The following is an 89,037-nucleotide window of genomic DNA, read 5'->3' on the forward strand; positions in this document are numbered from 1 at the left end:
ATCTGGTGTCAGGCAGCGAAACGCTGGAGATCGATACCGGCGGGGGCACGTTCGTGGCCGTCACCGATGGGCTGGTCGTCGCGGGGCAGTACGGGACGCTCGTCATCAATGCGGACGGCAGCTATACCTACACCCCGAATGACGACGTGGCTGGCGTGGGCCAGGCGGAAGTTTTCACATATCGCCTCGTCAACGCCGACGGCAGCAGTGACACGGCAACTCTGACCTTCGAACTGGTCGTGGCCGACACGACCCCGCCCGAAGCCCCCACCGCCGATGTCGACGACGCCACCGGAACCACCGTTACCGGCAGCGGAGAAATCGGCGCGACGATCACTGTCTATGCCCCTGATGGCACGACCGTGCTCGGCACCACCACCGTCGGCGCAGGCGGAACCTACTCGGTCACCATCCCGGCGCAGACCAATGGCGAGGATCTGCTGGTCACCGCCACCGATGCCGCCGGTAACGAATCCCCGACCACGCCGGTCGAAGCACCCGACCTGACGCCTCCGGCAGCGCCCACCGCCGATGTCGACGATGCTACCGGGACCACCGTTACCGGCAGCGGAGAAATCGGCGCGACGATCACCGTCTATGCTCCTGATGGCACGACCGTGCTCGGCACCACGACAGTCGGCGCAGGCGGAGCCTACTCGGCCACCATCCCGGCGCAGACCAATGGCGAAGATCTGCTGGTCACCGCCACCGATGCCGCCGGCAACGAATCCCCGACAACACCGACTGAAGCACCCGATCTGACACCTCCGGCAGCCCCCACCGCCGATGTCGACGACGCCACCGGAACCACCGTCACCGGCAGCGGAGAAATCGGCGCGACGATCACCGTCTATGCTCCTGACGGCACGACCGTGCTCGGCACCGCCACCGTCGGCGCAGGGGGAGCCTACTCGGTCACCATCCCGGCGCAGACCAACGGCGAGGATCTGCTGGTCACCGCCACCGATGCCGCCGGTAACGAATCCCCGACAACACCGACTGAAGCACCCGATCTGACACCTCCGGCAGCCCCCACCGCCGATGTCGACGACGCCACCGGAACCACCGTCACCGGCAGCGGAGAAATCGGCGCGACGATCACTGTCTATGCTCCTGACGGCACGACCGTACTCGGCACCACGACAGTCGGCGCAGGCGGAACCTACTCGGTCACCATCCCGGCGCAGACCAATGGCGAGGATCTGCTGGTCACCGCCACCGATGCCGCCGGTAACGAGTCCCCGACCACGCCGACCGAAGCACCCGATCTGACACCTCCGGCAGCCCCCACCGCCGATGTCGACGATGCCACCGGAACCACCGTCACCGGCAGCGGAGAAATCGGCGCGACGATCACCGTCTATGCTCCTGACGGCACGACCGTACTCGGCACGGCAACCGTCGGCGCAGGCGGAACCTACTCGGCCACCATCCCGGCGCAGACCAATGGCGAGGATCTGCTGGTCACCGCCACCGATGCCGCCGGTAACGAGTCCCCGACCACGCCGGTCGAAGCACCCGACCTGACACCTCCGGCAGCCCCCACCGCCGATGTCGACGATGCTACCGGGACCACCGTTACCGGCAGCGGGGAAATCGGCGCGACGATCACCGTCTATGCTCCTGACGGCACGACCGTGCTCGGCACGGCAACCGTCGGCGCAGGCGGAACCTACTCGGCCACCATCCCGGCGCAGACCAATGGCGAGGATCTGCTGGTCACCGCCACCGATGCCGCCGGCAACGAGTCCCCGACCACGCCGGTCGAAGCACCCGATCTGACACCTCCGGCAGCCCCCACCGCCGATGTCGACGACGCCACCGGAACCACCGTCACCGGCAGCGGAGAAATCGGCGCGACGATCACCGTCTATGCTCCTGACGGAACGACCGTGCTCGGCACGGCAACCGTCGGCGCAGGCGGAACCTACTCGGTCACCATCCCGGCGCAGACCAATGGCGAGGATCTGCTGGTCACCGCCACCGATGCCGCCGGCAACGAGTCCCCGACAACACCGACTGAAGCACCCGATCTGACACCTCCGGCAGCCCCCACCGCCGATGTCGACGATGCTACCGGGACCACCGTCACCGGCAGCGGAGAAATCGGCGCGACGATCACCGTCTATGCCCCTGACGGCACGACCGTGCTCGGCACCACGACGGTCGGCGCAGGCGGAACCTACTCGGTCACCATCCCGGCGCAGACCAATGGCGAAACCTGCCTGGTGACGGCGACGGATGCCGCGGGCAACGTATCGGCGACAACTTCGGTGACCGCGCCCGACCTGCTCGTCGCTATCGACAACGAAGTGACCATTTCGCTCGACGTTACGCCCGAAACATCGAACCAGCCGACGCAGACGGCCAATGTCGGCGGTCTGCTCAATCTCGGCGTGCTCGGCGATACGATCGACGTAACGCTTCTGGGCGCATCCAATTGCCTGATCTTCGACGTGTCGGAAAATGCGACGCGGCAGGTGACCGTTGACGGAGAAGGAGATGCCTTCCTGAACCTGAGCCTGTTCGGAGACGTCGATTTCGATCTGGTCGTCTATCGGGTCGAGCATGGCAGCAGCACGGCGACCCGCGTTCACACGGTCGTCGACTGGCTTGAGGGGAGCGGCGGAGCGCTCGGCGCCAACTGGGCAGCCGACCCCGCAATTCTCCCGGAATTCGGGGGCGGCGCGACGTATTACGTCACCCTGGGCAACAGTGGTGGATTACTCGACGCGACCCTGCTGGGCGGCCTTTCGATCGAATCCACGTCGGACACGATCACCGAATACGAACCGCCGGCCACTGTCAGCGGTAGCGCTTCGGGCAATGTCGTCACCGATGCAGGTGACGGCGGTGTCGACATTGCGCCCACCGGAACGGTCGTTTCACAAGTGAACGATACGTTGGTGGTTGGCGCGGCGACGGTGATTGCGGGGACTTACGGCAATCTGACGATCAATCCCGACGGCAGCTATTCCTATGCCGCCAACGCCAGCTTCACCGGTGAGTACGGGGATGTCGATACGTTCACTAACACATTGCTGGCGCCCAACGGCGATACGGAAACGGCAACCCTGTCGATCACGCTGGACTTTGCCGGTCCCCCGGATGGCGCGGCTCCGTTTGCGGCGTTCAGCATGATGGAACAGGATACCGTGCCGCTCGACGCCTTTACCCTGGTGAACGACGAAGACGCATCCCGTCCGCTCGCTTCGCCCATGCCAAGTAGTGATTTCACGCCATCCCTCGCGAAGGGAGACGACGAAAGCCTCGAGCCCATGCTGGAACGGTATCTGCGCGACAGCGGTGAGAAAGAGGCATTCCCCACTGCAAGTACCGAAGACAATACCACATCGACTGTCCCCGCCGGTTCGCAGACCACACCCGACCCTCTCGGCTATCTGAACATTGATCGTAATGACGAATTGGACAATAGTAACAATTCAGTGATTTGATCGAGTGTATTGGAGGGTAGCAATTTATTGCGCGGGTCATGCCAGATGACACGCACGGATACGGGTCGGGACAAGTGAGGGTGCGTGAAATCTGAACCGGCGATGCAGAAGTATCGATGGCTTGGGGCGATCGCTCTGGCCTGTGCGCCGTTCTTTCCTTCAGGTCTCGCTGCCCTGCCGCCGGAAGTTGACGCCCCCCTCACGATCCGCACCGCAGCGCGCGAAGCGGTCGCCTGGCATCCATCCGTCGAAGAGGCGGAAGCCGACCTCGCCTCTCGGACAGAGGAAATCGACGTTGCCGAAGCCGGCTATCTTCCCCGGGTCGAGGCCGGCGTAGGCTCCGGTTACGACAACATCGGCCAGAGCCGCTGGCGTCCGCGCGCCAATGTGTCCGTGTCGCAAATGCTCTACGACTTTGGAAAGGTTCGCAGCACCGTAGCTTCGGCAGAAGCCGGCACGCGCGTGGGGGAGGCGCGGCTACTGATCGCGGTGGACACGCTGATCCGCGACACGAGTTTTGCGGTGATCGAACTGCAACGGGTCCGGGCGTTGCAGCAGATCGCCAACGACCAGCTCGAAAGCGTGAGCAGCATCGCGGATCTTGTGCGGCACCGATACCAGCGCGGGGCGGCGACCAAGGCCGACCTTCTCCAGGCCGATGCCCGGGTCTATTCGGCGCGCGCCACGATCGAGCAGATCGAGGCCGAACATCAGCGCTGGCAGGCCTCGCTCGCCCATTATCTCGGCCGCGACCGAGCGCCGCCGGTCTCCACGGATTTTCCCGAAGATCTCCTGCGCTCGTGCCAGACGCAGCCGGATTGGGCCGGGGTTCCGGCCATTCAGGAAGTGCGCGCACGGCGCGACCTGGCCCTGGCGGAATTCGAACGTTCGCAGGCGGAAAGTATGCCCACGGTGTCGCTGTCGGTCGGCGGCGCGACCGATATCCACGATCCCTTCGGCGACCGCGAGGAATACAATTTCGGGATCAACGTATCGACATCGCTCTATAACGGTGGGGCCAATCGCGCGCGCATCCGCGGGGCCTCGCACGCACTGGGCGCGGCCGATGCGGCAGAAGCGCGCATTCACAATGAAGTCAGCCGCATCCTGGCCGAAGCGCAGCGACAGGTCGCGAGTTTCGACCGCGTCATCGATACGCTCGCCTTCCGGGAAGCCAGTATGCGCGAAACGGGCAAGCTCTATCGCCTGCAGTATTTGCAGATGGGCACCAAGACGCTGGTCGACCTGCTCAATGCCGAACAGGAATTGCATCAGGTGCGGTTCGACCGGGCCAATACCCAGCACGATCTGCGCCGGTTGCAGATCGATTGCCTCGTCACATCGGGGGCCGCACGCGCGGCCTTTGGCCTGGCAGGCACAGTGGTCGGGGGCGCAACGCTGTGACGGCAAGCCTCACCCACGAAGGGGATTTTCGGCCCGAGCTATGGATCGAGGCGTTTCGTCATGTCGCCCGGCAGTATGGCCTGCCGGTTTCGGCGGAGGGTGCCCGCCTGTCAGACCAGTGGCAGGGGGATCAGGATGGGGAAGCCCGGCTGCGCGCGCTCGCCCGGCATAGCGGGTTGCAAGTCCGCCTGGTCGAACCCGCAGCGCTGTCGCTCAGCAGTTGGCGGCTGCCGCTGATCGCCCGGTTCGGCAATGGCGATCTGGCCGTGGTCACGGGGATCGGCGACGATGGAACCGCCAATCTCGCCGTGATCGGTGAAGACGGGTTGCAGCAGCGGATGGCGCTGACCGATCTGGTCGAAACAAGCACGGTCTTCATCATCCCCCGCCCTTCCGGCGTCGTTCCCGACGCCAGGGTCGATACCTATATTCAGCCGTACCGGGACCACTGGCTGCGCCAGATCCTGCTGCAGGATCGCCGGATGTACCCCGGTATCGTGATTGCATCGCTGGTCACGAATTCGCTCGCCCTGGCAGGCGTGCTGTTTTCCATGCAGGTTTACGACCGGGTCGTTCCTGCCGAATCCTTTGCCACGCTGTATGTCCTGTTCATCGGCGTCCTGGTGGCCATCGGGTTCAGCTTTGCCCTGACCAAGCTGCGCACGACGATGATCGACGTGCTGGGTCGCCGCGCGGACCTGCGCATTTCGGATCGGGTCTTCGGCCACGCCCTGCGCGTGCGCAACAGCGACCGCCCTGCGTCCACCGGCACGTTCATCGCCCAGTTGCGCGACCTGGAACAAGTGCGCGAACTGCTCACTTCGACCACCGTGGCAGCGATTGCCGACATCCCGTTCTTCCTCCTTTTTCTGGGCGTCTTCTGGTTCATCGCCGGGCCTCTGGCGCTGGTGCCATTGTGTGCCCTGCTGCTGCTGGTCATTCCCGGATGGCTTGCCCAGCGGAAGTTGCGGACTCACGCGACGGAGGCAATGCGCGAATCCTCGCTGCGCAATGCGCTGCTGGTGGAATCGGTGCAGCGGATCGAGGATATCAAGACGCTCCAGGCCGAAGAACCCCTGCAGCGCCGCTGGAACCACTTCAACGCCGTCGCCAGCGAGGCGCAGCTCAGGCTGCGCAGCCTGACCAATGGCCTCACCGCATGGGCGCAGAATATTCAGAACACCGTCTACGCAACGATCGTGTTCTTTGGCGCGCCGATGGTCATCGCCGGCGACATGACCACCGGCGCCCTGGTCGGGGCGTCCATCCTCGGCTCCCGCATGATGGCGCCGATCGGGCAGGTGACCCAGGTCCTCAACCGGCTGCAGCAGGCGAAAGTCGGGGTTCAGGGCGTCGACCAGATCATGGCCTTGCCCGTCGACACACCCGAGAGGGAACAGCGTCTGCAGGTTCCCGCGATCGAGGGCGACTTCGACATTCGTTCGGCAGTCTTCGCCTATGGCGATGCCAGCGCGCCACCCGTGCTGACCGTGGAAAGGCTGGAGATCGCGGCCGGCGAAAAGATCGCGCTGCTGGGCCGCAACGGGGCCGGCAAGTCGACCCTGTTGCAGGGGTTGTCAGGGCTGCTCCCGCCGATCCTGGGCGAGGTGACGGTCGACGACCTGGCCTTGCATCAGATCGACCCCGCCGACGTGCGCCGCGACATCGGTCTGCTGGGCCAGAACAGCCGGTTGTTCCACGGCACCTTGCGCGACAATCTGACGATGGGCGCGCCCCACGCATCCGACCGCGAGATCGCGGACATGCTGGAAATGGTCGGGGCGGCGGATTTCGTGCGAGGCACGCAATCGGGGCTGGACTATTCCATTCAGGAAGGCGGAACGGGCCTGTCGGGCGGGCAAACGCAGGCGTTGCTGCTCGCAAGGCTGCTGTTGCGCCAACCTTCGGTCGTTCTGCTCGATGAACCCACCGCGTCGATGGACGAAGCCACCGAGCGGCACTTTATCCGGCATTTCGGCGAGTGGAGCAAAAACCGCACGGTCATTATCGCGACACATCGTATGCGCGCGCTCGATCTGGTCGACCGCATCGTGGTTCTGCACAATGGCAAGGTTACCCTGGATCAACCGAAAGAGGCCGCGATGGCCACGATGCAGGGTGCTGCAAACGGCAAGGGGCAGGCTGCATGACCGCGCGGGATGCAACCGGCGACGATGACTTTTTCGGCGAGAAGACCGATCCGCGCCTGAAGCTGTCGAACCGTCTCGTCTGGATACTTTGCGGGCTGTTCGCGGTCGCCCTCGCCTGGGCCTGGTTCGCCACGCTGGACGAAGTGGCCACCGGCAGCGGCCGCGTGGTGCCGACGATGCGCGAACAGGTCATCGAATCGCTGGAAGGGGGCATTCTCGCCCGGCTGCACGTCCAGCAGGACGATATCGTCGAAACGGGGGAAGTGCTCGCGCAACTCGACCCGACTCAGGCCAGTTCGACATTCGAAGAAAGCGCCGCCAAGTATCGCGCCGCGCTGGCCGCTTCCGCGCGGCTGAAGGCCGAAGTCAACCGCACGGCGTTGAACTTCCCGGCCGAACTCGATGATTTTCCTGCCCTCAAGCAGGAAGAGCGGCGCCTCTACGACACCCGTCGGGCGAGCCTGAGCGAGTCCGAGCGTCTGATCGACCAGTCGATTGCCCTGATCCGGCGCGAGGTCGCGATCGGCGAGTCGCTGATCGAAGTCGGCGCGGCCAGCAATGTGGAGGTCATTCGCCTTCAGCGCCAACTGGCGCAACTGGAACTGAAGAAGGCGGACCTGCGGTCGCAATATCAGGTCGAGGCGCGGCAGCAGCTCGCCAAGGCCAACGAGGAAGTGGAGGCGCTGGCGCCAGTGGTGCGCGGGCGGTCCGACACGCTGGATCGGCTGACGCTGCGATCGCCGGTCAAGGGAATCGTCAAGAGCATCCAGGTGTCCACCGTGGGCGGCGTGATCCCGCCCAACGGGCGATTGATGGAGATCATCCCGCTTGAAGACCAGCTGATGATCGAAGCGCGGATGTCGCCGCGCGACATCGCCTTCATCCATCCCGGCCAGCGTGCGACCGTGAAAGTGACCGCCTACGATTACTCGATCTACGGCGGGCTCGAAGGCGAAGTGGCGACGATATCGCCCGACACGATCCGCGATGAGGTGAACCCGGAGATTTACTACTATCGCGTCTTCATCCGCACGAAATCCAATGCGCTGGTCAACGATGCGGGGGAGCGGTTCCCGATCGGGCCGGGCATGATCACCACCGTCGATGTTCACACGGGACAAAAGACTGTCCTGCAATATCTGATGAAACCGATAAATCGGGCGCGGGAGGCGCTGCGAGAACGATGAGCAATGGCCTGGCTGCTCGTCTCGACCGTCTTCGATCATGCGTCGATGATGTTGCACCGACGCTGGTTGACGGGGAACGGAAGACGGTTCTGTTCTTCTCCTTCACCGACGGCAGCAGGCGCGCCCGCACGCTGACCGTCACAGCACCGACGGCGCAGGAAGCATGGGACATCGGCAGCCGCCAGGCGATCGACAGCGGCGCCGATGCACGATGGGTGCGGATCGACTGGGTCGATGCGGTCGAACGGCGAACATGGGCGGAATTGAAGGCCGCGCTGCGCACTATCAAGCGCAACTATTTCCGCCTGGGCATTTCGCTCGATCCGCAGTTCGAACATGCCTTCCTCGAAACCGAACTCAACGCGAATGCCATGCTCTATGGCGGCAACAAGACTCCCGCGGCGGTACTGAACGAGAAGAATTTCGCCATCTATGCGGCCCGGCGTCACGGCCTGGCCGACCTGACGTTTGCGGACGACGACCCGATCTGGCTGTTCACGACCAAGGGCGCTTTCGTCGGGGACGATCTGGCGCTGTATCCGATCTCTGACGCGGGTCTCGATACCGGCCGACGCGCAATCGAGCCGCTCGGCCCGCCGCAGGTCGCCCACCTCATCGAAGCCGGAAGCACGTACCTGGCATCGCAAGTGGGGGAGGATGGGCGGTTCGATTATGGCTGGCATCCCTGTTTCGACCGGCCGATCCGTGCCTACAACGCGCTGCGCCATGCGAGCACGGTCTATGCCATGCTCGAAGCGTGGGAGGTGACGGGCGAAAGCGACCTCGAACAGGCGATTGAACGCGCTCTGGCGTTCCTGACCGGCGAGCTGATCGAAACGGTTGCCATCCCCGACATGGCGGAAGAGGCGGCCTTTCTGGTCGACGTGGGGGACGAGATCAAACTCGGCGGCAATGCGGTCGCGATCCTCGCCCTGCTCAAGCATCATGCGTTAACGGGCTGCGGCAGGAGCCTGGCCCTGGCAGAGCGGTTGGGCTCCGGCATCCTGCACATGCAGGATAGCCGCACGGGCGCATTCCGCCATGTCCTGACCCACCCATCGCTGGAAGTGAAAGAGCGCTTTCGGATCATCTACTACGATGGCGAGGCGGCTTTCGGCCTCATGCGCCTCTACGAAGCGACGGGGGACGAGCGCTGGCTGAACGCGGTCGAAAAGGCCTTCGATCACTTTATCGCGCAGCAGCACTGGAAAGCGCACGATCACTGGCTCAGCTACGCCGTCAACGAATTGACCCGGTATCGGCCCGACGATCGCTATTTCCGTTTCGGCCTCGACAATTTTCGGACTTACATCGATTTCGTCCTCGAACGCATCACCACGTTCCCCACGCTGCTGGAACTGATGACCGCGGCCGAGGCGATGGTTTCGCGGTTGCGGAGCGATCCGGAGCGGCGCCATCTCCTCGACGGGGTCGACCTTTCCCGTTTTTACCGCGCGCTCGACCATCGCGCGCAGTATCTGCTCAACGGCCATTTCTGGCCCGAGCTTGCGATGTTTTTCGCCAACCCGGCAAAGATCGCGGGCAGCTTCTTCATCCGTCACCACGCCTTCCGCATCCGCATCGACGACGTGGAGCACTACCTCTCGGGCCTGGTCGCGTACCGCAAGTATCTGCTCGGGCGGGCGGGGGAAGACACTTCGGAACCCTCCACCGTGCGCGGCGATGGGAAACGGCGTTGGGATGCTGCCGACATGACGCGCGCGACCGGGGGGCGATGGCATACCGCTCCGCCGGAAGGCTGGACGGCCAGCGGACTGTGCATCTTCGCACCAACCTTTCGCGAAGGGGACGTAATCGCGCTGCGGCCTGCCGAGGGATGGCCGGGCGGCATTCCGCCCGTCCCGGCCGGTCGTCTCTCCGGCACGGCGGCGGCCGTGATCGGTGACGATGCGGAACGCCTTCCTGGTGCGCCCACTCCTGCGATGCTGGTGGACGACGTTGGCGCCGCAGTGCTCGACATGGGCCGGTACGCGCGAGAGCAGATGCGCGGCAAAGTGATCGGGGTAACGGGGAGCGCGGGCAAGACCAGCACCGTTGCCATGCTGGCGCATGCACTATCGACTTATGGCACCGTCGGCCAAACCCGGCACAATGCCAATCTGCCGCATGGCATCGCGTGGAATCTCGCGTCGATCCCCTGGGATGCACCGCATGTCGTGCTGGAGCTGGCGATCGGGCGCATGGCGCAAAACTCCCGCCTGACCCGGCCGGACATTGCGATCTTCACCAATGTCCTGCCCGCCCATCTGGAATTTCATCGCGATCTCGCGACCATCGCTCGGCGGAAGAGTGCCATTTTCCAGGGAATGCGCGCCGGCAACGTGGCGATACTGAACCGAGACATGGCCGAGTGGGAACGGGTCCACCTGGCCGCACGAAGCCGCGGCCTTCAGGTCATCAATTTCGGAACGTCCGACGATTGCCAGGTCCGGCTGATCGATTACGACAGCGGTTCCGGCCGCATCGTCGCGGAAGCCTGGGGAGAGCAAAAGACCTTCACCCTCGGCGCGGCGGGAGAGCACATGGCGCATAATGCGCTGGCGGTCGTCGCGACCCTCTCTGCCCTCGACCGCGATCCCAGGCCTGCCCTGTCCCGACTGGCCGGCTTTTCCGCACTGGAAGGGAGAGGCCGGGAATTCTCGGCCCGGATCAACGGCGCCCGGGTGACGGTTCTGGACGAAGCCTACAACGCCAATCCGGGATCGATGGAAGCAGCGATTGCCCTTCTCGGATCAAAATCGGACGCCGGGCGGCGGATAGCGGTGCTGGGGGAGATGGCCGAATTAGGTCCGAACTCGATCGATTATCACACAGCTCTCGCGCAGCAGATCGCACGCGAGCCGATTGATCGCGTCTATGCGCTAGGCGCGCTCTATGACGGGTTCTGGGACCTGCTGCCAGGTGCGCGCAAGGCCGCTCGCCCGTGCTCGCTGGAGGAACTGCAAGCCGCCCTGTTCGCCGACCTCGCGGACGGCGATGTCGTGCTGTTCAAGGGGTCGCACAGCACCGGCCTGCATCAGATCATTTCGCAGATAATAGATCGTTAATAGTGTAGTTAACTCTTGTTAGTTGTGTTTTGTCTGGAACCATAAAGGAGGAAGGATATTATATAAAAACTATGAGCCAATCCGATATACGATCTCGCCACGAGCGGTTGGATATTTCTCCCACATCCCGCAGAGCCGTAGAGAATCTCGCCCTGGCCGGCGTCGGTCGATCGTTGGAAGAACGACGATTGGTGGAAGTGGCGAGGCGCTTTATTAAACTACGCAAAAGGATGGGCGAGTTCATACCAAAGAATTTGGTAAAAGACTGGGCCTGGGACATTTTTCTTGAATTGTTCGTCAATGGAGAGGAAGGCGGGATAGTTTACGTCAAGCATCTGATGCTTACCTGTAACACTACACCGACCTCCGCCATGCGACTGATCGACCGGATCGAAGATGCAGGATTGATCGAGCGCTCTACCGACTATCTCGATCAACGGCGGGTCATTATAAAACTGTCGGACAGGGGTCGCGAAGCGATGATCGCAATCTTGCGCGACGCATCCGCCTGGGCGGATCGGGATATAGCCGCGGACGCCCCGCGCCCCTTCACTCCAAGGCCCGGCTGACGCTCTCTGCTCGGGCGAGCGCGAACCGTGGTTAGGCGCCGGTCACGACTGTATGGCCAGCCGCTTTCCATTCGGGAAACCCGGCATTCAACTGGCGCGCCCTGATCCCTTCCTTTCGCATGATGTCCACCGCACTGGTCGAAAGGACGCAGTGCGGACCGCGGCAATAGGCAATGATCTCGCGGTCGCGCGCCAACAGGGGCAGATGGTCTTCCAACCCTTCGACCGGGACGTTGATGGCGCCGGGCAAGTGCCCCATGGCGAACTCCTCAGGCGGGCGAACGTCGAGCAGTATCACCGATGAATCCCGCAAACGCTCCAGCAGTTCGTCCAGCGAAATGCCCTCGAGATCATCGGGCTGCGTAAGGCTGGCCGATATCACCGAGCGAATTTCGGATCGCTGATGTTGGGCTAGCCGCGTCAACGCGCCGAGGACGTCGGTAATCGGTCCGCCCGCAAGGCTGTAAAGCACTTGCTTCCCCTTCCGCTCGGCCACGACGAGGCTGCTGCGCTTCAGATGCTGCAGATGCTGCGAGGCGTTGGCGACCGAAAGGCCTGAAAGTTCGGCCAGCCGCTCCACCGGGCGCGCGCCCTGGGCGGCGTGCTGAAGAAGCAGGAGGCGCTGCGGGCTGCCTAACGTCCGCGCGAGATTGGCGAGGTCGGTGAGAAGAGCGTGCTGCGCGCGGTCCATATCCATCCTTGACATGTATCGTCATTCGCAAGATCAATCAATCTATTGATTGAATCATTGATTCGATAGCAGACGGAGCGTGCGAATGGATATGGGGGCCGACTGGGCGATAAATGCGCTTGCGATTGGCGTCATCGCAACCGCGGTGATGGACGTCTGGGCGATATTTCTGAAGCGCGCATTCTCCATCCCATCGCTGAACTATGCCTTTGTCGGTCGCTGGCTCGGGCACATCCCTGCGGGACGGCTTAGCCATCCGAACATTGCCGCGGCCGCACCTGTTGCCGGTGAAACCCTAATGGGCTGGGCCGCGCATTACGCCATCGGTGTCGCCTTTGCCGGGGGCCTGCTGGCAATCATGGGAACCGAATGGGTGGACGCACCGACCTTGTGGCCCGCGCTGGTGGCCGGATGGATCACCCTGTTCGCTCCATTCTTCATCCTGCAACCCGGTCTCGGGCTCGGGATCGCGGCTTCGAAAACTCCCCGACCGAACGTGGCCCGGTGGCGCAGCTTCGTCACGCACACGGTCTTCGGGTTCGGCCTTTTCGTGGGCGCTTTGGTGCTGTCCCGGTTCTAGCCGGCAAAGGCGCTCAATCGAACCGTCCCTCGCGCCCCGCACCGTTCACGAAGCGGTTCGCGCCGGCTTCTGCCTCTGCGGCCAGCGGCGCGGCGCCTTCGCGGCCTTCGAAGCGTAGAGCTTCGGCAAGGTCGAGATCCCACTGGCGATAGGCGGACATGCGATCCGTGCGCAGGCACCGCGGGGGGAAGCGCGCGATCTCCGCCGCCAGCGCCTGTGCCGCAGCGAGCGCGCCGCCATCGTCGACCACACGGCTGGCCAGCCCGATCGCCAGCGCCTCCGCCGCATCGACCGGCCGGCCGGTCAGGATCATGTCGAGCGCGCGGGCCTGCCCGACGATGCGCGGCAGACGGACGGTGCCCCCGTCGATCAGCGGCACACCCCAGCGGCGGCAGAAAACGCCGAAGGTCGCGCTGCGGGCCGCAACGCGCATGTCGCACCACAGGGCAAGCTCCAGCCCCCCCGCCACCGCGTAGCCTTCGACCGCCGCGATGACCGGCTTCGTCAACAGCATCCGCGAAGGGCCCATCGGCCCTTCGCCCTCGGGATCATAACGGTCCCTGCCCTCCCCGACGCTCTTCAGATCGAATCCAGCACAGAAGTGGCCGCCTGCACCGGTCAGAACCGCGACCGATGCACTGTCGTCGCGCTCGAAATCGACGAACGCCTGTCGCAGGAGATCGGCAGTCGCAGGATCGACCGCGTTGCGGCAATCGGGGCGATCAATGGTGACGGTCCGCACCGCCCCCTCGTTGGTGATATGAACGCTCACGATGCAGGCATCGCGCGGTCGATGATGGCGCGCGTGTCCACCACCGCATCGAAGGCACCATAGGCCGCGCCCCGCGGTGCCAGCCGAAGGCGGCAGAAAGCCTCTGCCATGGGATTATCCTGCCCGATCAGGATCGCGGCCTGCGCGGCAAGTGCCAGCCGCTCGACCAGCAGCCGCGCCGTCCCTTCCTGCGCGTCGGTCAGGTCGATCGCATCGATCCAGGCGTCGTAGGCGGGATGATGCCCCCGCTGGGCAGACAGGAAATCATGCAGCGCCTCCACCCCTTCGGGTTCCCGGCCGATGGCGCGCAGCACGTCGAGCGCGATGACGTTGCCCGATCCTTCCCAGATTGCGTTTAGCGGAGACTGGCGGAACAGGCGCGGCATCGGCCCGGATTCGACGTAGCCTGCGCCGCCATGCGCCTCCATCGCTTCGTAGATCAGGCCCGGCGCGCGCTTGCACACCCAGTATTTGGCAATCGGCGTCAGCAGCCGGGCGAGCGCATCGCCCTCGTCAAAAGTCTGTGCCAGCCGGAAACCGAGCGCAGTCGCAGCCTCGCTTTCAATGGCCAGATCGGCGAGCACTGCCGCCATCGCCGGCTGGTCGATCAGCCGCTTCTGAAACGCGGAACGATGCGCCGTGTGCCACAGCGCCTGGGCCAGCGCCCCGCGCATTTGCTGCGCCGATCCGATCACGCAATCGAGCCGGGTATGCTGCACCATCTGGATGATCGTCGCGACCCCGCGCCCCTCCGGCCCCAGCCGCTGCGCCAGCGCGCCATGATATTCAATTTCGGACGAGGCGTTCGAACGATCGCCCAGCTTGTCTTTCAAACGCATCACGCGAAAGCCCGCGTTGCGCGTGCCGTCGGGCAGCCAGCGCGGGACGAGGAAGCAGGTCAGCCCCCCTTTGGCATAGGCAAGCGTCAGGAACGCATCGCACATTGGCGCCGAGCAGAACCACTTGTGCCCTGTCAGGCTGTACCACCCCTCTTCCCCCGCAGGTTCGGCACGGGTTGTGTTGGCGCGCACGTCGCTGCCGCCCTGTTTTTCGGTCATCGCCATGCCGATCGTGACACCGGCCTTCTCGGCCGCCGGGCGCGATGCTGGGTCGTAGCGGCCGGCTGCGATCCGCGGCACCCAGGTGTCGGCAACCGCAGTCTCTGCGCGCAGTGCGGGCACAGCGGCATAAGTCATGGTCATCGGGCAGCTCGTTCCCGAATCGGCCTGTCCGGTCAGAAACAGGATCGCGGCGTGGAGCGTGTGCCCGCGCGCGCTGCCATCCCACGCCGATGCCGCGAACCTGCTTTCGATCCCGAGGCGCATAAGTTCGTGATAAGCGGGGTGAAAACGCACCTCGTCCACACGGTGGCCGTAGCGGTCGAAACTCTCGAGCACCGGCGCCTGCCTGTTCGCCTCCACGCCCCACTCGACCACCTCCGCGGAGCCGCAACGCGCGCCCAGCGCCGTCAGGCGATCGGCATGTTCGCCCGCCCCCGCCCGAGCCACCGCCTCGGCCAAGGCGCGGTCGCCGGTGAACAGGTTCACGTTCTCGAACGGCGGCGGCTGGTTGAACACCTCATGCGTATCGAGGCGGTCGATCGGCTGAATGGCGGTCATCGTCCTTCTCCTCAATCTTCGGCGGGCAGGCGCTTCGACACCTGGCTGGCGATGGGATCGCCGCTGTCGCGTTCGGCAACCGCTTGCTTGAAGCCGACTTCCTGTGCGCGTTCGCGGAACCACATACCCTCGGGCGAGTGGCGCGAGACGCCGTCGAACAGGGTCGCGAACATCTGCGTATTGTTGAGGCCCATGTTGTCATACGCCTGGTTGACCACGGTCTTGGTCATCATCAACTGGTTGCGCGGCACACCGCGAAGACGGCCGACGAGCCGCCCGACCGCATCGTCCAGCTCCGCTTCCGGCACCGCTTCGAGCGCGAGCCCGATGCGTTCCGCCTCGCGCCCGTCGATCAGGTCGCCGGTCATCATCATCCGCTTCGCCATCTGCGGGCCCAGGCGATAGACCCACATGGCCGGCGTCGGCACGCCCCAGACGCGCGCGGGCGGATAGCCGATGCGCGCATCGTCGGCCATGATCAGGAAATCGCAGCACAGCGCGATGTCCGATCCGCCGGCGACCGCTGCACCGTGGACGCGGGCGATCGTCGGCTTGCTCGCACGCCACAGCGCCATGAAATCCTGCGTGTTGCGCCACATCATCTGGAAATCGAGCGTCGGGTCCCACGGCATATCCTGCGATCCACTGATCTCGCCCTTGCGTTCGGCATAGTGCTTCAGGTCGTAGCCACCGCAAAAGCCCGGCCCCGCCCCGCGCACGACGATCACGTGGACATCGGGATCGGCCTCCGCCCGCTCCACCGCCTGGCGGATTTCGCGCGGCATGCCATGCGCGATCGCGTTGAAGTGCTCAGGCCGATCGAGCGTGATGGTCGCGACCCGATTTTCGGCAGTGTAGGACAGGGTTTGGAAGGACATCAGTGAATCTCCTGCGGCGCGCGAGCGGCACCGGTTGCAAGGGCTGCTTCAATCTCTTCGGGCTCGAACCCCGCGGCTGCGAGCACCGAGCGGCTATGTTCACCGACACGGGGGGCATGGTCGTCCAGCCCGGACCGCTTCCCATCGAAGCGCGCGACGGGGCGGGTGCGGCGGACCGCGCCGGCTTGCGGGTGATCGGTCAGGACGACGAAATCGTCGTGGACGACCTGGGGATGATCGGGCAGCGCCGCCGAGCGATTGACGACCCCGCAGGGCACCCCTGCATCGACCAGCCGGGCCACGGCCTCCGACGTCGAAAGCGCCGCGATGCGCGGTGCGGAAAACGCCCGCAGATCGTTCCAGTTGAGGAAGCGTTTCGTCATGTCGGCATAGCGCGGATCGGCCAGCAGGTCGGGTGCATCTATCGCGCCCGCCCAGCCTTCGAATTCGGCCTGCGACAGCATGACCACGACGATCCAGCCGTCGGCAGTCTGCCACGGACGATAGACCGATGCGATGTCCGGCATGCGCGACTCGCTTTCCGGGAAGGCAAGATCGCCGTGAAGGTCGATCCAACCGTAAGCGATCGCGGCTTCGAGCATCGACACGTCGACCTGCGCGCCCTTGCCGGTCCGCCCCCGCGCGACCAGCGCTGCTGTGGCGGCCTGCGCGGCATAGAGCCCGGCGTTCTTGTCGCAGATCCACTGCGGCATCAGCGTCGGCCCATCTTCGCCCCACGAAACCATGCCCGATTCGGCCTGGACGATGGGGTCATAGGCACGCGCATCCGCCATCGGGCCGTTCTGGCCGAAGCCGCTGATGCGCACGGTCACCAGTTCCGGTCGCAAGTCTTGCAGCGCGGCGGAGCCCAGTTCCAGGCGCTCCATCACGCCGGGCCGAAAGTTATGAATCAGAATATCGGCCTGGGGGATGAGCCGCCGGAGCACTTCGCGCCCTTCGTCGCGCGTCAGATCGAGCGCGATTGACTGCTTGTCCGCATTGAGCGCGACATGAGCGGAACTGAAACCCGGCGTCGCGACTGCACCCAGCAGGCGTGCGCGGTCCCCTTCGAACGGTTCGACTTTCCAGATCCGGGCCCCCTGCTGCGCCATGATCTGCGTGGCAAGCGGACCGGCGACAACGCTGGTGAGATCGATTACCGTGATGCCTTCAAGGGGCAGCATACTTTCCTCTCCCGCTCCATTTATTTATTACGCAAAATGTCGGATATGGACGAAAAACGCAATACAATAATGGCCGACGGCAATGCGATGAGCGCGCGGATGTTGATCCTCGACCTGCTCGACACCGGCGATCCGCCCAGTTTTTCAGCAAGCGATCTTGTTCGCGCGGGCGCCGCGTTCGGCATCGAAGCGCCCGGGATTCGCACTGCCCTCACGCGCCTGAAATCCGAAGGGCGGGTGCAGTCGCTGACCCGCGGACGATATATAATCGGCGCAAGCGCCGAGCCGTTGAAGCAGCGCATACTCGGCTGGCGAACCCGGCTGGATCGTCGCCAGGCCTGGGCCGGCGACTGGCTGCTGGCCATCGCAGGGCCGCAGGAACGCGCCGACCGCACCGCCTGGCGTCGCACGCTGCGCGCCCTCGAACTGGAAGGCTTTGCGGAGGCGGAGGTCAACATCTGGGCGCGCCCCGCCAATCTGGCCGACGGGGCCGACGGCATACGCCGCCGGCTGATCGACCTCGAAGCGGCAACGTCGCTGTTCGTCGTCGAAGCGCGCGCGCTGGATGAAACCCGCCGGGAACGTTTCCCGGCCCTGTGGGACGCCGCAAGCCTGCTCGCCTCGCACCAGCAGCTGACCGCTCAGCTGGAAGATAGCGCGGCCAATATCGAAACGACCGACCTGCCGGCCGCTGCTGCGGAAACCCTGTTGCTGGGCCGCCAGGCCATCCGCGCAATCATGCGCGACCCCCTGCTGCCCGAAGAGCTGTGCCCCAGCCATGCGCTGACCGATCTGATCGGGGCAATGATCCGGTACGATCGCCTGGGGAAGCGGATATGGAAACGGTATCTGGCGGACTAGGGCGGTCCCGGCCTGATGCTGACGGTCCCGACTGCCCCCGATAGACGTGCGCCGGACGCGCGGCCAGTTGGCCCCGCGCCCGGCGCTCCGCAGGCTTTTTGAGGCAGCCTGCGGGCTCAGGAGCCGTTAACTCACCTTGGGACGGAGCATGATCGTGCGGCTATCGACCCGCACCGGTTCCAGCCCTTTCCGTCGAACCAGTTCCTGCAAGGCCTGTTCGACCGTCATGCGGCCGCGGACCGGCCGGGCCATCGCTTGGTCGATGCTCGGATCGTTGTACACGATGTTGAGGCCGGAAGCGCGGGCGATGGCACGCAGCGTGGTTTCCATACGGCCTTGCGGAATGTCGAATTCCAGGTTCGCAGGATTGCCGGCGCTTGTGGCAAGCATCGCAATCTCGGGGGCACTGGTGCGCGAGCGGCCCGTCGGGCTGCCTTGCGCGACCGGTTCGCACCGCTTTTCCTCTCCATCGCAGGCATCTTCGCCGTACCCGGTCACGCGCACCTCGATGATCGAAGGCGTGACCACGGCGCTGCCTCGCCGCACCGATTCCAGCGTTTCCTTCAGTGCGTCGCCGCCCTGAAGGGCCTTGGAACCCGCATCGTCGACGTCGAGCGAGGTAGGCGGTGCCGCCGGCGTTTCGGGAAGGCCCGTGGTGCGCCCGATGACATCGATATTGTCGGCCCCGAGAATCTCGATCGCAAAGACGTTGAGATTGCCCGACACCCTGATGCCGGCGTCGCCCGCATCGATGATGCCGTGATTGGCGACCAGATCGATATCGGCAGGCGCGACCCCCGCGGTTGTCGCCAGGGTGCCGATGCCGGCACCGGTGGGCAGCCCGGCGGGCGAGCGCGTGAGGTTCGCGATCTCGTCCACCGCGCGGTTGTAGTACGGGGGGCTGAGCGACGTTTTCGCCCCGTTCCCCGCGGCGATATTGCCATAAGACGACCACATCAGGATGTTGCCGCCCTGGGTCGTCAGGACGCGCGACTGGTTTACATCGGTATCGCCGTGGGTGAGGATGTTCACTTCGCCGCCACCCTGGGTGACGACACCGGCGCGCAGAGCGTCACCCTGAATGTTCGTGTCCGACGGTTGGCCGGTCTGTTCCGCGCTGGCGGCTGCGCTGGCGAGGCGGAAGAAGCCGCCGGGAACGACGACCGAGACATTCCCCCCATTGTTCGACAGCACGCGGCTGGCGAAGGTTTCGAAATTGCCCTGCCAGCGCCCCTCGTCCTCCTCAGCTTCCTTTTCGGCGCCGGGGTAGAGCGTACCGATGGCGGTGTAGCCACGGCCGACCGAACCCTGCCGGTCGCTGTCGGGATCGTTCGCCTCGCGGCTGGCCGTGCGCAGCTCGAGGAACAGGACCGAGCGGTAGAACGGCGTCTTGTAGACCGTATCCAGCCCTTCCCAGTATTGGAGCGCATCGTTCATGTAGTCACGCTGCTCGGCCACAGTCTCGAGCGGCTCGAGCCCCTGAAGTCCGCGCACATAGTTGACGAGCCCTTCCCGCCGTTCCGGGACGAAGAATGCACCGTTTGCGCCCTGTTCGGCCGCTTCGCGCGCCGAATAGCGCGGCACGAGCGCATCGAAGGGGGTTTCCTGTCCTGCCGGCAGGTGCACCCAATAGTCCCACGCCTGATCGAGATAGGCCTGCTGGGCCGACTGCTCGGCGAGCGGGTCGAGCCCCTGGAGCGAGCGGATGTAGTTGACGAACCCGCCGGCCAGGCGCTCGTCAACCAGTTCGGCCCCCGACCCGTTGCCGCGGGCATAGAAGCGATCGAACAGATAGATCGGGAGCCGTTCCCCGTCACCAGCCTCGGCGAGCAGGTAGTCTTCCATCGTACCGATGTTGGCCGGATCGAAATAGGCGGATTCGAAATCCGCATAGGCCGGCTGTTCGTTGTATCCGACGCTGATCGCAATGTCGGCAGCCTTCATGTTCGGGTCCAGGGGAACGTTGACATAGCCGCCGAATCCGCTCCGCGCGACGTCGTAGAGGATATCGGTCGTGATCCCTTCCGAATTGCTCGGGATCCACAAGTCGCCGCCCGCCTCGATCTCGAACGCACCAGGCCCGCGAACGTGGAGCTGGCTGCCGTAACCGAGATAGATGTCGCCGGTCTCGTGGAAAGTGCCGAAGTAGATCCCGCCGCCCGCGGTCACCTGGCTGACATCGCCCGGATTGTTGTGCTGGATGAGGGCATTGGGGAAATAGACATCCCCGCCCGCCTTCATCCACAACTGCTCGGTCGAGGTGATCCCGCCGATGGTGACCAGATCGCCTTCTGCCGCGTAGATCCGGCTGGGTACCAGATCGCCTTCGTGCAGCATCAGGTGCCGTTCGCCCAAAGTGCCGTAGATGTCCTGGTAATAGGAATCGACCCAGTAGACCCCGTCGTCCTTGATCGGGCTCATCATGTAGATGCCCAGCAGGGTGGAACGATAGTTGTTCTGGTGGGTGGCAAGCCGCCAGGCGTGATCCCGCGCCGACTGGCCATCGATCGGCACCGCATCCTCGAACCGGTCGTAGTGGCCGATCCGCACATTGCCGCGCGCCAGGATGTCGAGGTTGCCGTGCTGGGCCGGGGTCATCCGGAAGCCGCCCTCGACGTTCACGTCGCCGCCGGCGGCGATCATTGAGACAGTGCCCGCCCAGATCTGCCCCTCGTCGGACAGCGGTGCATTGATGCCTTCATTCGCGTCCAGGTAATAAGGCATGCCTGCCCCATTGTGCATCGCCGCCGAAACGATGTTGTAATCGTTGTTCCAGGCGCTGATGTCTCCGCCGGCCGAGTAGAAGGCAACCGACGCATCGGCGCCGCCATAGGCCGCCTCCACGTGAAGATCGCCCGCTGCCTCAACCCGCAGTGTGCCCGCCTCCCCTGCGTCGAAGAAGGCGTGGAGCGGGTATCCGCGCAGCACGTCGGTCGGGTCGAGATCCCAGTGGCAGCGGTCACTGGTGATGTTGCAATCGGCGTAAGGCGCCTGCGGATCGCCGGTGAAAAAATCGTCGTTGTAGGTTTTCACTTCGCTGCCAGCGACGATGCTACCGCCGGTCGTGACGATGCCCTGGCCGGTGGCCTGATAGATGCCGCCGGCGATATCACCACCTGCCCGGACCGCCAGATCGTGCGCAGCAACCGTCAGGTTGTGAATGGCGCCGCCGGCGTCGATGCTGGCCCGGCCATCGGTCATGATATCGGTGACGACCGTCTTCGCCACCGCATCGTGCGCGGCAATGTCGCGCCCCACGACGATCTGGATATCGCCGCCCGCGCCGCTCGTGCGGATGGACGAGGGGCGCTGCTCCAGCAGCAGGTCCCGCGCGGCGGCAACGTTCACGGTGCCCGCAACGATCGAGTATCCGACCGGATCGTACGTCTGCACTTTGCCGCGATAGTAATCGCCCTCGCCCTGGTAGCGCTCCCGCATGATCCAGGGATGCTTGGCGCGCGCGTAGACGTCGGTATCGGCGTAGTCGCTCGCCCCTTCGTCATAACGGACCAGGTGCTTCTCTCCGCCATCGTCGAAATAGTAATAGAAGCCGGTGGCGAAATCGCGATCCAGCTCGGCACCGAGCGAGCCGTCGGGATTGACGTATCGCAGTTCGGATTCCTGCCCGTTGACGCGCAGGTAGTAAGGCGCCGCCGCAACCGGGCTCGTCGGTACGTCCAGGACGACATTGCGGAAGATGTCGGGGTAACCCGCGCCAAGGAAGCGCACCAGTCGCTGAAAAGCCTCCCTGCCGGTGGCATTCCCGTCGTGATAGCCGTTGGGGCCATAACCGATGGCGCGATATTCGGCCTTGTCCGCATCGGCGATGCGATCGATGAACTGGGCATCGATCAACGCTTCGAGATTCTGGTACTCGTCGCCATAGGCGGGGCTTCGCGCAAATGCGTTGGGATGCTCGTCCAGAAGATACTCGGACATCAGCGCCAGCATTTCCTCGTAACCGCTCGCGTTGCCGGCAATGTTGTTGAGTTGCGAGCCGACGGAAGATGGAAGCTCGCCCGCATTCACCAATGCGATGGCAGTGAAGTAGAGATTGAACGCGCCAGCGGAGAAATCGGGCGCTTCCGGGTCGCCGACGATGACCGACAGGTCATAGTCGCTCGGGTCCAGCGTGACGAAATCGATCTTGTCGGCCACGCCGCCGATGACGACCGATCCCTTGCCATCGGCAAGCAGACCGGGGGCCAGCACGCCCAGTACCGATGGGCTTTCCGGGTTGGCGCCAGCGACCAGGTTCACGCCCCAGTTCCAGCCCCCGGCCATGTCGTCGGCAAGATCGGCGTTGACCAGAACGTCGCCGGTTGCGCGCAGCGACAGGATTCCCGCGACCTGGTCCGGGCCGAAGCGCAGACCGCTCAGGTCCCAGTTTTCGACCAGTTCGATATCGCCATCGTTGCGGATCTCGATCCCGGGAACGAGCGTGGCGTCGCCGAGGCGATCGGCCACCCCATTGGCAAGGGCTGCGTCCATGAACGCAGTGGCGTCACCACCGACCAGCGCGGCGAGATCGCCGTCGATCGTTCCCACGTTGTCGTAGATGCGGAATGCCTCCGCCACGGCCTTGTCCGCACCGCGGATTTCCCCGGCGAGGGCATCGATGGCGATGTCGTCGGCACCGATCTGCGGCGCGCGGAAGTGAACCGTACCGCCCTGATCTTCCGCCCCGCTGACGTCGATCAGCGCGCCACCGGCCATCGCAATGACGCCGCCATTGCGGCCGGCCGTTTCGATCCTGACGGTCCCGCCGGAGCCGCCGTCTTCGCCGGCCGCCGCGATCAGGCGCGAACCCGCGGCCAGGGCCAGCCCTTCCGATGCCGCCAGGGCGATCCGGCCGCCATCAGCACCGGTCGTGCGCACGGTGCCGGTCACGGTCATCGCGCCATCGTTGGCGACGACCGAAAGCGATTCAACCTCGGTCGTGCCGTCGAGGATCACGTCGCCGCGCAGAATCTCGAACGCCCGCCGCCCGTTGAGCCCGCCTTCGGCCAGGGCGCTGTTGAGACCCGCGAAATCGGCAAGCTCGCCGATCTGGAGCGAGAAATCGCCCGCCGAACGGCCTGCGCCGGCGGAGCCTTTCAGCGTGCCGTCCAGAACGGCCCGGCCCTGCGCCACGGAAATCGCGAGGGCACCGGCATCGGCTGCCTCGCCGCCCGAAATATCGATCAGGGCCCCGTTCTGCTGCAGCACATCGCCGGCATCAGCCGTCAGCGAGACGGCGCCCGCGTTTACGCCCACCTGCTGATCGAAAATGCTGAAGACCGTGCCCGAGACGTCGATTGCGCTCCCGGAGGCGAGGGCAATGTCGCCCTGCGTGGCCCGCAGCGCCACCGTGCCCCCGTGCAGCGCGATCCGCCCCCGGTTGGCGATGCTGGCACCGGTCAGCGAGAGTGTCGCGCCCAGCGAATTGGCCGCTTCCGCAGGATCGCCGATACTGTCGAGAACAATGGCACCACCTGCCTCGATCGCCAGCGTATCACCGCTGTCGACGGTGAGCTGCCCCGCCTCGATCGTCAGCGAACCCGGCACGGCAAGGCCGCCGGTATCGCGGCCCACGACCCGCTCGCTTGCCCGCAGCGTGACGGAGTCCGCGCCGGATATCGCCTTCATGCCGCCAGTCAGGGCAATCTCATCGGCCGTGAGAAGCAGCGAGGCAGACCCGCCGGCAGCCTCTGCCTCGCCGCCGCTGCTGTTGGCAAGGGTCAGGCGCTGCGCGCTGATTGCCGCATTGCCCCCTTCGTTTTCGAGCAGGCGGATCTCGCGCGCATCGAGCGTGAGGTCGCCTTCGACCGCGAAATCGACCGACCCGTAGAAATCGAGGCTGGAATAGCTCTTGAGCGCTACATCCTGCGCACTGGCGAACAGTCCGCCTGTGCCATCGCCGAAGACAAGGCCGCCCGTCCCTTCGGGCGCTGCACCGATGCTGACTTGCGATGCCGCAGCCGAAACCTGTTCCGCATCGAGCGCCGCCCCGACTGCAAGCGTCGTCTCGCGCGTACCATCGAGCAGGAGCGCGTTACCGGAAAGCTGCGCGTCGCCCTCTATCGACAGGACACCGCCGGTCGCATCGATCGCCGCAAGTCCGCGGGCCGCACGCGCGGCGTTGATCGTTGCCAGCCGCTCGGGGTTCGCGCGCAGGGCGGCCATTGCATCGACAGCCTCGCTATCGCGCAGGAATTCCGCCCGCGATCCGGCCGATACGTGCAGAACCGCGCCCATATCCAGCTCGCCGTGAACGAATTCGTCGTCGCCGGTGTAGCTCGATCCCTTGTCGTCCACGAACAGGCCGAACGCCGGCGACAGGGTATAGCTTTCGGTCGGAGAGGTCAGTTCGCCCGTCGCCTCGATCACGGAACCGGACTTGACCGACACTTCCTGCAGCGCGGCAAGGATCAGGTCCTGGCCCGAAAGCGTGGTTCCGGCCGTATCGACCACCACTTCGTGTGCGGAAACGTCGATTGCCGTCCCGCTTTCGGTCTGTTTGCGCAGCCCGCCGAGCAGCAGGCTCTCGACCCCGAAACTCACCAGCCGTTCGGCATCGATCTGCAGATAGCCTTCATAATCCGTCAGGTCGGTGCCAGCTCCGGTGACGACCATCCGGGCGGACGAGATATCGGCATAGCCGCCCTTGCCGCCTTCGGCCGCGGCTGCTTCGACCGTGCCGTCCAGCGTCAGCGACGAGCCGGCGACGAGAGTCAGACCGCCTGCATCGAGCGGAGTGCGCGGGAGCGATTCCACGTCCAGATTGCGGCGCCGGGCGGCCTGGAGGAACGCCTCGGAATCGAAATAGGTCGTCGCGCTGGCAATATTGTACTGCGTGCGCTGCGCCAGGACGTCGCCGTCCATCACCAGGAACCCGGTATTGAACCGGTCGCGATATTGCCGCGACCCGTCGGGCGCGGCGGTGAAACGATAGCCCGCCTGAATGATCGAACCATCCGCCTTCGGTGCCGAAGTGCCCAGCGCCATGTGCGAATGGTCGCCGTACTGGTGCTTCGCCGTGACGCGATATGCACCCGGGAGGCTGGCGTATTCCGCCGGCAGGAGCGTGTATTCACCCGCGGGCAGGCCGCCTTCGGCCTCGGACAGGTAGATCTTGCCCAGGCTCTGCACATCGTATCCGCTGCCCGTGCCGAGCGGCGTCACATCGGCATCGTAGCCCGGAATGATGGCATAGACTTGCGATGAATCGGCCACCCAGCGGTGATCGTCGTCGCGGTAGCCGGTCAGCCAGTCCCGCGATCCGCCCACACCGGGCACGAATTCGCTCGCGACCAGGTCGCCGCCGGCGGAGATGTCCACCACTGCGCCTTCGGCAAAATCGATCGTGTCGGCTTCCAGGTTGATCTCGCGATCGGGCAGATAGGCCAGTTCCCGCCGGGTGAACGGATCGACCCAGGTATCGCCGTTCTGCAGGCGTCCATAGGGGATCGTGTTGCCGTCGGCAGAAACCGACGTGATGCTGCCGGGCAGCAGCGTGATCGTGCCGGCCCCTTCGCTGCTGTCGTCGACCGCATCGAAAGTGATCGATCCCAGCGGGGATCGCACGATACCGCCCTGTTCGATCCGCGGGGCACGCAGGGTCAGGCTGGCCGCCCCTTCGAGCGGGGTCCTGTTGATCTGCGTCCCGGCGTCGGGCCCCGCGATGGCAAGGGTGCCGCCCGCTTCCACCGTGAAGATGCGTCCCGAAGCGGTATAGACCTGGTCGGCCTTCAACTGGAGATTGCCGCCCGCGATCAGCGCGCCTTCGGGCGCCGCGTACTCCTGGATGATATGGGTCGGGGAGAAACGCAGGTCGCCCTCGCTCGCCAGCGACACATCGGCAAAGCCCTTGAATTCGGCGGAGGTGACGTCGATCAACTGGCCCGCTTCGGCGCCGAAGCGGGTGCCCTCCGCATCGTCGGACACGCCCATTTCGACCAGCGCGGCAGCAAAGCGATCTTCGTCGATCTTCATCGAAACGCCGCCGGCCGTGCCGCGATCGGTGATACGGACGCGGTTGGCCGACATGGTGAAGTCCGCGTCATCGAGACCGTAGAGCCGGGGTGCGGACAGCACGATCTCGTCGATCAGATAGCTGCCATCGCCGGCCTTGCCGCCCAGGTGCGATTCACCGGCGAAGACGATCGCGCTGCCGGCATAGACTTCCACCCCGGCGAACCCGCCGCTGGCAAGGTTGCTGGGCGACAGGTTCATCGTCCCCGCAGTCTCGGGCAGATCGGGCAGGGTGTAGCCGAGCCCCTCGTAAAGCGGGAAGAACGCCGGATCGACTTCGGGCAAGTCGCCGTAATCGATCGCCCCGCTGCTTTCCCCTTCGCCGATATAGAGGACAGGTGCCGGGACCATCGCCTGAGCCTCGTGATAGGCTTCGAAGGCCGCGACGACCTCGTCGACGTCGGGCAGGAACGTCCCTTCGGCGAAATCGGGAACGTTGTGCAGGTTGCTGCGCGACCAGTCGATCGTCGACAGGTCGATGCCGGCGAGGCCCTGAACGGCGCTGCCGTCCTTCTTGTAGTACCAGGCCCCGCTCAGCTTGTTGCGCATGGCGCTGCCGAAGAAATTCGTCAGGGCGTCGTAGTCCGGCCCTTTCCATTGCAGGCGGAACGTCCCCCCGCGGGCGCCCTCGCCCCCGGCAGCGGCACGGAAAACGGCGCCGCTGACATCGATATCGCTGCCATAGAGGCTGATCAGCCCGCCATCCGAAGCGATCGAGCGCTCGCGGAACGTCGTACCGCCATCGGCACGCACCGGAACGTGCAGGCGGCCGCTGGTGCCGGAGATATCGAAAATCGCACCTTCGGCCACCGTCAGCGGGCCCAGATTGCGGATCTCGCCGCCGTTCAGGACCTCTCCCAGCAGGATCTCTTCGCCATTGGCCCGCACGCGGCGGTCGGTGATGCGCACCGCCCCCGGTGCCAGCACCCGCGCCGTGGCATCGACGTGCCCGCCAAGCGTGATCGTCCCTGCCGGCGCGATCAGGCTGCCTGCAAGGATACCGTCGAAGAAGATCTCGCCGCCCGGATTGACCTCCAGGCTCGATTGCGCGTCGAGCGTGATGCGCCCGCCTTCGGATGTGCCGTGCGGGGCCAGGCTGACGACCCCGATCTGGTTGTAGGCATCGGAATAAGGAATCCCGCTGAACGCCAGAAGCGCACCGTTGCGAACGTCCTTCGCCCGCTGGCCCGGCTCGACGTAGCCGATTTCGGTCACATCGCGGATGTCGGTCCCGGATTCGGCCAGCCACGCTTCCGGCACGCCGTTCTCCAGCGTGGCAGCCTTCAGCTGCATCGTGGCCTTGGTCGCCTTCAGATGGGTGCCCGGGGTCAGGCCGATCTTCGGTGCGTTGAGGTAGATGCCCGAAAACGGCATCGCCTCGAACAGGGCCGGATCGATCCGCGCGACGATGTTCCGCTCGGCCGCATCGTCAGGCAGCGTGTCGCCGATATAGAGCTCGCCACTGCTTTCGAGGGCAAAGACGCCGTTGCCGCCGAGGCCAAGCGAGCGCGCATTGAACGCGCCCGACAGATCGACCTTGTTGTCCAGCGCCATGTAGTTGCGGATATTGATGTCGCCGCCGGTCCCCGCGGTCAGTTCGCCTTCGCGGTTCAGGAAGCCGCCGCCGTCAGCATTGAAATAGACCGTTTCGGGCAGGATGAATTCGTAAGTGCCGTCATCCGGCGTGTTGATCTGGCCGGCGCGGAAGGCGGTGATCAGAATATCGCCGCCGTGTACGATCGGCCGCCCGGCCAGCGGGCGGTAATCCTGCAGTTCGTAGTCGGAATGCCACTTCGCGCTGGTGTCGATGAAACTGTCGTCGGAAAAGACGATTCCCTGCCCCCGCAGGGCAACGTCGCCGCCGTTGGACGTGATCGATCCGCCGAAATACATGGAACTGGTGCCGATCAGGTTGAACGTCGCGCCATTGGCGAAGTTCAGGTCCACCCCGTCTTCCAGCACGATATACTGGTTGTCGTATCCATCGTCGGCAGTCTCGGAAAAGCTGCCGCCCGCACGCAGGTGGAGCTGCGTGATGTCGTAGCGGCCCATCGTCGACCGCTCGAACATGTCCTGCGAAATCAGCGTAAGGTTGCCCTTGCCGTCCGATGTGCCTTCGCGTTCCTCCTCTTCGCCGAAGATATCGCCATAAACGCCGGTCAGGCTGTCATCGAAGCCGAAATCCATGCCCAGTTCGGCCAGGGTCTGCGCGATCAGGACGCGGGTGCTGATATATTCGGAATCGAACTCGTTCTCTTCATTGATGATCAGCGCCCCGGCATCGGGCATATTGGTGCGCTGATACTTGCCGACCGTCACCTCGCCCCGGAAGGTGCCCTGATAGACCCCGTCGGGCGCCCAGATCTTGACCTGGCCCGCATTGCCGCCTTCGACGTAGCTTTCTTCGTAGCGCCCACGCGAGGATGACATGAGCGGAACGTAGTACGTCCGCTGCTTGCCCCATTTCGTGTCGTAATCGACCCACTGATCGGCGAGGCCCATGTAAACCTCGTCCGGGTCGGCCTCGCGAATGTCGATCACCGTCCCGTCGAGCCGGCGGAGCATCGTGGTGTAGACGTAGCCGGCATCGTAAGTGATCGAACCGCCCGAAACGTCGATTACCGAACCGGACTTCAGGATCAGGTCGTCGCCCGCGGCGATCGTGAGCGATCCGCCATCCACGATCATCTGGTCGAGCGTCAGCTGGTTGAGATTGTCGAAGCTCTCCCAGTCCACGACGTTTGTGCCGTAACGGCGATCGACGCTGATTTCCTTGCGATAGAGCGGTCCGCCATCCTGAACGGGCGAGTCCTTGAGCTGGGCGACGAAGACTTTGCCCGTCACCTGATGGTAGCCCATCTTACGGCTGACTTCCCACCCCGACAGGTCGATCGTCGCCCCGGCGTCCATCATCAGGCGCGAACCGTCCTGGCTATTGCCGTTGCCGCTAGCCCCCAGCGGGCTGAGCACCGTCGCATCGGCATCGGCGTAGAATTCCGCCTTGCCCGAAGGCAGATAAACCAGCGAATCCTCGCGGAAGTGGAGCTTGCCGCCGGCGACGTGGATGCTGCCCACCGACTGGTTGCCTTCGGTCAGCGGCAGCTTGTCGTCGCTCTCCAGATCGGGGGTGACCTGGGTAAGACTACCCTTGCCGAACACGATCGTGCCGTTGCCGGCCATCGGCCGCGTGATTTCCAGCGTGGAGGGCACGGCAGCGTCCTGCATCAGGGCGTGCATCGTTATCCCGGCGCGGAAGTTCGCCGTAGAGGTCAGCGTGATCGCACCGTTCTGTTCGATGGTCCAGCCACGCAGGTCCACGTCGCTGCCGCCTGTGCCGTTGATCACGCCGTTGTTGCGAACTGCAAATCCATACTTGTTCGCGCGATCGATCCGGGTCGCGTCGATATACTGGAGGATGATGTTGTCATCGCCTTCCGCCGCCATCTGGCGCGCGACATCCGAAGGCAGAATATCGCCTGCCGCGTATTCTCCCCCGCCGGCCTTGCCCCCTGTGATCGCATTGACGAAATCGACCCACTCGGCCGGAATTTCGCTGTCGGTCGGCAGCGTCTTGCGCGTTTCGGGGTCGCGCGCCCAGACGAGAAACGGCAGAGCATAGCTGCGCGAGCTCATGTAGCTGGGCCGGATATCCAGCGCGTTGTGGACGCTGGTGTAGATATCCAGCTTGGCATCGTTGCCCGGCGCGCGCTGGATGAAGACGTTCTCCCCCGCTGCCAGCACGACCTGCCCTTCGTCGCGAACGTCGAGCGTGCCGTTGTTCGTGACATGGGGGCCGAACAGCATGATCTTGCCCTGATCGGCAGTCGCGATCCGTCCCTTGCTGCCGACGGTCACGCCATAAAGCAGCGGATTGTCCCGATCGGAAACGACCGGCCCTTCCTCCAGCAGGTTGAGATAGCGGTTCGTCAGGCCATCGGGCGTCCGGTCCGGCGCACGGTCGGTGGCGTAGATCCAGTTGTTGCTGAAGGTCGGATCGAGCCTTCGGCTCGCAGCGAAGGCGTGGGAGATCAGGCCGTTTTCGATGAAGGCCTGGTCGCGAATATCGAGCGCGGAGGCGATGACCTGCCCCGCCTCGATCGAACCGTTGATCGCGAGGCCGTCCCGCGCGATCAGCATGATCCCCTGGTCGGCCCGCACCGTCCCGTCGATCCGGGCCACGCCGCCGCCGAGATGGCGATTGATCGCGGTCCAGCCTTCACCTTCCTGGCGCAGCGTCAGGCTCTTGCCCGCAGCGAGGTTGAGGTCGCTCCAGTTCACGATCGCCCGCTCGCGCCCCTGGGTGAGGGTCACGTTGTCCGCGGTGACATCAATGTCGGCGATGCCCTGGGTCAGGAAATAGCGGTCGGCATCGATCTCGACGTTCTCGCCGATATCGAAGCCGGTATCGTCTTCGATCGCGACGATCCCTTGCGCGCTGATCGTGCCGTCGATCGCGGCATCGGCCGCGCCGAGATCGCGGTTGATGACGAGCCAGTCCGACGATTGCTGTTCGAAGCGGAGAAGTTCGCCGGTATCGACCCTGAACTTCTGCCAGTCGAGCACCGCCTTGGCGCTGCTCTGAACGAAAGTCGTCGTGTCGCCGTCGACGTCAACGTCGCTGATGCCGGAACCGACGACCAACTGGCGGGTGTTGACCTGGGCGTCCTCGCCGATCAGCACGCCGTTGTCGTTGAAGATATAGACCGAACCGATCGCCCGGATCTCGCCATCGATCCGGCTTTCGTGTTCACCGTGGACGCGGTTGATCACCAGCCAGTCGGGCGATTGCTGCTGGAACTCCAGAATCTCCTGAGTCTTGAGGCGGAAATCTTCCCAGTCGAGCACCGCCTTGGCCTTGGTCTGCTCGATCGTCATCAGATGGCGATCGCCCTCCATCCCGATGACCGGACGGTTCGCGCCGTCCCACACCGACATCTGGCCGTTCGGCCCGATCGTCCGCCCTGCCTGCATGCCCACCATCGTGCCGAACGGCGGATCGACCGCAGGCGGTGCAGTCTGCGCCGATGCCACCGACGCGAAAGCCCCCGTCACTGCGAGCGCGAAGAGGCTCGATCCCAGCTTCAGCTTGTTGACGGAAGGATGTTTGGATGCAGTGGCGTTCACGGACATGTCTTGAGCCTCTGTGGTATGGCTGGAACCGGCGATGCCGACTTATTCGGCCTGGTCTGACGTTTGCTGTTGCGCCTCGAGCGCGGTTTCCAGCGAGCCTGGGAATATGCGGGCCTGGTGCGCGCGATCGTGGAAATCCTGCCGCAGGTTCTCCATCTCCACGCGCTTGAGCTGGAGGAAGGGTTCTGCCGATCGCGGAGCGAGCCCCCGATCGATCACCTCCACCGCAATGGCGTAGAGTTCGCCGTTGCGTTCGCTCGCCAGGGCGAGCAGCGCCTGCTGGCGCGCGATCTCCTGCCTAAGCGACGCGACCTGCTGGCGGGCGTTCTGTTCGGCCTGCAGCGCGCGCTGGTAATCGGCCTGATCGCAGGCCGTCGGCTCCGGCCCTGCCCCGCCCTGATCCGCGGTCCGATCCGCAACCTGACCCTGCGCCACCCCGGGCGCAGCGATCAGGGCGAGTGCGACGATGAGCGCTCTTTTCATGGCTCCCTCCTCAGAAACGGGTGTTCAGATCGATCTGCAGCACGTCGACCGAATAGGGCGCGCGCGAGATCGAGTTGGACGAGAGCCAGCGAAGGCCGAGCGAGGCATTGGTGTGGATGCCGATCGCTCCGCCCAGCTCGTAACCTTCCACATCGGTGCCACCGAGGCCGAAATCGGAGTCGGTAAAGATGTCGAGCACGGCATCGGTTTCGAGGTGGCGATAGCCGGCGAACAGGCGCCATTGCCCCCTTTCCGCAATCACCGGATGGCCGGCCTGGAAGCGCACCATCCAGCCCAGGTCGCCCGGTTCCACGCCCTCTCCGCCGTTGACGCCTTCTTCCTTGCGAAGTGCGGCAATCTCCGCCGGGTCGAGCGCGAGGTTCTTCACCACTTCGCCGGTCAGGGAAAATGTCAGGGGGCCGCTGCGGTAACCCGCCTTCAGCGTCCCGGCGACCAATTCGTATTCGGCAGCCAGCCCGGCCAAGGTCGTCAGGCCGTCGGTCCGGATGTTGAACAGCGAATTGCCCTTGGCAAGCGCGGCGGGGGCGCTCCAGTCGTTGATCCGCGAACCGTCGGGCGGATTCTTCAGGCTCTGGATATTGTCATAGTAGTAGTAGGCCGCGCCCGCCTCGACGAAATAGGGGCTGTCGGCATTGCCATAACGCGCCCCGATCTGCCCGGAATAGAGATAGGCATCGTCGAAGATCTCGCGTTCCTGAAGCGGGAACACGCCAGCAACCGCGCGCACACTGGCGTTCTCGCCCAAGGCATGCTCGCCAACCAGCGCGACGCCTTCGGGATTGATGTCTTCATCCCACACCAGATCGGTGGAGAAGAACGGGTTGGGCATGCGGCCCGCGATCAGGTGCGCGCCCGCGACCGGTTCAAAGTCAACGAAGGCGCGATCGACCCACAGCTCGTCCCGGTCGAAGAAGTCGCCGAAGGTCGAATTGGTCGACACGGCGCCGGGCTCGTCGCCCGACGCGAAGCGCAGGCCAACCGACAGGCCTTTCGCAACATCGGCATCGATGGCGAGCCGCGCACGATAGCTGATCCGCTCGCGATCGACGGTCGAGTTCAGAAGAGGGAAACCATCGGTGGTCGTGACCCCGCCCTGCCGGTTGATCGCGTTTGCATCGGGAAAGTACGGAAAGTTGCCCGCGGCGAAATTGTCGTACTGGCCGCGAATGCGCAGATCGCCCGAGATGGTCACGCCTTCGACCCATTTGGGCAGAGTGTTCGGCGCAACCCAGCCTTCCTGCCTGGCCGTGGCCACGACCCGCTCACCCACCTTGTCGGTAATGTCTTCCTGCAGAGCCTCGGGCACATAGGGGACATTGATGACATCCGATGCGGCGCGGCTCGCCTCGGCCGCAGCCTTGGCCTGCGCTTCCTGACGCGCCTGATCGAGGATGGTCTGCGCCTTTTCGAGCGGGATAACCCCCTCGTCGACCAAAAGCTGGAGCACTTTGACGCTTACGTCGTCGGAAGGCTGCGCCATGGCCGGGGCGGCCAGCAGGACTGTCGATGCAGCCGCAAGACCGCCAATCGCCGAATTCTTCCAGATCATCATGGACCTCATTAAAAAATTGCTTGAACTCAATATGTTGACGGGTGTGGCCGGCTGCCTTGCAGCACGCATCAGAAGGCCTTCCACACGCGGAACTGGATGCGCAGCGCGCTGTCGAAATCGGTCAGCGTTCCGCCTTCCTCCAGGAAAGGCCGGGCCACCGTGACCGCACCGTTGAGACCGTGAACCGCGCTGACGTTCACTCCGCCGCCCACGCTGGCGAGGGCGCCGTTGATTTCCTGAACGCTCAGCGGATCGTAGATTCTGATGAACCCGCCATCGGCGAACCCGAACAGGCGCAGTTCGCGCAGGAACGAGCCGGTGCCGGCAAAGTTGGGGGAGTGAACTTCGAACTGGCCGGAAAGGCCGTCATCGCCGATCTTGTAGCTTTCGTAGTATCCACGAACGCTGTCGAAGCCGCCGATGGAAAACTGCTCGTTCGAAATCAGCGGCTCGCCGGCATATTGCCAGGCGAAACCACCGCCCACGCGCCAGTCGCCAGGCAGCTTGCGGATGTAGGAAAGGTCCCCGCGCAGGGCCAGCCAGTTGGCGTTGGCATTGTATCGCTTCAGCCCGAATTCGATATCGTCGGCAGCAAGGCCGCGAAGCCCGAACGCGACGCCCAGCCCCAGGTCGAAGTCGTAAGCCGCCCTGCGCTCCGAAACGTCGTAGCGCAGCATCAACGGCACATAATCGATCGGGGTGTAGGACGGGTTGTCGTCCGACAGCAGGCTCTCGGTGAACTTCTTGTAGTCCAGCCCGGCGGTAAATTGATGCACGGTCGGCGCCGCCGGATCGCCCGCGACGGCGGAATAGATCGCCCGCAGTCCGACAATGTCGCCGCTGCCCAGCACGTTGATGCCGCCCAGGGCCGCGACATCGCTGTCCGTGTGCACGCCATAAGCCACCAGGGTCAGCGGGGTGCCTTTGATCGGGGCAGCGTAAGACGCGGAAACGGCCCACGATTCCTCGGGCGCCTCCGGACTGAACTGCCCCTGGATCGACAGGCTGTGATCGGCCTGGAACAGATTGCCGTAAGTCGCCGATGCCGACACCTTCAGGCGTTCGGTGCTGGAACTCGCGCGGTCGTTCAGTTCGATCGAACCATGCAGCGGCAGGCTGTCTTCGACCGTCAGATCGATATCCACCGTCCCCGGTTCCAGCCCGGCCCGCACCGTTGGCGACACCATCCGGTCGCGCGAGCGGTTGACGCCTGCCAGCTCCTGCGACAGCTCGTTGTAGTTGGGGACCTCGCCTTCCTTCACCGAAGGCATGCGCGCGCGGATATCGTCGGGCGAATAGTATGTCGCGCCTTCGACACGCAGGCGGCCCACGCGCATCTCGACCACTTCCAGCCTGATATTGCCATTGGCCACCTGCTGTTCGGGGATAATGACGTTGACCGTCTCGTATCCCTTCGCGTGGAACGCGTTCATCAAGGCTTCGCGCGCCGCATCGACGTCCGCCAGTGGGCGTGCAGGGCCGAGGTAGGGCTGCAGCGCTCGCTGAACTTCGACTGTGGAAAGCAGAGTGTTTCCACTGACTGCATAATTAAGGATGTCCACGCGGCGCGCGGCCGGATCGGGGGATGCCGTCTGTTCGCGTGCGGCGGGTTCTGCCGTTTCGACCGGCTCCGGCGTGTCCTGCGCATGAAGGACAGGCACAAACGAAACTGACAGCGCCGCTGCGCTTGCGCAGCAGGCCAGGCGCAACTGCATTGCGTACTCCGTATATCTGGTTCGGTGGCGCGATCGGCCGGGAAGCCGATCAAGGATGGTCGCTGCGTGTTCGCGGCGAATGGAAGCCGGGTGCGATCCACGCATCACAGACGCCTCATGTCGATAGTTGCGAAGGTTTGGGCCGAGGTGTTTGCAGGCCTTGCGGTTCCCAGCCTTGGCATATTCTGGAGGACGTCCTGGACGGCCTTGTCGAGGTCTGGGTTTCCGGTTGAGGATCGCAGGGTTGCTCTGGAGAAGCGGCCGTCGGCTGTGATTGTGACCTCGACCCGGAGCGAGCCTCTGGCAGCGCGGGTTCGCGGGTCGCGTTGCAGCGCGCGGCGGATATGGCTTTCGACATAGCCGCCCCAGTCGCCGCCTCCTCCGCCGCCGCCGGAGCCGCGTCCGAACAGTCCGCCGCCACCGCCCGCCGCGAGGCGGAAGTTGTCGGATCCGGCATCCGCGGGCCGGTCGAGCCCGGCCAGCTGATTGGCATCGCTTGGCTCGCTCGGGCTATCCTGCGGCTGGTCGACCGGTTCCTCGTTCGGCGTCTCGCTGGGCGGCTCCTCGCTCGGCTCCAGGATATCCTCTTCTTCCTCCATGATCGGATCTTCCATCTCCGGCTCCGGCGGTGGCGGAGGCTGGAGCATCTCGATCTCGGTCACGAACCGCTCGGTCTGCGGCGGCCCGCCATCGCGCGGCCACAACAGCCAGGCGAACAGTCCCGCGAGTGCGAGCAGTATGCCGCCGATCAGCAGATACGACCTTGCGGACATGCGCTGATCGTCGCCGCCTGTCGGCTCGTGACGCTGCGAACCGGCACCGGGCTTCATGACGGCCGCACCCGTTCGCTGACGAGGCCGAGCTGGTCGATGCCCACGCGGTTGCACACGTCGAGCACTTCCATGATCCGGCCATACTGGGTGACCCGGTCGCCCTTCACGACCACCGGGAACTCCTCGGTCGTCGCCTTGAAGGTGCGCAGCTGCGTCTCAAGCTCGTCGATCGTCACCGCGAAAGTATCGAGGTAGATCTGCCCGCTCTCGTCGATCGTGATCGCCTTGGTCGTCGGCTTGGCCAGGCTCACCGACGAACTGGCCTTGGGCACGTTGACCTTGATCCCCTGCACCGCTGCCGTGGTCAGCAGGATGAAGATGATCAGCAGCACCAGGGTGAGATCGACCATCGGTGTGACGTTGATCTCGTCGTAAGGCTTGCGCTTTTTCTGAACCTGCATTGCTCGTCTCCCCGTTCGACCCTGCGCTCAGCCCGCCGCCTGTGCGGCAGCGGATGGGCGGTAAGTCTCGGCGAGACGCTTCTCGAGCTCGTCGACGAAAACCTGATTGTCGATCTCGACCTTCTCGACGCGGCTCAGCAGCCAGTTGTATCCGAACAGCGCCGGGATCGCGACGGCAAGGCCCGCCACCGTCGCCAGCAGAGCCGCGGCAATGCCCGGCGCGATCGCGTTGATGTTGACCTCGCCCGCCGCGGCAACCCCGGCAAAGGTGATCATCACCCCGATCACCGTGCCTAGCAGCCCCAGGAACGGACCGCCCGAGATCGCGATCGTCAGCAGCACCATGCGCGCATTGAGCTTCTGCCCTTCGCGCGCCATCTGCGCATCCATCGCCGCCCGGATCGCCGCCACCGACTGCGGGGCCAGTGCGAACTGGTCGCGTGCCGACCGGCGCCCTTCATCCAGGCGCTGGCGCGTCTCCTCGCGCCCGACGGAGAACAGCTGCCCCAGGGTCGAGGCCGGTGCCCATTGCAGGCGATCCGATCCGACCAGGCCATCGTGCAGCCCGGCTTCCCCCGAAGCATTGCGGAACGCTTCGCGGAACGCGGCATTGGCCCGCTCCACTCGCGACAGAAGGCCCGCCTTGCTCACCATCACCGCAATCGCAATGGCCAGCATCACGAGCAGGATCACGATCACGATCCAGGCATCGACCGTCAGCGCACCGAACAGCACCGACAGGTAGTTGTGACCACCCGCCGCATCGCCCGCTTCCTGCGCTTCCCCGCTGGTCTGAACCACTGTGGCATCGCGCCCCTGCGAAGCCGCCGCAAAGGCAACAAAGTCCGCCGAACGTGCCGTGTTGGCCTGCCACAGCTCGTCAAGATCGCCGGCAAACGAGGGAAGCTGCCCGTTCGCGCCGACCAGCGCCATGCCGCCGAGCGCCGGAAGATCGGCCGCAACCTGTGCTGCCTGCTGTCCGCCGACATATAGCGTGACCACGCCGTCCCCGGCACTGACCGCCAGATGCGCCCATTCGCCCGGCGCCAGCGCCGCATCGGCCGCCGCCTCGCGCACAGTGCCCGAACCATCGATCACCTGAACGTAAGGGGCATTGCCGCGCAGGCCGATCGACAGCCGCTCCGCACCCGCAGGCCCCTGCGCGCCATACTTGGTGAAGATCGCCGCTTCGCCCACCTGTTGTTCTGCAGGACGGACCCATGCCGACACGCTTGCTTCGCCCCCGGCGGCAATGGTCAGCGACTGGCTCGGCGCAATCTGCATCCGGCTGCTGCCGGTCAGACGGGCGCCGCCCGCCACGAGACCTTCGGGCACCAGTTCGCCCACGAAGTCGGCAATCGCATTGTTGTTCGCGGTCGCATCGCGCGGGGCCGAACCCTCGGCAAAATGAACCACCAGCGACTGCTCGCCATCGTAAGTGTCCGCCGGCGTCCCTACAGCCGGAGCATCCGCATTGCCGTAATAGACATAGATCTGCTGCTGCGCGGCGCCCACCGAAGGCAGCTCGACCCAGGCCAAAGCCACTTCCGCCTGCCGGTTGAAACTCTCCAGATGCGCGTCGAGCGGCGTCCCGTCCGCCGTGACGAAGCGAAGATCCGACCCGTCAGCCGCAACCTGCGAAAAATCGAAATTGCCCGCGTGAAGCCGAACCAGAACAGGCGCATTGCCAACAGCACCGCCAACAACATCACCAGCAGAAACCGAAATCGACCGACGCTCACCCCAGTCAGAATCCCACCATTCCTGCGCCAGGGCCGGCCCCGGCAAAAGCAGCGCCAAAAAGCCCAAACCTGTCAAGAATCTCTTCATAGTCCCCGCTCCGAAAAATCCGCCAAGCTCAAAAACGATACGCCGACCCAGGCGTATTGGCGTCGTGAAATGACCCGCAAACAAAATGAATAATGCCGTATTTAAACGCCGAATTACTCTGCGCTTGAATACAACTTCAAATATGTGAATTTGTTACAGTTACGTTACTGTGCTCACAGTCCGTCACCCACCCTCACTACTAACTTTAACTTTGCCGTCAGTATGTGAGACGAAGCAATTTGCGTAACCCATAACGTCGATCGCAAAAAAGTTGGTCGCTGCGCCCAGCCCGCCACCGCACGCGAACGGCCAGCGACCGGGCCTGCGCCTGAAGCGGGCGCCAACCTGCGGGAATTTCTCAGATTTTTTGATCGGAGCTGCGAACGAGGCGCTATCTCTCGACAACCACCGTTTCGTCGCTCTTGCTGATTTTCAGCCCGTACATGAGGCTGATCGTCCGGGCGAAGCTGGCGCTATCGCCAGTGCGGAACACCCCGCTGATGGGTAGCTTGCCGATGCCGGGATCGGCGAGGACGATCTGTGTCTCGCTATACCGGTTCATCTCGCGCACTGCTGTCCCCAGAGGTGTCTGGTCGAGCATCAGTTCGCCGTTGCGCCAGGCGGTTTCAACCTCGAGATCGGGACGGTCGAGGATCGGGCCGGGTTCGCTCGCACGCTCCCGGAACCGGTCCCCGGGCCGCAACCTGGCCAGCGCCTTCGCGCTGTCAGCGTCCCCCACTTCGACGCTTCCATGAAGGACCACGACATCCAGCCGTCTTTCGTCCCGACGCACGGAAAATGTCGTGCCGAGGACCTGCACATATCGGTCTGCCGTCCTGACGATGAACGGGCGCGCGGGATCGGGGGCCACGTCGAACAGGGCCTCACCCTGTTCCAGAGAAATCTCGCGTCGACCATCGGACATGCGAACGGCGATCTGTGAAGAGGTGTTGAGCGTCACGCGCGAGCCATCGGCCAGCGAAACGACCCGCTGTTCGCCCACATCGGTGCCGTACTGCACCGGCCTGGCGAGCATCAGGAAGCCTATCATACAAGCGAGGACGAGGCTTGCCGCCATGGCGAATATCGGTGCGGGCCGCACCCAGCCCGGCTTCTCCGCGACGGCGAGTTCGCGATCGTCGATCGTTTCCTGGCCAGCCAGAACGTCGCCGAGATCGTCCCAGATCGCCTGGGTGCGTGTGTAGCCCTGGGCGTGGTCTTCCCCATCTGCCAGCCAACGGGCCAGACCGCGCAGATCGTCGGCAGACGAATCCGGCGCGAGGACGGTCCACAGCGCGGCCTGCGCACGAACCTTGCGGTGTGCACATCGTTCGTGACCAGGCGCAGACGAACCGTTCACCATCCCTCCATCCAGTCGGTGAGAAACAGCACGGCCTTCGCCAACCGCTTCTCTACCGTACTCACGCTACAACCATGTCGCGCGGCGATCTGAGCAATCGCCATTCCATCGACCCGGCGCGCACGCAGCATTGCGCGTGTCACCGGATCGAGCGCGGAAAAACCTTCCTCCAACCTGGATAGACGTTCGCGGGCGGCAAACACCTCATCTTGCAGCGGCGATTCGTCGGCGATCGACGCCAGATCCGGGCCATCCGTTTCAAGATGCTGATCCAGCCGTCGCCGCTTCCGCATCGCATCGATGGACAGGTTGATGACTGTGCGAACAAGAAAACCCTGTTCATTATCAACCTGTTTCGTCCGCCGATATCGCGCCAGCCGGTCGAACGCGTCCTGGATCAGATCTTCCGAATCGGTGCCGCGCACCCCCCGGCGGCGCAGGACATGCTTGAGATGCCGGATCGTGTCGGGGAGTGAATGGCCCACTGCGCGCCCCACTCGGGGCCGAATATTGCACTTTGATGTCAAACAGCGTCACAAGGCCGAGATTGCGGGCGCTATGTGGGCAATCAACGGCCCGCCTCAGCCCATGCCGCCATTGCCTCCAGCACGGGACGGAGGCTGCGCCCCTTTTCCGTTAGCGAATAATCCACCCGCGGCGGAATTTCGCCGTAATCGCGGCGTGAGAGCAGGCCGTCGCTCTCCATTTCCTTCAGGGTTTTCGACAGCGTGCGGTGCGTTACCCCGCCCAGCCGGCGTTGCAATGCATTGAAGCGCAGCGGCCCGTCCATCAGCCAGTAAATGACCATCGGCCGCCACTTGCCCGAAAGGAATTCCAGCGTCCGCTCTGCCGGGCAATGCCAGCCGTCGTGCGGCGATTCATCGTGTGCCATTACAGTATCCGATAGGACCGTACTTGTTGAAATGCTCCCTCAGATCTATGTCACCTTCGATACCAAGGCAATGCCCCGGGGCGGGGCAGACGAATACGCCCCCTAGAAAGGTCCGCGAGATGAAGACACTCGACACCATCCTGCGCAACGACAGCGCCCACTGGGTCGGCGACGGTTTTCCCGTGCGCTCGTTGTTCAGCTATCACGGCGACACTGACGCTATCAGTCCGTTTCTGCTGTTCGATTATGCCGGGCCGTGGAATTTCGATCCGGTCAAGGGCAACCCGCGCGGCGTGGGGCAGCATCCGCACAAGGGGTTCGAGACGGTCACCATCGTCTATGACGGCGAAGTCAGCCACCGCGATTCCACCGGCGGCGGCGGCACCATCGGCGCGGGTGAGGTGCAGTGGATGACGGCCGGTTCCGGCGTTTTGCACGAGGAGTTCCACTCCCCCGGCTATTCAAAGACGGGCGGGCCGTTCCGCATGGTGCAGCTGTGGGTCAACCTGCCTGCGCAGGACAAGCTGACACCGGCGCGGTATCAGGCGATCACGCGCGACATAATCCCCGAAGTCGCCTTCGACGGTGGCCGCGCGCGGATTATCGCCGGCGCGTTCGACGGGGCCAAAGGCCCTGCCGACACGTTCACGCCGATCAACCTGTGGGACGTACGGCTCGATGCCGGCGCTACGGCCACCCTGCCCCTGCCCGATGGCCATACGTCGATGGTCGCGGTTCTTTCCGGCCACGTCACGATCGACGGGCAGAATGTCGGCGAAGCCGAGATCGCCCGCCTGTCGCGCGCCGGAGAAGGCGTGACCCTGACGGCCGACGGTGACAGCATGGTCCTGATCATGACGGGCGAGCCGATCGGCGAGCCGGTCGTCGGCCACGGCCCCTTCGTGATGAACACCGAAGGCGAAATCCGTGAAGCCATCGCGGATTTCAACGCTGGCAAGTTCGGCGCACTGGCGCCGGCCTGAACGACGCGCTGCCCGGAATGGAGTGATCCTTCCGGGCAGCGTATCGACGATCTTACTCGAACGGCAATGTCACCTGCGCTCTGTGCCGGCCATCGACGTGGGTGTTCAGTACGCGCGCCTTGAAGCCCAGGGCTTCATCGGGTTGTCGGAACATGACGACCGTCTTCGCGCTGTTTGCATCGACGGTGATGATATCCGGCTGATTGAAAGGCGTCAGTCGCGGGTCGATTTCCAGCGTGAACGGCATCGAACTGCCATTTTCGATCTTCACCGGATATTGCATGACATGCCATCCGCGCGACGGCGGCATCAGGGAAACGGTCAGCGCGCCTTCGATAATCCTGGTCACCGGCCCCGACCGGCCGATCAAGGTATTGCTATACAAGGCAACCGTCTGCCTCGCTTCCACCGCTTCTTTCATCGCAGTGTCGCCCAAGTCCTGAGCGAGGACCAGCGTAACGGTGCGGTGGCTGCCCTCCCTCCACCTGGCAGGGCCGTGGATATCGGACCCGCCGATAATGGCCAGATCGTACTTCATCGCCGTGTCTATCGCGTCGTAGAATATCCCGCCCCCATTGGCGACTTCGATCCCGCCGATGAGTTTCTTGTCGAGCATTTCGCGATGGATTTTCCGGGGGGCCATGCTCCCTGCATTCTGGCCTGGTGCGTAAGGATGATTCCAGAAGCAGAAGGCGCCCTGCCTGTTCGCTTCCGCCAACGAGTTCACCGTTTCGACATAGCTCGCAGCATCCGTATCTGTCAGGACGGCAGGATCGTCTTCGCGCTGGGGAACATGCAGCCGGTTGTTGTCGGTCGTGTAGATGCAGTTGAAATGGCCGAAACCCCGCGTGATTTCGGCTCCGCGAATGACATTCACCCGTTCCTGCCCGTCCCGAAGAACGCGTGATTCCGAATAGTCCCTGGCAATCGCATGCGCCTGGTTCTTGTCGACCAGGCCATCGATCTTCGCCAGATACTTCTTCTGCACGGTCAGTTCGATATGTTCGGTCAGGGAGATAGCCGAGAGGCCTTCCGACATGGCCTCCGTCACTCGAATGTTCGGCCAAACCGTGCCGTCCGAAAATACCGTGTGGATGTGAAAATCCACCGCCAGAACCTTGCGCCCATCGGGCGTGTCGGGGAAGCTGAACGTCTCGGCCACGGCTGGGTGAGCTGCACCGGCGAGAACGACGGCGCAAAGCACCGAACGCAAGAGCTTCATGGGGTCTTCCTTGAATTTGGGCATTCTGAAGTCGCAATAGCCTGCAACGTCTCCCGCACAGGGCGATCGACGTTGCAGGCATTCCGAATTGTCAGAACTTCGTATTTATACGCGCGAACAGATAGCGCCCGATCGTATCGTAGATACCGTTATTGACATTCTGATTGGCATGAAAATCGGGCATCTTCTCGTCGAAGATATTGTTTATGCCGAACGTCAGCTTGTAGGTTTCATCGATTTTGTAGCTGACGGACACATCGTGATACCAGGCAGCGCGAATGCTGTTGTCCTCGTAGAATTCATCGCTCAGCGTCGGGTCCGGGTTGAACACGGAAGATCCATGCACCCTGACGAACCAGCCGAAGGTGAAGTGATCGGTGTCGTAACCGACATTGAAACTGCCGCGGACACGCGGATCGGCGTATCCGGTTACCTCCCGTACGATGACCGAGTCCGTGCCCGGTGCAGCCTGCGTCGTCTTGTCGAGAAGATAGGTAACTTTCGCCCCGGCGTTGAACATGCCGCCGCCCAGGGGATGGCGAAATCTCATGCCGAAATCGATCCCTTCGGCGAACAGATTGGACGCGTTCATCACCTGACGGTTCAGTGATGTGATGCGGCGGGTAACCGGATCGCGCGTGATGGCATCGCAGAAACGATTTTCGATCGTCGGCAAGTCGACGCAGAACTTCGCAACCTGCCCCGCGCTCAATGTGGTAATCACGTCGTCGATATCGATCCGCCAGAAATCGACGGTCGCGTCGAAGCCAGGCAGGAAACGCGGCTGGAAAACTGCGCCGATCGTCAGACTGTTCGATGTTTCCGGCTGTACATCGGGATTGCCGCCACCGGTGTAGGACAAGGGATATCCCGTCTCCAGCCACGGGTCCTCGATGCCCAGCGCGGCGCAATTGGCACGGCGGTTCTGCGTCGTATCGATCACGTCCCTGTGGCAGGGTTCGGGCGCCGTGCTGAGGGCGAGAAAGACCGGGTTGTACAGTTCCTGGAAATTCGGCGCCCGCACGCTGCGCGAACGGACGGCGCGGAACGTCAGATCCTCGATCGGAGCCCACGTTGCCCCAACTTTCCAGGTGCTGGTACCGCCCGACCTGTCATAGTCGGAATAGCGATAGGCGCCTTCGACCTGTAGCCGCTGCGCGAACGGCAGGTCTTCGAGCACCGGCACGACCAGCTCTGCATAGCCCTCGGTAGCCGCCTGCGATGCGTCGATGTCGAGCACGCGCCCGTAGGAGGCGAAGTGCGCAAGTTCATCGAGAGTTGCGAGCGGATCGTCGATCCTCTTGAGCGTATCCCTGCGATATTCGGCACCCAACGCCAGCGAAACGTCGCCATACGGCAGGGAAAAGGCCGACCCGACGATGCTGGCGCCGAAAATCGTCTGCGTGTTCACGATCGAACGTTCGCGCACCGCATACATCCAGTCGCGCTGCGCTTCGGTCGGTTCGTCGTATCCGAAGATGTTATAGGGCACGCAACCGGCCGCGCGGGCGGCCTCGTCGCGGCAGACCGGCGCGCCTGTCACCGGATCTGCAATGACATCGCGCGCGGCCACCAGCCGGGAAGCGCGGATGGCATTGGGGTACGTCGCGCGATTGCTGGTCTTGCCGTACTGACCGAAAATCTCCCAGTCGAAATCGCCGACCGTGCCCGTCAGGCCGCTGAAGATCGTATAGGCGTGCCGGTCGAAGTCGTGAATCTGCTGCCCCAGTTGAGGGCTTGCGCGCGCGATCGAAAGCTCGCTCAACCCGTTTTCGACCATGAAGTCGCGGATCGGATCGGGCAGATAGGGATTGTCGAGATAGGCCTTTGGCCCGCCGGCCCCGCCGAGGAAGATGTTGCGGCTGTCTTCCCGATAGTATTCGCCATGCAGCCTGGTCTTGGTGTGCCCGAAATCGAGACGGGCGTGATAATCGATCGTATCGGTCAGCGCGTATTCGAACTTGGCGATGGCGGCGAACTGTTCGAGCGGCGTACGCAGCGGAAGATCCTCGTGGAACGGAACGCCGTCCCCGCCGATCCCCGCATCCCCCACCGATGGCGTCCGGACCACGATGTCGTAATTGAGTTCCCTGACGGAACCGTTTTCGTACCCGTAGTGCTGGCCATCCACAAAGAAGGTAGGGAACGTGTTGAGGCCGATGAGGCCCCATTTGTCATAGGTTATCCGATCCGGAATCCCATCGTTCGGGCCTGTATTTTCCGGGTTGTTGGCAAAGATGATGAACTTGTCCCGCATGTGCTTGCGGTCGCCCAGCAGGACGATTTCGGAATCGACGTACGTCACCCCCAGGCTGATCGATCCGCGACCATCGTCAAGCGTCGTGCCGGCGACCGCGGAGAGGGACATCGTCCGCGCATCCCCGCGCGAGGAAATGCCTGTCTGGGCAGAAAGATCGATGCCGTCGATGCGCCGCTTGGTCACAACGTTGACGGCACCGCTGACGGCATCCGCGCCATAGATCGCTGCCGCGCCGCCGGTAATCACCTCGATCCGTTCGATCATACCGGCCGGGATCATGTTGAGATCGACGGCGGAGCTGGTGTGCGACCCGCTCACCCTGCGGCGCCCGTCGACCATCACCAGCGTCCGGTTGGTGCCCATGTTGCGCAAGTCGATCGAAGCCGTACCGCCATTGCCCCCGACGGTCCGATTGTTGGACCCCGGGCCGGTACCGGGGCCTACCGCGGGCTCACGGATCAGAGCGTCATAGGCGGTTACCAGACCGAACTGCTCGGCCTGCTCCATGCTGACGGCGCTGACCGGCATGGCCGATTCCAGCTCAGGACGCGGGATGCGCGATCCTGTGACGACGATCGCCGACGGCGGGCTTGTCGTTTCGGCCACGGTTTGCGCGGTGGCGACCGGGGCCGCCGGTTCGGTTCTTTGCGCCGGCCGTGCCGCATTGCTGCGCGCTGTCCCGCCACTGGCACCGGGAACGATGGCGACAATGTTGCCGCTTACTTTCATCTTCAACCCGGTCCCAGCGAGGAGATGGGACAGCGCCTCGCGTGTTTGGCGCGAGCCGGAAACGCCGCGCGTCGTCTTGCCACGGACCAGGTCGGGCGAGAAAACGATCTGCACGCCGGTAACGCGGGAGAACGTCGTCAATGCCGGGGCGAGATCGCCCGCCGGCACGGAAAAGGATCGCGTCGCGCTCAGATTGGCGGGCGCACCCTGCGCCATCGCCGGCGCAGTGGCTATCGCCCCGCTGGCCGTAGTTGCCAGCAGCAGCAGTGACAGTTGGACGCTCGAACGAAACATGATTTGCCCCTTTGCAACGACCCCCGAATTCGGGCCTCAGACAAAGAGACGGTCGCTGCCACGGATCAGGACAATCTTTTTCACCCGCCCCGGCCGGAACGCTTTCACGCCTTGTCAGCGTGCCTCCAGCACGACGGTTGAATCGGTTTCGCGAACACGGAAGCCATAGGCTTCGCCCAGCGAAGACAGGAACTGGCGCGAATCGTCGATGCGGAACCGCCCCGATATCTCCGATTGGCCAAGTTCGGCCGGTGGCGCAGCGATAGGCTTGCCGCCACCGCGATTGAGCACTTCGACCAGATCGGCGAGCGTGATGCCGGCGGTGTTGACCCAACCCTTGTCCCAGTCGCGCTGTCCGCTGTCGAACGATTCAGGCGCACTGATCCTGTTGCCGTTGAGCCGGCGGCGCCAGCCCGCCGTGACCACCACGGGCTGATTCGCATCGACGCTGTCGAAGCGCACGCCCCCCCGATAGACCGAGAGAACGACCTGCGATTTCATCAGGTTGATGTCGAACGCCGTACCCAGCACCCGGGTTTCCGACTGGCCGGCCCGAACGGTGAAAGGGCGATCTTCGTCACGGCGAACATCGAAATGAGCCTGCCCGGTGATGAGCCGGGCGTGACGCCGATCGTCCGCAAAGGTCAGCGCAATGCGGCTCGCACCGTTGAGGCGGATCATCGTGCCATCCTCGGTCACGATTTCCTTCATTTCTCCGGGCTGGGTCGAATATTCGCGCGTTTGCGGCGCGCTGCGGCCGATCTGTGCGAAGATGTCCGACTGGGAATGGTACAGCCCGACACCGCCGAGCACCAATAGCCCGGCGATCCCTGCGGTCACGAACCGCCGCCGCCCGGCCCGCCGCTCGCGAATTTCGTCGTTGGAAAGACGCCCTTTCGCAGCCGACCGGCTCAACGCTTCCTTGAACGCGGGGTCGTCGATCAGGGAAGAACCGTGCTGCGACGCCGTCTGCTGGTTTGCCGTCATCGCCCTTTCCTCCATAGCGCCAACCCGTGCTTTTCCAATCTGCCCCTGAGATCGGCCAGAGCCCGGACGATATGTTTGTCGACCGCGGCCCGGCTCATCTCCAGTTCCTCCGCGATATCGGACGCAGGTTGTTCGTCAAAGCGGTTGCGCAGGAATATCTCGCGCCGCAGCGGCGGCATGCGATCGAGTGCCGCAACCAGGATTTCGACCCTCTGCCGGAAATCCAGCGCGCTTTCGACCGAAGGGACCGGGCAGGCCAATGTTTCGGGCACTTCCCCCGCGATCGGGAAACGGCGCGCGGCGCGCTGGTGATCGCGCAACAGATTTATCGTGATGCGCCGCAGATACGCCGGCAGATTGTTGATGACGCCGTCGCGCCGGGCCTGATAGGTGAAGAGCCTGGCGAATGCTTCCTGGACGATGTCTTCCCGCAGCGCGGCATCGTCCACCCGTCGCCCCAGATACTTGAGCAGCTCGACGCGATGACCTCGCCAGTTTGAGTTCTCGGCGTTCATGGACGCCAGCGCCTATCGCCGCCGTGTGTCGGCAGGATTACAGCGCTGGATCGTCGATGATTTGCCGCCCAGGAACTGGCCCGTTTATCGTCCTATCGGCGGTTGCTCTGCCTCCCGCCGCCCGTTCACCGCAATTTTTGCCCCTCCGCATCCCAGACCTCGAGCGTTCCGAGGCCGAGCGAGCGCACATCGTCCTCGATCCGCGAAAGATCGCCGACCACCACCCAGGTCATCGCATCGGGATTCAGCCGGGTTTGCGCCGTGGCGGTGAGGCTTTCGGGCGTCAGCGCGTTGTATCGGTCCGGCAGCGCTGCCAGCCAGTCGTACGAGCGGTCGAAGCGGCGGATATATTGCAGATATCCGACCAGTGCCTTGTTGGTTTCCAGCCGCCCGGGCAAGCCGAGGATCTGCCCTTTCCTGACCAGCGCCAGTTCATCGGCCGTCACCGGCCTTGCCCCCCGGATCTCGGTCAGCTCGCGGCGGATTTCCTTGATCGCATCCGCCGTCCTGTCGGTCTGGACGCTCGTCGTCACGCCGAACGTCTGCGGGCCGCGCGCGCCGCTGATGTAACTGCTTGCGCCGTAGGTCCACCCCTTGTCCTCGCGCAGGTTCATGTTGAGGCGAGCGGTAAAGCTGCCGCCCAGTATTTCGTTCATTGCATTGAGCTCGAACACGTCCGCCGAAAGGCCGTCCGGCATGGGTGCGCCGACCCTGATGATCGACTGGATGGCGCCCGGCTTGTCCACCAGAACCACCCGCCCTTCGCGCGGGTCAGGCACGGGATCGAGGGTCTTCTGGCCCCCGGCCTCTGCGGGCGCCTGCCAGTTGCCGAAGGCGTTCTCCAGATCGGCCACCAGCGCGGCCAGGGTCGTGTCGCCCGATGCGTAGATCGTGGCATTGTCGGGCCTGATCCACGCCTGATGAAACGCCTCCAGATCCTCGCGGGTGAAGGACCGGATGGCCTCTCCACGCCCGGCCAGGTTCGTCCCGTAGGCGTGATCCTCGCCATAGATCAGGTGGCCGAAGACGCGCTGCGCGATACTGTCGGGGTTCACCAGCGATTGCGACAGTCCCGACAGGGCGGCATCGCGCTCGCGTTCGATATCCTCCTCTCGAAAGCCCGGATTGCGGATGTAATCCGCCCACAAGGCGATCGACGGGCTCAGCTCGCGGCTGAGGCTCGAGAGATGGAAGGCTGTCTCGTCCAGATTGCCCGCGTGGCCGATGCGCGCGCCCAGCCGTTCCTGCTGGTTGGCAAATTCGTTCGCGGTCAGATCCTGCGTGCCTTCATCCATCAGGCCCGTTGTGAAGCCCAGAATTCCGCGCGTGGCATGCTGCTCGGCGGCCGAACCGGCATCGAAAACCATCGCCAGTTCGGCAAGCTGGGTCCCCGCCTTGCGGATGAAGTTGACCTCGATGCCGTTCGAAAGCGTCGCGCGCTGAAGTTCGGGCATGACGAGGTCGGGCGACGGGGAAAGCCCGGGCATGGCGCTGCGGTCGACCGTTTCGGCGGACACCTGGTACCGGCCATAAGGCAGCACGGTGAGAGTATAGGACGGCTTGCCCAGCCACGTCCGCGCGATGTCCTGCGCCTCGTCCGCGGTCACTGCTGCAAATTCACGCTCGGCCTGGGCATAGGCACCCGGGTCGTCGCTCAGGATCGTTCCGTCGGCCAGAGCCATGGCGCGAACGTAGATCGATTCGAAGGCCCTGACCGTGTCGGCGTGGCCCGTCGTCTTGGCGCGTTCGAGTTCCTCCGCAGTCGGGCCGTTTGCCAGATACTCTTCGACGACCTCATCGATACGGCGTTTGGCCTGTTCGGGATCGGCCCCTTCCTTGAGCCGCACGCTGATACTGAAGACCCCTGCGACGGCCATTGACATGTAGTTTGCACTGGCCGCCGTGGCCATCTTGCCTTCCTTCACCAGCGCAGTGTGCAGACGGCTGTTCTTGCCCCGGCCGAGGATATGCGCGGCCATGCGCAGCGATGCGGTTTCGGGGGTCCCTCGCCCCGGAACGACCCAGTCGCGGGCAATGGCGACCTGCGGGACATCGTCCAGCATCGTATCCGCCCGCGCGGAATCGAGTGCAGGGACCCATCGTTCCACCCGTTCCGTCGGCGGGCCGGCCGGAATGGCGCCGAAGTATCGTTCCACCAGTTCGCGGGCCCGATCGGCAGATATGTCACCGGCAAGCGCCACGACGGCATTGGCCGCGCCGTAATACTGCCGGAACCAGTCCTTCACATCGTCGAGCGACGCCGCATCGAGATCCTCCATCGAGCCGATGACGGAGTCGTGATAGGGGTGGCCCGGGGGGAAGATCGCGGCCATTTCGCGATTGTTCATCCGGCCATAGGGCCGGTTCTCGTACGTGCGCTTCTCGTTCTGAACAACCGATCGCTGCTCGTCGAGCTTCTCCTGCGTCACCGCGCCGAGCATGTGCCCCATCCGGTCGGATTCGAGCCAGAGCACGCGTTCGAGCCCGCCGGTGGGCACGATCTCGTAGTAATATGTCTGGTCGAGCGAGGTCGCCCCGTTGACCGCCGATGCGCCGATTTCCTGCAATGGAGGAAACCACTCGTCGTCGTGGTTCTCCGATCCGTTGAACATCAGGTGTTCGTAAAGGTGCGCGAAGCCCGAGCGCCCCTCCGGCTCGTTCATCGCGCCCACCCGGTACCACACCGCCACCGCGACTTTCGGCGTGGACCGATCCTCGTGAACCACCACGCGCAGGCCGTTGGGCAGCGTGAAGTGTTCGAACGCGATGGCTTCCTGCGCGCTGGCCGACGACATCGGAAGGGAAAGCGCGAGGAGGGACGGGGCGATCAGGAATTTTACGAGGTTCATGCAAGTACCCGCTGATGGAGGAAAGGGGGCCGCCGAAGGCAGCAAATGCGAGAAGCCGCCCGAACGGCTGGAAGTGATCGAAACGGCCTAGAAGGTGATCGAAAGGCCCGCCTTGAACCTGCGCCCGCCAAGATAGGTCGCGCGGGTATAGAACTTCGGCGTGCCGGCCTCGCCGCCGAACGTCGTTTCCAGGTCGGGATCGGAGGTGCTGTTGAGCAGGTCGCTCGCTTCGACGAATATGCGGATATTGCCGAAGCCGGGACGAAGGTAATATTCGCCGCGAAAGTCCAGCGTTTCCACGCCTTCGGTATAGACGCTGAGCCCGCGCGGGCGGAACATCTGCAAGGCGCGCGACTGATAGCCGTACGTCAGCGTCGCATCGATGTCGTACTTGTTATAGGTCAGCGCCGCCGTGCCCGAATGCTTCGGCTGTTGGACGAACGGCAGATCGTCGAATTCGTACACATGCTCGGGGTCCGGGTCATAAGCCCAGTTGTAGCGGTCCGTCCGCGAGCTCTGGGTGAAAGTATAGTTCAGATAGACACCGAAACCGCCCCAGACCCCAGGCAGAAAATCGAAGCGCCGTTCCGCCTGGGCTTCGAAACCCCATAGCTCCGCCACTTCGTCGCTGTTCACCGGGGTTCCGCCGGTGATGAACGCCGAATCCGGGTTGTCGGGATCGAAATAGGGCGAACCGTTGAAATAGGGATGATCCGGCAGGATCACGGCGGCCAGCGTCGCCGGGCCATTGGTGATGTTCGTCTGCAGAAGGTTGTCGATCCGCTTGTAGAACGCCCCCGCCTTGAACACGCCGACGCCGGAATAGAGTTCGGCACTGATGTCGAAATTGTGGGTCGTGGCCGGCTTCAGGTCGGGATTGCCGCTGTTGATCTGCAGGATCGGCTTGACGCCTTCGGGCCCGGGGATCGGAAAGTTGATGAACGCGATCCGGGTTTCGGCCGAAAGCTGCCCGATCGACGGGCGCGCAACCGACAGGAAATAGCCGCCGCGAAAGATCAGATTGTCGCTCGCACGATAGTTGAGGAGGACCCGCGGCAGAACGTCCTGCGCCACGGTCGATTCCGTCACCAGCTTGGTGAAGGCGTCCTGGAAAACGAAGTCCACGCCGACCCCGCCTCCGTTTTCCGGCAGGATCGGGCCGGTATAGACCGGGAAGCTCAGATTGGTCGCTTCCAGCTCGGTCCGGTTATAGCGCAGGCCGCCGATGATCTCGAGCTTGCCGATGTCCGCGCGCGTCTGGAAATACGCGGCGAAAGTGGTTTCCCGGGTATTCTGCCGGTCGTGATCGGGATGCGGCTCGATCGGCGTCAGCGTAAGCCCGGTGTCGCCATCCACCAGCGTATCGATACTGGATACGAAATCGCGGATGTCGCGTTCGGCGATGGTGGAGAAACCCGGAACGTCGATCCCGATCCGCGTCAGGTCCGACGGCTGGAACGGCAGGCCGAGCGCGGAAACGGGAACGCCGCCCCCGATCTGGCTGCGCAGGTGAACGTCGCGGAATTCGGCGCGTTCGAAATAGGCGCCGGCTTCGATGTACCTGAGAATGCCGGCATTGGCATTCCAGCGCAGGCTGCCGCTGGCGGTATAGCGGTCGTTGCTGCCGTTCGACTGGTCGATCAGGCCGCTGGCATTTTCGATCACGAACGCGCTCGGGTCGTTGACCAGCGCCCAGCCCGCCTCGCTCAGCAGCGGCAGGGGAATGCCGTTCCCGCTGCGCGGGGCGAAACCGGTGACGATCCGGCCCGTGGCGCCGTCGATCGCCTCGGGCAGGAAAAGCTCCGCGCTTGCATCGCTTTCGGGCATCCGCAGCTGCAGTTCGAAAGTGCCCGGATGCCTTTCCGTGCCCCGGGCATAACCGGCGAGATAGTCCAGCTCGAAATCGCCCAGCGTCGTCTTGCCGGTGAAGCTGTAAGTGTCGGTGACCTGCTTCACCCCCGGATCGTAACGGTAGGACTGCGACCGCGAGATTGCGGCATTGCCCGGTGCCAGATCGACCCCGAGCTGCGCGTTGGGCCCCTCCCCCTGCAGGACGACATATTCCGCCCCGGCCGAAAAGGTGTCCGAGAGCGAGAAGTGATCGGACGTCGATTCCGAATGCTGGAAGTCCAGCTTCAGGTTGGTGTGCCCGGCGATCTGCCATTCGGCGGAAAGCGTGGCAGCCAGGTTCTGTGTGCTGACGTTGTAGAAACTCGTGCGCAGCCCGGCGGTATAGGCCTGGTCGTCGCCGTCCACGAACGGGAAGACGGCCAGCGGATCGACCGCGTCCGACGTGGTCAGCGGATTGCCACTGGCATCGAGCGGCAGGCTGCGTCCGAAGTGCAGCGCACCGCCGTTCCCCCCGGAATCGTACCCGATCGACCGGTTGCCATGGTCGCGATACTGGATCGAGGCGCTCAGGCCGAAGTTGTCTCCTGCCCCGAATGTCCCGGCGACAGTCGCCGAGGCGAGAAAGTCGCCGTTGAAATCCTTGGACGCCGTACCGCCTTCGACGAACAGATTGGCATAACGCCGGGGGCGGTCGAGCGGCGAAAGCGTTTCGATCTCGATCAGGCCGCCGGTGCCCGAACTGTCCTGACTGGGCAGAAGCGACTTGTGGATCGTGATCCGCCCCACCGAATCGGCCAGCAGGTTGGACAAGTCGGCCGATCGGCCGAGGCCGCTGCCGACCGGCAGGTTCAACCCGTTGAGCTTCACCGCGTTCATGTCCGGCTCCATGCCGCGGACGATCACGTTCGTCCCGTCACCGGTCACCGAATTGCGCTGGAACGCGACCCCGGGGGCGCGGCGCAGCGCCTCCGAAATCGTGGTGCCGGTAAAGTTGCCGAGATCGTCGGCGGCCAGGACATCGGCGTTGTTTTCGGCGGTTCGCTGCAGGTTGAGCGCAATGGCGCGGGCGCTGCGCGAACCGTAGACGACGATCTCGTCCTCTGCGCTGGTCCCGACGGTCACGATTGCCAGTGTGGTGGCATCGGGATCGATGACCACGGCCTGCCGCAACGGCGGATAGCCGAGGAAGGAAACCTCCAGCGTATATTCGCCCGGCGCCAGGTCGGAGAAACGGAATGTCCCGCGTTCGTCGGAACGCGTTTCCTCCCCCGTTTCGACGATCCGGACGAGGGCACCGGCAACGTCACGCGCGCCCGCCCCTTCGGCCACCTGCCCTTCCAGCCGGCCGCGCCGTTCCTGAACGGACGAGATCTGGCGGCGCGTGTTCGATCCGCGGGGCCCGCCGACGACCAGTGCACCGCCCGCCGTCACCGTAACCGGCACGCCCGCAGCGCCAGCCAGCCGCCGCACGGCCGCCTCCGCATCGAAGTCCCCCTTCAGCGCAGGCGCCCGGCGGTCGGCGATTTCGGCCTTGTCGAATACGATATTGGCCCCGCTCTTGCGCGCGATCGCGAGGAGCGAAACGGCCAGTGGCTGAGCCGGCAGATCGAACCGGTGTTCCTGGAGCGAAGCCGGCTCCGCCGCCTGCCGGGCGTGAACCGGGTTCGCCGCCGCGATAACGAGACAGGATACCGCACCTGCCAGCGCAATGATTCTCGATGCCATTTTACCCCCCGAAGTAACGTTCCGTACTTCTCCCTCCCCCTCAAGACGCAGAAGGGTCGCGAACCCGACATCGAATCGTAAAGAAATTGCGTGGGTGCCCGTGCAGGGGTGCGCGCTACTCCCGTCTCAGCTCCACACCCGCCCCGTCGCGAACGGCGTGGAGCCCGTGCAGTGCGGCGATGGCTTCGGCAAAGGCCACCGGCTCGCGCGTGTCGAAGGCGCCCGAAACGCGCAGGGCCGCCAGCCGTGGATCGGACAGCCGGATTTCGGGTCCGCCATAACGGTTCATCTCTGCCGCTGCCTCGGCCAGGCTGGTATCGTCGAAAACGGCCTTGCCTTCGCGCCAGGCGGTCACGCCGGCCAGCGGGGGCGCATCGATCCGCGGTGGCGCCTTCGCCGATGCCGACCACCTCTGTCCGGGATCGAGCACGACCGACGGCCCGGGACGGTCTGCCCGCGAAATCGCCACGCTGCCTTCGATCAGCGTGACGCTGACGCTATCGTCCAGCTTGCGCACCACGAAGCTGGTGCCCAGCGCCACGATCCTTTCGTCGCCTGCGATCACCATGAAGGGCCGGTCGGTGTCCCGCTCCACTTCGAACAGGGCCTCGCCGGCTTCGAGCCGGACTTCGCGCAGATCCTCGCGGTAATCGACCACCAGGTCGCTCCCCGTGTTGAGCGAGACGCGCGTTCCGTCGTCCAGCGTGGCCACGCGCTGTTCGCCCACCGGAACCGAAAGCGTATCCGGCCCGCCGATCCGCCCGACCAAAAATGCCGTCGCCACCACCAGGATCAGGCTCGCCACTGCGATCGCCAGGGCCCGCATCCGCCCCGGTGTCTGCCTGCCCGGCGGGGTTTCCGCTTCGTCGGGCGGCAGCTCGCCGCTGTTCGGGGCCCCCGCCATCAACGCCGCCCCCGGAATGATCTCCCACGCCTCCAGCGCGCGTTCGAAGGCTTCGCGGTTGCCCTCGCCCTCCGCCAGCCAGGCGCGCAAGGGGGCGTCGAGATCCTCCCGCCGCGCGCCGGAATTGAGCCGCGCGATCCAGGCTGCCGCTTCGGCTTCCGCCCGGGACGGAGGGGAAAGGGCCGCAGACATGCCGCTCACCATCCCTTCATCCATTGCAGGAGCTGCAGGGTCGCCCGCGCCACCTGCTTTTCCACCGCGGCCACGGTCATCGATTCGCGGCGGGCGATTTCGGCATAGGGCAGGCCGTCCAGCCGGCGCATCAGGAGGATGCGGCGCGTGCGTGGGGGCAGCCTGTCGATGCATTCGGCGGCGTGGATCAGGCGCACCTGCTGTTCGACGATCTGGGCCGGGCCGGGCGTGGTATCGGCCATTGTCTGGAAATCGTCGCCCTGATGGATCCCGGCGCGACTGGAACGCCGCGCCTTGTCGATCGCCAAGTTGACCGCGGCTCGCACCAGCAGCGCCTCCTGCGAACGGACTTCGTGCCGGCGGCCGTAGCCGTCGATCTTCAGATAGGCTTCCTGCACGCAGTCTTCCGCGTCCTCGCGCGAGACGCCCCGCCGCATCACGGCGCTGCGCGCCTTTGCCATAATGTCTGCCAGACTCGGCATGGTCGTGTCGGTCTCCTCGTAGGCAAGACGACGACGGGAGCCGAATCCGACCAGATTTCTGCGCATTTGTAAATTCACGTACCGCCAGCGCCGCGCTCGCCGCTGCCGAAGCCAGCGGATCGACGCGCGCGGCGCGAACCGGATTCGTAAGTTTGTGGGGAGAAGCCTGGTGGCGGAGCGGGTGGGATTCGAACCCACGATACGGGGTTACCGTATACACACTTTCCAGGCGTGCGCCTTCGACCACTCGGCCACCGCTCCGCATGCCTGCTGGCAGACGCGCGCACCTAGCGGGGGATCGATGGCAGCGCAAGACATGGCGCCTGCGGCTTGCGGCGGAAGAAGCTGCGCGGGGCCGAAAATCGTGGTAAGGGAATCGCCGACGGCGGCGCTGCGCGGATCGGCATTCCCGGCGAACGCCGCCGCAGAGCCCCTTTCCGCCCCCCAAAATCGCGTGGAAAGGGGCTTTTGCTTGGCGCCCCCTGCTGGCAAGCTTTCCCGATGAAAACCACCGCCATCGCGCTGGGCGTTGCCGCGCTCGCACTCGCCCTTCCCGTCACCGCGCAGAGCGGGGCCGGCACGACACCCGGCCCGAGCGAGATCGTCGCCGCGGCTCCTGCCTCGGAATGGATCGCGATCGCGCCCGAGGATCTGCTGGTGATGACGCTCGCCCCCGGGGCGGAGGGCAAGGCGCGCGAAGTCGTGATCCAGCTTATGCCGCCACCGTTCTCGCAAGGCTGGGTGGAGAACATCCGCACCCTCGCCCGCGCCGGCTGGTACGACGGGATCGCCGTCACCCGGGTGCAGGACAACTACGTCGTCCAGTGGGGCGATCCCCATGCGGAGGACGAGGCCAGGGCGAAGCCGTTGCCGGATGGGCTGCGGGTGATGCGGGCGGACGCCTATACGGCCAACGCCACCACGATCGCCATCCACGAAATGCCGCCCAGCGAGGGAAAACGCTCCGTCCATCATGGTCGGGGAGATGCCTACGCTGAATTCACCGGTTTCACGCGGGGTTGGCCGACCGCTTACGATCACGAACGCGAATGGCCCGTCCACTGCTACGGCATGGTCGGGGTCGGGCGCAGCTATTCGCCCGACACGGGATCGGGGGCGGAGCTTTATACGGTAATCGGCCATGCGCCGCGCCACCTCGACCGCAATATTGCGCTGGTCGGGCGGGTCGTCGAGGGGATCGAGCATCTTTCCAGCCTGCCGCGCGGGACCGGGCCGCTGGGGTTCTACAAAGACCCGGCGCAGAACGTCCCCATCCGGTCGATCCGCGTTGCCAGCGACCTGCCCGAAGGCGAGCGGCCGCGCTTCGAATATCTTTCGACCGAAGGGGAAACCTTCGCCCGCTATGCCGACGCACGGGCCAACCGGCGCGACCCGTTCTTCATCGTGCCCGCCGGCGGCGCCGACATCTGCAATATTCCGGTGCCGGTGCGGCGGATGGGGGACGAATGAGCCATCGCTTGCTGAAGGCAGCAAGGCCGGACCTGTGATGGCCGGCGACGTCCTCACCCATTCAGCGCCGCTCATTCGCTGGCAGGGCGATCGCGGAACGTATCACCTGATCGCCATCACCGGCAGCGCGGCCGAGCACATCGCGATGCATGAACGGCTGCACCGGCTCGAATACGGCGCCCGGCGCGGCTTCGGTTCGGTCAAGGTCATGGCGCGAGTTGGCGCCACCGACTGGCAAAGCTCGGTCTTCCCGCAAAAGCAATCGAGCGAATGGATCCTGCTCGTCAGCCGCAAGATCATCCGGGACGAAGATCTGGAACCGGGCGCGCCGGTAACCGTGGAACTGGAACTGCTTTAGGCTGCAGACAGGCTCTCAGAGCAGCTGCATCAATTCAATCCGGTTGCCGAACGGATCGGCGATGTCCCCGCGAACATAGCCGTCGAGCGGCTTGCCCGGAGTGAACGCAACCCCGGCAGCTTCGAGACGGGCAGCGAAGCGATCGAGATCGTCGATCAGCAGCGCCGGATGCGCTTTGCGCGCCGGGCGAAATTCGCGCTCGACGCCGAGATGGATGTGCGCGGTACCGCCCGCAAACCAGCAGCCGCCGTTCACAGCGAGATGCGCGGGCTTGGCCACTTCCGCCAGCCCCAGCACGCCAGCATAGAACGCGCGCGCCGCATCCTCCCCGCCTTCGGGCATGGCAAGCTGAACATGGTCGATGCCCGTCACCTCGCCCCCGGTGCCCACGGTCAGATCCGTTCCGCCTGGGCGACGGCATCGCTGGCGCGCAGGGCGCTGAGGATGCGGGTCAGGTGGGCGAGATCCTGCACTTCCAGATCGAGTTCGTATGTCTGGAACGGGCTGTCGCGCTGGACCTGATCGAGCGCGACCACGTTGGCCAGGTTCTGCGCGAAAATCGCCGCCATGTCGGCCAGCGTGCCCGGCCTGTCGTAGAGCGTCACCCGAAGCCGCCCGACCGCGCCCACCGATCGCCGGCCCCACGACAGATCGAGCCAGTCGGCGTCGATCCCGCTCGCCAGTTCGAAACAGTCGATCGCGTGGACTTCCACCCCTTCGCCCGGCTTGCGCAGGCCGACGATCCGGTCGCCGGGCACCGGGTGGCAGCACGTGGCGAGGCGGAAGCCGACGCCCGGCGTCAGGCCGCGGATCGATATCGCCCGTTCGCGCGTGGGCCAGGCCCCATCGTCGTCCATCTCCGCCGTGCAGCCGGGCACGAGAGCTTCCATCACCTCGCGATCGTCGAGCTTGGCCGAACCGATCGCGTACATCAGGTCTTCCTCGTCCTCCAGCTCCAGCCGGGCGACCGCGTCGCGGATCGCCTTCTTGCCGATCTTGGCCGGAACACGCGCCGCGATCTCGTCGAACAGCTTGCTGCCGATTTCCGCGACTTCGGCGCGTTCCTTCAGCCGCACCGCGCGGCGAACCGCGGCGCGCGCCTTGCCGGTGACGACGAAGCCCAGCCAGGACAGCTGCGGTTCGGCATTCTTGCCCTTGATGATTTCGACCACGTCGCCGTTTTCCAGCGGGGTGCGCAGCGGCATGTGGCGCCCGTTGATCTTGGCCCCCACCGTCTGCGCGCCCAGATCGGTATGCACCGCGAAGGCAAAATCGACTGCGGTGGCGCCAATCGGCAACTGGAACAGCGACCCCTTGGGCGTGAAGGCGAAAATGCGATCCTGATAGATCGCCATGCGGGTGTGTTCGAGCAGCTCCTCCGCATCGTGGCTGGCGTCGACGATTTCGATCAGGTCGCGCAGCCAGCCGACTTGCCCGTCGGGCCGGTCGCCCTGCTTGTAGGCCCAGTGCGCGGCGAGGCCGAATTCGTTGGTGCGGTGCATCGCGCGGGTGCGGACTTGCACCTCCACCCGCATCGAATTTTCATAGATCAGCGAGGTGTGGAGCGAACGGTATCCGTTCGTCTTGGGGGTGGAGATATAGTCCTTGAACTTGCCGGGGATGAACTGCCAGGTCGTGTGCAGCACCCCCAGCGCGGCGTAGCAATCGGCCTCGGTTTCGCAGATCACGCGGAAGGCCATGATGTCGCTGACCTGGTCGAACGGCAGGTGCCGCTCCGCCATCTTGCGCCAGATCGAATAAGGGTGCTTCTCGCGCCCCGAAACTTCCACCTGCAGCCCGGCTTCGGCCAGCGCCTGCTTGACCGTCAGCGCGATGGCATCGACCTGCCCCCCGCCCTGCCGGCGGATCTGTTCCAGCCGGCCGGTGATCGTGCGATAGGCTTCCGGCTCGATCTGTTCGAAGGCGAGAAGCTGCATCTCGCGCATGTATTCGTACATCCCCACCCGCTCTGCTAGTGGGGCGTAGATATCCATCGTCTCTCGCGCGATCCGGCGGCGTTTATCCGGGCTCTTGATGAAATGCAGCGTGCGCATGTTGTGCAGCCGGTCGCCCAGCTTGACCAGCAGGACGCGGATGTCCTCGCTCATCGCCAGCAGGAACTTGCGCAGGTTTTCCGCCGCCCGCTCGTTTTCGGGCATGGCCTCGATCTTCGACAGCTTGGTCACCCCGTCGACCAGCCGCGCGACTTCGTCGCCGAAATTGCTTTCGATGTCCTCGATCGTCGCCAGGGTATCTTCGACCGTGTCGTGCAGCAGCGCGGTGATGATCGTTTCCTGGTCGAGCTGCAGGTCGGTCATCAGCCCGGCGACTTCGACCGGATGGCTGAAATAGGGGTCGCCGCTGGCGCGTTTCTGCGTGCCGTGCTTCTGCACGGTGTAGACATAGGCGCGGTTGAGCAGCGCCTCGTCGGCGTCGGGGTCGTATTCCTTGACCCGTTCAACAAGTTCGTACTGGCGCAGCATCGCGCCAAGGATGTGAGGATTACAGCCGTCGCCGCAAGTTTTTTCGTGCAGGTGCAGTGGATTGTCACTCTGCGCCGCCTGCGTTATAACACCGGTATGAACGCGACGCTCAAGATCACCCGGATCGGCAATTCCGCCGGGATCATCCTGCCGAAGGAAGTGCTGGCACGCCTCCGCGCGGGGGTGGGCGATGCGCTGTTCCTGACCGAAGCGCCAGACGGCGTTCGCCTGTCGGCAGCCGATCCCGATTTCGCATCGAAAATGGAAGCAGCCGAAGCGATCATGCGCGAAGATCGTGATATCCTGCGGGTTCTCGCCAAATAGGGGCACCACATGGGCGGAGAACGCGCGGAGCCGGTCTGGCTCGACGGCGAAATCGCGCTTGCCATTCATGACCGGCAGCTCGCCGAACATGGCGGCGGGCGGGGCGTGCGCGACAGCGGCGCGCTGGACTCGGCGCTCGCGCGGCCAGTCAATCGCTGGACGTACGGCGAAGACGATCGCGTGCGGCTCGCCGCTGCCTATGCGTTCGGCATCGTGCGCAACCATCCGTTTGCCGATGGCAACAAGCGCACGGCCTGGGTCATGGCCCGCCTATTCCTGAAACTGAATGGTGTCGAGATCGCCTTTTCCCCCGAAGACACGATCCGCGTCGTCGTCGCCCTTGCGGCGGGAGAGCTTGACGAGGATGCGCTGGCCGACTGGTTCCGGCAGCGGGTTATCCCTTAGGCTACGCCCGCGGGGGTTGCGCCGCGCGCAACGGGTGTTTCCCGGAAGCGCGATATACGCCGCCGGCTATCTTCGCTATGTCTTCCAGCCGCCATGTTGCAGGATCTCGATGCCATCCTCCTCGCGAGGATCCAGTTCGCCTTCACGGTGAGTTTCCACTTCATTTTCCCGGCGTTTTCGATCGGGCTGGCGAGCTTTCTCGCCGTGCTGGAGGGGCTGTGGCTGAAGACCGGGCAGCAGCGATATCACGACCTGTTCAAATACTGGGTGAAGATCTTCGCCGTCGCCTTCGCAATGGGCGTCGTCTCCGGCATCGTCATGTCGTACCAGTTCGGCACCAACTGGGCGGTCTTTTCCGACAAGGCGGGGCCGGTGATCGGTCCGCTCATGGCTTACGAGGTGCTGACCGCATTCTTCCTAGAGGCCGGGTTCCTCGGCGTCATGCTGTTCGGGATGGAGAAAGTGGGGCGCAAGCTGCACTTCGCCGCGACCTGCATGGTGGCGCTGGGCACGTTCATTTCGGCCTTCTGGATCCTCAGCGTCAATTCGTGGATGCACACCCCGACCGGCTTCGTCATGGGCGACAACGGGCAGTTCCTGCCGGGCGAAAGCTGGTGGGACATCGTGTTCAACCCCAGCTTCCCCTATCGCCTGGTGCACACGGTGATCGCCGCCTATCTCACCACCGCCTTTGCCGTGGGCGGCGTGGGCGCGTGGCACCTGCTGAAGGACCGCACCAACGCCCATGCCCGGACGATGTTCTCGATGGCGATGTGGATGGCCGCACTGGTCGCGCCGGTGCAGATCTTCGCCGGCGACATGCACGGGCTGAACACGCTGGAGCATCAGCCGGCCAAAGTCATGGCGATGGAGGGGCATTATCAGAGCCACCCCGAGGGCGCGCCGCTGATCCTGTTCGGCATTCCCGATAGCGAGCGCGAGCGGGTCGACTATGCGATCGAAATTCCCAAGGCATCCTCGCTGATCCTCAAGCACGATCTGGACGCGCCGCTCGCCGGGCTCGACACGATTCCCGAGGAAGACCGGCCGCCGGTGGGGATCGTGTTCTGGTCGTTCCGGGTTATGGTCGGGATCGGCTTTGCCATGCTGGGCATCGGGCTGTGGAGCCTGATCGCGCGCTGGCGGGGCCGGCTCTACGACTGGCGCTGGCTCCACCGCGGGGCGCTGGCGATGGCGCCTTCTGGCTTCGTCGCGGTGCTCGCCGGGTGGATCACGACCGAGGTCGGGCGGCAGCCCTGGACCGTTTACGGCCTGCTGCGCACCGCCGACAGCGCCAGCCCGCTCGACGCGCCGGCGGTGGCGACATCGCTGGTCGCCTTCGTCGTCGTCTATTTCGCAGTCTTCGGCGCGGGCACCTGGTACATCCTGAAACTGATGGCAAAATCGCCGCACCCGGGCGAACGCGGGGTCAAGATGGGCGAACGCGGGCCGATCCGCACCGCCGGCATTACCCCAGGGCCGACGCAGAACCCCGGCGATCCCGACAGCCTGCCGCGCAACCGGAAGGAGGCCGAATGATGGACCTGCCGCTGATCTGGGCCTTTATCATCGCCTTCGCCGTCTTCGCCTATGTCGTGATGGACGGGTTCGACCTGGGCATCGGCGTGCTCTTCCCCGGTTTCGCGGTGGGGAAGGAACGCGACAGCGCGATGAATTCGATCGCGCCGGTGTGGGACGGGAACGAAACCTGGCTGGTCCTGGGCGGCGGCGGTCTGTTCGCCGCCTTCCCGCTGGCCTACGCCGTCGTCCTGCCGGCGACCTATCCGCTGATCATCGCCATGCTGCTGGGCCTGGTGTTCCGGGGCGTGGCGTTCGAATTCCGCTGGCGCGATCCGGCCCACCGCGCGCTCTGGGATGCCGCCTTCACCGGCGGATCGCTGGTCGCCGCGATGACGCAGGGGATGATCCTGGGCGCGCTGCTGCAGGGGATAGAGATCGACGGGCGCAATTACGGCGGAAGCTGGTGGAACTGGCTGACGCCCTATACCCTGCTGACCGGGCTGGGCACTGTCGCCGGATATGCCCTGCTGGGCAGCACCTGGCTGATCTGGAAGCTGGAAGGGCCGGCGCAGGACCATGCCCGGCGCATGGCCTTCCGCTCCGCGATCGCGACGCTGGCGCTGCTGGCGGCGGTCAGCCTCTATACCGTGTTCCTCGACGCGCAGTATTTCGATCGCTGGTTCTCGATGCCCAGCGTGCTGTTTGCGGCCAATGTTCCGCTGCTGACCGCGATCATCGCCTTCCTGCTGTTTCGCGGCATTGCCAAAGGCTGGGAAGCCGCGCCCTTCTGGCTCAGCCTGGCGCTGTTCTTCCTCGGCATGGCCGGGCTGGGCCTGTCGATGTTCCCCTATATCGTGCCGAACGAGATCACGATCTGGCAGGCCGCCGCGCCGCATAGCAGCCAGGCCTTCATGCTGGTGGGCGTGGCGATCACCCTGCCGCTGATCCTGGCCTATACCGCCTGGGCCTACTGGGTCTTCCGCGGCAAGGTCGGCCACGAAGGATATCATTGATGGAAGGGCCAGGCCGCAGCGCGGAGCGGCGGCCGCTGTGGCAGCGGCTGGCCTGGCTCGCGGCGATCTGGCTCGCCAGCGTCACCGTGCTGGGCGCGGTCGCCTGGGTCTTGAGGTTGTGGATCGCCTGATTCGGGGCCTGCTTCGCCGGTCGGCGGGTGAACGCCGGGAGCGCGCCCACACCCCATCCTCCGGCGGCGAACCCGGATCTGCAACGCCTGGCACTCGGATCGCGCGGCCGGTGCGGCACGCCAGGGGCGTGCGCGCGAGGGACGGGCGGTTGGCGGCATGTCTTGCGAACGACCGACGGGCGTGCAATCCGGCGTGAGGTCCACCGGCACGGCCCGATTGCCTCGCCGCCGCCGCGGTGGAGGCCCGGTTCGATCCTGCGGTTCCGGGTGGGCGGGCAAAAGCGGCCAGGACTCGCCAAAAGTCCGCCATCGCCCCGTGGCTGATCGGCCACGCCAGCGCACGGTGTAGGCTGCCCCGGGAAGACCCGCCGGCAGAGGCGGGTTCGCGCGGGCAAGGCACGCACCGTGATCATCCCTGTCCCGGCTTCCGGCGGAAGGGAGCGGCTTCCGGCTCCTGAGAACATACGCACCCGCAGCCTGTAAGCACCGCACGCCAGCCGCACCGGCCGCGCCGCCGTGAACGGAAGGCCAAAGCCCGGCCCGCCCCGGCGGAATAGAGACCTGTGCGCCGTCGACAGGACGCAGGCCCCGATCCTCGTTCGCCCGACGTTGAGGTCCGCCGGGCGATGGGCTTGATAACCAATATGGTTATATTTGTCAAAATAGTTGTGCCGATCTGCTGCGTCTGAGCGAGGGAGGAGGCAGGTCCTGTCGGCGGTCGGAGCGGATGGACGGGTTCGGACAAGGCCCCTCCGTCAGCCGCTTGCGCGGCTGCCACCTCCCCAACGCAAGTCGTTGGGGAGGACTGCCCCGGCGTCACCCGATCCTCCCCATCGTCTTGCGGAGGGGGACCGCTCGCGCAGCGCGTGGTGGAGGGGGCCGTCCCGGCAGGCACCCCGTGCCAATACCTTTACCGCCATTGCATATCATGATATGTATCATGATAATATCACTCCCGCAGGAGGTTCATCATGCCGCTTTCCGTATTTGCCACGATCAGCCCGAAGCCCGCGCATTTCGACCAGGCGCGATCGGCTGTTCGCGAAATCCTGGCCCCGACGCGCGCCGAAAGCGGCTGCCTCGCCTTCGACCTTCATGAAGGCGAGGGAAACGGGCAGCTCCATCTCTATGAAGTGTGGACCGATCGGGCCGCGCTCGATGCGCATTACCGGCAGGACTATACCCGCGCGGTGTTCGAACAATACGAAGACTGGCTGGCCGAACCGGTCGCGATCGTCTTCATGCAGCCGGTGGAGGGGCCTGCGTGTTCTTCCTGAAGGATCTGCCCTCGGCCCGCATGATCGAAGGCTATGCCGCCGCGCATGGCGTTCCCGCGCAGGCGGTGGGGGAAGCGCTGACGATGATGCGCCGCGCCAGCCTGCTGATCCGCCGGCTGGAAAGCTATTTCGCGGACCACGGCCTGTCGCAGCTCCGCTTCCTGTTCCTGATCGTGATCGACCGCGAGCCGGACCGCGAAACGCTGACCGTGGGCGAGATCACCGACCGGCTCGACGTCGCAGGCCCGGTGGTCGCACGCACCCTGCGGACGCTGGAACGCGACGGCCTGGTCGCCGCCGCGAAAGACCGCAGCGATGCACGCGCCAAACATGTCCGCCTGACGGACGAAGGCCACGCCATGCTGGAACGCCTGCTGCCCGGCTACTTCGCGATTCTCGCCGACGAGATGGACGGCGCGGGGTAAAGCGCTCGCCGCCGCCCGTCTCGCCCGCCGAAGCCGATCACTCCTCCCAGCCGAGCACTTTGTCGACGCTGCCGCGGGTGACGGCGTGGTAGCCGGGGCGGGTTTCGGCGTAGATGCGCTTCGCGATTGCAGCGCCCCAGTCGCCTTCTTCCGCCAGGGTGCCGAACAGCGGGCGGACGAACTTGGCGCGGCCGACTTCGGCGAGGAAGCTTTCCGCCTGCGGTACGGCGGGCGCGTAGCGATTGGCCAGCGCGAGATCGAGCCACAGGAACAGTTCCTCGTTATTGCCCGTCGCGGCGAGGCCGAGCTGCCGGTCGAGCGCGGCGAGCTGCTGCGCCGTGCGGTCGCGCGGCACCTGGCGCAGGAACCGCTGCCGCTCTGCCGAAGTCCAGCCGCGCCAGGTCTGCGCCGCCGGGATCGTGCCGCTGGCGGCATAGGCGGCGGACGCGCTGTCGACCGCCGCGAAGGCCGCCGGGTCGGGCTTCGCAACATTGGCCGGCAGGCCGGGTTCGAAGATCCATTCGCGCAGCATCAGCCGCTCCGCCTCCGCCGCATTGCGCGCGAGGTTGGTCCGCATGTCTTCGTAGATCATGTTCGAGGTCGCCGGCTGGAAGGCGTGGTTGTCGAACCACTGGCGCAGCCAGGCGTCGAAACGCTCGCGCCCGACCTTGCTTTCCAGCGTGCGCAGGAAGGCCGCGCCCTTGTTGTAAACGATCGCGCTGCCCGCGCTGTCGGTCCCTTCCGGGTGGTGCAGCGCGGTGCCGGGGGCATCGCGGCCCACTTCGTCCAGCGTTTCGAGGATCGCCATGTAATCCAGCGCAGCCTCCTGCCGGGCGCGCGTTTCGCCGTAGATTTCCTCCACGATCCGGTTTTCGAAGTACGAGGTGACGCCTTCGTTCAGCCAGCCGTCGCCCCAGACGGCGTTGGTCACCAGGTTGCCCGACCACGAATGGGCCAGTTCGTGCGCGACCAGCCCGGTCAGGCTGCGGTCGCCGGCGATGAAGGTCGGTGTCAGGAAAGTCATGACCGGGTTTTCCATCCCGCCATAGGGGAAGGCGGGCGGCAACACGATCATGTCGTAGCGGCCCCAGCGATAGGGGCCGTAGAGCTTCTCCGCCTCTTCCACCATGTCCTCGGTATCGGCGACTTCGTGGTGCGCGCGGTCGAGCATGTCGGGTTCCGCCCAGACGCCGGTGCGTGGGCCGATCGCGCGGAAATCGATGTCGCCCGCGGCAATCGCGATCAGGTAGGGCGGGACCGGCTTGTCCATCACGAAGGTGAAGGCGCGGCGGCCCTGCCCGTTTTCATCGTTGCCGAGCGTTTCGGGGTCGCCCTGCGCGACGCCCGACATGACCACGTCCAGCGGCTCGGGCGCGGTGATCCGCGCGCGCCAGGTCTGGCGGATGCCGGGGCTGTCCTGCGTCGGGATCCAGCTGCGGTTGAGGATCGCCTGCCCCTGGCTGAACAGGAACGGATGCTCGCCGCCCGCGGTCTGTTCGGAGGCGAGCCATTGCAGGGCATCGGCCTGCGGATTGGCGGCGTAATGGATCACGATCTGCCGCGCCTGCCCGTCATCGGTGCGAAGCGAGACGGTGACCGGTTCGCCCTTGCCATCGACCCGCGGGCCGACTTCGAAGGGAAGCGCCCGGCCCTGCCCGTCGGTCACCCGGTCGATCACCAGGCCATTGCTGTCGAGCACGATCTGCGCCGCGTCCTCGCGCGCCAGGATGTCCAGCGTGGCAGTGCCGGCCACGCGCTTGCGTTCGAAATCGAGCGCAAGGTCGAGATCGACGTGCGTCACCCGCGCGACCTGCGGCTGTGCGAAGGTCGCGCTGTCCACCGCATCGGGCGTGGTCAGGATCGGCGCCACCAGCCGTTCCGCCTGTGCGGCGGCGGGGGTCTGCGCGTCCATCGTGGCGCAGGCGGTGGTGGACAGGAGGATGGCGAGAACTGCGGCAGTGGAACGCATGGGGGAACGCATGGGAATCTCCGGGGAGTTGTCATGGGACCGGGCGGGTCCGAACGGAAAGCTCTATACCGGCGGCCCGCTCAGCTCCAGACCGCTTGCGGGGGCAGGCTCATCAGGATGGCATCGATATTGCCGCCGGTCTTCAGGCCGAACAGCGTGCCGCGATCATACACCAGGTTGAATTCGGCGTAGCGGCCCCGCCATTCGAGCTGGGTCTGGCGGTCCGCATCGGTGAACGGTTCTGCCATCCGCCGGCGTACGATGCGCGGGAAGACGTCGAGGAACGCGCGGCCAACATCCTGGGTGAAGGCGAAATGCCGTTCCCATGCCGCGCCGTCCCCCTCTTCGCCGCCGCCCGCCTCGCCCGGCGGCCCTTCGCATTCGAGGTGGTCGTAGAAGATACCGCCGACCCCGCGATGCACCCCGCGATGAGGGATGAAGAAGTAATCGTCCGCCCACTTGCTGAACCGTTCGTAATACGTCGGGTTGTGCGCGGCGCAGGCGGCGCGGAAGGCGGCGTGAAATTCCTCGGTATCCTCCGCCCGCGGGATCGGGGGATTCAGATCCGCCCCGCCACCGAACCAGGCCCTGGCCGTGGTCAGGAAACGGGTGTTCATATGCACCGCCGGGACATGCGGATTGGCCATGTGCGCGACCAGGCTGATCCCGGTCGCGGTGAAGGCCGGGTTCTCCGCCGCCCCGTGCACCGTGCGGGCGAATTCGGGCGCGAAAGTGCCGTGGACGGTGGACACGTTGACGCCCACTTTCTCGAACACTTCGCCCTTCATCGCCCCGCGCACCCCGCCGCCGGGATTGTCGTTGCCGTCTTCCTCCCGCTGCCAGGGCACGTATTCGAACGCGGCCTGCGACCCCGCCTCGCGCTCGATCGCCTCGAACTCGGCACAGATGCGATTCCGCAGGTCCTCGAACCAGTCTTTCGCGCGGGCGGTATAGGGGGTCCAGTCGGTCATCGCGCCAACCCTTGCCAAGCGCAGCGGCGTGGGGCAAGAGCGGACCATGGTTCCCCTTTCGTTCGCAGGCGAGGAATTTGCCCTCACGCGCGCCAACGCGCTCTACTGGCCGCGCGAACGGGCGCTGCTGGTGGCCGACCTGCATTTGGAAAAGGCCAGCTTTTACGCCCGCCACGGGCAGATGCTGCCGCCTTACGACAGCCGCGAGACGCTGGAACGCGTCGCGCTGGCGATCCGCGAAACCGATGCCCGCCGGGTCTATACCCTGGGCGACAATTTCCACGACAACGAAGGCAGCGCCCGGCTGGAAGATCACGCGGCGGGAATGCTCGCCGCGCTGACCCGCGCGACCGACTGGGTGTGGATCACCGGCAATCACGATCCGGCGATGGAAGCGCGCAGCGGCGGCACGATCGCGCGCGAGCTGGACATTGCCGGTGTCGTCCTGCGCCATCAGGCCCAGGCGGGGGAGACGCGGCCCGAACTGTCGGGGCATTACCACCCGCGCCTGCAGGTGACCGTGCGCGAACGCCACATCCGCCGCCCCTGCGCGGTCGTGGCCGAAGGGGGCGAAGGCGCCGGCGGGCGGATGATCCTGCCGGCCTTCGGCGCATTGACCGGGGGCATGAACGCCGCCGATCCGGCGATCCGCGCGGCGATGCAGCCGGCGGAGCGGATCGACGCGGTCCTGCCCCTGCGCGGACGGCTGGCCCGCTTCCCCCTGTGGCGCCAGGCGGCGTGACCGGGATGCAGCCGCGCAACACCCCGCGCGCGCCATCGCGAAGGCCCCTAGCGAATCCCGGCGTTTCGGCTTACATGGGGCGCTTCCATAACGGCAAACACCAGGAGACTGCCCCATAGCCCGTCCCCCTCGGCGCTCATTCCAACCGCCCGTGAAGAGCGGCCCGCGCTTTGACAACATGATCCAGTCCGACAAGGTTCGCGTCATCGATCACGAGGGTGAAAACCTCGGCGTGATGTACACCCGCGAAGCGATCGAACAGGCGGCCGATGTCGGCCTGAACCTCGTCGAGGTTTCGCCCAACGCCGACCCGCCCGTGTGCAAGTTCCTCGACGTGGGCAAGTACCGGTACGAGGCTCAGAAGAAGGCAAACGCCGCGCGCAAGACGCAAAAGACGCAGGATATCAAAGAGATAAAGATGCGTCCGAACATCGACGATCACGATTACGATGTGAAAATGCGCAACGTGAACAAGTTCATCGAGAACGGCGACAAGGTGAAAGTCACCCTGCGTTTCCGCGGGCGCGAAATGGCGCACCAGCAGCTCGGCATGAACCTGCTCCGCCGCGTTCAGGAAGACGTGGACGAAATCGCCAAAGTCGAGGCGTTTCCCCGCCTCGAAGGGCGCCAGATGCTGATGGTGCTGGCCCCGAAATAGGCGGCAGGACGCAGCCGCCTTCGGCAGGGCCGGGGCGGCGCGATTCCCGAAATCGTTTTCAATAAGGCTGAAGCGGCGCCGGACGGCACCGTTTCAACGAAAACGAACCTATTCGACCCGGAAATCGAGAATCGTGAAGCGCGCGGGTGCGGTGGCGAACACGCCGTGTCCGCGCCCGCCGCTCGATCCGAGAACGAACCCGACCCGCACGGCGTCGTCCAGCGCCGCCTCGAACGCCTCGGGCGCGCTTCGCCGGTTGGCGCCCTGCACCGCGACCCAGTTGGCGTCGAGCGGCACGGACACTTCGTGCGTGCCCGGCGTAACCGGCCCCATCAGCGCAGCAGGCGCGTACCAGCGATAGGTGGCATAGCGGCCGCGCGCCTTCCAGTTATCGCCCCGCCGCTGGAAATAGAGCGACAGGGTCGCCTCGCGGTCCGGGACCTCCTGCGGCACGAAACGCACGCCCCGTTCCCCCTCGATCCGATAGCGCAGGACGATCCGCCGCGCCCCGGTCAGCGGACCAGTCTGCCGCGTCACGTAATGCACGTGGCCCGCGCGCGCGGTGGGCCAGGGAAAATCGAAAAAGGCATGATCGCCCGCCCGCGTCGCCGTGATCGGCATCCCCGGCGAAAGGCTGCGCCCCTTGTAAAGCGGGCCGATCTGCCATTCCCCCGCCTGCTGCCTGGCCAGTTCGGCCAGACGGGAAAGCTGCGCCCCGGCAGGGGTGGCGATCAGCGCCGCGAGCGGCAGGGCCGCCAGCGAAGCGGCAATGGCAAGGGTTCGGATCATGGCCGCGGATATAGCTGCCCGTGGTTTAGCCTGCGCTGAACGCCGCACGGCAAATAGCGGTTGCACCGCATCCGCCCGCCCTGCACTCTGAGCGATAACGACAGACGCCTCGGCAAGAGGCACGCGACGGGAGCGGGGATTGAACGCACAGCGGATCGGGCTGGCTTTGGGGGCTGCGGCACTGGCGGGGAGCGTGTTCGTTCCCTTGCCCGGCGGAATGCCGCGCGAGGCGATGATCGTCGCCGGGCTGGTCGTGCTGATGGCGGCCTGGTGGATGACAGAGGCGATCCCGCTGACCGCGACCGCGCTGATGCCCTTCGTCGTTCTGCCGCTGGCCGGGATCATGACCGCCAAGGATGCGGCCAGCGCCTATTACGAACCGATCCTGTTCCTCCTGCTGGGCGGGGCCTTCATCGCTCTGGCGATCGAACGCACCGGCCTGCACCGGCGGCTGAGCCTGGCGATCCTGAAAAGCGTGGGCGGCAGCGGCACGGGCGGTTCGGCGCGGCTGCTGCTGGCCTTCATGGTCAGCGCGGCGCTGCTGTCCATGCTGATATCGAACACCTCGACCGCGCTGATCATGATGCCGATGGCGCTGGCAGTGCTGGCCGGCGGCGGCCTGCCCGCCGAAGACAGCGAAGGGCTGGCCGGCGCGCTGCCGATGGGGATTGCCTTTGCCGCCAGCATCGGCGGGCTCGGCACGATCGTGGGGTCGCCGACCAACGGGATCGCGGTCGCGCTGATCGACACGATGACGGGGACGCGGATCACCTTCGCGCAGTGGATGCTCTATGGCGTGCCGGTCGTCCTGCTGGGCGTGCCGCTGGCCGCGTGGATCGTCGGCCGGGTGCAGAAAGTGGCCGATCATCCGTTCGACATTGCCGCCGCGCGCGCCGCGATCGACGATCGCGCGCCCTGGACCACGGCGGAAAAGCGGCTGGTCCCGATCATCGCAATCACCTTCCTGCTGTGGCTGACGCAACTGCTGGTCGCGCCCCTGCTGCCGCCGGGATCGTGGACCGACGGGACCATCGCGATCATCGCCGCGCTGGTACTGTTCGTCCTGCCCGACGGGACCGGGCGGCCGATGCTGGTATGGAAGGAAGCGGACCGCGCGCCCTGGGGCGTCATCATGATGTTCGGCGGCGGGCTGGCGCTGGCGGCGGGGATGCAGGCATCGGGCCTCGCCGACTGGCTGGGCCAGGCACTGCTGCCGCTGGAGGCGCTGCCGCTGATCGTGATCGCGCTGGCCATCGTCGCGCTGGTCGTGCTGGTGACCGAATTCGCCAGCAATGTCGCCACCGCGAGCGCGATCGTCCCGGTCGTCGCCAGCCTGGTGGTCGCGCTGGGGGCCGATCCGATCCTGCTGGCCATGCCCGCCGCACTGGCGGCAAGCTGGGGCTTCATGCTGCCCGCCGGCACCGGCCCCAATGCGATTGCCTGGTCCACCGGGCACATCCGCATCACCCGCATGGTCGGCGCCGGCGTGCTGCTCGACCTTGCCGGGATCTTCCTGATCGTCGCCTGCGTATGGGGCATGGCCGCCATCGTCGGCTGACCCCCGCGTGCGCGAGTGAGTTGAAACCGCGCAGGTGCGGCGGTATTCGCGGCGATGTTATCGGCATCGGGCGGAGATGCGTTCCTGCGGAGGTTAGGAACGGGCGCCGCGCGGTCGCCATTTCAGCTCCTGCCTTCCTGGGAGCGTGACGCAAGGAAGGACATTCCCATGCCCGACGCAATCGATTCGACCGACAAGCCCACCCCGCGCCGCAACCCGAAGCCGGAACCGACGCGGATCGACGGCCGCCAGCTCAAACCCAGCACGCTGATGATGGGCCACGGTTACGATCCCGTATTGTCCGAGGGCTCGCTGAAGCCGCCAATCTTCCTCACCAGCACGTTCGCCTTCGAAAGCGCGGCCGCGGGCAAGCGCCATTTCGAAGGGATCACCGGCCTGCGCCCCGGCGGCGCGGAAGGGCTGGTCTATTCGCGCTTCAACGGCCCCAATCAGGAAATCCTGGAGGACCGGCTGGCGATCTGGGACGGGGCGGAAGATGCCCTGTCGTTCTCCAGCGGGATGACGGCGATCTGCATCCTCATGCTCGCCTATGTCTCCGCCGGCGACGTGATCGTCCATTCCGGCCCGCTCTATGCCGCGAGCGAGGGCTTCGTGGCGAAAGTCCTCTCGCGCTTCGGCGTGACCTATATCGACTTCCCCGCCGGCGCGACGCGGGAGGAGCTGGACGACGTGCTCGCCCGCGCCAAGGCCCGGGCCGATGAACAGGGCGGCAAGGTGGCGATGATCTACCTCGAAAGCCCCGGCAACCCGACCAATGCCCTGGTCGATATCGAGGCGGTGCGCGATGCGCGCGATGCCGCGCTGGACGGCGACGTGACGCCGATCGCGATCGACAACACGTTCCTCGGCCCGCTGTGGCAGCGCCCGCTGGACAACGGGGCGGACATCGTCGCCTATTCGCTGACCAAGTACGTCGGCGGTCATTCCGATCTCGTCGCCGGCAGCGTGGCCGGGGCGAAGCGCTGGATGGACCCGGTCCGCGCCCTGCGCAACACGATGGGCGGGATCGCCGATCCCAACACCGCGTGGATGCTGCTCCGCTCGCTGGAAACGGTCGAGCTGCGGATGCAGCGCGCGGGCGAGAACGCGGCGAAAGTCTGCGAATTCCTGGCCCAGCATCCGAAAGTCGTCGGCCTCGGCTATCTCGGCATGATCAAGGACGCGCGGCAGAAAGACATCTACCAGCGCCACTGCTTCGGCGCGGGGTCGACCTTCTCGCTGTTCATCGAAGGGGGCGAGGCCGAATGCTTCCGCTTCCTCGACGCGCTGAAAGTCGCCAAGCTGGCGGTCAGCCTGGGCGGGACCGAAACGCTTGCCAGCCACCCGGCTTCGATGACGCACCTCTCGGTGCCCGAAGGGCGTCGGGCGGAACTGGGCATTTCGGACAATCTCGTGCGCATTTCCATCGGGATCGAGGATGCGGACGACCTGATCCGCGACTTCGATCAGGCGCTGGAAGCCGTCTGATGATCCAGGTCGGTTTTCTCGCCTGTGCCGACACCCTGCCGGGCGACGGGCCGCGGCGCGGCGACGCGTTCGAGCATGATCTCGAAGTCGCGGCGCTGCGCCCGGCCCTCGCCGCGCGGGGGATGGAACTGGTGGAAATCGACTGGCGCGCGCCCATTGACGGGTTCGCCGCGCTCGACGCGGTCCTGCTAGGCACGCCGTGGGATTACCAGGACCGGGCCGACGAATTCGTCGCCCGGCTGGAAGATCTGGAGGCGCGCGGCGTGGCGGTCCACAACCCGCCCGCCGCGGTCCGCTGGAACCTCGACAAGTGGTACTTGCGCGAGCTGGGCGATGCGGGCGCGACGATCGTGCCGACCGCCTGGGAAGACAACCCCGGCCGGGCCGAAGTGGCCGCGGCAATGGACGCCTTCGCCACCGACCGGGTGGTGGTGAAGCGGCGGATCGGCGCGGGCGGGCTGGGCCAGCACAGCTTCACCCGCGACACCCTGCCCGAAGATGGCTGGACGATGGGCCGGGCGGCGATGATCCAGCCGTTCCTGCCCGCCATCGTGGAGGAAGGCGAATTCACGCTGGTCTTCGTGGACGGCGCGTTCTCCCACGCGGTCAACAAGCGCGCGGCCAAGGGCGAATACCGCATCCAGTCGCTGTTCGGTGGCACCGAAGCGCCCTATTCACCCGGCGCACATGATCTTGCCCAGGCCGCCGAAGTCGTCGCCGCCCTGCCCTTCGACGACCTGCTCTATACCCGCGTGGACATGGTCCGCCTGCCATCGGGCGAACTGGCGGTGATGGAAGCGGAACTGATCGAACCTTTCCTCTATCCCCGGCAGAGCCCCGAATTCGGCGATCGCATGGCCACCGCACTGGCCGCGCGGCTGGGGTAGACTGGTCGCTGGGCCGGGTGCGCGACAGCGCGGCGGGCAGCCCGGCGCATGCCTAGCCTTTCCACTCGCGGCGTTCTTCCGCCTTGCGCAGCACTTCGTAGGCGAGTTGCAGGGCCTGGAAGCGCTTGGCCGCTTCGGCATCGCCGGGTTTCACGTCGGGATGCACTTCCTTGGCGCGGTTGCGGTAGGCTTTCTTGATCGCGGGAAAATCGGCGTCCGTTTCCAGGCCCAGCACATCGAGCGCGCGCATTTCGTCGGCGGAGCGTGAACCGTCGCCGCTGCCGCCCCAGCCATAGTGCTGCGCTTCGGCATAACCGGCGTTTTCCGCCCGTTCCGCCTTCGCGCGCTCTTCCTTCTCCAGCTTGTCCAGGCCTTCGAAATAGTCCCACCGGGAATTGTATTCGGCGGCATGGCGCTGGCAGAAATACCACCGGTCGGGGCTGTTCGGTGCCTTGGGCGCGGGGCAATCGCCCGGCTCCTCGCACCCATGCCGGTCGCACAGGCGCACCGTGGTTGCATCGCGCGCGGAACCATAGCCGCGCCAGCGCGGAAAACCCCAGTCGAGAGAGCGGCGTGCGCGGCTCAAACCGCGCACCCGGATGACGTTTGTCGAATGATCATTGTGGTCAGTCTAGGCATCGTTGCGCCCGGTGGGAAGCGCAGGCAGGCCAGCCATGCAAAAAATGCTGCGCCGCAACATGGCGTTCATAATAGCTGCGCTATAGGCCGCGGCAGAACAACGATGGATTTGTGTGAATGAGCCGGCAACTGACATTTTCCGCCACGGTGAGCGTTCTTGTCATGGCGCTGTTCGTGATCGCATCCGGGTTCGAACCGGCAGTCAACCCCGCCGTGGACGGATCGGCGCCCTTCCCCTTCGCGGTTCAGATCGGCCTGAACTGAGCGAACCTGAACTGAACGAAACGGCCGCGCCCGCCTGTGCGGGGCGCGGCCGGTCCGTGCTTCAGTTGACCACTACGCTGACCGCGCGGCGGTTCTGCGCCCATGCGCTCTCGTTCGAACCGAGGGCGACGGGGCGTTCCTTGCCGTAGGAAACCGTGCGGATGCGATTGGCGGCGAGGCCCAGGCTGACCAGATAGTTCTTGGCCGCATTCGCCCGGCGTTCGCCCAGCGCGAGGTTGTATTCGCGCGTACCGCGTTCGTCGGCATGGCCTTCGACGGTGATCGAGATATTCGGATACTGCGCAAGATACTGCGCCTGCGTCTGCAGGGCGGCCATGTCCGCGCTGTCGATATTGTACCGGTCCGTGTCGAAATAGATCACGTTCCGGCCATTCACCGCATTTTCGAAATGCGCCTGGGTGCCCAGAACGGGGCCGGTCGGCTGAGCCGGGCCGGTTGGCGCGCTGGTGGTGGGCGACGGTTCGGGCGGCAGCGATTCGGGCGGTTCCTTCTTGCAGGCCGCAAGCGCGGCGGTTCCGGCGAGAAGGGCGACGGTTGCAAATCGTAGTTTCATCGAGGTTTCCTCATGCCAAGATTGGGTTGCGACCCCAACGACCCGAAAAAGGGTGACACATCAAAGAATGCACTCAGGGGAGAATCGGTCCCCAGGCCGGGTCCGACGCATCCACCGGCGTCGGCAGTCTCCTTTCATTACGGCCGGTGAGGTCCACCTGCCAGAGCGACGTCTTGCCCGAACCGCGCTCGGTACGGAAGAACTGGATGATGCGGCCGTTCGGGCTCCATGTCGGTGCCTCGTCCTGCCAGCCGTTGGTCAGCGTGCGCAAGTTGCTCCCCTGCGGGCTCATCACCGCGATGTTGAAATCGCCGGCGATGCGGGTGAAGGCGATCTGGTCGCCGCGCGGGCTCCATTCCGGCGTCGCCGCGCGCCCGCCGAAGAAAGTCAGCCGCCGCTGGTTCGAACCGTCGGCATCCATGACGTAGATCTGCTGCGACCCCGAACGGTCGCTTTCGAACACGATCTTGCTGCCGTCGGGTGAATAGGACCCGCCGATGTCGATCCCCGGCGCACTGGTCAGTCGCACGCTCGGCCCCCCTTCGGCGGATACGCGATAGATATCGGTATTGCCGGCAACCGCCATCGAATAGAGAATCCAGCGGCCATCGGGGCTCCACCGCGGGGCGATGGTCGGGTTGCTGTTTTCGGTCACCAGCGTCTGCCGCCCCGAACCGATGTCGTAAACGTAGATCCGCGGATTGCCGTCGACGTAGGAAAGATAGAGCAGCTTGCGGTAATCGGGCGAATAGCGCGGCGTGAGCGCAGTGGAGCGCCCGGTCGTGATGAAGCGATGATTGGCCCCATCCGAATCCATGATTGCGAGCCGCTTCACCCGCTTATCCTTCGGCCCGGTTTCGGCGATATAGGCGATCCGGCTGTCGAAGAACGGATCTTCGCCCGAAAGGCGGGAATAGACGAGATCGGCGCACTTGTGCGCCGCGCGCCGCCAGTCCGCGGGCGGGACGACCCAGCCTTCGCGCACCAGCTCGCTCTTCAGCGCCATGTCATAGAGGTAGCAACCGACCACCAGCTTGCCGTCGCCCCGCGCCCGGACGTAGCCGTGCACCAGCATTTCCGCGCCGCGGCTGGACCAGGTGGACCAGTTGGGCGCGGTGATCTGCGCGAAAGTCGGCTGGGGCAGCGCATCCGGGCCGACCGGCTTGAACAGGCCGTTGTTCTTCAGATCGTTGAACACGATCCGCGCCAGTTCCTTGCCCAGCGCCGCCGTGCCCGACGAATTGGCCGGGGTGGGCGCGTCGCGATCGGTGGCGAAGCCTGGAATTGCGATGCCGAGATCCTGCCATTCGCTTTCGTCGGTGACGGTAAAGGTCAGGCCGCCATCTTCGGCCTGGGCCTGCTCTATCGTCTCGACCTCCCCGCCCGTGGGCACCGGCGTGCCGAGGTCGCTGGCCGAGGCGGTCGGCGGGGCTTCCTGCTGGGCCGCGGCCGGGGCGGTTACGAGGGCGAGCGTAAAGAGAGCTAGGATCGGTTTCATCGCGAAAGGTTCCTGTCGAATCTGGCGCCGTCGATGGACTTCCAGGCGTTGTAATATTCGGGCGGCAGGTCGAACGGCGCCGCCAGCTGGACCGCGCGGATCGCACGTTCGGCGTGCAATGCCTTCTGCGGCCGGTTCGCGGCGGTTTCGCCCGACTGGCTGACAACGCGCGGGGTGCCGGCAAGGCTCCCGTCTTCGTTGAGGCGGAAGGAAAGAATGGTCACCAACTGGTCGGCATCCGCGCCCTGGGGGGCCGACCAGTGCGGCTTGATCTGGCGAATAATCGCCTGAACGATCGAAGCCTTCGCGCTGGCGCCGATCTGGCTGGCCGGGATGCGCGTTTCCTCGGTCGTGGTGCTCGATCCCGCGCCGCCCAGAAAATCGCTGCCGATCCGGGTGCCGCCGCTGCGCTGCGAGGCGCTGCGGTCGGGCTGCGCCTCGCGCCGGGGCGGTTCGCGGCGGGGTTGTTCACGGCGGGGCTGTTCACGGGCCGGTGTCGCCTCGCGCCGGGGCGCGGTGGTGGCGCGCGGGCGCGGCCGTTCCGCCGGTGCCGGACGGTCCACCTGGGGCGGAGACGGCAGTTCGATTGCCGGCGCCGCGACCGGGGCCGGGCTATCGCTCAACGTCGGGGCGATCGCCGCGCGGCTTTCCGCCACCGGATCGGGGGAAACCGCAACCGGCCCGACATCTTCGGCCAGGCTGACCGTCATCCGTTCGGGAATCGGCGGCGGGTCCGACGCGCGCGGCTGGATCAGCAGCAGCACGACCAGTCCCACATGCAGCGCCACGGCAATGCCGAGGGCGATCCGTTCTTCGGAAGTCAGGGCGACGCTTGCCATCTCGTCTGCCAGCTATGGGGCCGAAACTGAACCATGGGTGACCAGTGCAATCCGATTGCAGCCGGCCCGGTTCAATTCACCCATCACCGCCATGACGCGCCCGTAATCGAGCGAACGATCGGCACGCAGCGTCATCTGCCGTCCCGCGCCCGCATCGCAGCCCAGATCGACCAGCCGGTCGGGCAATTCGCCAGGGGCCAGCGGGCTGTCGTCGAGGTAGATCGTGCCATCGCCGGTGATCGCGACGGTCACTTCCTGCTGATCCTGCGGCAGGGCATTGGCGCGGCTGTCGGGCAGGTCCACCGGCACCCCGGCGGTCAGCATCGGGGCGGTGACCATGAAGATGATCAGCAGCACCAGCATCACGTCGACCAGCGGCGTCACGTTGATTTCGGCCATTGGCGTGCGGCGGCTGCCGCGCGCGCGCCGCCCCGTCCGGGCCAGACCCATTGCCATTACAACCGCTCCAGTTCGCGGCTCAGGCTGGCGTGGAAACGATCGGCGAAGCGCTGCAGGCGCGCCTCGAACGCGTTCACGGCATGGCTGAAACGGTTATAGGCGATGACGGCGGGGATCGCGGCGAACAGGCCGATGGCGGTGGCGAACAGCGCCTCCGAAATGCCCGGCGCGACGACCGCGAGCGAGCTCGATTCCTGCGCGCCGATCTGGAAGAAGCTGTTCATGATGCCCCAGACGGTGCCGAACAGCCCGACGAACGGCGCGACCGAACCGACCGTGGCAAGGAAGTTGAGGCGCGAAGCCAGTTCGTCCGCCTCTTCCGCCACCTGGCCTTCCATCGCCAGCGCCACGCGGTCGCGCAGGCCGTCGCGATCTTTCACCCCGCCCTTGGTCGACCGACGCCATTCGGACATGCCCGCCCCCGCGATCCGCGCGATCGGCACGTTGCGCTTGGCATGTTGCTGCATGAACCCGTCGAAATCGTCGGTGCGCCAGAAGTCCGCTTCGAACGCGGTTGCCCGGCGCCGCACGCCGCCCATCCGCATGGAGAACGAAACGATGATCATCCAGGTCCAGATGCTCGCCGCAATCAGGCCGACCATCACGAGCTGGACCACGATGTCGGCATCGAGAAACAGTTGCACCGGATCGAGCCGGTTCGGCGTTGCCGCCGCGAGTTGCGATAGGATCATTGCGGTTCTTCTTCACTGGAGAGGAGGGACTTGAAAGCTTCCTGCCACGCCTGGGGCTGGCGGCGCGGGCGCCCGTCGGGGGCGACGAAGCCGACCCTCAGGTCAGCTTCTGCCAGCAGTTCGTCGCCGCGCAGCGCACGCTGGTGCATTCGGCAGCTCGCGGCACGAAGCTGGGTGCAATAGGTTTCGATCACGATGTCGTCGTCGAGCCTGGCCGGGCGCAGATAGCGGATCGAAAGGTCGGCGACGGCATAGGCCCCCTCCCCCGCCTCGATCGCGGCGCGCTGATCGATCTCCAGCCGGCGCAGCAGATCGGACCGCGCGCGTTCGAACCAGCGCAGGTAATTGGCGTGATAGGCCACCTGCGACAGATCGGTATCCTCGTAATAGACGCGCACGGCATAAAGGTGCCGGGTGCCGTCGATCAGGCCATCGGGAGGGGTCGGGCGCAACGTCATCGTCGCGCGCGCCTTAGCGGATCGCGGACTCGCCAAGCAAACGAAACTGTCAGCCGTGGCTATTTCGCGATCATCCGCCCCAGCGATTCGCCGCCAAAAATGTGGACGTGGAGGTGCGGAACTTCCTGCCCGCCGTGCTGGCCCAGGTTGGCGAGCAGGCGATAACCCGGCTCCACCAGCCCCTTGTCCCGCGCGACTTTGCCCACCGCGCGCACGAATCCGGCGATTTCGGCGTCGCTGGCCGTGGTGCTGAAATCATCCCAGCTTACATATTTGCCCTTGGGGATCACCAGCGTGTGGATCGCCGCCTGCGGATTGATATCCTCGAAGGCATAGGCCCATTCGTCCTCGTACACTTTGGTAGAGGGGATTTCGCCGCGCAGGATCTTCGCGAAGATATTCTCGTCATCGTAAGGCTGGGTCGCGTCGATCGGCATCATTCGCTCCTGGAAGCTTTTTCGTCGAGGCCCGAAACGCCTTCGCGCCGGTCGAGTTCGGCAAACACGTCGGCAAGCGCGATCTCGCGCGCGGAAAGCAGGACCATCAGGTGGAACAGGACATCGGCCGCCTCCCCCACCAGCTCCTCCCGCGATCCGGACAGGGCGGCGACGGCGGCTTCCACCGCTTCCTCGCCCACCTTGCGCGCGATGACGGGCAGGCCGCGATCGTGCAGCCGGGCGACATAGCTGGTGTCGGGGTCGGCATCGCGCCGCTGCGCGATCGTGTGTTCGAGACGGGCCAGTGCATCCATGCGGTCATGCAATGCGGATGGCCGGGCGCGCGGTCAATCCCGATATGCAGCCACTCTGGCAACGCCGTGCCGCTTGCGGCCGCCAGTACGGCCGGGGCCCATCGCCACGGCATCCTCGGACAAGTCATCGAGCAGGTCGGCCAGCCTGCGGTCGTGGACTTCAGCCTCGGCCTGCGAAAGCTGCAGGGCCGCCGTCGTGCTCGAATCCTTCAACGCGCGGGCAGCGGCACGGGCCGTTTCGGTCGCAGCGAGCTTCGCCTGCAGCGCCTTGCGCACGGCGCCGACGATCGCGAGGTCGAGCAACGGCCCGTGATCGATCATCTGCGTGTCGCGGTCCGCATCGTCGAGGATGCCCGCCATCCACAGATTGTCCGGCCCAGAATGCTTGCCGCCGGTCATGAACAGCCGGTCGGCGCACATGCCTGCCACCGAAGCCATTTCGTGGAGAGTCAGTTGAAGCGCCGAAGACTCCGCGTGCTGCGCCAGTTCCGGAAGACGACGAAAGAGCTGCCGCGCACCGGCAGCCACATCCCACATGCAAAGCTGCAGGAAATCGTCGAGATTCTCTGGAGAGGACATGCAGCGTCAAATGCGCTGCCAATCCCGATGTTCCCGGGATCAGGCTATATGCAACATTTATTGCCCTGGCGGAAATAACCGCCGCCTGGCAATCTTCGAATATTTCCCTGGATGGCAGATCTGGATCAAAGGCGGGAAATCCTGCGCACTATCCGGCCTGCCGCTGCCCACCCACCTGAATTGCACCGAGATGGCCGAGCGTTTCCGCCGCCAGCCGCTGACCCGCCGCGATCGCGCGGTCCCGATCCGCGCCGGTCAGACGGGCGTGAAGGTATCCGGCATTGAAGGCATCGCCCGCTCCGCTGGAATCGACCACGCTGACAGGTTCGACCGGGAAGCCGGCCGTTTGCCCGTCCATTGAATGATAGCATCCCCTTTCACCGGCCTTGACGATCACTTCGGGGCAACCGGCATCGTGCCATCGTGCGGCGATCCCCGTCTCCGGGATATCGTCGGCAAACAGCTGATGTTCATCGACATTGGTCGGCAGGCCCAGCGTGGCCGCACCCGCGGCAGCCAGCGATACCGCCTGCGCCTGCGCCGCGTCGGGCCACAGGCGCAGGCGATAGTTGCTGTCGTAAGCGACCGCCCGCCCCGCCGCCTTGCGCGTGCGGGCGAGATCCAGCAGCATCCGCTGCCCGGAATCGCCCACCACCGCGAGCGAAATGAGGCTGAAATAGACCAGATCGCACGTCTGGGCCTGTTCCAGCGTAGCGGCCATTGCAGGCAGGGCGAACATCTCGCGCGCGGCGCTGTGATCGCGCCAGTAAAGGAAGCTCCGCTCCCCCGCCTGGTCGAGATGGATTGCATAGATGCCGGGCGAACGGTCGGGATGGCGATGGACGTGGGTGACGTCGATCCCCTCGTCCTGCCAGGCGCGAACCAGCGCATCGCTGATCGGGTCGGTCCCGACCGCGGTGACATAGGCCACATCGAGCCCCCGCCGGGCCATGTGGATTGCGGTGTTCAGCGTATCCCCGCCATACCGCAATCCGGCCCCCCCGAGGCTGTGATACTCCAGCATCGCCTCGCCGAAGATGAAGATCTTCATCCCGTCCGTTTCCCCCGGCTTCCCCGTCAGGAGAAGAACGTGCCGCCGTTGATGTCGATGTTCGCCCCGGTGACGAAGGCGGCTTCTTCACTGGCGAGCCAGGCGACCGTGGTGGCGACTTCTTCCGAATTGCCCTGCCGGCGCAGCGGCGTCGCAGCGGCGACGTTCTTGCGCACTTCATCCTTGGTGAAGGTATCGTGGAACGTGGTCGCGATCATGCCCGGGCACAGAGCGTTGACGCGAATGCCCTTGGGCCCCAGTTCCTTCGCCATGGCACGGGTGAAGGTCATAACCGCGCCCTTGGACGTGGCATAGGCGCAGGCGCCCGGCCCGCCGCCGTCGCGCCCCGCCTGCGAAGCGAAGTTCACGATGGCCGAACCTTCGGGCATATGCGGCACCGCCGCCTTGGTGACGAGGAAGGCCGAAGTCGCATTGAGCTGCATGACGTGGTTGAAGAACGCTTCGTCCATCGCGTCGAGCGGGCGCCGTTCGACCATGCCGCCGGCAACGTTGACCACGATGTCGACTGCGTTGCCGAAGGCTTCGCGGGTTTCCGCGACCAGCCGCTCGACATCGTCCGCGACAGTGACGTCGGCACGCACTTTCACCGCCTCGCCGCCCGCCTGGCGGATCGCATCGACCACCGCATCGGCAGCGCTTTCGTCCGAACGGTAGTTGACCGCCACTTTCGCCCCGCATTTCGCGAGTTCGACTGCCACCGCCGCGCCGATGTCGCGGCTCGCGCCGGTAACGATGGCAACCTTGTTGGTAAGATCCGTCATGTGTTGATTAGCCTTTCACGAAGGGGTCGTGGCGCTCGGCCGACCCGGGTTTGCATTGAGGGGTTTGATCCGCGGGCACAGGATGAACACCGATGCCACGGTAAGGATCGCCAGCGCTGCGCCGACCGCGAATGCGGGGGCGTAGCTGTCGACAGTGATGATCGGGATCAGGAAGTTGAGCCCGACGACCGCCAGCTTGGCCGCCGTTCCGGCAAAACCGGCCAGCGTGCCGACCGACTTGCCGCTGTAGAAATCGCTCGGCAGCGTCTGGATATTGCCGACCGCCGTCTGGAACCCGAACAGGATCGCCGCCATCAGCAGCACGGCGACCAGCGGCGTCGCAGCCTGGATCGTCAGCAGCAGCGAAACGAGCATGATCGCCCCGCCCAGCGCAATCACGCCCTTGCGGGTGCGATTGACCGTCCAGCCGGCCTTGATCCGGTTCTGGGCCAGGATGCCCCCGAACCATGCCCCGAACATCGCGCCGACATAGGGGACCCAGGCGTAGAGCCCGATCTCGGCCACGCCGAAGCCGTATGTTTCAGACAGATAGAGCGGCAGCCAGGCAACAAAGAGCCACCAGATCGGATCGAGGAAGAAGGAGGCGAGGATTACGCCCCAGCTTTCCTTGCGCGAGAGGATTTGCCCGGTCGAAGGCGCATAGGTGGCGACTTCATTGGTTTCCAGATCGCGCTGTCCGGTCAGGATATAGTCGCGCTCTTCCGCGCTCAGCCACGGATGGCTGTCCGGCCCGCTCTTGTACACGATCAACCAGGGGACCAGCCACAGGAAGCCGAGCGCGCCGATGGCGATGAAGGTCGCCTGCCACGATTCGAGGAAGACGAAGAGATAGGCGACGACCGGGGCCGATACGATCCCGCCGATCGCGGCGCCCGAATTGAAGATGCCCTGCGCCAGTGCGCGCTCGCGGATCGGGAACCATTCGGCATTGGCCTTGGTCGCGCCGGGCCAGTTGCCGGCTTCAGACACGCCCAGCAGCGCGCGGAACAGCGCGAAGCTGAACAGGCCGCGGGCGAAGGCGTGCAGGACCGTCGCCGCCGACCAGACGACGATCGACAGGACGAAACCCAGCCGGGTGCCGACCCAGTCGAAGATCTTGCCGAACAGCGTCTGGCCGAAGGCGTAGGCGAACGTGAAGACGTTGAGGATGATCGCATAGTCGAGCTTGCTCATCCCCAGGTCCTGCGAGATCTCGGGCCAGAGCAGGCCGAGCGCACCGCGGTCGATGTAATTGATCACGGTGGCCACGGCGACGAGCGCGACGATGGTCCAGCGAAAGCGATTGCGAAGCATGGTCAGCCCTCCTCGCCCAGGAAATCGGCACGCGCCGGGTTGAAGGTGTCGAGCAGGCAGCCCGCTTCGAGGCAGAGAGCCCCGTGGTCGAGGAACGGCGCGACGTAGAACGCATCGCCCGCCTCCAGCTCGCGCTCATCCCCGTCGATGGTGACACGGAAGCGGCCGCTTTCGACGTAGGACGACTGGCTATGGGGGTGCGAATGGATGTGGCCGATCGCGCCTTCCTCGAACCAGACGCGGCAGACCATCAAATCGGGACCGTAGCCGAGCATCTGACGGCGAATGCCGGGATCGACCTCGTCGATCCTCTCTTCCGCAGCGCGGGTAAACGCCGCCGAACTGCGCTGAATATCCTGGTGCATTTCAGTTCCCTCCACGCCCGATCTCTACGATCGCGGCGAAACCCGTCCACGCGAGCTGCTGCCCGTCGATTGTCGCCCGGTGCCGTGCGGCCGGATCGGCATCGTGCGACACCGCCAGGGCGACCTGCCCGCCGTCTTTCAGCGTCAGGACCACGATGTCCTTCCCGCCCTGTCGGTGATGGCGCATGGCGGCGACGCGGCTGCGGCTGGCGACCGTCTGTTCCGCCGCGCCATCGTAGCGCCCGTGGCTTTCCAGCAGGGTGGCGAAGGTCGTCCCGCCCGCACCTTCGCGGCGCAGCAGGATCAGCGGTTCGCGCCGCAAGTTGAATTCGGGGTCGTTGGCCCCGACCTGGCCCAGGATCGCCTGGGTCGCGCCGTCTGTGGCGAAACGATAAGTGTAGAAACGCCCGTCGAGCAGCCAGGTCAGCGCCCCGTCGCCCGCGTCGGGCCGGCCGGTCGCATCGACCCAGACATGCTGATACCCGTGATCTTCCCCCAGCACCGGGCGCGCGGCGACGTGGCTTTCGACCGGGAAGCCCAGTTCGATCACCGCGCCCTGGTAATGGAGCGGCAGATCGTAGGAATGCGGCGCATCGCTTTCTGCCGTGACGAGATCGAACACCACCGGGCTTTCCAGCCCCGGCACATCGGCCATCACCAGCGTGCGGACGATCCCCACCCCCGTATAGGCGCCATCGACGCGCGCGCTGGTAACCTGCAGGCCGGGTTCGTCCGAGAAATGGAGCTGTTCGGGCGCGACCGCGCTGGCCGGTTTGACCTTGCCGTCGAAGTGGCTGCGCCGGTCGACCACCAGCGCATTGTGCGCGACGGTCTGCTTGGCCCAGGTCTCGTTCTCGGGCAGGTAGCGCCCGCCCTGCTTGGCCTCGATATTGAGGAACCGCGCCGCGCCGTAATCGCGCACGATCTCGTGCCCGTTGTCGTAAAGCTGCCAGCTGAGCTTGTCGAAATGGCCGTGGCCCATGCCTTGCGACGAATTCTTCGCCACCAGCGCGGTGTGCCGCGGCCCCTCGCCTTCGCGCAGGATCGCAACCGCGCCCTGTTCGCCCTGCGGCCCGTCGCGCAGCAGCATGGAGCGGAACGGAAACGGCTCCGCCCGGCCGGCGGCCAGATCGGCCGCGACCAACTGACCCGCCGGGGTCAGGACCGTGCGATCCTGCATCTGTGCGATCGACAGCAGGGCCGGATCGCGGGTCTGGGCATAGGCGATGGCAATGCCGTGGTAGAGTTCCTCGGTCCGCAGGCTCTTGTCCTTCATCGCATCGTTGAAGGGGAAGAAGTAGCCGCCGTAAGTAAGCTGGACCGTGGTGCGCAGCGCCTTCAGCAGAATGCCGTCGCGATGTTCGAAGATGCGGCGATCGGGGTCGTTGCGCGCGATCGCGTCGGCAAAGACCATGAACGGCATCAGGGCGTAACGCTGATAATACGGGCCTTCGGCATAATATCCGTCGGGCGAGAACAACAGCTCGGTCTGGCGCAGGAACCCGGCTTCGCCGCTCTTGTCCGATCCCAGCAGCGCGCGGTCTACCATGTCCCGGTCGCCCAGCAGGTACCCGGTCATCCCGACCCCGGCGGTCGCCCAGGTCGCGTGGTTGTGGATCCGGTCGAACGTGCTTTGCGATTCGACCGAAAGGAAATGCGCAGCGGGGCGAAATACCCGGCTGTCGATCCGCTCGCGGTCGGCGGCGGTCAGCGTGTCGCGGATCTCGGCATAGCCCTGCACTGCGTGGACCAGCCAGACCGCATCGTTGAGCACCTGCCAGAACAGGCGGCCCGAATACTGGTTACTGCGCGCCGGATGCTCGCCGAGCGTGGGGTAGAGATCGGCATAGGCCAGCAGCATTTCGCGCACATAGTCCGCGTAGGGCCGATCCCCCGTGATGCGGTAAAGCTGCCCGGCCAGCAGGATCGCGCGATAATTGCGCTTGTGCTGTTCGTGGGTGTAGCCGCCGCCCGGATCGCGCGGCTGGGGCACGACCACGCCGGCTTCCATCATCTCGCCGACAAAGGCGCGCGCGCGCGCAAATTCGTCGGCATAGAGGGGCGGCATATTTTCACCGACCGGGCTGGCTTCGGCAGCGGCCTGCGCATGCAGCGGCGCACCGGATGCGGTCAGCGCCAGCGCGAGCGCCAGTGCGGAGACAGGGGCAGTCGCCAGCGAAGCGGCGCGGCGCAACAGGCGGCTCACGGACGCTTCCCTTCGACCGTTTCGTTGTTCTCCAGCTCCACCCGCGGCGCGCCCGGATGGACCAGTTCGCGCACGATCGGCTCGGCTGTCCCGACGAAGCGATTGTCGGTTATCGCGGTTTCGGGCGTGCCCACGGTATGCTCGACGATCATCGGGGCGGAACCATCGAAAGTATTGCGCGCGATCCTGGCCCTCTGCACGCCGTGGAGAAGGATCGAGGCGCGGCTGCCTTCTGCCGCGACGTGGCCAACGTTGGAAAACGTATTGCCGGCAACAGTGACGAAGGGGCCGAACGTGCTTTCGTCCGTGCCGCCGCGATAGACGGAAGCGACCGGGCCGCCCACGTCGGCGAATGTACTGTCGACCATATCGAGATACTCGACGTTATATCGGCCGAAATCGTCGGTTTCCGATTCCGCCGAAACGACCGTTCCGGTGATGTCGGAAAAGGCGCTGCGCCGAATGGAGACCCGATCGGCCAGCGCGCCCTTGCCGATCACGAACACGCTGAATGACTTGTTGACGACGAGGTTGCGCACCGCGACCCCCTCGAACTCCACCCGGAAGTTCTTCTGGATCGGAAAGGCGCTCGTGCGAATAACCGCATTGCCGACCGAATCGGGCGCCAGCGAGCCATCGATTTCCAGATCCGTCAGTTGCAGATTGCCGCCATCCTGCAGTTCCAGCAGCGAAGGCCGGGTGAAACGGATGGTTGCCCCAGCCCCTTCGCCGGATTTCGCGCCGCGGATCGCAAGGGTCCTGTCGACCGCGATCACGCGATTGGCGATATATTCACCCGGCTCCAGCATCAGGACGTCACCGGACCCGGCCGCCGCGACGGCCTGCCCCAGCGTATCCTCGCCCGGCATCACACGGGTGACGACCCCCGAAGCGCCGAAGGCCTCGTCTTCGCCTGGCTTCGGATACCAGTCCACGCCAACATCGGAGAGTGCGATCGGCGCAAGATCGCGCGGCGCGCCGACATCGGCCAGGCTGGGATCGACCGGATAGAGCAGCCCGTTCGCGCCCCGCTCCATCTCCGTTGCGACCTTGCGCAGGCTCGCCGCAGCGCTGTGCACTTTGCCCTCAACAACGGCATTGTCGTCGAACGCGATACCCGAAATATCGGCATCGACCTCGATGAACGTCCCTTCGTCCAGGCCGCTCAACAGATTGCCGCTGAAGACTGAGTTGATCGGCGGTGCGGAACGTTCCTCATCCGCACCCGCGCCCAGCGTCACGCGCGCGCTGTCGACCACCGTGTTGCGCGAAATCCTGGCGTTATCGACCTGGACGTAGCGATTGACCGGCGAGTTCGGGACCCCGTTCATAACGGTCAGCGCGCTCGAAAACCCGTTCCCGCGCAGCCCTTCCATATAATTGAAACGCACCGTCTGGTTGCGATTGATGACGCGGATACCGCCGGTGTAATCCTTGCCCCCGCCCAGGAAGACGTTCCGCTCAACCAGCGTATCGTCCCCGTGGCGCAGGGTCAGCGTCCCGCGCGAGCGCAGGAACAGGTTGCCGCGATAGACATTGCCGTTCGACTTGTTGGAGATGATCTCCACCTCGCCGTCGCACCGGTCGAACACGTTGTTCTCGACGATAGTGCCCGAACGAAACATCGAGTACTTGCTGGTCCCGATACGGATCGTTTCGCCGCCATTGGACCCCAGAACGGGACGCGGGCCGAAATAATTGTGATCGATCCGATGATCGTTTTCACGATTTTCGGGTGCATCCAGTCGCACCGCCAGCGTGACGCCCTGATTGGTCTTGCCGACCAGATGGTTGTGATCGAACCGGTTGTTCCGCCCGTAGATCCCGACCCAGTAATCGGATTCGAACCGGTCGGGCTTGTTGAACCGGTCAATGACGACCTGGGTCACGCGAGCATTGCGCGCGACATCGTCCTTGCTGCGGCGGAAGGAGATGACTTCACCGCGCGGGCTGTAGCCATCGCGGAAAACCAGGCCGGACACGACGATGTGTTCGCCGCCGATGCGCAGACTGGACTGGCCTGTCAGGAAGACGGCGCCGGGTTCTTCCGCGACCACCGAAATGGGTTCCGACGCGGTGCCCTTGCCGGTCACCACCATATCGAAATCGCGCCACTCGCCCTTGGCCAGCACGATAACATCGCCGGCATCGGCCTGCGATACCGCCTTGGCATATTCCTGCTGGTTTAGAACCTGATAGCGCTCAGCCTTTAGCGGCACCGCCGCGGCCGAAACAATCAGCAGCCCTAGGCCGATTCGCCCGAACATCATCATCCCCTCGCCCATATTTATTGGGCCCGAGTATAGGGGTCATGACGATGCTGTCAATCAATGTGGCATGTGCAACGGGGAATTTTCTGTAATACCAATTTGACTAGCTCATGCGCGCGGCGACGAGAAACCTCTCGCGGCTCTGCGACGCGCGTTGCTGGACCTCTTCCAGCGCCATGCGCTCCG

The 89,037-nt window shown here is 65.1% G+C and carries 69 protein-coding genes and 1 tRNA gene (2 of these 70 cut by a window edge); 24 read left to right on the plus strand and 46 right to left on the minus strand.

The genetic code is table 11. The annotated features are described in order from the left end of the window. The 6 genes from AM2010_RS14405 to AM2010_RS08470 form a co-directional block, all read left to right on the plus strand. A protein-coding gene (locus tag AM2010_RS14405) for an Ig-like domain-containing protein (RefSeq protein ID WP_420834977.1) crosses the window boundary here: on the plus strand, window positions 1-3,455 show its 3' portion. Its footprint begins 385 nt before the window's first position; 3,455 of the gene's 3,840 nt are visible here — the last part of the coding sequence; its start codon lies beyond the left edge, outside the window; its stop codon occupies window positions 3,453-3,455. Between the two features lie 102 nt (window positions 3,456-3,557). Next, window positions 3,558-4,859, plus strand: a complete 1,302-nt coding sequence (locus AM2010_RS08450) for a TolC family protein (RefSeq protein ID WP_082132846.1) — start codon at window positions 3,558-3,560, stop codon at window positions 4,857-4,859. Next, window positions 4,856-7,009: a type I secretion system permease/ATPase gene (locus AM2010_RS08455; RefSeq protein WP_047806700.1), complete on the plus strand. Its 2,154-nt coding sequence runs from the start codon at window positions 4,856-4,858 to the stop codon at window positions 7,007-7,009. The genes AM2010_RS08450 and AM2010_RS08455 overlap by 4 nt, the downstream gene beginning before the upstream one ends. After that, a complete protein-coding gene (locus AM2010_RS08460) occupies window positions 7,006-8,196 on the plus strand; it encodes an HlyD family type I secretion periplasmic adaptor subunit (protein ID WP_047806701.1) in 1,191 nt (396 codons plus the stop codon). The genes AM2010_RS08455 and AM2010_RS08460 overlap by 4 nt, the downstream gene beginning before the upstream one ends. Continuing rightward, entirely contained in the window at window positions 8,193-11,264 is a 3,072-nt protein-coding gene (locus AM2010_RS08465) for a UDP-N-acetylmuramoyl-tripeptide--D-alanyl-D-alanine ligase (protein ID WP_047806702.1), read from the plus strand. Before AM2010_RS08460 ends, AM2010_RS08465 begins: the two co-directional genes overlap by 4 nt. 71 nt (window positions 11,265-11,335) lie before the next feature. Next, a complete protein-coding gene (locus AM2010_RS08470; RefSeq protein ID WP_150115360.1) occupies window positions 11,336-11,833 on the plus strand; it encodes a helix-turn-helix domain-containing protein in 498 nt (165 codons plus the stop codon). Window positions 11,834-11,864: 31 nt separating this feature from the next. Here the strand turns inward: AM2010_RS08470 and AM2010_RS08475 are convergent, their stop codons facing one another. Continuing rightward, window positions 11,865-12,530 (minus strand): ArsR/SmtB family transcription factor, encoded by a 666-nt coding sequence (locus AM2010_RS08475; RefSeq protein ID WP_082132847.1) that lies wholly within the window; start codon window positions 12,528-12,530, stop codon window positions 11,865-11,867. A gap of 79 nt (window positions 12,531-12,609) precedes the next feature. Here AM2010_RS08475 and AM2010_RS08480 point away from each other — a divergent pair, with 79 nt between their 5' ends. After that, on the plus strand, window positions 12,610-13,104 hold the full coding sequence (locus tag AM2010_RS08480; protein ID WP_047806704.1) for a DUF2938 domain-containing protein: 495 nt from the start codon (window positions 12,610-12,612) through the stop codon (window positions 13,102-13,104). A 13-nt stretch (window positions 13,105-13,117) separates the two neighbouring features. Here AM2010_RS08480 and AM2010_RS08485 read toward each other — a convergent pair whose 3' ends face one another. The 4 genes from AM2010_RS08485 to AM2010_RS08500 are packed head-to-tail and all read right to left on the minus strand — an operon-like array spanning window position 13,118 to window position 17,557. Beyond that, the gene (locus tag AM2010_RS08485) at window positions 13,118-13,876 is read right to left on the minus strand and encodes a crotonase/enoyl-CoA hydratase family protein (RefSeq protein ID WP_047806705.1); all 759 of its coding nucleotides are present in this window, start codon (window positions 13,874-13,876) and stop codon (window positions 13,118-13,120) included. Further along, window positions 13,873-15,495 (minus strand): acyl-CoA dehydrogenase family protein, encoded by a 1,623-nt coding sequence (locus AM2010_RS08490; protein ID WP_047806706.1) that lies wholly within the window; start codon window positions 15,493-15,495, stop codon window positions 13,873-13,875. The genes AM2010_RS08485 and AM2010_RS08490 overlap by 4 nt, the downstream gene beginning before the upstream one ends. Before the next feature lie 11 nt (window positions 15,496-15,506). Next, window positions 15,507-16,373, minus strand: coding sequence for a crotonase/enoyl-CoA hydratase family protein (locus AM2010_RS08495; protein WP_047806707.1), 867 nt, complete (start codon window positions 16,371-16,373; stop codon window positions 15,507-15,509). Further along, window positions 16,373-17,557, minus strand: a complete 1,185-nt coding sequence (locus tag AM2010_RS08500) for a CaiB/BaiF CoA transferase family protein (protein ID WP_047806708.1) — start codon at window positions 17,555-17,557, stop codon at window positions 16,373-16,375. Before AM2010_RS08500 ends, AM2010_RS08495 begins: the two co-directional genes overlap by 1 nt. A gap of 69 nt (window positions 17,558-17,626) precedes the next feature. Here AM2010_RS08500 and AM2010_RS08505 point away from each other — a divergent pair, with 69 nt between their 5' ends. Continuing rightward, the gene (locus AM2010_RS08505; protein WP_236699537.1) at window positions 17,627-18,418 is read left to right on the plus strand and encodes a PaaX family transcriptional regulator C-terminal domain-containing protein; all 792 of its coding nucleotides are present in this window, start codon (window positions 17,627-17,629) and stop codon (window positions 18,416-18,418) included. A gap of 126 nt (window positions 18,419-18,544) precedes the next feature. Here AM2010_RS08505 and AM2010_RS08510 read toward each other — a convergent pair whose 3' ends face one another. From AM2010_RS08510 to AM2010_RS08555, 10 genes are all read right to left on the minus strand, one after another. Beyond that, the gene (locus AM2010_RS08510; RefSeq protein WP_047806709.1) at window positions 18,545-31,561 is read right to left on the minus strand and encodes a filamentous hemagglutinin N-terminal domain-containing protein; all 13,017 of its coding nucleotides are present in this window, start codon (window positions 31,559-31,561) and stop codon (window positions 18,545-18,547) included. A 42-nt stretch (window positions 31,562-31,603) separates the two neighbouring features. Beyond that, complete coding sequence (locus AM2010_RS08515) at window positions 31,604-32,044, minus strand: hypothetical protein (RefSeq protein WP_047806710.1); 441 nt, start codon at window positions 32,042-32,044, stop codon at window positions 31,604-31,606. 10 nt (window positions 32,045-32,054) lie between these two features. Next, window positions 32,055-33,614: a putative porin gene (locus tag AM2010_RS08520; RefSeq protein WP_160325600.1), complete on the minus strand. Its 1,560-nt coding sequence runs from the start codon at window positions 33,612-33,614 to the stop codon at window positions 32,055-32,057. Between the two features lie 71 nt (window positions 33,615-33,685). Further along, window positions 33,686-35,278 carry a ShlB/FhaC/HecB family hemolysin secretion/activation protein gene (locus AM2010_RS08525; RefSeq protein WP_160325601.1) on the minus strand — a complete coding sequence of 531 codons (1,593 nt, stop codon included), beginning with the start codon at window positions 35,276-35,278 and terminating at the stop codon, window positions 33,686-33,688. 158 nt (window positions 35,279-35,436) lie between these two features. Next, on the minus strand, window positions 35,437-36,162 hold the full coding sequence (locus tag AM2010_RS08530; protein WP_053044019.1) for an energy transducer TonB family protein: 726 nt from the start codon (window positions 36,160-36,162) through the stop codon (window positions 35,437-35,439). Then, complete coding sequence (locus AM2010_RS08535) at window positions 36,159-36,566, minus strand: ExbD/TolR family protein (RefSeq protein WP_047805556.1); 408 nt, start codon at window positions 36,564-36,566, stop codon at window positions 36,159-36,161. Before AM2010_RS08535 ends, AM2010_RS08530 begins: the two co-directional genes overlap by 4 nt. A 27-nt stretch (window positions 36,567-36,593) precedes the next feature. Continuing rightward, entirely contained in the window at window positions 36,594-38,366 is a 1,773-nt protein-coding gene (locus AM2010_RS08540) for a DUF2341 domain-containing protein (protein ID WP_211255414.1), read from the minus strand. A gap of 421 nt (window positions 38,367-38,787) precedes the next feature. Beyond that, window positions 38,788-39,756: a FecR family protein gene (locus AM2010_RS08545; RefSeq protein WP_160325587.1), complete on the minus strand. Its 969-nt coding sequence runs from the start codon at window positions 39,754-39,756 to the stop codon at window positions 38,788-38,790. After that, window positions 39,753-40,253 (minus strand): sigma-70 family RNA polymerase sigma factor, encoded by a 501-nt coding sequence (locus AM2010_RS08550; RefSeq protein ID WP_058350942.1) that lies wholly within the window; start codon window positions 40,251-40,253, stop codon window positions 39,753-39,755. Before AM2010_RS08550 ends, AM2010_RS08545 begins: the two co-directional genes overlap by 4 nt. 71 nt (window positions 40,254-40,324) lie before the next feature. Beyond that, window positions 40,325-40,648, minus strand: a complete 324-nt coding sequence (locus AM2010_RS08555; RefSeq protein ID WP_047806713.1) for a winged helix-turn-helix transcriptional regulator — start codon at window positions 40,646-40,648, stop codon at window positions 40,325-40,327. A 119-nt stretch (window positions 40,649-40,767) separates the two neighbouring features. On the opposite strand from AM2010_RS08555, the gene AM2010_RS08560 reads away from it, so the two are divergent. Then, the gene (locus tag AM2010_RS08560; protein WP_047806714.1) at window positions 40,768-41,631 is read left to right on the plus strand and encodes a pirin family protein; all 864 of its coding nucleotides are present in this window, start codon (window positions 40,768-40,770) and stop codon (window positions 41,629-41,631) included. A 52-nt stretch (window positions 41,632-41,683) separates the two neighbouring features. Here the strand turns inward: AM2010_RS08560 and AM2010_RS08565 are convergent, their stop codons facing one another. From AM2010_RS08565 to AM2010_RS08605, 9 genes are all read right to left on the minus strand, one after another. Beyond that, window positions 41,684-42,853 carry an Sb-PDE family phosphodiesterase gene (locus tag AM2010_RS08565; RefSeq protein WP_160325589.1) on the minus strand — a complete coding sequence of 390 codons (1,170 nt, stop codon included), beginning with the start codon at window positions 42,851-42,853 and terminating at the stop codon, window positions 41,684-41,686. A 91-nt stretch (window positions 42,854-42,944) separates the two neighbouring features. Continuing rightward, on the minus strand, window positions 42,945-46,136 hold the full coding sequence (locus AM2010_RS08570; RefSeq protein ID WP_047806716.1) for a TonB-dependent receptor: 3,192 nt from the start codon (window positions 46,134-46,136) through the stop codon (window positions 42,945-42,947). 114 nt (window positions 46,137-46,250) lie between these two features. Further along, the gene (locus tag AM2010_RS08575; protein ID WP_058350943.1) at window positions 46,251-47,123 is read right to left on the minus strand and encodes a FecR family protein; all 873 of its coding nucleotides are present in this window, start codon (window positions 47,121-47,123) and stop codon (window positions 46,251-46,253) included. Then, on the minus strand, window positions 47,120-47,638 hold the full coding sequence (locus AM2010_RS08580) for an RNA polymerase sigma factor (RefSeq protein ID WP_047806717.1): 519 nt from the start codon (window positions 47,636-47,638) through the stop codon (window positions 47,120-47,122). The genes AM2010_RS08575 and AM2010_RS08580 overlap by 4 nt, the downstream gene beginning before the upstream one ends. A gap of 125 nt (window positions 47,639-47,763) precedes the next feature. After that, on the minus strand, window positions 47,764-50,487 hold the full coding sequence (locus AM2010_RS08585) for a M16 family metallopeptidase (protein ID WP_047806718.1): 2,724 nt from the start codon (window positions 50,485-50,487) through the stop codon (window positions 47,764-47,766). Window positions 50,488-50,574: 87 nt separating this feature from the next. Continuing rightward, entirely contained in the window at window positions 50,575-54,063 is a 3,489-nt protein-coding gene (locus AM2010_RS08590; protein WP_047806719.1) for a TonB-dependent receptor, read from the minus strand. A 115-nt stretch (window positions 54,064-54,178) separates the two neighbouring features. Beyond that, on the minus strand, window positions 54,179-55,159 hold the full coding sequence (locus AM2010_RS08595) for a FecR family protein (RefSeq protein ID WP_160325590.1): 981 nt from the start codon (window positions 55,157-55,159) through the stop codon (window positions 54,179-54,181). A 5-nt stretch (window positions 55,160-55,164) separates the two neighbouring features. Continuing rightward, window positions 55,165-55,707: an RNA polymerase sigma factor gene (locus AM2010_RS08600; protein WP_244881988.1), complete on the minus strand. Its 543-nt coding sequence runs from the start codon at window positions 55,705-55,707 to the stop codon at window positions 55,165-55,167. 104 nt (window positions 55,708-55,811) lie between these two features. Next, window positions 55,812-55,902: transfer RNA gene (locus AM2010_RS08605), tRNA-Ser, on the minus strand. Between the two features lie 240 nt (window positions 55,903-56,142). Between AM2010_RS08605 and AM2010_RS08610 the strand changes: the two genes are divergently transcribed. Then, a complete protein-coding gene (locus tag AM2010_RS08610; RefSeq protein WP_047806721.1) occupies window positions 56,143-57,111 on the plus strand; it encodes a peptidylprolyl isomerase in 969 nt (322 codons plus the stop codon). Between the two features lie 37 nt (window positions 57,112-57,148). Continuing rightward, on the plus strand, window positions 57,149-57,469 hold the full coding sequence (locus AM2010_RS08615) for a DUF1905 domain-containing protein (protein ID WP_047806722.1): 321 nt from the start codon (window positions 57,149-57,151) through the stop codon (window positions 57,467-57,469). Between the two features lie 15 nt (window positions 57,470-57,484). Here the strand turns inward: AM2010_RS08615 and AM2010_RS08620 are convergent, their stop codons facing one another. Beyond that, entirely contained in the window at window positions 57,485-57,859 is a 375-nt protein-coding gene (locus tag AM2010_RS08620; RefSeq protein ID WP_236699490.1) for a VOC family protein, read from the minus strand. Between the two features lie 2 nt (window positions 57,860-57,861). After that, on the minus strand, window positions 57,862-59,952 hold the full coding sequence (locus AM2010_RS08625; RefSeq protein WP_047806723.1) for a RelA/SpoT family protein: 2,091 nt from the start codon (window positions 59,950-59,952) through the stop codon (window positions 57,862-57,864). A gap of 96 nt (window positions 59,953-60,048) precedes the next feature. Here AM2010_RS08625 and AM2010_RS08630 point away from each other — a divergent pair, with 96 nt between their 5' ends. From AM2010_RS08630 to AM2010_RS08655, 7 genes are all read left to right on the plus strand, one after another. Further along, a complete protein-coding gene (locus AM2010_RS08630) occupies window positions 60,049-60,276 on the plus strand; it encodes an AbrB/MazE/SpoVT family DNA-binding domain-containing protein (RefSeq protein ID WP_047806724.1) in 228 nt (75 codons plus the stop codon). A 9-nt stretch (window positions 60,277-60,285) separates the two neighbouring features. Beyond that, window positions 60,286-60,681 carry a type II toxin-antitoxin system death-on-curing family toxin gene (locus AM2010_RS08635; protein WP_047806725.1) on the plus strand — a complete coding sequence of 132 codons (396 nt, stop codon included), beginning with the start codon at window positions 60,286-60,288 and terminating at the stop codon, window positions 60,679-60,681. Window positions 60,682-60,774: 93 nt separating this feature from the next. Beyond that, a complete protein-coding gene (locus AM2010_RS08640; protein ID WP_047806726.1) occupies window positions 60,775-62,220 on the plus strand; it encodes a cytochrome ubiquinol oxidase subunit I in 1,446 nt (481 codons plus the stop codon). Continuing rightward, window positions 62,217-63,215 carry a cytochrome d ubiquinol oxidase subunit II gene (gene cydB, locus AM2010_RS08645; protein ID WP_047806727.1) on the plus strand — a complete coding sequence of 333 codons (999 nt, stop codon included), beginning with the start codon at window positions 62,217-62,219 and terminating at the stop codon, window positions 63,213-63,215. The genes AM2010_RS08640 and cydB overlap by 4 nt, the downstream gene beginning before the upstream one ends. Further along, window positions 63,215-63,346, plus strand: a complete 132-nt coding sequence (locus tag AM2010_RS14035) for a DUF2474 domain-containing protein (RefSeq protein WP_082132851.1) — start codon at window positions 63,215-63,217, stop codon at window positions 63,344-63,346. The genes cydB and AM2010_RS14035 overlap by 1 nt, the downstream gene beginning before the upstream one ends. Before the next feature lie 971 nt (window positions 63,347-64,317). Next, the gene (locus tag AM2010_RS08650; RefSeq protein WP_047806728.1) at window positions 64,318-64,623 is read left to right on the plus strand and encodes a putative quinol monooxygenase; all 306 of its coding nucleotides are present in this window, start codon (window positions 64,318-64,320) and stop codon (window positions 64,621-64,623) included. Next, window positions 64,611-65,048: a MarR family winged helix-turn-helix transcriptional regulator gene (locus AM2010_RS08655; protein WP_047806729.1), complete on the plus strand. Its 438-nt coding sequence runs from the start codon at window positions 64,611-64,613 to the stop codon at window positions 65,046-65,048. The genes AM2010_RS08650 and AM2010_RS08655 overlap by 13 nt, the downstream gene beginning before the upstream one ends. Before the next feature lie 37 nt (window positions 65,049-65,085). Here the strand turns inward: AM2010_RS08655 and AM2010_RS08660 are convergent, their stop codons facing one another. Both AM2010_RS08660 and hemF read right to left on the minus strand, forming a co-directional pair. Beyond that, the gene (locus tag AM2010_RS08660; protein ID WP_047806730.1) at window positions 65,086-67,017 is read right to left on the minus strand and encodes a M1 family metallopeptidase; all 1,932 of its coding nucleotides are present in this window, start codon (window positions 67,015-67,017) and stop codon (window positions 65,086-65,088) included. Between the two features lie 80 nt (window positions 67,018-67,097). After that, complete coding sequence (gene hemF / locus AM2010_RS08665; protein ID WP_047806731.1) at window positions 67,098-67,988, minus strand: oxygen-dependent coproporphyrinogen oxidase; 891 nt, start codon at window positions 67,986-67,988, stop codon at window positions 67,098-67,100. Between the two features lie 46 nt (window positions 67,989-68,034). Here hemF and pdeM point away from each other — a divergent pair, with 46 nt between their 5' ends. Both pdeM and infC read left to right on the plus strand, forming a co-directional pair. Beyond that, entirely contained in the window at window positions 68,035-68,730 is a 696-nt protein-coding gene (gene pdeM / locus AM2010_RS08670; RefSeq protein ID WP_047806732.1) for a ligase-associated DNA damage response endonuclease PdeM, read from the plus strand. Between the two features lie 178 nt (window positions 68,731-68,908). Next, window positions 68,909-69,388 (plus strand): translation initiation factor IF-3, encoded by a 480-nt coding sequence (infC, locus tag AM2010_RS08675; protein WP_047807837.1) that lies wholly within the window; start codon window positions 68,909-68,911, stop codon window positions 69,386-69,388. A gap of 108 nt (window positions 69,389-69,496) precedes the next feature. Here the strand turns inward: infC and AM2010_RS08680 are convergent, their stop codons facing one another. Then, window positions 69,497-70,177, minus strand: coding sequence for a hypothetical protein (locus tag AM2010_RS08680; protein ID WP_047806733.1), 681 nt, complete (start codon window positions 70,175-70,177; stop codon window positions 69,497-69,499). Between the two features lie 139 nt (window positions 70,178-70,316). On the opposite strand from AM2010_RS08680, the gene AM2010_RS08685 reads away from it, so the two are divergent. The 3 genes from AM2010_RS08685 to AM2010_RS08695 all read left to right on the plus strand — a co-directional run bounded on the left by AM2010_RS08685 (window position 70,317) and on the right by AM2010_RS08695 (window position 74,110). Next, entirely contained in the window at window positions 70,317-71,735 is a 1,419-nt protein-coding gene (locus tag AM2010_RS08685; RefSeq protein WP_082132853.1) for an SLC13 family permease, read from the plus strand. Window positions 71,736-71,903: 168 nt separating this feature from the next. Further along, window positions 71,904-73,223, plus strand: a complete 1,320-nt coding sequence (locus tag AM2010_RS08690; RefSeq protein ID WP_047806735.1) for a cystathionine gamma-synthase family protein — start codon at window positions 71,904-71,906, stop codon at window positions 73,221-73,223. Continuing rightward, a complete protein-coding gene (locus AM2010_RS08695; protein WP_047806736.1) occupies window positions 73,223-74,110 on the plus strand; it encodes an ATP-grasp domain-containing protein in 888 nt (295 codons plus the stop codon). The genes AM2010_RS08690 and AM2010_RS08695 overlap by 1 nt, the downstream gene beginning before the upstream one ends. A 52-nt stretch (window positions 74,111-74,162) precedes the next feature. Here AM2010_RS08695 and AM2010_RS08700 read toward each other — a convergent pair whose 3' ends face one another. Beyond that, window positions 74,163-74,696: a J domain-containing protein gene (locus AM2010_RS08700; RefSeq protein ID WP_047806737.1), complete on the minus strand. Its 534-nt coding sequence runs from the start codon at window positions 74,694-74,696 to the stop codon at window positions 74,163-74,165. Window positions 74,697-74,866: 170 nt separating this feature from the next. Between AM2010_RS08700 and AM2010_RS14200 the strand changes: the two genes are divergently transcribed. Next, window positions 74,867-75,013 (plus strand): hypothetical protein, encoded by a 147-nt coding sequence (locus AM2010_RS14200; RefSeq protein WP_156178726.1) that lies wholly within the window; start codon window positions 74,867-74,869, stop codon window positions 75,011-75,013. A 61-nt stretch (window positions 75,014-75,074) separates the two neighbouring features. Here AM2010_RS14200 and pal read toward each other — a convergent pair whose 3' ends face one another. From pal to AM2010_RS08780, 16 genes are all read right to left on the minus strand, one after another. After that, the gene (gene pal / locus AM2010_RS08705; protein WP_047806738.1) at window positions 75,075-75,587 is read right to left on the minus strand and encodes a peptidoglycan-associated lipoprotein Pal; all 513 of its coding nucleotides are present in this window, start codon (window positions 75,585-75,587) and stop codon (window positions 75,075-75,077) included. Window positions 75,588-75,660: 73 nt separating this feature from the next. Next, a complete protein-coding gene (gene tolB / locus AM2010_RS08710) occupies window positions 75,661-77,085 on the minus strand; it encodes a Tol-Pal system beta propeller repeat protein TolB (RefSeq protein ID WP_047806739.1) in 1,425 nt (474 codons plus the stop codon). Then, window positions 77,082-77,924, minus strand: a complete 843-nt coding sequence (locus AM2010_RS08715) for an energy transducer TonB (RefSeq protein ID WP_047806740.1) — start codon at window positions 77,922-77,924, stop codon at window positions 77,082-77,084. The genes tolB and AM2010_RS08715 overlap by 4 nt, the downstream gene beginning before the upstream one ends. A gap of 12 nt (window positions 77,925-77,936) precedes the next feature. After that, window positions 77,937-78,380: an ExbD/TolR family protein gene (locus AM2010_RS08720; protein ID WP_047806741.1), complete on the minus strand. Its 444-nt coding sequence runs from the start codon at window positions 78,378-78,380 to the stop codon at window positions 77,937-77,939. After that, entirely contained in the window at window positions 78,380-79,075 is a 696-nt protein-coding gene (tolQ, locus tag AM2010_RS08725) for a protein TolQ (protein WP_047806742.1), read from the minus strand. The genes AM2010_RS08720 and tolQ overlap by 1 nt, the downstream gene beginning before the upstream one ends. Next, window positions 79,072-79,533 (minus strand): YbgC/FadM family acyl-CoA thioesterase, encoded by a 462-nt coding sequence (locus AM2010_RS08730; RefSeq protein ID WP_047806743.1) that lies wholly within the window; start codon window positions 79,531-79,533, stop codon window positions 79,072-79,074. The genes tolQ and AM2010_RS08730 overlap by 4 nt, the downstream gene beginning before the upstream one ends. Before the next feature lie 59 nt (window positions 79,534-79,592). After that, a complete protein-coding gene (locus tag AM2010_RS08735) occupies window positions 79,593-79,970 on the minus strand; it encodes a histidine triad nucleotide-binding protein (RefSeq protein WP_047807838.1) in 378 nt (125 codons plus the stop codon). Next, on the minus strand, window positions 79,970-80,284 hold the full coding sequence (locus AM2010_RS08740) for a phosphoribosyl-ATP diphosphatase (protein ID WP_047806744.1): 315 nt from the start codon (window positions 80,282-80,284) through the stop codon (window positions 79,970-79,972). The genes AM2010_RS08735 and AM2010_RS08740 overlap by 1 nt, the downstream gene beginning before the upstream one ends. A 33-nt stretch (window positions 80,285-80,317) precedes the next feature. Continuing rightward, complete coding sequence (locus AM2010_RS08745) at window positions 80,318-80,863, minus strand: DUF892 family protein (protein ID WP_082132854.1); 546 nt, start codon at window positions 80,861-80,863, stop codon at window positions 80,318-80,320. Window positions 80,864-81,011: 148 nt separating this feature from the next. After that, window positions 81,012-81,914: a sugar kinase gene (locus AM2010_RS08750; protein ID WP_053044024.1), complete on the minus strand. Its 903-nt coding sequence runs from the start codon at window positions 81,912-81,914 to the stop codon at window positions 81,012-81,014. A 26-nt stretch (window positions 81,915-81,940) separates the two neighbouring features. After that, window positions 81,941-82,696, minus strand: a complete 756-nt coding sequence (locus AM2010_RS08755) for an SDR family NAD(P)-dependent oxidoreductase (protein WP_047806746.1) — start codon at window positions 82,694-82,696, stop codon at window positions 81,941-81,943. A gap of 15 nt (window positions 82,697-82,711) precedes the next feature. Then, window positions 82,712-84,010: an MFS transporter gene (locus tag AM2010_RS08760; protein ID WP_047806747.1), complete on the minus strand. Its 1,299-nt coding sequence runs from the start codon at window positions 84,008-84,010 to the stop codon at window positions 82,712-82,714. A 2-nt stretch (window positions 84,011-84,012) separates the two neighbouring features. Continuing rightward, window positions 84,013-84,375: a cupin domain-containing protein gene (locus AM2010_RS08765; RefSeq protein ID WP_201784069.1), complete on the minus strand. Its 363-nt coding sequence runs from the start codon at window positions 84,373-84,375 to the stop codon at window positions 84,013-84,015. A gap of 1 nt (window position 84,376) precedes the next feature. After that, the gene (locus tag AM2010_RS08770; RefSeq protein WP_236699491.1) at window positions 84,377-86,581 is read right to left on the minus strand and encodes a heparinase II/III domain-containing protein; all 2,205 of its coding nucleotides are present in this window, start codon (window positions 86,579-86,581) and stop codon (window positions 84,377-84,379) included. Further along, window positions 86,578-88,851, minus strand: a complete 2,274-nt coding sequence (locus AM2010_RS08775; RefSeq protein ID WP_160325591.1) for a polysaccharide lyase 6 family protein — start codon at window positions 88,849-88,851, stop codon at window positions 86,578-86,580. Before AM2010_RS08775 ends, AM2010_RS08770 begins: the two co-directional genes overlap by 4 nt. A 103-nt stretch (window positions 88,852-88,954) precedes the next feature. Then, window positions 88,955-89,037, minus strand: the end of a protein-coding gene (locus AM2010_RS08780; RefSeq protein ID WP_047806748.1) for a FadR/GntR family transcriptional regulator. 658 nt of this gene lie beyond the right edge of the window; the window shows 83 of its 741 coding nt (coding positions 659-741); its start codon lies off the right edge, out of view; it ends in the stop codon at window positions 88,955-88,957.

It is taken from the genome of Pelagerythrobacter marensis (assembly GCF_001028625.1).
In the GTDB taxonomy this organism is placed as follows: domain Bacteria; phylum Pseudomonadota; class Alphaproteobacteria; order Sphingomonadales; family Sphingomonadaceae; genus Pelagerythrobacter; species Pelagerythrobacter marensis.

Excerpts from the sequence above, each read along its gene's own strand:
- AM2010_RS08450 (WP_082132846.1), top strand. The coding sequence starts at position 3,558 with ATGCAGAAGTATCGATGGCTTGGGGCGATCGCTCTGGCCTGTGCGCCG.
- AM2010_RS08460 (WP_047806701.1), top strand. The coding sequence starts at position 7,006 with ATGACCGCGCGGGATGCAACCGGCGACGATGACTTTTTCGGCGAGAAG.
- AM2010_RS08465 (WP_047806702.1), top strand. The coding sequence starts at position 8,193 with ATGAGCAATGGCCTGGCTGCTCGTCTCGACCGTCTTCGATCATGCGTC.
- AM2010_RS08470 (WP_150115360.1), top strand. The coding sequence starts at position 11,336 with ATGAGCCAATCCGATATACGATCTCGCCACGAGCGGTTGGATATTTCT.
- AM2010_RS08475 (WP_082132847.1), bottom strand. The coding sequence starts at position 12,530 with ATGGATATGGACCGCGCGCAGCACGCTCTTCTCACCGACCTCGCCAAT.
- AM2010_RS08480 (WP_047806704.1), top strand. The coding sequence starts at position 12,610 with ATGGATATGGGGGCCGACTGGGCGATAAATGCGCTTGCGATTGGCGTC.
- AM2010_RS08490 (WP_047806706.1), bottom strand. The coding sequence starts at position 15,495 with ATGACCGCCATTCAGCCGATCGACCGCCTCGATACGCATGAGGTGTTC.
- AM2010_RS08495 (WP_047806707.1), bottom strand. The coding sequence starts at position 16,373 with ATGTCCTTCCAAACCCTGTCCTACACTGCCGAAAATCGGGTCGCGACC.
- AM2010_RS08500 (WP_047806708.1), bottom strand. The coding sequence starts at position 17,557 with ATGCTGCCCCTTGAAGGCATCACGGTAATCGATCTCACCAGCGTTGTC.
- AM2010_RS08505 (WP_236699537.1), top strand. The coding sequence starts at position 17,627 with ATGGCCGACGGCAATGCGATGAGCGCGCGGATGTTGATCCTCGACCTG.
- AM2010_RS08510 (WP_047806709.1), bottom strand. The coding sequence starts at position 31,561 with ATGTCCGTGAACGCCACTGCATCCAAACATCCTTCCGTCAACAAGCTG.
- AM2010_RS08515 (WP_047806710.1), bottom strand. The coding sequence starts at position 32,044 with ATGAAAAGAGCGCTCATCGTCGCACTCGCCCTGATCGCTGCGCCCGGG.
- AM2010_RS08520 (WP_160325600.1), bottom strand. The coding sequence starts at position 33,614 with ATGATCTGGAAGAATTCGGCGATTGGCGGTCTTGCGGCTGCATCGACA.
- AM2010_RS08530 (WP_053044019.1), bottom strand. The coding sequence starts at position 36,162 with ATGAAGCCCGGTGCCGGTTCGCAGCGTCACGAGCCGACAGGCGGCGAC.
- AM2010_RS08535 (WP_047805556.1), bottom strand. The coding sequence starts at position 36,566 with ATGCAGGTTCAGAAAAAGCGCAAGCCTTACGACGAGATCAACGTCACA.
- AM2010_RS08555 (WP_047806713.1), bottom strand. The coding sequence starts at position 40,648 with ATGGCACACGATGAATCGCCGCACGACGGCTGGCATTGCCCGGCAGAG.
- AM2010_RS08560 (WP_047806714.1), top strand. The coding sequence starts at position 40,768 with ATGAAGACACTCGACACCATCCTGCGCAACGACAGCGCCCACTGGGTC.
- AM2010_RS08565 (WP_160325589.1), bottom strand. The coding sequence starts at position 42,853 with ATGAAGCTCTTGCGTTCGGTGCTTTGCGCCGTCGTTCTCGCCGGTGCA.
- AM2010_RS08570 (WP_047806716.1), bottom strand. The coding sequence starts at position 46,136 with ATGTTTCGTTCGAGCGTCCAACTGTCACTGCTGCTGCTGGCAACTACG.
- AM2010_RS08575 (WP_058350943.1), bottom strand. The coding sequence starts at position 47,123 with ATGACGGCAAACCAGCAGACGGCGTCGCAGCACGGTTCTTCCCTGATC.
- AM2010_RS08580 (WP_047806717.1), bottom strand. The coding sequence starts at position 47,638 with ATGAACGCCGAGAACTCAAACTGGCGAGGTCATCGCGTCGAGCTGCTC.
- AM2010_RS08585 (WP_047806718.1), bottom strand. The coding sequence starts at position 50,487 with ATGAACCTCGTAAAATTCCTGATCGCCCCGTCCCTCCTCGCGCTTTCC.
- AM2010_RS08590 (WP_047806719.1), bottom strand. The coding sequence starts at position 54,063 with ATGGCATCGAGAATCATTGCGCTGGCAGGTGCGGTATCCTGTCTCGTT.
- AM2010_RS08595 (WP_160325590.1), bottom strand. The coding sequence starts at position 55,159 with ATGTCTGCGGCCCTTTCCCCTCCGTCCCGGGCGGAAGCCGAAGCGGCA.
- AM2010_RS08600 (WP_244881988.1), bottom strand. The coding sequence starts at position 55,707 with ATGCGCAGAAATCTGGTCGGATTCGGCTCCCGTCGTCGTCTTGCCTAC.
- AM2010_RS08610 (WP_047806721.1), top strand. The coding sequence starts at position 56,143 with ATGAAAACCACCGCCATCGCGCTGGGCGTTGCCGCGCTCGCACTCGCC.
- AM2010_RS08615 (WP_047806722.1), top strand. The coding sequence starts at position 57,149 with ATGGCCGGCGACGTCCTCACCCATTCAGCGCCGCTCATTCGCTGGCAG.
- AM2010_RS08625 (WP_047806723.1), bottom strand. The coding sequence starts at position 59,952 with ATGCTGCGCCAGTACGAACTTGTTGAACGGGTCAAGGAATACGACCCC.
- AM2010_RS08630 (WP_047806724.1), top strand. The coding sequence starts at position 60,049 with ATGAACGCGACGCTCAAGATCACCCGGATCGGCAATTCCGCCGGGATC.
- AM2010_RS08635 (WP_047806725.1), top strand. The coding sequence starts at position 60,286 with ATGGGCGGAGAACGCGCGGAGCCGGTCTGGCTCGACGGCGAAATCGCG.
- AM2010_RS08640 (WP_047806726.1), top strand. The coding sequence starts at position 60,775 with ATGTTGCAGGATCTCGATGCCATCCTCCTCGCGAGGATCCAGTTCGCC.
- cydB (WP_047806727.1), top strand. The coding sequence starts at position 62,217 with ATGATGGACCTGCCGCTGATCTGGGCCTTTATCATCGCCTTCGCCGTC.
- AM2010_RS14035 (WP_082132851.1), top strand. The coding sequence starts at position 63,215 with ATGGAAGGGCCAGGCCGCAGCGCGGAGCGGCGGCCGCTGTGGCAGCGG.
- AM2010_RS08650 (WP_047806728.1), top strand. The coding sequence starts at position 64,318 with ATGCCGCTTTCCGTATTTGCCACGATCAGCCCGAAGCCCGCGCATTTC.
- AM2010_RS08660 (WP_047806730.1), bottom strand. The coding sequence starts at position 67,017 with ATGCGTTCCACTGCCGCAGTTCTCGCCATCCTCCTGTCCACCACCGCC.
- hemF (WP_047806731.1), bottom strand. The coding sequence starts at position 67,988 with ATGACCGACTGGACCCCCTATACCGCCCGCGCGAAAGACTGGTTCGAG.
- pdeM (WP_047806732.1), top strand. The coding sequence starts at position 68,035 with ATGGTTCCCCTTTCGTTCGCAGGCGAGGAATTTGCCCTCACGCGCGCC.
- infC (WP_047807837.1), top strand. The coding sequence starts at position 68,909 with ATGATCCAGTCCGACAAGGTTCGCGTCATCGATCACGAGGGTGAAAAC.
- AM2010_RS08680 (WP_047806733.1), bottom strand. The coding sequence starts at position 70,177 with ATGATCCGAACCCTTGCCATTGCCGCTTCGCTGGCGGCCCTGCCGCTC.
- AM2010_RS08690 (WP_047806735.1), top strand. The coding sequence starts at position 71,904 with ATGCCCGACGCAATCGATTCGACCGACAAGCCCACCCCGCGCCGCAAC.
- AM2010_RS08695 (WP_047806736.1), top strand. The coding sequence starts at position 73,223 with ATGATCCAGGTCGGTTTTCTCGCCTGTGCCGACACCCTGCCGGGCGAC.
- AM2010_RS14200 (WP_156178726.1), top strand. The coding sequence starts at position 74,867 with ATGAGCCGGCAACTGACATTTTCCGCCACGGTGAGCGTTCTTGTCATG.
- pal (WP_047806738.1), bottom strand. The coding sequence starts at position 75,587 with ATGAAACTACGATTTGCAACCGTCGCCCTTCTCGCCGGAACCGCCGCG.
- tolB (WP_047806739.1), bottom strand. The coding sequence starts at position 77,085 with ATGAAACCGATCCTAGCTCTCTTTACGCTCGCCCTCGTAACCGCCCCG.
- AM2010_RS08715 (WP_047806740.1), bottom strand. The coding sequence starts at position 77,924 with ATGGCAAGCGTCGCCCTGACTTCCGAAGAACGGATCGCCCTCGGCATT.
- AM2010_RS08720 (WP_047806741.1), bottom strand. The coding sequence starts at position 78,380 with ATGGCAATGGGTCTGGCCCGGACGGGGCGGCGCGCGCGCGGCAGCCGC.
- tolQ (WP_047806742.1), bottom strand. The coding sequence starts at position 79,075 with ATGATCCTATCGCAACTCGCGGCGGCAACGCCGAACCGGCTCGATCCG.
- AM2010_RS08730 (WP_047806743.1), bottom strand. The coding sequence starts at position 79,533 with ATGACGTTGCGCCCGACCCCTCCCGATGGCCTGATCGACGGCACCCGG.
- AM2010_RS08735 (WP_047807838.1), bottom strand. The coding sequence starts at position 79,970 with ATGCCGATCGACGCGACCCAGCCTTACGATGACGAGAATATCTTCGCG.
- AM2010_RS08740 (WP_047806744.1), bottom strand. The coding sequence starts at position 80,284 with ATGGATGCACTGGCCCGTCTCGAACACACGATCGCGCAGCGGCGCGAT.
- AM2010_RS08745 (WP_082132854.1), bottom strand. The coding sequence starts at position 80,863 with ATGTCCTCTCCAGAGAATCTCGACGATTTCCTGCAGCTTTGCATGTGG.
- AM2010_RS08750 (WP_053044024.1), bottom strand. The coding sequence starts at position 81,914 with ATGAAGATCTTCATCTTCGGCGAGGCGATGCTGGAGTATCACAGCCTC.
- AM2010_RS08755 (WP_047806746.1), bottom strand. The coding sequence starts at position 82,696 with ATGACGGATCTTACCAACAAGGTTGCCATCGTTACCGGCGCGAGCCGC.
- AM2010_RS08760 (WP_047806747.1), bottom strand. The coding sequence starts at position 84,010 with ATGCTTCGCAATCGCTTTCGCTGGACCATCGTCGCGCTCGTCGCCGTG.
- AM2010_RS08765 (WP_201784069.1), bottom strand. The coding sequence starts at position 84,375 with ATGCACCAGGATATTCAGCGCAGTTCGGCGGCGTTTACCCGCGCTGCG.
- AM2010_RS08775 (WP_160325591.1), bottom strand. The coding sequence starts at position 88,851 with ATGATGTTCGGGCGAATCGGCCTAGGGCTGCTGATTGTTTCGGCCGCG.